This is a genomic window from Microbacterium barkeri (assembly GCF_027921765.1).
In the GTDB taxonomy this organism is placed as follows: domain Bacteria; phylum Actinomycetota; class Actinomycetes; order Actinomycetales; family Microbacteriaceae; genus Microbacterium; species Microbacterium barkeri.
Genome location: NZ_BSEJ01000009.1, coordinates 54091 through 158514, shown reverse-complemented (window position 1 = coordinate 158514; position 104424 = coordinate 54091). Strand labels below are relative to the sequence as shown.

The following is a 104424-nucleotide window of genomic DNA, read 5'->3' as shown; positions in this document are numbered from 1 at the left end:
CCGCGCGCCGCGCCGCCGTTGCGACCGCCGCCGCCGTTGCGACCAGCCGATGCACCGCCGCGGCCGCCCGCGCGCTCGGCCGGCTGCTGGCCGCCCTGACCCTCCCGGGCCGCGCGCTTGCGACGGGCGTTCGCCCCCTGCGACGTGCCGGGAGCCGACGGCGCGGGAGCGTTGCCCGAGCCCGGGCCGCCCGGGACCGGTGCGACGCGCGGCGCGACCTCGCCGACGAGGGCCGTGACGGCAGCGCTCTCGGGCGTGACGCGCTGCGGCTGCGCGGCGATGCCCGCCTTGCGCAGCAGCTGCTTGGTGTCCTGGCGCTGCGAGGGCAGCATGACCGTGACGACGTCGCCGGCCGAGCCCGCGCGCGCGGTGCGGCCCGAGCGGTGGACGTACGCCTTGTGCTCGGCGGGCGGGTCGACGTGGACCACGAGGTCGACGCCGTCGACGTGCACGCCGCGCGCGGCGACATCCGTCGCGACGAGCACGCGGACGCGGCCCGACGAGAAGTCCGCGAGGTTGCGGTCGCGGGCGTTCTGCGACAGGTTGCCGTGCAGGTCGACCGCGGGGATGCCGCGCGCCGTGAGCTGCTTGGCGAGCTTCTTCGCCTGGTGCTTGGTGCGGGTGAAGAGGATGCGGCGGGCGACGCCCGACGCGAGGGTGCGGACGAGCTCGGTCTTGTCCTCGTCGTCGACCTCGAAGACGTGGTGCGTCATCGCGGGGACCGGCGACTCGGCCGGGTCGATCGAGTGGCGCACCGGGTCCTTGAGGAAGCGCGTGACGAGCTTGTCCACACCGTTGTCGAGCGTCGCGGAGAAGAACATGCGCTGACCGCCGGCAGGCGTCTTCGCGAGGATGCGCGTGACGCCGGGCAGGAAGCCCAGGTCGGCCATGTGGTCGGCCTCGTCGAGCACGGTCACCGCGACGCGGTCAAGGTTGACGATGCCCTGGCTCATGAGGTCCTCAAGGCGGCCGGGGCAGGCGACGACGATGTCGACGCCGGCGCGGAACGCGGCCTCCTGCGGCTTCTGCGAGACCCCGCCGAACACGACGGCGACGGTGAGGCCGGAGGCCTTCGCGAGCGGCGTGACGACGCGTGCGATCTGGGTTGCGAGCTCGCGGGTCGGGGCGAGCACGAGGCCCGACGGGCGCCCGGCGACGCGCTTCGGCTTCGCGGCCGACAGGCGCGCGACGAGCGGGATGGCGAACGCGAGCGTCTTGCCCGAGCCGGTCTTGCCGCGGCCGAGCACGTCGCGGCCGGCGAGGGTGGAGGGCAGCGTCTCGCGCTGGATGGGGAAGGGGGTCGGGCGGTCCTCGGCGACGAGCACCTCGATGAGGTGCGCGGGGACGCCGAGGTCGGCGAAGGTGGTCTCGGGCTGCGTGGTCGCAGTGGTCACAGATGACTGCTTTCGAGAAGGGGCCGTCATGCAGGGGAACACGCTGATCGCGGGGCACGACGGCAGATGGCGAACTCGGCGGATGCCGGATCCGTTCGCCGCGGCAGGATGTTCGCGAGGCGCGGCGGGGGAGTCCCTCCGCGCGATCAAGACACGACGACGCGCGACACTCGGGTCGCGCAGATCCCGACTCTAGCATCCGGCGCTGAGCGCGGCCTGGGGCACCTCTCCCTGATGTGCGGGCGGCCGCCGCTCGATACTGTGCTTGCAGACAAGTCCGCGGATGAAGGGGGACGCGATGTACAACGACGACTACGGATGGATGGCCGGGCTCGGCGTGGGGATGATGATCCTGGGGCTCGTCATCTACCTCGGGATCCTGGCGCTCATGCTGTGGGTGGGGTACCTGATCATGCGGACGGCCGTGAAGAACGGCATCCTGCGCGCGGACGAGGAGCGCGCGGCGCGCGGGCTCGCGCCGCGACCCGGTGCGCCGTATCCGCCGCAGCAGGGATACGCGGGGCCGCAGCACCCCGGCTCGCCGGGATCGGGACCGTCCTACCCGGGCGGCACGGCGAACCCGCCGTCCACGCCGCCGCGGGACTGAGACGCGATCGGCCCGGCGCCTTCGAGGCGCCGGGCCGATCCGCATTCCTGCGCGTATCCCCCGGAGCGGAGGCGGTGCTCCCCAGAGGCCCCGCCCCCGCAGGGACCCGACCTGCGTCGGAGCCCCCGTCGAATGAGACCGCCGAGCGGCCCATCCATGACGCGGGCTCAGGAACCCCTCAGGTTCAGCGGTAGTTGATGAACTGGAGGTCGATGTCGAGGTCGGCGGCCTTCAGGAGACGGATGACCTCCTGTAGGTCGTCGCGGCTCTTCGACGACACGCGCAGCTCGTCGCCCTGGATCTGCGACTTCACGCCCTTGGGGCCCTCGTCGCGGATGATCTTGCCGATCTTCTTCGCGTTCTCCTGCGAGATCCCCTCCTTGAGCGTGGAGGTGATGCGGTACTCCTTGCCGCTCGCGACGGGGTCGCCCGACTCGAGGCTCTTGAGCGAGATGCCGCGCTTGATGAGCTTGGACTGGAAGACGTCGAGCACGGCCTTCGCACGGTCCTCGCTGTCCGCCTTGATGAGGATGGCCTCGCCGCTCCACTCGATGGAGGCGCCGGTGCCCTTGAAGTCGTAGCGCTGCTCGACCTCCTTGCGTGCCTGGTTGAGCGCGTTGTCCGCCTCCTGGCGGTCGATCTTGGAGACGATGTCGAATGAGCTGTCGGCCATGTCGAAAAGCCTACTCACCCGATCCCCGGCGGCGCGGGGCTTCGTAGAATGGCCCGCGAGAACACGGCGAGGAGGATGGCCATGCGCCCGCTGACAGAGAAGGATGTCCTCGAGTCGTTCGTGAACGCGGACGACCGTGAGCTCGAGCTCGTCGAGCTTCCCCACGACTTCCCGCTCACCGAGTGGGATCACCTCGACTTCCTCGCCTGGCGCGATCCGCACACGCACAGCCGCGGATACATCGTGGCCGAGATCGACGGCGAGCCGACCGGCGTCGTGCTGCGGGCGGCCTCGACGACCTCGGGCGCGCGGCACGGCATCTGCAACATCTGCCGCACGATGCAGCCCGGCAACCAGGTGACCATGTTCACGGCGCGCAAGGCGGGCCGTGCGGGGCAGAAGGGCGACAGCGTCGGCACGTACATCTGCGCCGACCTCTCGTGCCACGAGAACGTGCGTCTCGCCCTGCCGCTCGCCCCGAACGAGTACCGCGCGAGCGTCGACATGAAGATCGACGGCACGGCGCGGCGCTCGCGCGCGTTCGTCGAGCGGGTTCTGGAGGAAGCGGCCTGACGTCCGCTGGCGCGCCTAGACTCGCCGCATGAGCACGCCCATCCGCACGATCGGCCGCCTCTTCCTCGGCTCGGCGCTCGCATTCGCGGGCGTCGCGCACCTCACCGTCGCGCGGGAGGAGTTCCGCGCGCAGGTGCCCGACTTCGTGCCGCTCGACCCCGACACGACCGTCGTGGCCTCGGGCGTCGTCGAGGTCGGTCTCGGAGCCGCGCTGCTCTTCGCCCGCCGTCGACGCCGCCGGGTCGGCACGCTCGCGGCACTCTTCTTCGTCGCCGTCTTCCCGGGCAACATCGCGCAGTGGCGGCATCGCCGGAGCGCGTTCGGACTCGACACCGACGGCAAGCGCTTCGCGCGCCTCTTCTTCCAGCCGCTTCTCGTCGCCCTCGCGCTGTGGTCGACGCGGACGCCGCGCGTGCGCTGAGCAGGAGACGCGCGAGCGAGGCCGACGATGAGCGAGCGGATGGCCAGGGCGCCTGAGGCGCGCAGGGTCGTCGCCGGAGTGGCGATCGCCGTCACGGCCGTCGCGCTCGCCGCATGCGGGCCCTCGTCGCCTCCGACCGGGGACGGACCGACGGCGCCGGCGAGCTCCGCACCGACCGCGCCATCGCCATCCGCGCCCTTGGACTCCGGATCGCCGTCGCCATCCGCGCCCTTGGACTCCGAATCGCCGTCACGCGCGCCATCCGCGGAGCCCTCGCCGCAGCCATCCGCCCTCGTGCTCGATGAGCGCCGCGTGGTCGCCGAGGGACTCGACGCGCCCTGGTCGGTCGCGTTCCTGGGCGCGACGGCGCTCGTGAGCGAGCGCGACAGCGGGCGCATCCTCGAGCTCGACGGCGAGGGCGGCGTGCGCGAGGTCGGCGTCATCCCCGGGGTCCGCGCGGGAGGCGAGGGCGGTCTCCTCGGCATCGCGGTGCACGACGGGCTGCTGTACGCCTACTTCACCGCGGCGGGGGAGAACCGCATCGAGCGCTTTCCGCTCGACGGCGACCCGCTCGCCCTAGGGTCGGGCGAGACGGTGCTCGCGGGGATCCCCGCCGCAGGCAACCACAACGGCGGCCGCATCGCCTTCGGGCCCGACGGCATGCTCTATGCGACGGCGGGCGACGCGGGCGATCGGTCGAGCGCGCGCGACCCGGCAGCGCTGTCCGGCAAGATCCTCAGGATGACGCCCGATGGCGGCGTGCCGGCCGACAACCCGTACCCGGGATCGCTCGTCTACAGCCTCGGGCATCGGAACCCGCAGGGCATCGCGTGGGCGCAGGACGGCACGATGTACGCGAGCGAGTTCGGCCAGGACACGTGGGACGAGCTCAACGTCATCGAGCCGGGCGGAGACTACGGATGGCCCGACGTCGAGGGCGCGGCCGGGCGCGCGGGCCTGATCGACCCCGTGCAGCAGTGGGCGCCGGCCGACGCGAGCCCGAGCGGCATCGCGATCGCGGGCGACACCCTCTATATCGCCAACCTGCGGGGCGAGCGCCTGCGCGAGATTCCGCTGGCCGAGCCTGCCTCCTCGATCGAGCACCTCGTCGCGGAGGAGGGGCGCCTGCGCGACGTCGTGGTGACGCCCGACGGGGAGCTGTGGGTGCTGACGAACAACACCGACGGTCGCGGCGAGCCGCGCCCGGAGGACGACCGGATCCTCGGGTTCGCCCTGCGCTGATTCAGTCCGCGAGAGCTCCGCGGATCGCCACCGCGATCGCCGGCCGCGGGTCGCTCGTGTCGCCGCGGGCGATGCGGTGCAGAATCAGTCCCTCGCACACGCTCATCACGGCGGCCGCCGCCGCGTCGGGATCGCGTGCGCCCAGCCGGGCGACCGCGTCGGACACGACCGCGACATAGCGCTCGCGCGACGACGACAGCTTCGCGCTGAGCTCGGGGTCGTGCGACGCCTCGAGGAAGAGCGCGTGGCGGGCGATGGTGTGGGTTCGTCGGGGGCCCGTGATGAACTCGACCATTCCGGCGAGGGCATCGACGAAGGCGTCGGGGTCGGCGGGCAGGGGCTCGGCGGCGTCGAGCTCCGACGCGACGATGCCGTCGACGACTCCCGCGAGAAGCGCCTCCCGCGTGCGGAAGTAGTTCGACGTGCTGCCCTCGGGCAGGCCCGCCCGCCGATCCACCCTCCGATGCGTGAAGGAGCGCATCCCCTCCTCGCCGAGGAGGGCGATCGCTGCCTCGACAACGAGCTCCCGCGTGCGTGCCATCGCGCTCCAGGGTAGTCATGGTGGTATTACTACGATCGTAGTAACATGCGGCCATGAGCGCTCTCGAACTGCGCATGCCGGACCTGGCCGACGTGACGCATCGCATGGTCCAGGTGCACGAGCACGGCGACGCGCTCGCGCTTCACGTCGCGGAGGCGGGTGCCGGCGTGCCGGTGCTCCTCCTGCACGGCTCGCCCCAGCACTGGTGGGAGTACCGCCGTGTGATCCCCGAGCTGGCCGCCGATCATCGCGTGATCGCGGCCGATCTGAGGGGAGCGGGATGGTCGGACGCTCCCGATCACGGGTACGACGAGGCCCAGCAGACGGCGGACGTCCTCGCTCTGCTCGACGCGCTCGGCATCGAGCGTGTGCACCTCGTCGTCCACGACTACTCCGCGTTCCTCGGCTGGCGTCTCGCGTTCGACCATCCGGATCGGCTCGCGAGCCTCACGGCGCTCGGGAGCCCGCATCCGTGGAGCGGGATCACGCCGAGGATGGCGCTGCAGCTGTGGCGGGCCTGGTTCCAGCAGGTGATCATCTCGCCGTTCGGGCCCCGGCTGATCGCGGGCGGGCGGCAGCGGCTCGTGCGCCACATGATCGAGGGGTATGCGCCCGGCCTCGGCGGGTGCGACGTCGACGACCTCGAGTGCTTCCTCGCGCCGCTGCGCGACCCCGTCCGTGCACGGGCACTCGCGCGCACGTATCGCAGCCTCGTGCTCCCGGGGATGATGACGATGGCAGCGCTGGGAAGAAGGCGCCGTCTGACGGTGCCGACGCGCATCCTCCTCGGCGCTCGCGACCCGATCATGCGCGCCGCCCGCACTGATGATGTCGGAGATCGCGCCGACGACCTCGTGGCCATCTGGGTCAAGGACGCCGCGCACTATATCGCGAGCGAGCGCCCCGATGCCGTGGTCGCGGCAGTGCGCGAGCTCACGCGCTGACGACCATCCCATCCGCAGAAGGCGCCCGTCCCGGTGTCGCGGCCGCGACCATCCGGAACGGGCGCCTTCCGCCCTGACCTACAGCGTCGAGCTGTCGATGACGAAGCGGTACCGCACCTCACTCGAGAGCACGCGCTCGTACGCCTCGTTGATCTGCTCGGCCGGGATCAGCTCGATCTCGGGCGCGATGCCGTGCTCGGCGCAGAAGTCGAGCATCTCCTGGGTCTCCGCGATCGAGCCGATGCTCGATCCCGCGAACGAGCGGCGGTTGCCGAACAGCGTGAAGACGTGCAGAGCGAGGGGCTCGGGCGGTGCGCCGACGTTGACCATCGTGCCGTCGAGACGGAGCAGCGAGAGGTAGCGGTCGAGGTCGAGCGGCGCGCTGACGGTGTTGACGATGAGATCGAACCGGTTGCGCAGCTCGGCGAAGGTCGCGGGGTCGGCGGTCGCGAAGTGATCCGTCGCCCCGTAGCGCAGGGCGTCATCCTTCTTGTCGAGGGTGCGCGAGAGCACGGTCACCTCGGCGCCCATCGCGGCGGCGATCTTGACGGCCATGTGGCCGAGACCGCCCATGCCGACGACCGCGACGCGCTTGCCGGGGCCCGCATTCCAGTGGGCGAGCGGCGAGTAGGTCGTGATGCCCGCGCACAGCAGCGGCGCTGCCGCCTCGTACGGGATGGCCTCGGGCACCTTCAGGACGAAGTCCTCGTCGACGACGACGTGCGTCGAGTACCCGCCCTGCGTGATCGTGCCGTCGCGGTCGACCGACGCGTACGTCTGGGTGTTGCCGGCGAGGCAGTAGTTCTCCATGCCCGCCTGGCAGTTCTCGCACTCGCGGCACGAGTCGACCATGCAGCCGACCCCGACGCGGTCGCCGACGGCGTGCTTGACGACGTCGGGGCCGACCTCCACGACCTCGCCGACGATCTCGTGGCCGACGACCTGCGGGTAGGTGATCGGCCCCCAGTCGCCGCGGACCGTGTGGATGTCGGAATGGCAGATGCCGGCGTAGCGGATGGCGATGAGGACGTCCTTCGGGCCGACATCCCGTCGTTCGATGGTGGTCGGGACGAGCGGCTCGGTCGCGGATGGCGCCGCGTAGGCGTTGACAGTGAGCATGCGATCTCCTGTGATGCGGTCTGTCGACGCCCGACGGGCGTCGATGGATTCCATCCTCGCGCGGGATCGGGCGCAGAGGGCGCGATGCGGGGGTCCCGGTCCGCACCTTCCTCGCGGAAGCGCGCATGTCGCATCGAGCGCGCTCCCGGCCGAGGCGGAGGTGCCGTGCGTAGCCTGAGGGCGACACGCGGTCGGCGCGTGGGGGAGGAGGACGACATGCCCTCGGTCGTCGACGTGCTGATCGTCGTGCTGCTCCTCGGCGCGCTCCTGTCGGGACTGCGCGCGGGCTTCTTCGCCGCGCTCGGCGCCCTGTGCGGACTCGTCGCGGCGGGCGTCGCGGCTCCGTGGGTCCTGCCCCTCGTCGCCGCCGCCGTGCCGGATGAGGGATGGCGCGGGCTGGCCGTGATCGGAAGCGCGATCCTCCTGCTCGCGCTCGGCGCGAGCCTCGGGGCCGCGATCGGCGGGGTCATCCGGCGCGGTGCTGACAGGCTGCGCCTTCGCGCGCTCGAGCGGCTGCTCGGCGGCGCGCTCGGGCTCGTCGCCGGCACGCTCGCGGTGTCGCTCACCGGAGCGGGGATCGCGTCCGCCGGCATCCCCGTCGTGTCGTCGTCGGTCGCGTCCTCGTCGCTGCTGCGGCCCATCGACGCGCTCACTCCGGCTCCGCTGTCCGAGGCCATGGCGCGCCTCCACTCGGCCGTGCTCGGCGAGACGGTGCTCCCGACGATCGACGGGCTGCTCGGCGGTCTGCCCGACGCCGCCGACCCCGGCACGGCCGACCTCGACGACCCCGCGCTCGCCGCGGCCGCTGGGTCGGTGGCGAGGGTGTCGGGGGTGGCCGCGGCGTGCAGCACGAGGCCCAGCGGCACCGGATTCGTCGTCGCGGAGGACCGCATCGTCACGAACGCGCACGTCGTCGCAGGCGTCGAGACGCCCATGGTCGAGCTGCCCGGCGAGCCGGCCCGTGACGGTCGGATCGTGTACTTCGATCCGATCGACGACCTCGCGGTGATCGCCGTCGACATCGAGGCCGCGCCGCTCGCGCTCGACGACAGCGTGCAGGCGGGTGACGCCGGGGCGGTGCAGGGATACCCGTACGGTGGGCCGTTCCGCACCGTCTCGGCCGGCATCGCGGCGAGCGGTCCCGCGCTCATCGAGGACATCTACGGCGAGAGCGCGACCGAGCGGTCGATCTACGCGCTCGAGGCGGAGGTCGCCCCCGGCAACTCCGGCGGCCCGCTGCTCAGCGAGGACGGCACGGTCGCCGGGGTCGTCTTCGCCCGCGACGAGGCGCGTCCGGAGATCGGCTACGCGATGTCGAACGCCGAGCTGCAGCCCGTGCTCGACGCGCTCCCCGGAGCGACCGACACGGTGTCCACCGGGCGCTGCCTGGGCTGACTGGGGGAACGGAGAAGGCCCCCGCTCGCGCGGGGGCCTTCTCTGTGTGTGGCAAGTGAGGGATTCGAACCCCCGAAGCATGACGCGGCTGATTTACAGTCAGCTCCCTTTGGCCGCTCGGGCAACTTGCCAGTGCGCGCCCGCCCGACTTTCACCAGACGACCGGATGCGCGAGTAACGATATTACCCCGTGAGACGGGCAAGGTGAAATCGCCGGATGGCAAGCGCCTCTCGGGCGCGTTGCTCACGGTTCGGCGACGGTCGGGGAGGGCGCCCGCCCGCCGTGGAATGATGACGACATCGGAGCGCCGGCTCCGCCGAAGGGGGACCAGATGTCTGCACCGTACCCGCCTCACGATCAGCCGCAGCAGGCTGTCGCGTCGGGCGATCGCCCGATGTCGAAGCTCATCAAGGGCGCCATCTGGATCGCGATCGGCGCGCTCATCGCGGCTGCCCTCATCTGCGTGGTGTGGGTGCTCGTGGGCGACCAGAATGGCATCATCGGCAAGGCGTTCCTCACGGTGCTCCTCCTGGCGGGCTTCGCCGGGGTCGTGCTGCTCGACGCGAACCTCGCACCTCGGCGTCCGGATTGGTTCGCGCTCGCAAGCATGATCTCGTGGGTCGTCGTCCTGCTCGTGGGCGCCGTGAAGATCTGGCTCGACGTGGTGCCCCGCGGGTGGGAGTCTGACGACTACTTCGAGTACGGATACGGTGCGGAGGGGATCGAGCGGTTCTTCCACCTCGTCCTCGTGATCGGCGTGCTCCAGCTCGCGCTGCTGCACCAGCGCCTCTTCTGGCGAGCCCACGAGCGCCACGTGACGACGTTCACGCGGATCATCGCGATCGCGACGACGGTCTTCCTCGTCGTGCTCGTCGGAATGCTCGTCTTCTTCTTCACGTTCCCCGACAGCTTCGACTTCGGCGAACTGTACTGGCGGATCGTCGTGTCCCTCGCCATCCTCGCGGCCGTCGGCACGACGCTCCTGCCGCTGCTCAACGCCCTCTTCGCGCCGCGGAAGCCGCGCCCGATGGGTCCGGCCTCCGCGCAGGGGTACGCGCAGGTCCAGCCGCAGCCGTACGCGCAGCCGCAGGGCCATCCGCAGGCACAGGGCTACGCGCCTCCCGCGTGGCCGACGTACTACGACGGCGTGACGCCGCTTCCTGTGCTGCCCGACGGATCCCCCGACTGGAACGCGTACTATACCGGGTACCCGACCTATCCGCAGACTCCCGCCGCATCCGGCGAAGCCGAGGTGCCGCCGCGTCCGCCGCTCCCGCCCGTCCCGCCCGTGTCCTGACAGCCCCCGCTGAAGGCGGGAGCCGCCCGTTCACGGCACCGTCGCCATCCGGCCAGCGCGCGCGGATACCGTGGAGGGATGACTCTCGAACTCGACCTGCGCGACCTCGCCACCGACATCGCCCGCGAGGCGGGTGAGCTCGCGAAGCGCCGCCGCGACGAGGGCGTGGCCATCGCCGCGAGCAAGTCGACCCTCGCCGACATCGTCACCGAGGCCGACCGCGAGGTCGAGGCGCTCATCCGCTCCCGCCTCGCCGAGGCGCGTCCGGACGACGGGTTCCTGGGGGAGGAGTCGGGCGGTGGCACCGGCGCGTCCGAGGTGACGTGGGTCGTCGACCCGATCGACGGGACCGTCAACTACGCGTTCGGGCAGCCGGCCTACGGCGTGAGCATCGCCGCGGTGACCGGGCCCGCCGACCCGCTCGGCTGGCAGGTCATCGCGGGCGCGGTCGCGGCGCCCGCTCTGGGCGAGATGTTCTCCGCCGCGCGGGGGCACGGCGCGTTCGTGGGAGACCGGCGGCTCTCCGTGACGGCGGAGGCGCCCGCGGGAGCGCTCGTCGCGACGGGCTTCGGATACGACCCCGAGACGCATGCGAGCGCTCTCGACGAGCTGCGGCGCGTCATGCCCATCGCGCGCGACATCCGCCGTGCGGGGGCGGCCTCTCTGGACCTCGCGTACGTGGCGGCCGGGCGTCTGGACGCCTACTACGAGCGCGGCCTGAAGCCGTGGGACATGGCGGCGGGATCGCTCCTCGTGACCGAGGCCGGCGGGCGTCTCGGGTGGTTCGAGACGGACGCCTGGGGTCGCCGGATGATGGTCGCCGCAAGTGCGGCCGTGTACGACCGGCTCGTCGAGGTGCTCGCCACCTGAGGGCGGGACGGGCGTTCTCGTCGATTCGTGCACAGGGTGCCCGGTCGGTTAGATTCGTCCCCAACCTCCCGCCGTGGATGGCGCTCCCAGAGAAAATCCGCTACGTTGGTTACCGGATCGTTACTTTCGCAGCCCGATCTTGCGGAGTGACCGATCGCCCCGATCACGTTTCTCGCTGTTCCCCCGCAGCGACCTACGGAAAGCACTCCTCCTTGCCGCTCGACACACCCATGGCTGAAGCTGCGCCCCAGCGCCGCTCGCGTCGCGACCTCCGCGCGACGTCCATGCCAGACCCGCAGGGTGCGACGACGCGTGCTGACGATGTGGAGACGACTCTTCCCGAGCCGCCGCTGACGCGTCGCCGGTTGCGTGAACTCGCCTCGGCCACCCCCGCCCCCGAGATCATCCACGACGGCGACGCCGACTTCGGCGAGGCCCTCAAGGTCGCCGAGCAGGTGGCGAGCTCCGCTCCCGCCACCGGCGCCATCCCCACGGCTGAGGACGACGAGTTCCTCGCCGCCGCGCGTGCCCTCCACTTCACGGGCGAGGCGCCCGTCTCCGTCGCTCCCGCCGCGGAGGCTCCCGAGCCCGCGCCGGAGGCTCCCGCGCAGGAGGCGCACGTCGCTCCGCGTCGTGGGCTCGCCTTCCGTCGCGTTGCGACGGCTGCGGCGTCGATCGGCGCGATGGGCGTCATCGGCCTCCTCGCCGTCGGCATGACCACGCCGCTCGGCGCCCTCGCGCAGGGCGGCGCCGCGAACGCGGCGGCCACCGTCTCGATCGCCGCAGGCAGCGACGCGCAGGACCTCGAGGATGAGGAGATCCAGGCCTTCGTCGCCTCCTCCGAGGTGCAGAACGCCGATGTCACGCGTGCCCAGGGGTACTCGGCGGAGACCCTCCCGACCCTCGCGTCGGCGGATGGCATCAGCACGGCCGGCGCGTTCTTCACGAACGACGCCTCGGCCGACATCCAGTGGCCGTTCGCGGTCGGCACGAGCATGAGCTCGGGCTACGGGCCGCGCTGGGGCCGGATGCACGAGGGTGTCGACTTCACGCCGGGTGACGGCGCTCCCGTCCAGGCGATCGCCGACGGCGTCGTGCGCATCGCGACCGAGTCGGGCGGCGCGTACGGCGTGACCGTCTACATCGATCACGTCATCGACGGTCAGGTCGTCACGAGCCACTATGCGCACATGCAGTACGGCTCGCTGAAGGTGACGCAGGGCCAGCGCGTGGAGACCGGCGAGGTCGTCGGCCTCACGGGCAACACGGGCCGCTCCTACGGCGCGCACATGCACTTCGAGATCATCATCAACGGGAAGACCACCGACCCGCTGCCGTGGCTCCAGGAGCATGCGAACACGCGCTACTCGAAGGAAGAGGAGGCCGCTGCGGAGGCCGCTCTCACGGATCTCCTCGGCTCGGAGATCACGGCGGAGTGACCGACGCGCGCGGCGGTCGTCGGTTCGAAGTCGCCGCGCGGAGATGGTATTCTCTTCTGGTTGCCTGCTGAAGGCAGCACGCCCCGATAGCTCAGTGGCAGAGCACTTCCATGGTAAGGAAGGGGTCGTCAGTTCAATCCTGACTCGGGGCTCGCAGCATCCACGGATGCATCGCGGCAGGGTAGCTCAGTTGGTGAGAGCGCACGACTCATAATCGTGAGGTCGCGGGTTCAAGCCCCGCTCCTGCTACAGATCAAGCCCCCGCTTCGGCGGGGGCTTCGTCGTGTCCGGGAGCACGTCGCGTCGCGAGCGTCGTCCTCTCCGGAGCCTTCGTCATGCCAGCCCGTCGTCGCTGGAGCCTCGTCATGCCGGGGCCTCCTCGCCGGAGCCTCGTGCTGCGCGGCCTGGCTTGACCTGCCTCGTTCCGGCGACCGACCGGGATCCATGTCTCGTTTCGAGCGGGAACGGCGGGCGGATGGCTGCGGCGAGTGAGACATGCGATGCAACGGCAGCGCCCCGGGACGCAGGGCGTTCCCGGGGCGCTGCCTGCGCCTCGCACGGATGGCGTCACGCGTGGTCGAGCGAGAGGCGTCACGCGCACGCGGATGGCGTCAGCCGCGGCTCCAGCGCTGGGTCGCGCTCGTCGCGTCGCAGGTCTCGAGCGCGAGCGACCACTCCGTCTCCGAGGTCGCGACGCACAGTGCCGGATCGGCGAGGCTCGCGATGGTGCCGTCGGCTCGGAACTCCCAGAACTGGGTCGACTCGCCGGAGCAGTCCTCGATCGACAGGCCGCTTCCGGCGGCGAGCGCCCCGGCCACGTCGACGCACATGTCGCTGTAGACCGTGATCTCACCCTCGGGCGTCGCGTGGAACGACTGGTTCGCACCGCCGTTGCAGTTCCACAGGCCCAGCATCGTCCCGGGTGTGGACGAGGCGCCGGGCACGTCGATGCAGACGCCGTGCTGCTCGCTCACGATCGGCTCGCCGGGAGGGGCGGGCGGGAGGTCGTTGAGCTGCTCGTCCTTCAGCAGGCCCCAGCCCCACTGCAGCTGGGCCAGCCCGGACTCGTTCGTCACCTCGAGGTCGCCGTCGCCGACGAGCTCGGTGAGCGTGTACGAGTCGTTCGTGCGCAGGCCCGGCCAGTAGACGACGCCCATTCCCTGGTCGCGCGTCACCTCCGTGAGCGCGCCGAGGTACGACGTGGACACGTCGCCCGTGTGATTGCCGTAGTTCAGCCCCGTCGTCATCGGCGCGCCGGCCTCGCTCACGAGCGTGCGCCATCCGTACTCGCCGATCCGCGGCAGCAGGTTCTGCTTCCACTCCTCCTCGGTCGTGTGATCCGCCCAGAAGCCGTAGAAGTGCAGCGACAGGAGCGTGCCCTCGAGCTCCTCGGCCGCGCCGACGCCGGTGACGTCGTCGTTGTAGCCCGTTCCCGAGACGATCACGCGCGAGCGCGGAACATCGTCGTGCGCCTCCAGCCAGTCGACGTTCAGATCGACCCACTCGTCGAGCGAGTAGCCGAACGGCTCGTTCATCACCTCGAAGTACACGTGCGGGTTGCGCTCGTACGCGTCGACGACCGTGTCCCACATCTCGTCGAACGCAGCCGGGTCGTCGGCTCGGCCGTCCTTGGCGTTGTCGGCCTCCCAGTAGCTGAGGATGACGTCGAAGCCGTGGCGGGTGGCCGCGTCGATCGCGCCGCGATACGAGTCCCACCACTCCGTTCCGACGCTGGACGGGTTGATCGGCAGGCGCACGGTGTTCGCGCGCAGCTCGTGTCGGAACTCCGAGACGATGTCTGACGCCTTCTCATACGTCGTCCGGTAGTCGTCCGCTGTGCTGAGCCCGGATGGCACGACCTCGTCGTCCGCGTAGTTGTCGCGGGGGTCGGCCCAGTTGACGCCGCGGAACTCGCTCGTCCCCTTGGGCCCGCTCGTCGGGGCGGCGGTCGCGCTGGCGGCGACGCCTCCGGTCAGCAGCAGGCCGGCCGCTACCGCGATCCCGAGTGCTCTCTTCATCGATCAGTACTCCATTCCGGCGCAGCGTCGCGCCATGGGTGACAGCGGATGGCGCGCAATGGTTGCGCAAACATCCGCCGCGGACAGCGTAGCCGACGATCGCGGATCTGTCGCGGCCGCGGCGGGTTCCCGGGCGAGTGTGCCGGTTGGCGCCGATGGGGCAGGCAGGGGCGCGGCTTTCGGCGCAGGATCGACACCCGGCGCGGGCGGCAGCGCCTCGGCGCCGGGCGCGACGCTCGGTGAGGCGGGCGCTGGGGCAGAGGGGCACTCGGCGCAGAAGTGCGCCGTGGGCAGAAGGGCGCCGTGGGCAGAAGGTCACCCACGTCGTCGAGACCCAGATCCACCACGCGGCGCCGAGCAGGATGCTGCCCTCGAGCGCCTCGTCTCAGTCGCCGCGCGAGCCCAGGTGCTCGATGAGCCGCAGGACGAGCGTGATGAGCCCGGCGAGCCCGACGAGCGCGAGCACGGCGCCGAGCAGGCGCGGCGGGCCGCCCGCCGCGACGACGAGCGCGATGCCGACCGCGAGCAGGACGAGCGAGAGCGCGGCCAGGCGCGTGGTCGACATCCGCCTCAGCATCCCGCCACCCTAGCGTCAGCGCGCCGCCAGCAGCGCGACCCAGATCTCGGCGCGCGCCGCGAACGACTGGAGGTCGCGCTCGAGCAGCCGCTCGGCGAGGCGGATGCGGGTGCGCACGGTGTGACGGTGCACGCCGAGCGCCCGGGCGGCGTCGTCGTAGCGCGCATCGTGCAGGAGCCAGATCCGCAGCGTGTCGAGGATGGCGGTGCCGTGCACATCGTCATGTCGCACGATGGGGGACAAAACTGTGCGCGCCACGTTCGCGGCCTCGGGGGAGAGGGTGCTCAGCACCCCGGCGGATGCGACATCGGCGAAGCGCGTGACGCCCTCGCCTCGATCGCGCGCGATGCGCGCCTCGTCGAGCGACGCCGCGAAGGACGCGAGGGGGCCGGGCTCCGAAACCCCGACCGCGACGTCGAAGCGCTCGGCGAGCTCGTCGAGCGCGAGCGGGGCATCCGCCGTGTGGACGAGAGCGATCCCGCCCTCGGGGTCGCTCCCGAAGAAGAAGCTCCCCTGCTCGCGGCCCGCGCGCAGCTCGAGGAACGCGGCGAGGGCATCCGGCGCTTCATCGGTGACCGCGACGACGACCGGGTCGGCCGGCAGGCCGCCCCACGCGGCATCGCCGATCTCCCCCGCGAGCGCGGTGTCGCCGGTGAGGAGCGCCCGCACGACGCCCGCGCGGAGCGTGCCGCGGGCACGCGCGAGGGCCTCGTTCTGCTCGAGCGCGAACCCCGTCATCGCGACGACCGCCGTGACGACGCTGCGAGCCTCCTCGTCGAGCGCCTCGGCCCCGATGACGAGCGCGCCTCGCAGCGTGCCGCCCGGTCCGAGCGTCTGGAGCGTGAACGAGCGGCCGCCGACGCGGATCACCGCGGCAGCGCTCGCCCCGCGCGCGAGCATCGTCTCGCACTCCTGCTGCACACGCTCGGCCAGCGCGGTCTCGAGCGGCGCCGAGGCGCGCACGGGGGCCGCCGCGGAGTCGAACAGTCCCACCCATGCGCCCAGCTGCCGCGAGAGCTCGGAGATCGCCGAGCCGAGGCCATCCCGCCGCAGGGCGGCGAGGGCGACCGCCCGCTGCGCCGACAGCGCCCAGGTGCGCCGAGCGTACGCTCCCGCGGCGATCGCCTCGGCGACCGCGCGCGCGACCGCGATGAACGGCGTGCGGTAGGGCACCTCGAACAGCGGCACGCCGTGCGCCTCGCACGCGGCCGAGAGCGCTTCGGGGATGCCGGTGCGGGCGACCTCGGTGCCGAAGCCGAGCGCGACCACGCCGCGATGCGCGAGCCGGCGGACGTACTCCTCGTACTGCGCGGCGTCGTCTCCGGAGAACTGCGTCCCGGTCGTGAGGAGCACCATCTCCTCCGCGAGGAAGGGCGTCGGGTCCGCCAGATCCGAGCTGTGCACCCAGCGGATGGGCTGCTCGAGCGCGCCGTGCGACGCGGACGCGAGGCGCAGGGCGAGGTCGCCGCGCGAGAGCAGGGCGCGGAGCGTGGGGGCGGATGGTGCGGGCTGAGACATCGTGTACAGAGCGTATAGCGAATGCATCGATTCTGTACCGCACGGCGAATGCAGCGACTTCGGGCCCGGTCGTACGCTCGCGGCATGACCACCTCTACCCTCGCCACCGCTGTGGGCGGCCCGGCCCTGCCTCAGGAGCGCCGCCTCGTCACCTCGATCCCCGGCCCGCGCTCGCAGGCGCTGCTCGCGCGCAAGGCCGATGCGGTCGCCGCGGGCGTCGGCCACACCGCGCCCATCTCGGCCGTCGCGGCCGGCGGCGGCGTCGTCGTCGACGCCGACGGCAACTCGCTCATCGACCTCGGCTCCGGCATCGCCGTGACGACGGTGGGCAACGCGCACCCCAAGGTCGTCGAGGCCGTGCAGGCGCAGGTCGCCGCCTTCACGCACACCTGCTTCATGGTCTCGCCGTACGAGTCGTACGTCGCCGTCGCCGAGGCGCTCAACCGCCTCATCCCGGGCGACCACGCGAAGAAGTCCGCCCTGTTCAACTCCGGCGCCGAGGCCGTCGAGAACGCGGTCAAGATCGCGCGCAAGCACACGGGGCGCCAGGCCGTCGTCGCGTTCGACCACGGCTACCACGGCCGCACGAACCTCACGATGGCGCTCACCGCGAAGTCGATGCCCTACAAGAGCGGCTTCGGCCCGTTCGCGCCCGAGGTGTACCGCGCCCCGCTGTCGTACCCCTACCGCGACGGCCTGTCCGGCGCCGAGGCGGCGAAGCGCGCGATCTCGCAGATCGAGAAGCAGATCGGCGCCGACAACCTCGCCGCCGTCATCATCGAGCCCATCCAGGGCGAGGGCGGCTTCATCGTCCCGGCCGACGGGTTCCTCCCCGCGATCGTCGACTGGTGCCGCTCGAACGGCGTCGTCTTCATCGCCGACGAGGTGCAGACCGGCTTCGGCCGCACGGGCGCGATGTTCGCGAGCGAGCACTTCGGCATCGTCCCTGACCTCATCACGACCGCCAAGGGCATCGCGGCCGGCCTGCCGCTGGCCGCCGTCACGGGACGCGCCGAGATCATGGACGCCTCGCACGCGGGCGGGCTCGGGGGCACCTACGGCGGCAACCCCATCGCGTGCGCGGCCGCGCTCGCGGCGATCGACGTGTTCGAGAACGACGACCTCATCTCCCGCGCACGGGAGATCGGCGACCTCATCAAGGGCCGCTTCACCGAGCTGCAGGCGGGCGACGCGCGCATCGGCGACGTCCGCGGCCTGGGCGCGATGATCGCGGTCGAGTTCGTGAACGCCGAGACGGGCGAGCCCGACGCGGCGCTCACCGCCGCGGTGGCGAAGGCGGCCATCGCGCAGGGCGTCATCGTCCTGACCTGCGGAACCTACGGCAACGTCATCCGGTTCCTGCCCCCGCTCTCGATCGACGACGCGCTGCTCGCCGAGGGTCTCGGCGTCGTCGCCGACGCGCTGGCCGCGGCCTGACGGACGACCGGAAGAAGGAGAACGACATGACGGAGATCACACGCGACGTCGTCATCGTGGGCGCGGGAGCGGCTGGAACGACGGCGGCGAACGAGCTGAAGAAGGCCGGTCTGTCGGTCGCCGTGCTCGAGGCGCGCGACCGCGTCGGCGGCCGGCTGTGGACCGACGTCGTCGACGGGGCGATGCTCGAGATCGGCGGCCAGTGGGTGTCGCCCGACCAGGACGCGCTCAAGGAGACGATCGCCGAGCTCGGTCTCGAGACCTACAGCCGCTATCGCGAGGGCGAGAGCGTCTACGTCGACGCCGACGGCAAGCTCACCCGCTTCACGGGCGAGATCTTCCCCGTGGCGCCCGAGACCGAGAAGGTCATGGTCGAGCTCATCGAGAAGCTCGACCGCCTGACGGCCGAGATCGACCCCGCGCGCCCGTGGGAGCACCCCGACGCCGAGGCGCTCGACACGATCTCGTTCGAGGGCTGGCTCGCGCGCGAGACCGACGACCAGGAGGCGCGCGACAACATCGCGCTCTTCATCGCGGGCGCGATGCTCACCAAGCCCGCCCACGCGTTCTCGGCTCTGCAGGCCCTGCACATGGCGGCGAGCGCCGGGAGCTTCTCGAACCTCGTCGACGCCGACTTCATCCTCGACAAGCGCGTGGTGGGCGGCCTGCAGCAGGTGCCGCAGCTGCTCGCCGAGCGCCTCGGCGACGACGTGCACCTGAACGCGCCCGTCCGCACGCTCCGGTGGGGCGCCGACGGCGTGATCGCGGAGGCCGACGGCATCACCGTCCGCGCCAAGTACGCGATCCTCGCGCACGCGCCGGTCCTCTACGACCGCATCTCGTTCGTGCCCGCGCTCCCGCGCCGCCAGCACCAGCTGCACCAGCACCTGTCGATGGGCTTCGTCATCAAGGTGCACGCCGTCTACGACCGGCCGTTCTGGCGCGAGCAGGGGCTCTCGGCGACCGCCTTCAGCCCGTACGAGCTGTGCCACGAGGCGTACGACAACACCAACCACGGCGACGAGCGCGGCACCCTCGTCGGCTTCGTGTCCGACAAGAACGCCGACGGCGTGTTCGAGCTCTCGGCCGAGGAGCGCAAGGAGCGCATCCTCGAGTCGATCTCGCACTACTACGGCCCCGAGGCGAAGAACCCCGTCGTCTACTACGAGAGCGACTGGGGCTCGGAGGAGTGGACGCGCGGCGCCTACGCCGCGAGCTTCGACCTGGGCGGCCTGCACCGCTACGGCAAGGATCAGTCGGCGCCGGTCGGCCCGATCCACTTCGCGTGCAGCGACCTCGCCGGCCTCGGCTACCAGCACGTGGACGGCGCGATCCGCATGGGCCGCCTCGCCGCCGCCGACATCATCGAGCGGTCCCGCTCATGACCGCGGCGCTGGTCGTCGGCTACACCGCCACCCCCGCGGGCGCGGATGCCGTCGCGCTCGCGGGCCGTCTCGCCGCCGCGACCGGCGCGAGCGTCGAGATCGTCATGGTGCTGCCGTCCGAGGGCCGCAACGCCCTGACGCCGCCCGACGCGTCCTACGACGAATACGTCCGCGCGCAGGCGCGCGAGTGGCTGCGCGACGCAGCCGCCTCGCTCCCCGAAGGCCTCGATCACCGTGCGCACGTGCGCACGGCCGAGTCCTTCGGGGAGGGCCTCCTCGCCGCCGCGCGTGAGTTCCGCGCGTCGCACATCGTCGTCGGCGCCGCCGACGGCGGCCTCCGCGGCCGCCACCGCCTCGGGTCCGTGGCGAACGAGCTGCTGCACTCGTCCGACATCCCCGTCGTCCTCGCGCCAGCGGGCTCCGTCGACGTGACGGCGCCCCTCGACCGCGTGACAGTCGCGATCGGCACCCGCCCGGGCGCCGACGTCCTCCTCGAGGATGCCGCAGCGCTCGCCGCGGCCGCTCGCGTGCCGCTGCGTCTCGTCTCGCTCGTCACGGTGGACCTCCCCGCGGGCGTGCAGACGTCCGCCATCCGCGTCGTCGGCGCCTCCCACGCCGATGCCGTCCTCGAGGCCGCGCGCGCCGAGCTCCCGGCCGATGTGCCCGTCGACGTCGTCGTCGCCGAGGGCGACTCGATCGAGGACGCCGTCACCCGCCTCGCCTGGCAGCCGGGCGAGGTCGTGTTCGTCGGCTCGAGCCGTCTCGCACGCCCCCGCTTCCTGTTCCTCGGCTCGACCGCGGCGAAGATGCTGCACGAGCTGCCCGTCCCGATGATCGTCGTCTCGCGCACCCGCGCGCCTGAAGAATCCTGAGCGCATGAGCCAGAACCCGCACACCGTCGTGTCTGATCCCGTCACCACCGGCATCTCGAGCAAGGGCCTGAGCGCCGGGACGCTCGGGCTGATCGGCGCTGTCGTCCTCGGTGTCTCCACCGTGGCGCCCGCCTACACGTTCACGGCCGCGATCGGCCCGACCGCGTCCGAGGTCGGCACGCAGGTGCCCGCGACCATCATCGTGGGCTTCATCCCGATGCTCCTCGTCGCCTTCGGCTACCGCGAGCTCAACCGCGTCATGCCCGACTCGGGCACCTCGTTCACGTGGGCGACGCGCGCCTTCGGGCCCTGGATCGGCTGGATGGCCGGGTGGGGCCTGATCGCCGCGACCATCCTCGTCCTGTCGAACCTCGCGGGCATCGCGGTCGACTTCCTCTTCCTTCTGATCAGCCAGATCACGGGCAACGCCGAGATCGCGGAGCTGACCCGGAACCCGTTCATCAACGTGGGCGTCTGCCTGCTGTTCGTGCTCGCGGCGACGTGGGTCTCGTACCGCGACCTGCAGACGTCGCAGCGCCTCCAGTACGTGCTCGTGGGCTTCCAGGTCGTCGTGCTCGTGGTGTTCGCGATCACGGCGATCACGCGCGCCGCGTCGGGTGACGCGTTCGACCCGACGCCGTTCGACCCGAACTGGTTCAACCCGTTCGCCGTCCCCTCGTTCAGCGCGGCCGTCGCCGGCCTGTCGCTGTCGATCTTCATCTTCTGGGGATGGGACCTCGTGCTCACGATGAACGAGGAGACGAAGAACCCCGAGAAGACCCCGGGCCGCGCCGCCACCGTCGTCGTGCTCGTGGTCGTGTTCCTGTACCTCATCCTCGGCATCGGCATGGTGATGTTCGCGGGCGTCGGCGACGGCGAGCTCGGCCTCGGCAACCCCGACATCCAGGAGAACGTGTTCTTCGCGCTGTCGAACCCGATCATGGGCTCGCTGGGCTTCCTCGTCTCGCTCGCGGTGCTCACGAGCTCGGCGTCGTCGCTGCAGGCCACGTTCGCGTCGCCCACCCGCACGATGCTCGCCATGGGCCACTACGGAGCGCTCCCGAAGAAGTTCGGCTCCGTGCACCCGCGGTTCTTCAGTCCCGGATACTCGACGATCGTCGCGGCGATCGTGACGAGCGTGTTCTACGCCGTCATGCGCTTCGTGAGCGAGAACACCCTGTGGGACACGATCCTCGCGCTCGGCATGCTCATCTGCTTCTACTACGGGCTGACCGCCTTCGCGTGCGTCTGGTACTTCCGCCGGCAGTGGTTCGACTCCGTGCGCAACGTCTTCTTCATGCTGCTGTTCCCGCTCGTCGGCGGGATCATCCTGGCCATCCTCTTCGTGACGACCCTCATCGACACGATGGACCCGGCCTACGGAAGCGGCTCGCAGATCGGCGGCATCGGCCTCGTCTTCATCCTCGGCATCGCCGTCATCGTCATCGGCATCGCGCTGATGCTGTGGCAGGCGGCGCGCGAGCCCGCGTTCTTCCGCGGCAGCGTGCTGACCATGGACGCGCCGCCCAGCCTCCGCGGCACCCGCCGCTGAACCGACCTCACCGACCATCCACCCGGAAGGAACCGACATGACGAACGACCGCGAGAGCGCCCTGCTGGCCTCGGTGCCGACCCGTCTGTTCATCGGCGGCGAGTGGGTCGACGCCCCCGAGGGCGCGACCTTCGACGTCCACGACCCCTCGACGAACGAGGTGATCGCCCGCGTCGCGGACGCGACCGCCGAGGACGGCACCCGCGCCCTCGACGCCGCGGTCGCCGCGCAGGACGCCTGGGCGGCCACCGCGCCCCGCACGCGCAGCGACATCCTGCGCCGCGCCTGGGAGCTCGTGCAGGAGCGCAAGGAGGACATCGCCCTCCTCATGACGCTCGAGATGGGCAAGCCGCTCGCGGAGGCGCGCGGCGAGGTCGTCTACGGCGGCGAGTTCCTGCGCTGGTTCAGCGAGGAGGCGGTGCGCATCACGGGCCGCTACGGCCTGAACCCGGAGGGCACCGGCCGGATGGTCGTGTCGCAGCGCCCCGTGGGCCCCTCGTTCTTCATCACCCCGTGGAACTTCCCGTTCGCGATGGCCACGCGCAAGATCGCGCCCGCGCTCGCCGCCGGCTGCACGGTCGTCATCAAGCCCCCGCAGCTCACGCCCCTCACGACGCTGTTCTTCACGCAGCTCCTCGTCGAGGCCGGCGTGCCCGCGGGCGTCGTGAACGTCGTCACGTCGGCGTCGTCGCGCCGCGTCTCGGCGCCGATCATCTCCGACCCGCGACTGCGCAAGCTGTCGTTCACGGGCTCGACCGAGGTCGGCCGCCAGCTCATCGCGCAGGCCGCCGAGGGCGTGCTGCGCGTCTCGATGGAGCTCGGCGGCAACGCGCCGTTCGTCGTCTTCGAGGACGCCGATCTCGACAAGGCCGTGGAGGGCGCCCTCGCGGCGAAGTTCCGCAACATCGGGCAGGCGTGCACCGCGGCCAACCGCTTCATCGTGCACGAGTCCATCGCCGACGCCTTCGCGGCCAAGGTCACCGAGCGCGTCCAGGCGATGCGGATCGGCCGCGGCACCGAGGACGGAGTGGCCATCGGCCCGCTCATCGACGCCGACGCGGTCGCGAAGGCCGACGAGCTCGTGACGGACGCGACCGACCGCGGCGCCACGGTGCTCACGGGCGGCGAGAAGCTCGACGGCCCCGGGACGTTCTACGCGCCCACGGTGCTCACCGGAGTCACCGCAGGCAGCGCCATCCTGCGCGAGGAGATCTTCGGACCCGTCCTCGCGATCGCGACCTTCGCCGACGAGGACGAGGCGGTCCGCCTCGCGAACGACACCGAGTACGGCCTCGTGTCGTACGTCTACACGCAGGACCTGGCTCGCGGCCACCGGATGATCGACCGCCTCGAGACCGGCATGATGGGGCTCAACGCCGGCGTCGTCTCGAACGCGGCCGCTCCGTTCGGCGGCGTCAAGCAGTCCGGCGTCGGACGCGAGGGCGGGCTCGAGGGCATCCACGAGTACCTGTCGACGAAGTACACCCTCATCCCCAACGACTGAACGCCACGAGAGGAACATCATGAGCGACTACGCCGTCGTCGATCCCGCAACGGGCGAGACCGTCGCCGAGTACGACACCTTCACGGACGCGCAGATCCAGGACGCGATCGCCCGCGCGAGCGAGGGCGCCCGCGCCTGGGCGGCGCTCTCGGTCGCCGACCGGGCCGCGGCCGTCCGCCGTGCCGCCGCCCTGCACCGCGAGCGCCGCGACGCCCTCGCCGCGACGATCGTGCGCGAGATGGGCAAGCCGCTCGAGGCCGCGCTCGGCGAGGTCGACTTCTCGGCCGACATCATCGAGTACTACGCCGACAACGCCGAGGCGATCACGCGCGACCAGCCGATCGAGATCCTCGGCGAGGGGAGCGCGGTCATCCGCCGCGCCCCGCTCGGCGTGCTGTTCGGGATCATGCCGTGGAACTTCCCGACCTACCAGGTCGCGCGGTTCGCGGGCCCGAACCTCGTGATCGGGAACGCGATCATCCTCAAGCACGCCCCGCAGTGTCCCGAGTCGGCGGCCGCGCTCGAGGAGATCTTCCGCGACGCGGGCCTGCCCGAGGGCGCCTACGTCAACGTGTACGCGACGAACGAGCAGGCGGCGACGATCATCGCCGACCCGCGCGTCCAGGGCGTCTCGGTGACCGGCTCGGAGCGTGCGGGCTCCGCCGTCGCCGCGCTCGCGGGCCAGCACCTCAAGAAGGTGGCTCTCGAGCTCGGCGGGTCGGACCCGTTCATCGTGCTCTCGGCCGACGACCTCGACGCGGTCGTGCAGGCCGCGGTCGACGCGCGCCTCGACAACAACGGCCAGGCCTGCAACGGCGCCAAGCGGTTCATCGTCGTCGACGGCCTGTACGACGAGTTCCTGTCGAAGTTCTCCTCCGCCATGGAGGCCGCGAAGGTCGGCCACCCGCTCGAGGAGGACACGGTCCTCGGGCCGCTCTCGTCGCTCGCCGCCGCGGAGCGCCTCCAGGAGCAGATCGACCGCGCCGTCGAGCAGGGCGCGCGCCTCGTCGTGGGCGGCAAGCGCGACGGCGCGTACTTCCCCGGCACCGTGCTCACCGACGTGACGCCCGAGATGGACGTCTACCGCGAGGAGCTCTTCGGCCCCGCGGGCGTCGTGTACCGGGTCGCCGATGAGGACGAGGCCGTGCGTCTCGCGAACGACACCCCGTTCGGCCTCGGGTCGTACGTGTTCACGACCGACGCCGAGCAGGCGCAGCGCGTGGCCGACCGCATCGAGGCCGGCATGGTGTACGTCAACATCGTGCTCGCCGACAGCCCCGAGCTGCCCTTCGGCGGCGTCAAGCGCAGCGGCACCTCGCGTGAGCTCGGCCTCCTCGCGGCCGACGAGTTCGTGAACAAGAAGCTCATCCGCGTGGGCTGAGCCGGGTCGGGCGGGCGGATCCGCCCCGCGGCTGCCGCCAGCCCGCCGCCAGCGCGAGAGCCCCGGATGGCCACCACGGCCATCCGGGGCTCTCGCGCGTCGGCGCCGCGTCAGAGCGCGGGCGTCCGCGGCGGCATCGTGCGGCGCGCGCCCGTCGCCTCGAACGCGGCGCCGAGCGCGAGGAGCGCCGCGTCGTCGTACGCGCGGCCGGCGAAGGTGAGGCCCACGGGCATCCCGATGTCCGACATCGTGCCCATCGGAACGGTCACGGTCGGCACGCCGAAGTGGCGGATGGCGAGGTTGCCGTTCGCGACCCACACGCCGTTGCGCCAGCCGAGGTCGGCGGACTCCGGGTTCACGTCCATGTCCGCGCGGCCGACGTCGGCCATCGCGGGGAAGACGACGGCGTCGAGCCCGTTGTCGTCCATCCACTGCTCGAGATCGACGCGGCGGGTCTCCTCGAGGCCGCGCACGCCGCTCTCGAGCTCGGGGATGTCCGTCATCGAAGCCACGGGATGCTCGCGGACGTGCGCGGGGTACGACGCGATGTCGTCGTCGAAGCCCGTGTAGCGGTCGGGCAGCGCGCCCGCGGGACGCGGGAAGATCTGCGCGCCGTCGACCACGTCGAGCGACGGGATGGCCGGATCTCCGTTCGCGCGCAGGAAGTCGTCCCACGCCCACGCGGACAGGTCGACGATCTCGCGGTGGAGGTAGGCGGGCGTGACGAGCCTGCGCGTCGTGATCTTCGGCGCACCGGGCCGGTCGCCCTCGTAGTTCGACACGAGCGGGAAGTCCACCTCCACGACGGTCGCTCCGGCCGCCTCGAGGTCGGCGCGCGCGGCCCGCCACAGCTCCATGACGGACTCGCGCGTGCTGATGCGGCGCCCGGTGGGGCCGCCGATGCCGGGGTCGTCTGAGGTGCCGGCGTCGGGATCGGCGTTGATGTACATGCGCGGCACCCCGAGGCGCTTGCCCCGCAGCGAGGCGCCGTCGGCGAGGGCCGGGTAGGAGGCGGGGCGGATGGCGGACGCCGCGGGGATCCGCACCCACGGCTGCACGCGCCAGAAGTCGCCGCGCGTCTCGGGGTCGTCGGCGACGACGACGTCGAGCACCGCGAGCAGGTCGGCCATCGTGCGCGTGTGCGGCACGACGACGTCCATGGTGGGCACGAGCGGCCAGTTGCCGCGCACCGAGATGACGCCGCGCGAGGGCGTGTACGCGCACAGCGCGTTGCACGATGCGGGCGCGCGCCCGCTCGACCACGTCTCCTCGCCGAGGCCGAACGCCGCGAAGCTCGCGGCGGTCGCCGTGCCCGACCCGTTCGACGAGCCCGACCCGAACGCCGACGTGAGGTACTCGGCGCTGTACGGGCTCTCAGCGCGGCCGTAGAGGCCGCGCTGCATGCCGCCGTTGGCCATCGGGGGCATGTTCGTGAGACCGAGGCAGATCGCGCCGGATGCGCGCAGCCGCTCGATCGTGAACGCGTCGCGCTGGGCGACGAGATCGGCGAAGGCCGGGCTGCCCGACGCGGCCGTGAGGCCCTTCACGAGGTAGCTGTCCTTGGCCGTGTACGGGATGCCGTCCAGCGGACCGAGGAGGCGGCCGGCCGCGCGACGGGCGTCGGACGCGCGTGCCTCGTCGCGGGCATCGGGGTTCCGCACGACGACCGCGTTGAGCGCGGTCGCGGTGCCGGGGGCGTCGAAGGCGTCGATGCGGGCGAGGTAGGCCTCGACGAGCTCGACCGCGGTCGTGCGGCCATGCGCGAGCGCCTGCTGGAGGTCGGCGATGGATGCCTCGAGCACGTCGATCATCAGAGCGCCCCCACCGACGGCTGCTGCTGCGTGATGCAGTGGATGCCGCCGCCGCGCGCGAAGATCTCGCGGGCGTCGACCGTCTTCACGGTGCGGCCCGGGTAGACCTCCGCGAGGATGTCGCGCGCGCGGCCATCCGCCTCGTCCTCGCCGAATCCGCACGCGATGACCCCGTCGTTCACGACGAGGTGGTTGACGTAGCTCCAGTCGACGAAGCCCTCGTCGTCGCGCAGCGTCGCGGGCGCGGGCAGGTCGACGATCTCGAAGGCGCGGCCCGCCGCATCGGTCTGCTGGGCGAGATGCGCGCGCAGCTCGCGCGTCACGGCGTGGTCGGGATGGTCGGGGTCGCGCTGATCGTGGAGCAGGAGGACGCCGGGGGAGGTCAGCGTCGCGACGATGTCGACGTGGCCGTTCGTGCCGAACTCGTCGTAGTCGCGCGTGAGCCCGCGCGGCAGCCAGACGACCTTCGCCGCACCGATCGTGCGGGCGAACTCGGCCTCGACGCGCTCCTTGTCGGCGTACGGGTTGCGACGCGGGTCGAGCTGCACGGTCTCCGTCGCGAGCACGGTGCCCTCGCCGTCGACGTGGATGCCGCCGCCCTCGTTCACGAGCGCCGAGCTGACGATCTCCGCGCCCGCGGCGCGGCCCACGATGCGTCCGAGCTGCGCCGACAGGCGCCATTCCGCCCACGCGGGCGCGCCCCACCCGTTGAAGGTCCAGTCGACGGCGCCGAGGGCGCCCGGGCGCGTGTCGTCGACGACGAAGGTCGGGCCGACGTCGCGCATCCAGAACTCGTCGAGGGGCGCCTCGAGGAGCTCGATGTGCGACGAGAGCATGCGGCGGGCGCGCGCGACCTCGCTCGGGTCGACGACCATCGTGACGGGCTCGAACTCGGCGACGGCGTGCGCGACCGCGCTCCACGCCGTGTAGCCGGCCTCGCGCTCGGCGTCGGTGTCGCCGAGGGTGAATCCCTCTCGGGGGAACGCCATCCAGGTGCGCTCGTGCCGATCCGTCTCTGCGGGCATCCGCCAGGTCATCATCGATCCTCTCGTATATTGATCGTGTGATCAATAACTTGATTCTGACGCTAGGGTGAGGGACATGTCAAGCGAAGCGGCGCCCCCTCGCCGACGTGCTCCGCGCCGCGCTCCCGCGGAGCGCCGCGCCGAGATCGCCGCGGCGGCGCGCGCGATCGCCCTGGCTGATGGGCTGCATGCCGTGACGCTCCGCGCGATCGCCGCCCGGGCATCCGTGACTCCTGCGCTCGTCGCGCACTACGCGCCGGCCATGGAGGAGCTCGTCGCGACGACCTTCGCCGGCATCGTGGGCGACGAGCTCGCCGAGCTCGCTCAGCTCGTCGCGGGGGAGGCCCCGCGGGATGCGCTGCGCGCCCTCATCGAGACCCTCCTCAGCGGGACGCGCGACGACGTCACGGCGGTGTGGGTCGAGGCGTGGGCGCTCGGACGCCGCAGCGATCCGCTCGCCGCCGCGGTGCGCGAGCAGATGGACGCGTGGGCCCGCCTGCTGCGCGAGGTGATCGAGGAGGGAGCGGCCGACGGGTCGTTCCGCGTCGAAGACCCGTCGGCCGCGGCCTGGCAGCTGCTGGGGATGATCGACGGCCTCAACGCGCAGGCCCTCGTGCGGTGGGGCGGCGCGGCAGAGCGCGCCGAGCTGCTGCTGCGCGCCGCCGAGGCCATGCTCGGCGTCCGCTGACCGACCCCGCGCGTCCCGCTCGCAACACCGCCTGTCTCACGCGCACGCATGTCTGCCGCACCCGTAGGCCTGCATGTCTCACTCGTCGCGGGAATGCCGAGGCGTATCCCGCGGCGAGTGAGACATGCAGAGGGGGTGGTGGGTCAGGCCTCGTATGCGATGCGGCCCGCGACGACGGTCGTGACGACGCGCGCGGAGAGGAGTGCCTCCGGCTCGGCGGCGAAGGGGTCCGTGTCGAGCACCGCGAAGTCGGCCGCGGCTCCCGGCACGAGGCGCCCGCGCCATCCGCCGTCGCCGATCGACGCCGCCGTGTCGCGCGTCGCGTGGACGATCGAGCGGTCGAGCGGCAGTGCGAACTGCGGGTGCACGGCCGGCACCGACGTGTCGAGCGCCGACGCGCGCGTCGTGGCGACGTACATGTTCGCGAGCGACGCGTGCGGCGCCGTCGGCGCGTCGGTCGAGAAGGCGAGAAGGGCACCCGCGTCCTCGTACTCGGGCCAGGCGAAGGCGCGCTCGACCCGCTCGTCGTCGAGCTGAGCCGCCCAGTTGGCGAAGATGGCGGGATCCGCGTGAACCGGCTGCATCGACGCCGTGACGCCGAGGCGCGCCATCCGCTCGGCCGTGCCGGGCGCCGCGTACTCGAGATGCTCGATGCGGTGGCGTCGCGGACGCTCCCCGTTCGCGGCGATCGCGTGCTCGATCGCGTCCAGTGCCATCGTGCTCGCGCGGTCGCCGATCGCGTGCATGGCGATCTGCAGTCCCGCGGCATCCGCCGCATCGACCACGGGCCCGAGCCGCTCGGCCGGCCAGATCGGCTCGGCGTTCGTGCCGTCGGCGTACGGATGGCCCATGGCCGCCGTGCACGCGTCGATCGTGCCGTCGAGGATGAGCTTGATGCCGATGACCCGAAGCCACGGCGACGCGGTCGCGGCAGCGAGCTCGGCGGCGCGGGCGACCTGCGCGACGTTCTCCGCATCGTCGCCCGTGTTCGTCACGAACCAGTGCGCGGCCACGCGGATCGGCAGCGTGCCGCCGCGCCGCTCAGCCGCGCGTCGGAACGCCTCGAGCCCGAAGTCGTCGAACGCCATGTCGACGACCCCGGTGACGCCGGTCGCGAGGTACGCGGCGATCACGCGCTCGACCGCCGCGTCGCGCTGCGCGTCGGTCGCCGTCGCGTCGCGATGCGCCCACGCGTACTGCACGGCCGCGGTCTCGTAAAGCAGTCCGGTCGGCTCGCCGTCGGCGTCGCGCTCGATGCGGCCGCCGATGGGGTCGGGCGTGTCCCGCGTGATGCCGAGCTCGGCGAGCGCCGCGGTGTTGACCCAGCACGAGTGGTAGTCGTTCGCGTCGAGGTACACCGGGATGTCGGCGACGGCCTCGTCGATCATCGCGGCGGTCGGCGCTCCGCCGGGGATCGCGTCGAAGAGCCACCCGCGCCCGCGCAGCACGCCGTCGGCACCCGGGCGCGCGTCGCGGAGCCGGCTCTGGATCTCACCGAGCGTGCGGGCGTCGGTCAGACCGACCTGCCCGAGCGCCTCGCCCGTCATGAGCAGGTGGGTGTGCGCGTCGGTGAATCCGGGCAGGACGAGGCGGCCGCCGAGGTCGACTGTCGCATCGGCGGCGGGCGCTCCGCTGGCGTCGCCGACGTACGCGAGCGTGTCGCCGTCGACGACGAGCGCCTCGGCCCAGGCGGGCTCGTCGGCGGTGAAGATGCGGGCGCTGCGGTAGAGGGTGCGGGTCATCAGACGGTCTCCGGGATGGCGGTGCGTGCGGCTCGCTCGAGCCGCGTGGACAGGAGCGCGATCGCGCCCGCGGGGACGGCGAGCACGACGCTCGCGATGGAGAGGGCGGTCGTGAAGCCCTGGTATCCGAGCGCGCCGACGAGGGCCGCGCCGATCACGGGCGTGAGTGCCGAGCCGACGAGGTAGACCGCGAGGAGCGGGCCCGACCAGCGGCCGTCCGCGTCGAGGGCCGCCGAGGTCGAGACGAAGTACATGAAGGCGATCGCGTAGATCGTGTTCCACGCGATGAAGACGACGATGAACGCGGTCTGGTCGGCCATGAAGCCCTCGGCGAACTTGAGGGCGGCGCCCGCGAGCAGCAGGGTCGCGAGCGGCACGGCGCGGCCGAGGCGGTCGCCGACGATCATGAGGAGGATCGAGCCGAGGAGCCCGCCTGCCGTCGCTCCGCTGAGCGCGATGCCGAGGCCCTCGGGCGTGAGACCCGCCTGCTCGGCGCCCATGACTCCCGCCATCGCCCACAGCGAGTCCTCGCTCGCGGCCCAGAGCGCGAACGTGACGAGCAGGGCGAAGCCGGCGATCGTGACGGTGCGCGAGCGCGGCACCGAGGTGCGCACCATGCCGGTGGGCGGGATCTCGATCGGCATGGCCTCGGCGACGGCGGCGCCGGCGTGCGGCTCGAGCACGGGCGCGGCCGGCAGCCAGAGCGACACCGCGAGCCCGATGAGGCAGAAGAGCGCGAGCGCGCCGAACACGTCGATCGGCGCGAGCCCGATGAGAGGGAGCACGGCGAGCACGACGGTGATGACGGCGCGGTTGGCGAGCCCGTTGAAGCCCGCGACGCGATCGGGGTTGCGGAACGCCGCGAGAGCGGCCCCCGAGGCGGCGACCGCGCCGCCCGCGCCGACGCCGCCGGCGAGGAGCCCCGGCAGGATGAGGGGCGGCACGACGGCGGCCGCGCCGAAGCCGAGGAGCCCGAGGGCGAGGCCGCCGCGGGCGACGGTGCGACGGTGCGCTCCCGCGCAGAGCGGGGCGATGGCGAGGCCGGTCACGGCGGTCAGCAGGAGCGTCGCGGTGACGAGCCAGCTCGCCGCGAGGACGTCCATGCCGAGGCCCGACTGGGCCGCCGTGATCATGTACGGCGAGAGGTTGACGCCGAGGTAGCCGGCGATGCCGATCGCGAATGTCGCGGTCGCGGTGGGGAGCCGCAGGGGCACGCGGCTCGTCAGGTCGATGGTTGACATGGGGACTCCAGAGGGGGCACGGCGCTGTGCGCGGAAGCGGATGTGCGGGCCGGCATCGGGTGGTGCGGCTCGGCCGTTTAACGAATGGTGTTCGTCAACGAACGACGTTCGTTATTATGCAGGGAAGAGACGCCGCGCGAAACCCCCGGGCGGCGATCGTGCTCCGATCGGCGGAGAGGGGAGCGCATGGCCAGGCCGTCCACACCGCTGCTGTCGCCCGAGATCATCGGCGACGCGGGGCTCGCGCTGGCCCGGGCGGGGGAGCCGTTCGGCGTCAACGCGATCGCGCGCAGCCTCGGCGTGCGGCCGTCGTCGCTCTACAACCACGCCGACGGCGCCGACGCGATCCTCGAGCTCATGCGGGGGCGCCTCATCGCGTCGTACCGCGTGCAGCCGCAGGGCGTGCCGTGGGACGACTACGTGCTCGAGGTGCTGCGCGCCCAGCGCCGCATGTACGCCGACTACCCGGCTCTCGTCCCGCTGCTCGTCGACCGGACGATCACGAACCCCGACCTCATCGCGTCGTACGACGATCTCGCGACCGTGCTCGTGGACGCGGGCTTCCCCGAGGACGAGGTCCTCACGATCATCGCCGTGATTGACGCCTTCGCGATCGGCTTCGGCCTCGACCTCGCGTCGCCCGACGAGGTCTGGCGCCCCGAGGGCGAGACCCGCACCCTCGGGCGCCTTCTCGAGGGCGGCGCGCGCGGGGAGGCGCGCGCCGCGCGGTCCTTCGAGCTCGGCGCCGCCATCCTCATCGACTCCCTGCGCGCGCGCCTGCCGCGCTGACCTGCGCGCGCGCCTGCCGCGCTGACCGGCGCGACGCGCCCGACCGTCGATGTGCCGCCCCGCGCCGGTCGGCGGTCGTTCACCGATCGGTAACCTGACCCCACGACGATGGCGGCGCACCCGGCGACGCCACGGATGGAGACAGGTTGACCGACACCGCGGCGGCGCAGAGCGCCGTGCTCGATCGCGGCGAGAGCGCCGCACCCCCGCGCACCCTCGTCGACATCCTCGAGGAGACCGCGCGGGCGCATCCGGACGCGTCCGCCATCGAGGATGCCGACGGAGCGCTCAGCTATCGCGAGCTGCTCGCGCAGGTACGGGCCGTCGCCCAGCGCCTGCGGACGCACGGGGTCCGCCGCGGAGACCGCGTCGGCGTGCGGATGGCCTCGGGAACGGCGGAGCTGTACGTCTCGATCCTCGCGGTGCTCGCCGCGGGAGCCGCGTACGTGCCCGTCGACGCGGACGACCCCCAGGAGCGCGCCGACCTCGTGTTCGGCGAGGCGAAGGTGCGCGGCGTCCTCACGGGCGGCGGGCGCTTCGAGCCCACCGACCCGTCCGCCCCGGTCGCCGAGCCCACCGACCCGCCCGCCCCGGCCGCCGAGCCCGCCGAGGACCAGCGTCCCGGCCTCGACGACGACGCCTGGGTCATCTTCACCTCGGGCTCGACGGGCACCCCGAAGGGCGTCGCGGTCTCGCACCGCTCGGCCGCGGCGTTCGTCGACGCCGAGGCGCGCCTCTTCCTCGCCGACGAGCCGCTCGGGCCCGGCGACCGCGTGCTCGCCGGCCTCTCCGTCGCCTTCGACGCGTCGTGCGAGGAGATGTGGCTCGCGTGGCGCTCGGGGGCGTGTCTCGTTCCCGCCCCGCGCTCGCTCGTGCGCTCGGGATCCGACCTCGGCCCGTGGCTGCTCGGCCACGGCATCACGGCCGTCTCGACCGTCCCGACGCTCGCCGCGCTGTGGCCCGCCGACACGATCGAGAACGTGCGCCTCCTCATCTTCGGCGGCGAGGCCTGCCCGCCCGAGCTCGTCGCCCGTCTCGTCGGCGAGGGCCGCGAGGTCTGGAACACCTACGGGCCCACCGAGGCGACCGTCGTGGCGTGCGCGGCGCTCATGCGCGCCGACGAGCCCGTGCGGATCGGCCTTCCGCTCGACGGATGGCAGCTGGCCGTCGTCGACGCCGACGGCCGCCCGGTCGCGGCGGGCGAGCCCGGCGAGCTCATCATCGGCGGGGTCGGCCTCGCGCGCTACCTCGACCCCGCCAAGGACGCCGAGAAGTACGCGCCCATGCCGACTCTCGGGTGGGAGCGGGCGTACCGCTCGGGCGACATGGTGCGTTTCGAGCCCGAAGGCCTCCTCTTCCAGGGCCGCGTCGACGACCAGGTGAAGGTGGGAGGGCGCCGCATCGAGCTGGGCGAGGTCGAGGCCGCGCTCCAGGACCTCCCGGGCGTCGGCGGCGCCGCGGTCGCGGTCCGCAAGACCGCGGCCGGCGTCGACATCCTCGTCGGCTACCTCGTCGCCGATGCCGGCTTCGACCGCGCCGACGCCCGCTCGCGCCTCGCCGAGCGCCTGCCCGCGCCGCTCATCCCCACCCTCGCCGTCATCGACGAGCTGCCGACGCGCACGTCGGGCAAGGTCGACAAGGCCGCGCTGCCGTGGCCGCTCGCGGATGCGGGCGACGCCGACGCCTCCGACCTCGACGACGACGTCGCGTGGCTCGCCGCGCACTGGCAGGCCGTGCTCGGCATCCCCGTCGCCGATCCGGATGCCGACTTCTTCGACCTCGGCGGCGGATCGCTCGCGGCCGCGCAGCTCGTCACGCTCATCCGCGAGACCGCGCCCGAGTTCACGGTCGCCGACGTGTACAGCCACCCGCGTCTCGCCGCGATGGCCGAAGCCGCACTCGACACCGTCGACCCCGAGGCCGCCGGCGGGTTCAGCACGCCCGCGCCGACGCCCCGGCTCACGCAGTGGACCCAGTCGCTCGTCGGGATCCCGCTCTTCATCCTCACCGGCGCCCGCTGGCTCGTGTACGCGCTCACGGCCTCGACTCTCCTGTCGCTCGTCCCCGGGTTCGAGGCCCTCCCGGTCATCGACTGGTGGTGGACGCTCCTCGGGCTCATCGTCTTCGCGACGCCGTTCGGGCGGATGGCGCTGGGCGCGCTGTTCGCGCGGGTGCTGCTCGCGGGACTCCGGCCGGGCGACTACCGCCGCGGGGGCGCGACGCACATGCGCCTCTGGCTCGCCGAGAAGGTCACCGACCAGATCGACCCGGTCGGCCTCGCGGGTGCGCCGTGGGTCACCTACTACGCGCGCGCCCTCGGCGCGAAGATCGGCCGCGACGTCGACCTCCACACCATGCCGCCCGTGACGGGCATGCTCGAGGTCGGCTCGGGCGCCGCGATCGAGCCCGAGGTCGACCTGTCGGGGTACTGGATCGACGGCGAGACCGTGCGCATCGGCGGCATCCGCATCGGCGCCGGCGCGACGATCGGCGCGCGCAGCACCCTCGCTCCGGGAACGAAGATCGGCCAGGGCGCGGAGGTCGGCCCGGGATCCGCCGTGTTCGGCCGCGTGCGCGCGGGGCAGCACTGGTCGGGCTCGCCTGCCGTCCGGGCGGGCGCCGCTACGAGGGGATGGCCGCAGGAGCGCCCGCCCGCACCGCGTCGTCACCTGGCGCTCTATGCGCTGTCGTCGATGGGCCTCGCGCTCCTGCCGATCGTCGCGTTCGCCGCGGGCGGCCTCGTGCTCGCGCTCGGCATGCGCGGGGCAGACGACCTCGCGGAGGCCGCGCTCGCCGCGTTCGCGCTCCTCGTGCCGGCCGTCGTCGTGACGGGCCTCGTCTTCGCCGGCGCGGTCGTCGTGCTCGTGCGGCTGCTCTCGATCGGCCTGCGCGAGGGCACGTATCCCATCCGCAGCGTGCCGGCGTGGCAGGCCTGGAGCATCGAGCGCCTCCTCGACGCCGCGCGCACCGTGCTCTTCCCGATCTACTCGAGCCTCTTCACACCGGTGTGGCTGCGGCTTCTCGGCGCGAAGGTCGGGCGCAACGTCGAGGCGTCGACGGTTCTGCTCCTGCCGTCGATGACGACGATCGACGACGGCGCGTTCCTCGCCGACGACACGATGGTCGCCTCATACGAGCTGCGCGGCGGATGGCTCAGGGTCGCGCCCGCGCGGATCGGCAAGCGGGCCTTCCTTGGCAACTCGGGGATGGCCGCGGCCGGCCACCGCGTTCCCAAGGACGGCCTCGTCGCCGTGCTGTCGGTCGCGCCCATGAAGGCCAAGGCCGGCTCCAGCTGGCTCGGGTCGCCGCCCGTCCGCCTCCGGCGCGTCGTCGCCGAGGTCGACGAGAGCCGCACCTTCCGGCCATCCGTCCGTTTGCGCGTCGCCCGCACGCTGTGGGAGCTGTGCCGCTTCGTGCCCGTCGTGATCACGTGCGGTCTCGGGCTCGGCGTGCTGTTCGCCCTCTATGCGCTCGCCCAGCTGCTCGGCGTGGTCGTCACCCTGCTGCTCTCGGGCGTCGTCATGCTCGCGGCCGGGGCGGTCGCCGCGCTCGTCTCGACCGCCGCCAAGTGGCTCATCGTCGGGCCGATCCGCGCGGGGGAGCAGCCGCTCTGGTCGAGCTTCGTGTGGCGCACGGAGGTCTCGGACACCTTCGTCGAGATGCTCGCCGCGCCGTGGTTCGCGCGGCCCGCGTCGGGCACGCCCGCGCTCGCCGCATGGCTGCGGTCGCTCGGCGCCCGCATCGGCCGCGGCGTCTGGTGCGAGAGCTACTGGCTGCCCGAACCCGACCTCGTCACGCTCGGCGACGGCGCGACGGTCAACCGCGGGTGCGTCGTGCAGACCCACCTGTTCCATGATCGAATCATGAGCATGGACACCGTGACGCTCGAGCCGGGGGCGACCCTCGGCCCCCACAGCGTGATCCTGCCGGCGGCCTCGATCGGCGCGCACGCGACGGTCGGCCCTGCCTCGCTCGTCATGCGCGGCGAGGCCGTGCCCGTCGGCAGCCGCTGGAGCGGCAACCCGATCGGGCCGTGGCGAGCCGTGAAGGTGCGCGCCTACCAGGCGACCGCCTCGTGACGGCCGGCCTGGGCGCCGACCCGTACGTGCCGCGCAGCGGCGACACGCGGTACCGCGTCGAGCGCTACGACGTCGACCTCGACTACCGCATCGCGACGAACCGGCTCGCGGGGCGAGCCGAGATCGCCCTCGTCACGCTCGCGGACACCTCTGTGCTGTCCTTCGACCTCGTCGGGCTGCGCGCGTCGAACGTGCAGGTGCGCGGGCACAAGGTCGCCAAGATGCGCCAGTCGGAGCGCCGCGTGCGCGTCACGCTGTCGGAGGGGCTCCCGGCCGGGACAGCCCTCGACGTCCGCATCGACTACGCGGGTTCGCCGCGGCCGCGCCGGTCTCCCTGGGGTCCGATCGGCTGGGAGGAGCTCGAGGACGGCGTGCTCGTGGCCTCGCAGCCCACCGGCGCGCCGACCTGGTTCCCGTGCAACGACCGCGTCGCCGACAAGGCGCGGTACCGGATCGCGATCGCGTGCGATCAGAACCACCGCGTCGAGGCGACGGGGCGCCGGGTGTCGACGACGACACGCGCGGGGCGCACGACGCACGTCTTCGAGGAGGACACCCCGACGTCGGCCTACCTCGTCACGGTGCAGATCGGGCGCTACGTCTCCCGCCAGATCGCCGAGACGGCCGAGGGGGTCCCGGTCGCCGCGGTGCATCCGCCCGCACTCGCCGCGCGCGTCGACGCCGACCTCGCGGTCGTCCCGCGCATCCTCGAGACGTTCGAGCGGGCCTTCGGGCCCTACCCGATGTCGGTGTGCCGTCTCGTGGTCACCGAGGACGAGCTGGAGATCCCGCTCGAGGCGCAGGGGATGGCCGTGTTCGGCGCGAATCACATCGACGGGCGCGGCGGATCGGAGCGCCTCGTCGCCCACGAGATCGCGCACCAGTGGTTCGGCAACAGCGTGGGCGTCGGGCAGTGGCGCGACATCTGGCTCAACGAGGGCTTCGCGTGCTACGCCGAGTGGATCTGGTCCGAGGCGAAGGGCGGCCCCTCGGCCGACGAGCTCGCACGCACGCACCACGCGCGGCTGCGTCAGCTCCCGCAGGACCTCCTCCTGAGCGACCCGGGGCCCGACCTCATGTTCGACGACCGGGTCTACAAGCGCGGCGCGCTCGCGCTGCACGCCCTGCGTCTGACGATCGGCGATCCGGCGTTCTTCGATCTCGTGCGGGCGTGGACCGCGAACCACCGTCACGGGGTGGCCGCGTCGGCGGACTTCGAGCGGATGGCCGACCCCGTGCTCGCTCCGTGGCTGCACAAGCGCGCGCTGCCCGAGCTGCCGCCGCGCCGGTCCGGCCGCGCAGCGGGCCCAGCGCGTCAGGACGACTGAGTCACCGCGATCGCCGCGACGTGCGCGGCGTCGATCGCGAGGTCGCGCACGTCGTAGACGGCCCCCTCGAGCTCCGCGCGCCATCCGTCGCCCGCCGGGGCGAGCGCGACCGCGGCGGGATCGACGCGCAGGCCGCGGCCATCCGCCTTGAGCACGGCCTCGACCCTGGTCCAGTGCCGCAGCGGATCCTCCCCGGGCGGCACCGGGATGGGCGGCGGCACGCGCAGAGCGCTCGCCGTCTCGACGTCGACCCCCACGCGGCGGCGGGAGACCGCCGCGAGCGATCCGCCATCCGCGTGCGACGTGCTCGCGAAGAGGCGCGCGCCATCCGCCCGCACCTCGGGAGCACCGTGCCGCGCGCCGCAGTCGGGGCAGCGTGCCGGCTCGACGACCGCGCGCTCGTCGAGCAGCGCGCGCAGGGCCGCGCGCCCGCGGAGGAACCGTGCGCGCCGCGGAGCCGTCAGCGCCGCCGCGCGCTCGGCGTCGGCGGACGACAGGGCAGGCAGGGCGGTGTCGGACGCCGCGAGCCACGCGACGCCCGGGGCGACGAGGCGGACGGGCACCTCGCGAGGCTACCGCGCGGGATAGCCTGGCGGTCGTGAGCGAACCCGCCGCGCTGATGCGTCCGTACCGCCCCTCCGATCGCGCCGCCCTCGGCGAGGTGTGCGTGCGCACCGCCGACGCGGGCGGCGACGCGACCGGCCTCCTCGGCGACGACGAGCTGTGGCCCGAGCTCTTCCTGTACCCGTACGTCGACCGTCACCCCGATCTCGCCCTCGTCGTCGAGTCGGGAGGGCGCGCGGCGGGCTACATCGTGTGCGCGCCCGACACGACCGCCTTCGAGACCTGGTTCCGCGACACGTGGTGGCCGCCGCGCGCCGCGCGGTTCCCCGACCCCGGCGATCGTCCCGGGCGCGAAGCCGACCTCCTCCGGTACGCGCATCGCCGGGGCCCCGAGGACCAGCCGCATCTCGCCGCCCATCCCGCGCACCTCCACATCGACCTTCTGCCCGAGCTGCAGGGACAGGGGTGGGGGCGGCGCCTCGTCGAGACCCTGCTCGACGCGCTGCGCGAGCGCGGCGTGCCGGGCGTGCACCTCGCCGCGGATCCCGCGAACACGGGCGCGCTCGCGTTCTACCCTCGCCTGGGGTTCACCCGCGTCGAGAGCGCCCGCGACTCCGCGGTGTTCGTCCGCGCGCTGCGCTGACGCCGCGCGCCCCGCGCGTCATCGCCGGAAACATGCCGTTGGTAGCGTGGACGGATGGCTCACGGACGGATGACGAGGGATGGCGCGGTGTCGGCGATCGGGTCGGCGCAGTGACCGAGGTGCGCCGCCGCGGCGCGGGGGCGATCGCGGCGTTCGTCGGGATCGGCGCGCTCGCGGGCTTCCTGTCCGGGCTCTTCGGCGTGGGCGGCGGCACGGTCATCGTCCCCCTGCTCGTGCTCCTCGTCGGCTTCACGCAGCGCCTGGGCGCGGGCACGTCGTCGGCGGCGATCATCCCGACGGCGATCGTCGGCGTCATCTCCTACGCCGTGAACGGCGACGTCGACTGGGTCGCGGCGCTGCTCATCGCCGCGGGCGCCGTCTTCGGCGCGCAGATCGGCGTGCGGATGCTCCACGCGCTGTCGGAGCCCGTGCTCCGGTGGATCTTCGTCGGCTTCCTCGTCGTCGTCATGATCAGCCTCTTCCTCATCGTGCCCTCGCGCGACGCCGTGCTCGAGATCGACGTCTGGAGCGGCGCGGGCCTCGTCGTGCTCGGCCTCGTGACCGGCATCGTGTCGGGGCTCATCGGCGTCGGCGGCGGCATCGTCGTCGTGCCCGTCCTCATGCTGCTCTTCGGGATGAGCGACCTCGTCGCGAAGGGCACGTCGCTGCTCATGATGATCCCGACGTCGCTCTCGGGCACCGTGGCGAACATCCGCAAGCACAACGTCGACGTCGCCGCCGCCGTCGGCGTGGGCCTCGCGGCCTGCGCGACCGCGCCGCTCGGCACGTGGGTCGCGAACCTCGTCGACCCGCAGGTCGGCAACATCCTCTTCGCGGTCTTCCTCGTCGTGATCGCGGCGCAGATGGCCCAGAAGGCCATCCGCGCCGCGCGCGCGAAGGGGTGACCGGGGCGGCGTCAGCCGTCGACGCCGAGCGCGCGGATGAACGCCCGCACGTGCTCGCCGAGACGGCGGATGCGCTCGTCGCGCGCCGCCTCGCGGTCGAAGCCCTGGTAGGCGAGGGGCGGGAGCTTCCGCACGGCGGCGGGGCACCCGAAGTTCGCGCACACCAGGGTGCCGATCGTGTCGCCCTTGCGGCCGGCGGGGCCCGTCTTGCGCGCGGCGAAGAACTGCACGTCGTTCGGCAGGGTCACGTCCTCGCACCATGAGCACAGGGCGCGGGCGCCCGTGCGCTGCTCGGCCTGGCGCAGGAGCACGCCCACGGGGCGCCCGTCGAGCTCCGCGACGACGTACGCGCGTCGGGGGAGCTTCGGGTCGGCCCAGCCGAGGTAGTCGAGCCGATCGAAGTCGCGCTCGGCGAAGTCGACCGGGAGGGTCAGGTCGGAGACCTCCTTGCGGGAGGCGTTGACGAAGGAGGCGCGGATGTCGCGCTCGGTCAGGGTGTTCATGTCAGGTCCTCGAAGGCGGCCGCGTGCGTGCGCGGCGTCGTGTGTCAGCGGGACTCCGGCCGACGGCGAGACCGCCTGCCGTGCAGGAGGTCTCGCGAGCGGGTCGCGGTCTCGCGGGGGTGGTGAGGTCTCGCGCGGATGGCGAGAGCACGGCACGCCGCAGAAGGGCGCGCCGGAGCGACGGGCCGCGCAGGGGCGCGGCGACCGCTCAGGCTCTGTCGTCGGCGCGAGCGGCGCCGACGACCTCCTCACGCCCGCGACGCGGGCTCACACGATGGGACACGTGCGGCAGTCTACCGACCGCGCCTGGAGGCGGCCTCGTTAGGATGGCCGGGTGCCTGTGAACCCCGAACTGGTCGGACGAGAGTTCCCGCCGACGCCCCCGTATCTGGTGGGTCGCGAGAAGGTGCGCGAGTTCGCGCGCGCCGTCTTCGCCGACGCGCCGCAGCACAGCGACCCGGAGGCCGCGCGCGCGCTCGGCTACGCCGACGTCGTCGCGCCGCCGACCTTCGCGATGGTCGTCCAGGACCACACGCTGCAGCAGCTGCTGGGCGAGCCCGACAGCGGCATCGCGCTCGAGCGGACGATCCACGCCGAGCAGCGCTTCCGCTACACGCGCCCGATCGTCGCGGGCGACGAGCTCACGGCGCAGCTGACCGTCACGGGCATCCGCTCGGTCGGCTCGAACGCCATGATCACGAGCGACGCCGAGATCGTCGACGCCGAGGGGCGCCACGTCGTCACCGCGACGTCGGTCCTGCTCGTCGGGGGAGAGGAGAGCGCGGATGTCTGAGCTCACCGTCGGCGAGGTCGTCGCCGAGCGCACCGTGCACCTCACGCGCGAGTCCCTCGTGCGCTATGCCGGGGCATCCGGCGACTTCAATCCGATCCACTACCGCGACGACGTCGCCCAGTCGGTGGGCCTGCCCGGCGTGCTCGCACACGGCATGCTGACGATGGGCCTCGCGGTCGGCACGATCGCGGAGTGGCTCGGCGACACCGGCCGGATCGCCGAGTACGGCGTGCGCTTCACGCGCCCCGTCGTCGTGGACGCCGAGACCGGCGCCGACGTCTCGGTCGTCGCGAAGGTCGGGCAGGTCGCCGACGACACCGTGCGCATCGACCTCACCGTGACGCACGCCGACACGACCGTGCTCGGCAAGGCGCAGGTGCGCGTGCGCCGCGCATGAGCGAGATCGCGCCCATCCCCCTCTCGCAGCTCACGACCCTGCGGGTCGGCGCCGCGCCCGAGCGCATGATCGACGCGCACACGCGAGACGAGCTCGTCGCGGCCCTGCGCGACGTGTGGAGCGACGACGGCGAGTGGATGGTCCTCGGCGGCGGGTCGAACCTGCTCATGGGGGACGAGCCGTTCCCCGGCACGGTCGTCCGCATCCTCACCCGCGGCTTCGAGGTCGTCGGCGGCGCACGCGAGGGCCGCGTCCGGCTGCGCGTCGAGGCCGGCCAGAACTGGGACGAGCTCGTCGCCTGGACGGTCGCGAACGGGCTCGCGGGCATCGAGGCGATGTCGGGCATCCCCGGCACGTCGGGGGCCGCGCCGATCCAGAACGTGGGCGCCTACGGGCAGGAGATCGTCCAGACGCTCGTCGAGGTCGACCTCATCGACGCGTCCACGGGCGAGGTGTCGACGGTGCCGGCCGCGGACCTCGCGCTCGGCCCGCGCACGTCGGTGCTCAAGCGCCACTACGGGTCCGTGCCCGAGCGGGAGGCGGTCATCCTCTCGCTCACGCTCGAGCTCGAGCAGGTCGGCACGGGCGAGCGGCCCATCCGCGACGCGCGGCTGCGCAGCGCCCTCGGCGTCGCGGAGGACGCGGCGGTCTCGCTGGCGTGGATCCGCGATCACGTCCTCGCGATCCGGGCGTCCAAGGGCATGGTCCTCGACGACCCCGACGCCGACACGCACAGCGCGGGCTCGTTCTTCCAGAACCCGATCCTGCCCGAGTCGGTCGCGCGCACACTGCCTGACGAGTGCCCGCGGTGGCCCGTCGAGCCGGATCTCGACCCGGTCGTCGTCATCCCGCTCGAGTCCTACGACGGGGCCCTGCCGCGCGTGGTGAGCACGCGCGCCGACGTGAAGGTGCCCGCGGCGTGGCTCATCGAGCACTCGGGCATCGAGAAGGGCTTCCGCCTGCCGCGCTCGCGCGCGGGCGTGTCGACCAAGCACGCGCTCGCGCTCACGAACCGCGGCGGTGCCACAGGCGGAGAGGTCGCCGAGCTCGCGCGCTTCATCCGCAGCCGCGTGGCGGCGGAGTTCGGCATCGTGCTGCAGCCCGAGCCCGTCCTCGTGGGTGTCGAGCTGTAGCGCCGTCCGCCCCCTACATCATCGAGACTAGCCCCCGTGGTCGAAACCGGTGCTCGGAGCACCGGTCTCGACGACGGGGGCTAGTCTCGTGGGCCGCGGTGGGCCGACCGACGGGGTGTTACGCGAAGAGCTCCTGGAGGCGCTGGACGCCCTCGAGCAGCTGGTCATCGCCGAGCGCGTACGACAGGCGCAGGTAGCCGCTCGGGCCGAACGCCTCGCCCGGCACGACGGCGACCTCGGCCTCGTCGAGGATGAAGTCGGCGAGCTCGAGCGATGTCTCGATGCGGCGCCCCTTCCACTCGCGGCCGAGCAGGCCCTGCACGTCGGGGTACGCGTAGAACGCCCCGAGCGGGTTCGGCACGGTGACGCCCTCGATCTTCGCGAGCTCCGAGACGATGAGGCGGCGACGGCGGTCGAACGCCGTGCGGAACTCCTCGACCTCGTCCTGCGGTCCGCTGAGTGCGGTGGTCGCCGCGATCTGCGCGATGTTGTTGACGTTGCTCGTGAGGTGCGACTGGAGGTTCGCGGCGAGCTTGATCGCGTCGGAGGGCCCGACCATCCAGCCCACGCGCCATCCGGTCATGGCGTACGTCTTCGCGACGCCGTTCAGCAGCAGGGTCTGCCCGGCGAGCTCGGGGACGGCCTCGACGATCGACACGGCGCGCGTGCCCTCGTAGACGAGGTTCTGGTAGATCTCGTCGGTGATCACCCAGATGCCGTGCTCGAGCGCCCACTGGCCGATCGCGGCGGTCTCCTCGGCGGTGTAGACCGAGCCGGTGGGGTTGGAGGGCGACACGAACACGAGGACGGTCGTGCGCTCCGTGCGCGCGGCCTCGAGCTGCTCGACGGTGACCTTGTACTCCTGGTCGGCTCCCGCGAAGACCTCGACCGGGACGCCGTCGGCGAGGCGGATGGCCTCGGGGTACGTCGTCCAGTACGGCGCGGGCAGGAGCACCTCGTCGCCGGGGTTCACGACGGCCTGGAACGCCTGGTAGACGGCCTGCTTGCCGCCGTTCGTCACGACGATCTGGCTCGGCGACACCTCGAGGCCCGAGTCGCGGAGGGTCTTCGCGGCGATCGCCTCGCGCAGCGGGAGGAGACCCGCGGCGGGGGTGTAGCGGAAGTTCGCCGGGTTGCGGAGCGCCTCGGCCGCCGCGTCCACGACGAACTGCGGCGTCGAGAAGTCGGGCTCGCCGGCGGCATACGAGATGACGGGCTTGCCCTCGGCCTTCAGGGCTTTCGCCTTGGCGTCGACCTTGAGGGTCGCGGATTCGGCGATGGCGGAGAGCTTGCGAGAGAGCGGTGCGCGGTCGGTCACGCCCCCAGCGTAGTCGGCGCGACGCGGGCGCGCCGCTCGCCGAGGGGGCGAAAACTCGGCCGTTCCTTCGCCCTGGTCAAGCCCGTGCGAGCCGGAGGTCCGAGGCTCCGACTCGCACGGGCGCAGGACGTCAGTCCCGCTCGACGAGATGGTCGGCGTAGGCCTTCGTCGTGAGGAAGGCGCGGAACGTCGGGCTCAGGGCCACGTCGCGGAACACCTCGGCCGCCTCGTCGAAGCGGTCTCCCTCCGAGCGCTCGACCTCGCCGAGCACCCGGTCGACGAGCTCCGACACGTACTCGCGGGTGATCGGCGTGCCCTGCTCGGTGACCTGCTCCTGCCGGATCCACTGCCAGATCTGCGAGCGCGAGATCTCGGCCGTCGCCGCGTCCTCCATGAGGCCGTCGATCGCCACGGCCCCGAGCCCGCGCAGCCAGGCCTCGATGTAGCGGATGGCCACGGACACGTTCCCGTGGACGCCCTCGTCGGTGATCGCGCGCCCGATCCACAGGTTGAGCAGGTGGCGCTCGCGCACCCTGACGTCGTCGCGGGTGCGCTCGAGCTGGTTCGGCCGGTTTCCGAGCACGGCGTCGAACTCCGCCTGGGCGACGGGGATGAGATCGGGGTGCGCGACCCAGGTGCCGTCGAAGCCGTCCGCTGCCTCGCGCTTCTTGTCGGCCGCGACCTTCTCCATCGCCCGCGCATTCGCCTCGGGGTCCCTGCGGTTGGGGATGAACGCGCTCATGCCGCCGATCGCGTACGCGCCGCGCCGGTGGCACGTCTGCACGAGGAGCTCGGTGTAGGCGCGCATGAAGTCGACCGTCATCGTGACCTCGTTCCGGTCGGGCAGCACGAAGCGCGATCCGCGGCCGCGGTAGGTCTTGATGATCGAGAAGATGTAGTCCCAGCGGCCCGCGTTGAGCCCCGCGCAGTGGTCGCGCAGCTCGTAGAGGATCTCCTCCATCTCGAACGCGGCCGGCAGCGTCTCGATCAGCACGGTCGCGCGGATCGTGCCGTGCGGGATGCCGAGGTACTGCTCCGAGAACGAGAAGACATGGTCCCACAGGCGCGCCTCCTCCGCCGACTCGATCTTCGGCAGGTAGAAGTACGGGCCTGCGCCGTTGGCGATGAGCTGCTCGGCGTTGTGGAAGACGTAGAGGCCGAAGTCGACGAGCGAGCCCGAAGCGGGCATCGTGCGCCCGTGGCGGTCGGTGAAGAGCAGGTGGTGCTCCTCGAGGTGCCAGCCGCGGGGGCGCATCACGATCGTGGGCGTGCGCTCGGCGGTGACCTCGTAGCGGCGGCCGTCCGGGCTCGTGTACGAGAGGTCGCCGCGGATCGCGTCGCGCAGCGACAGCTGCCCGCCGATGACATTGCGCCACGTCGGGCTCGTCGCGTCTTCCTGGTCGGCGAGCCACACGCGGGCCCCCGAGTTCAGCGCGTTGATCGTCATGCGCGGATCGGTCGGGCCGGTGATCTCGACGCGTCGGTCCTCGAGACCCGGCCCGGGGCCCGCGACGCGCCAGGAGGCTTCTTCGCGGATGCGCGCGGTGTCCTCGCGGAAGCGCGGGTCCCGGCCGTTGCCGATCTCGTAGCCGCGCCGCATTCGATCGGCGAGACGGTCGTAGCGCGCGCCTGCGAAGAGCTCGTGCAGCTGGGCAAGGAACGCGAGCGCCTCGGGGGTGAGGATCTCCTCGAAGCGCTCGTGGAGGCGGCCGGCGACCTCGATCGACGGGGCGGTGCGTGCGCGGTAGCGCTCGTCGGCGGCGGGCGGGGCGATGTCGGTGATGGTCATGATGACTCCTGAAGGGAAGAGAAGCGGATGGCCTGAGCCGGGTGCGGCATCAGTGGAACTGCTCGGCCTCGGTGGAGCCGACGAGAGCGAGGGTGGCGCTCGAGGGGTTGAGGGCGGTCGACACGTGGTCGAAGTAGCCGGTGCCGACCTCGCGCTGGTGCTTGGTGGCGGTGTAGCCGTCGGCCTCGGCGGCGAACTCGGCGTCCTGCAGCTCGACGTAGGCCGTCATCGCGCGCTCGGCGTAGCCGCGCGCGAGCTGGTACATCGAGTGGTTGAGGGCGTGGAAGCCGGCGAGGGTGATGAACTGGAACCGGTAGCCGAGCTCGGCGAGCTCCTCCTGGAACGACGCGATCTGGCTGTCGGACAGCGCGCGGTGCCAGTTGAAGCTGGGCGAGCAGTTGTAGGCGAGCATCTTGCCGGGGTGCTCGGCGTGGATCGCCGCCGCGAACTCGCGGGCGAGCTCGATGTCGGGGGTCCCCGTCTCGACCCAGAGCAGGTCGGCGTACGGAGCGTAGGCGAGCCCGCGGGAGATCACCGGCTCGATGCCGTTGCGCACGCGGTAGAAGCCCTCGTCCGTGCGCTCGCCGGTCGTGAACGCGCGGTCGCGCTCGTCGACGTCGCTCGTCAGGAGGTCGGCTGCGAGGGCATCGGTGCGCGCGATCTGGATGGTCGGCACGCCCGCGACGTCGGCCGCGAGCCGCGCGGCGTTGAGCGTGCGGATGTGCTGCTGCGTCGGCACGAGGACCTTGCCCCCGAGGTGCCCGCACTTCTTCTCGCTCGCGAGCTGGTCCTCCCAGTGGATGCCGGCGGCGCCCGCCTGGATCATCGCGTGCGCCAGCTCGTAGGCGTTGAGCGGGCCGCCGAAGCCGGCCTCCGCGTCGGCGACGATCGGGGCGAGCCAGTCGCGGGTCACCTCGCCCTCGGCGTGCTCGAGCTGGTCCTGGCGGAGGAGGGCGTTGTTGATGCGGCGCACGACGGCCGGAACGGAGTTCGCGGGGTAGAGCGACTGGTCGGGATACGTCTGCCCGGAGAGGTTCGCGTCTGCCGCGACCTGCCATCCGGAGAGGTAGATCGCCTTGAGCCCTGCACGGACCTGCTGGACCGCCTGGTTGCCGGTGAGCGCTCCGAGCGCGCGGATGTACTCGTCCGAGTTCAGGCGCTCCCACAGGACCTCCGCGCCGCGGCGGGCGAGGGTCGCCTCCTCGCGGACGGTGCCGCGCAGGCGGATGACGTCCTCGGCCGTGTAGTCGCGCGTGATGCCGTTCCAGCGGGGATCGGCGCTCCACTCGAGGCGGAGCTCCTCGGCCGTCTGGGTCTGGTCGCCCGGGCGGCGACCGGCGGTCGTGTTCTCTTCGGGGGTGCTCATCATCGTGCTCCTCGTGGTGAGCGGCGGGTGCCGCGTGCTGTCGTGAACACAACGATCCGAGAAAGTCGAGCGATTCGGGGAAAGTTCGAGAGGAGAATTTTACGAGATCTTCTGCAGATCGGATGTCCTGTGGCATCATCGGCGCATGGTCGCCGCAGAAGAAGTCGAAGAGGACGGGCCCGACGCGCTCGCCGTGGGGCGCCGCATCCGCCAGCTCCGCGCCGAGCGGGGCATGACGCTCGATGCGCTCGCGGCGGCGGTCGGGCGCGCACCGAGCCAGCTCTCGATGATCGAGAACGGGCGGCGCGAGCCGCGCCTGTCGATGCTGCGCACGATCGCGAAGGCGCTCGGCGTGGGCATCGACGCGCTGCTCGAGGCCGACGCGCTCGACGAGCGGGCGGGCATGGAGATCGCGCTCGAGCGGGCGCTGCGCTCGCCGCGCATGCAGACCCTCGGGATCGAGCCCTTCCGCATTCCCAAGGCCGTCCCCGACGACGTGCTCCGAGCCATCCTCCGCCTGACCGGCGAGATCGACCGCCTGCATGACGAGCGCTCGGCGACGCCCGAGGAGGCGCGCCGCGCGAACGTCGAGCTGCGCCGTCTCATGCGACGGCAGGACAACTACTTCCCGGAGCTCGAGCAGAAGGCGCGCGAGCTCCTCGCGGCGATCGACCACCCGGGAGGGCCGCTCACGCAGCGCGCCGCGAGCGACATCGCGGCGCATCTCGGCTTCACGCTCCACTACGTGCCCGACCTCCCGCAGACCACGCGCAGCGTCGCCGACCTCCGCCACGGGCGGCTCTACCTCTCCGACCGGGTGAGTGGCGACCCGCGCACGGCGGTGCTGCAGGCTCTCGCCAGCCGGGTGCTCGGGCACTCGGCGCCTTCGGACTACCGGGAGTTCCTGCGGCAGCGCGTCGAGCAGAACTACCTGACCGGCGCCCTGCTCATCCCGGAGGATCACGCGGTGCCCGTGCTGCGCGACGCGAAGGCGCGACGCGCGATCTCCATCGAGGACCTCCGCGACGCCTACGCGGTGTCGTATGAGAGCGCAGCCCATCGGTTCACGAACCTCGCGACCCGGCACCTCGACATCCCCGTCCACTTCCTCAAGGTGCATGAGTCGGGCACGATCACGAAAGCCTACGAGAACGACGACGTCAACTTCCCGACCGACCGCCTCGGGTCGATCGAGGGGCAGCTGTGCTGCCGGCTCTGGACGAGCCGCGTCGTCTTCGACGTCGACGACCGGTTCAACCCGTACTACCAGTACACCGACACGGGCAACGGGACCTACTGGTGCACGGCGCGCGTCGAGCATTCGAGCCAGGGCGCGCACTCGGTGAGCGTCGGCGTGCGCTTCGACGACACGAAGTGGTTCGTGGGGCGCGACACGCCCCAGCGCGGCGTGTCGCGGCACGCGGTCGAGACCTGCTGTCGGCGGCCGCCCGCCGAGCTCGAGTCCGCGTGGCGGGATGGCGCGTGGCCGAACGTGCGGACGCCGCGCACCCTGCTCGCGACGCTCCCGACCGGCTCCTTCCCGGGCGTCGACACGACCGACGTGTACGCGTTCCTGGAAGCCCACGCGCCGCGCGCGCACGCGGACGCGCGCTGAGCGGACGGCGCGCCTCGGTTCGCGGTGCCCATCGGCATGCCGTATGCTGGATGAAGCAGTGCTCCTCTGCATTCTTCCGCTGTGCCTCGTGCACGACGGCAGTCGGGGAGGGGCATTCCTGAGATCGAACGATCTCTAGGGCGGTAGCTCAATTGGCAGAGCAGCGGTCTCCAAAACCGCAGGTTGCAGGTTCGATTCCTGTCCGCCCTGCGCGTCAGCGACAGCTGACTCACGAAAGGTAACCCATGGCCCACGACGCTTCGGGCGGCGAGATCGTCGCGGCGGCTGGCACGACCGGCGGCAAGAAGGCAGGCTTCTTCGCGCGCATCGTGATCTTCATCCGCCAGGTGATCGCCGAGCTCCGCAAGGTCGTCACTCCCACGCGCAAGGAGCTCCTGAAGTTCACCGCCGTGGTGCTGGGGTTCGTGGTGATCATGATGGCCCTCGTGTACGGCCTGGACTACCTGTTCTCGTGGGTCACGACGGTGGTCTTCGGCGTCCCGAGCTGATCCAGCCGGTCGGATGACGCGCATGCCCTCTCCGCGCCACAATGGAGAGAGCAAGTCTGCGTGACGCCTCTCGGCGTCCGGAACGGAAGAGAAACCACGTGTCTGAGAAGTATGCCGACGACGTCGACCTGGCGACGGCTGCTGAGCAGTCGAGCGAAGAGGACGAGGCCCAGGAGGGCAACGTCCTCGCCGAGGAGGAGCGCTCGAGCTCGTCCGCCGAGCACAACGCCATGCACGTCGAGGGCGACTTCGACGAGGACTCTGACGAGGACATCGACATCGACGACCCGGAGGCCGACGCGATCGTGAACGACGCACTGAACATCGACGAGGCCGCTGAGGTCGAGGCCGCTGCCGAGGTCCTCACGGACTCCGCGGCCGAGGAGGCCGACGAGGCCGCGGCGGCTGCCGCCGAGGAGGTCGCACCGTACGACGGCCCCGAGGTCGGCGACGACGCCGACGACGAGGAGTCGGACGCCGAGGACGACCCCTATGAGGCGTTCCGCCGCGAGCTGCGCTCGCTCGAGGGCAAGTGGTACGTCATCCACTCGTACGCGGGCTTCGAGCGCAAGGTGAAGGCCAACATCGAGCAGCGCAAGTCGACGCTCGAGGTCGAGGACGACATCTACCAGGTCGAGGTCCCGATGGAGGACGTCGTCGAGATCAAGAACGGCCAGCGCAAGATGGTCACGCGCGTGCGCATCCCGGGCTACGTGCTCGTGCGCATGGAGCTCAACGAGGACACCTGGTCGGTCGTGCGCCACACGCCGGGCGTCACGGGCTTCGTGGGCAACGCCCACAACCCGACGCCCCTCCGCTTCGAAGAGGCCTTCAACATGCTGAAGCCGCTCGCGGAGCTCAAGGAGGCGCAGGCGCAGGCCGCCAAGGGCGCGTCGAAGAAGGGCCAGGCGGCCCCCGCTCGCGTCATCCCGGCCGAGGTCGACTTCGAGATCGGCGAGACGATCACGATCAAGGAGGGCTCGTTCGCCGGCCTTCCCGGTTCCATCAGCGAGATCAAGCCCGAGAGCGGCAAGCTCACGGTGCTCGTGTCGCTCTTCGAGCGAGAGACGCCCGTCGAGCTCTCGTTCGACCAGGTCACCAAGATCTGACCCGCTTCGCGCGTCGCGAACGCCCCGTCGGCTCCCGCCGGCGGGGCGTTCGCCGTTCAGCGGGCGTGCTGCGCGGCGTCGCCGAATCGGGTAGACTTGTGTGGTTTGCGTGCGCTTTCGCGCGCGCCGACACACCGCCATCCGGATCCGCCGGATGCGCGGGAGAGCGGATGCATCCGGCATTCACTCGATGAGAGGAAGAGGAAATGGCACCGAAGAAGAAGGTGACCGGCCTGATCAAGCTTCAGATCAACGCCGGTGCAGCCAACCCGGCGCCGCCGATCGGACCCGCCCTGGGTCAGCACGGCGTCAACATCATGGAGTTCTGCAAGGCGTACAACGCGGCGACCGAGTCGCAGCGCGGCAACGTCATCCCCGTGGAGATCACCGTCTACGAGGACCGCAGCTTCACGTTCGTCCTGAAGACTCCGCCGGCAGCCGAGCTCATCAAGAAGGCGGCAGGCGTCGCCAAGGGCTCGTCCACGCCGCACACGGTCAAGGTCGCGAAGCTCACCAAGGAGCAGGTCGCCGAGATCGCCAAGACGAAGCAGCCCGACCTCAACGCGAACGACCTCGAGGCCGCCTCGAAGATCATCGCCGGCACCGCCCGCTCCATGGGCATCACGGTCGAGGACTGAGGGGGATAACGAACATGGCTACCAAGTCCAAGGCTTACCAGTCCGCCGCCGAGAAGATCGAGGCCGGCAAGTTCTACACGCCCGCTGAGGCCGTCGCGCTCGCGAAGGAGACGGGCTCGAAGAAGTTCGACTCGACCGTCGAGGTCGCGCTCAAGCTCTCGGTCGACCCGCGCAAGGCGGACCAGATGGTCCGCGGCACGGTCATCCTGCCGCACGGAACGGGCAAGACCGCCCGCGTCATCGTCTTCGCCAACGGCCCGGCCGCCGAGGCCGCCATCGCCGCCGGTGCGGACGAGGTCGGCGGCGCCGAGCTCATCGAGAAGGTCGCCGCCGGCTGGACCGACTTCGACGCGGCTGTCGCCGTGCCGGAGCTCATGGGCCAGGTCGGTCGACTCGGCAAGGTGCTCGGCCCCCGTGGCCTCATGCCCAACCCGAAGACCGGCACCGTCACCCCCAACACGGCCAAGGCCGTCGAGGAGATCAAGGGCGGCAAGATCGAGTTCCGCGTCGACAAGCACGCCAACGTGCACTTCGTCGTCGGCAAGGCCTCGTTCTCGGCCGAGCAGCTGAACGAGAACATCGGCGCAGCGCTCGAGGAGATCGTCCGCCTCAAGCCGTCGAGCTCGAAGGGCCGCTACATCCAGAAGGGCGCGGTGTCGACCACGTTCGGCCCCGGCATCCCGCTGGACGTCAACGCGATCGCGTAACACGCCCATCCTGCGAAGGCCCCGTCTCCGGACGGGGCCTTCGTCGTCTCCCGCCCCGGACGCACGTGGGTGTCCGGCCCCCAGCCTGAGGGCTATGCGCGCGGTGTTTCATGTGCGACGCTGGAACGGCGTGAATACCGATATCCGCACACGCAGCACCACGAGGGGGCACACATGAGCACGACCGACACCCGGCGCCGCAAGGTCTTCGCCGTCCTCGCCGGAGGACTCGTCCTCGGCGTCGGCGCCGTCGTCACGCTGGCCGCCTGGAACGACTCGGAGTTCGCGACGGGGACCTTCGGGGCCGGCGCGTTCAACCTGGAGGGCTCGACGACGAGCGCGACGGACGGTTACGCGGACCACGAGACGGCACCCGGAGCGGCCCTCGCCTTCACGCTGCCGCTCGCCGAGAACCTGTCGCCGACCGACGTCGTCTACGCGCCGTTCTGGGTGCGACTCGATGACACGACGACCTCCGACGCGACCCTCGTCGCCGACACCGTCGCGGCCACGGGCGCGAATGCGGCGAACCTGTCGTACGAGGTGTACGCGATCGCCGCCGACGCGACCTGCAGCGCGGCGACCGCGACGGGCACGCTCGTCGCATCGGGCGCGACGCTCGACGCGCTGACCGCAGGTGCCGACGTGACGCTCACCGCGGGAGACGCCGCGCCCGGTGCACCCGTGCAGCTGTGCTTCGAGGTGACGGCCGGGGCGGGGCTCGAGGAGGGCGGCGACGCGACGGCGACCTGGTCGTTCACGGCGACGTCGGAGTAGTCCCGTGGCGCGCAAGGCCACGCGCGACGCGCGGCGGCGGGCGCTGCGGTGGCGCCGCCTGCGGGCGGTGCTGGCAGGCGGCGTCGTGCTCGGCATCGGCGCCGCCGCGACGCTGGCGGCATGGAACGACACCGAGCACACGACGGCGACGCTCACGGCGGGCACGTTCGGGATCGTGGGTGCGACGAACGGCACGACCTTCACCGAGCACGCGAGTGCGGGCGCGGCCGCCGTCCTGAACTTCCAGGTCGCCCCCACGGCGATGGCTCCGGGCACGACGACCTACGCGCTGTTCAGCGTGCGCACGGTGAATCCCTCGATCGCCGGGAGCGTCCTCCTCACCGCGACCGACGCCAACGCCACGACAGGGCTCGGCCAGTACCTCACCTACGGCGTCCGCACGGTTCCCGCGGCGCAGTGCGACGCGACGACGTTCGGAGCATCGACCGCGACCGTGATCCCGCCGGGCTCGCCCCTCGGTGCCGACGCCGCGTCGTCGCAGAGCCTGTCTGCCAACGGCGCGAGCACCGTCAACTACTGCTTCGCCGTCACGCTCCCGTCGACCGCGCCCAACGCGGCGCAGGGAGCCTCCGTGACGCCCACGTGGCAGTTCACGGCGACGTCCTCGTGAGCGTCCTCGCATGAGCGCTCCTCCGCAGACGCGTCGCGACGCCCGCGCCCGCCGGGCCCAGGGCATCCGTCGGCGGACGCCCGCGCGCTTCCTCGGCGACGTGCTCCTGACCCTCGCGGCGCTCGCGGGCACGGTCTGCATCGTGCTCGTGGTGCTCGCATACCTCTTCGACATCACGCTCATCATGTTCCGCACGGGATCGATGGCTCCGGCCATCCCCTCCGGCTCCGTCGCCATGGTGCAGCGTGTGCCGGCCGCGTCGCTCGACGTGGGCGACGTCGTGACCGTGGACCGCGAGGGCCAGCTGCCCGTGACGCACCGCATCACCTCGATCAACCCGGGGGCGAGCGCCGACGAGCGCGTGATCACGATGCGCGGCGACGCGAACGAGCAGGACGACGTCGCGCCGTACGCGATCACCACGGCACGGATCGTGCTCTTCTCCGTGCCCGGGATCGCGCCGGTCATCGCGTCCTTCGGCGATCCGCGTGTGCTCGGCGGGCTCTCGATCGGGGCGGCCCTGCTCGTCGGCTGGGCCTTCTGGCCGCGTCGGGCGGATGGCGCCGAGCGCGCGAGGGAAGAGCTAGCGCCTGAGGGCCGGGGGACCGGATGACCCCGCGTCGAGCTCTCTGCCTCGCGGCGGTCGTCGCGGCCGTCGCGCTGCCGACGGCGGCCGTCGCCGCTCCGACGACGCGGGTGATCGAGGGCGAGCACATCCGGATCGAGTCGACGGCGGACTGGGAGCGGATGGCGCGGCTCGAGCCGGGCGAGAGCGTCGCGTGGACGCTCGCGATCTCCGTGGACGCGCCCGACCCCGGGACGCTCGACATCGGCGTCCGCGGCACAGGCGGGCTCGACCTCGTCGCTGATATCGCCACGTGCGGCGTCGCCTGGCAGGGGGCGGAGTGCCCTGAGGGGGCGGAGGTCCTGCGCGCCGACTGGGCGCTGCCGCTCGACGGGGACACCGACTGGCTGCGGAGCTCGGGCACCGAGGAACCCGTTTTCGTACGGCTGGACGTGGGCCTGGCGCCCTCGGCCGTCGAATCGGCCGAAGCGGAGGTCTCGGTCCACGTGCGCGCGGCGGGCGACGAGGTCTTCGTCGATCAGGACGACGAGCGCGACCTGTCGCCGACGGGCGGATCTGCCGCACCGCTGTTGCTGGCTGCGGGAGTCGTGCTCGTGGGCGGAGGCGTCGCCGCGCTCGCCCGCGGCCGCCGCGCACGGAGGTCGCCGCGATGACCCGGCTCCGCAGGCGGATCGCCGCACTCGCCCTCGCCGCCGCGCTCGGGGTCGCCGTGCTCACGCCTGCTGCGACGACGACCGACGCGGCCTTCACAGATGCGGAGCATGCGAACGCGACGCTGACCGCGGGCACGCTGTCCACGCCGTCGTCGCTCTCGGTCACCACCTGCGTGCGCCCGCTTCTCGGCGGCGTGTTCATGTCGGTCCAGTACACGCTTCCCGCTCAGCCGACAGGTGCGCGCGTCGAGTGGAGGGTGACGACGCCGATAAGCACCTTCTCTGTCCAGCCTGAGGTAAGCACTGTCTCCCCCGGCGTGTACCGAGCGAGCTTCCGCACCGGTCTGATCGGGAGCATCGAGTCCCTGCTCGGAGTCAACGTCGATTTCGAGCCGCACACGATCCTGCCTGGCACCAGCTGGACTTCGCCTTTCGGCCAGCGCGTCCGCTACCACGCGGGGCTGATCTCGGGTGTCTCGTGCACGCTGCTGTGAGCCTCAGCGGGGGTCGGGCGTCGTCCCGTTGGTGAGTGCGTGGAGGAGGCCCGCGAGGTCGCGGACGCGCTCGACATCCCAGGCGAGGAGGGTGTCGTAGAGCAGGCTCTCGTGATGGGAGCGGGCCTCCTCGAGGCGCGCGATGCCGAGCGGGGTCGCCTCGAGCAGATGCGCCCGTCGATCGCTCGGATCCGGTGTGCGGGCGATGAGGCCGAGATCCTGCAGGTCCTTCACGGTGCGGCTCAGTTGGCCCTTGTCGAGCATCATCCGCTCGACGAGCGTCGACGCCTTGAGCGGGCCGTGCCGGACGATCGCGGTGAACACCTTGTAGGCGCCGGGGTTGAGCCCGGGGGACACGCGGTCTGCGTTCTCGTGGATGATGCGCCGCACGTGCGTCATCAGCTCGCTGAACTCGGCCTCGACCGACTTGATGGCCTCCGCCTGCTCGGGGGAGACGCCCTCGGCGGGCGTCGTCCCCGCAAGCGGGAGCCCGGGTCCGCGCGGGGGCGCGGCGTCCTGGGCGGTGTCGGCGGTCACGGGATCATTCTCTCGGATCGCCTCAGCGGCTGCGCGCAGATGACGCGTCGCCGTCATCTGCGACGTGCACGGGGATGGAACCCGTCTCGGCGGTCGCTACCGCGAGATCGCCCTCGAGACGCTGCGCGCGCATCCGCTCGATGTTGTTCTGCCGGGTGAGGGGCTTGTTCGGGAGGAAGGCGATCGCCACGAGGCTCAGGACCGCCAGAGGCACGCCGATGAGGAACGCGTGCGAGATCGCCTGAGCCGAGGCGTCCTCGATGATCACGGCGATGGCCTCGGGCATGTCCCGCGTGACCGGGAGAGCGCCCGACTGGAGCTGGGCGAGGATGGCCTGGCCCTGCTCGCCCAGGCTCATCACGGCGGCGCCGATCTCCTGTGCGCGATCCGTCAGCTGCTGGGTCATGCTCGCCGCCAGCACCGACCCCATGACGGCGACGCCGGCGGTGCCGCCGACCGTGCGGAAGAAGTTGACGCCCGAGCTGGCGACGCCGATCTCCTGCGGCTTCGACGTGTTCTGCACGACGAGGACCAGGTTCTGCATGGTCATGCCGGTGCCCGCTCCGAGCAGGAACATGTACGTGCCGACGAGCCACAGCGACGTGTCGTACGCGAGCGTCGACAGCAGGCCCGTTCCGGCGATCATGAGCACGGCGCCCACGACGAGGTAGCTCTTCCAGCGGCCGAAGCGCGTGACGAGCTGTCCCACGACGGCCGACGCCACGAGCATGCCCGCCGCCATCGGGATCGTCAGCAGACCCGCCTCGGTCGGGCCGTACCCGCGGGAGATCTGCATGTACTGGCCGAGGTAGACGGAGGTGCCGAACATCGCCACGCCGATCGAGATCGACGCGAGCACCGCGAGCGTGAACGTGCGGTTGCGGAAGAGCGTGAGGGGGATGAGCGGCTCGGCGACGCGGAGCTCGACGAGCACGAACGCGACGGCCGCGATCAGCGCGATGCCGACCATCCATGCGGTCTCCCAGCTGATCCATCCGTAGTCCGACACGTTCGTGATCCAGACGAGGAGCACGCCGGCCGAGACGCTGAGGAGCACGATGCCGAGGTAGTCGATGCGCACCTTCGCCGCGCGGATCTGCTCGATCCGCAGCGTCCGCAGGAGCACGGCGAACGCGATGATGCCCAGCGGGACGCCGACGTAGAAGTTCCAGCGCCATCCGATCGTGTCGGTCATGACGCCGCCGAGCAGCGGGCCGCCGACCGTCGCGACCGCCATCACGCCCGCGAACAGGCCCATGTACTTGCCGCGCTCGCGCGGGCTGATGATGTCGGCCATGAGTACCTGGCTGAGCGCGGCCAGACCGCCGCCGCCGAGGCCCTGGAGGGCGCGGAAGGCGATGAGCATCTCGGCGCTCGTGGACATGCCGGCACCCGCGCTCGCGAGCACGAAGACCGCGAGGGCGATGAGCATGAGGGTCTTGCGGTTGACGAGGTCGGCGAGCTTGCCCCAGATCGGGGTCGAGATCGCCGTGGTGAGGAGGGTGATCGTCACGACCCAGGTGTAGGACTCCTGGGTACCGCCGAGCGCCGGGACGATGATGGGCAGCGACGTGCCGACCACGGTCGTGGAGACCATGGAGCAGAACATGGCGAGGAGGAGGCCCGAGAGGGCCTCGAGCACCTGGCGGCGGGACATCCGCGCCGCGGGCGCCTGTGCGGGTGTGGGTTGCGCGCTCATACGCACCTTTCGCGATCGTGTCCGGATTGGCATGACAGCGTCGGCATGCAGAAGTTGAGGAAAGTCAACGATATCCAGAACGTTGACGAACCGCAACTAACTCCCGGATGTCGGTGCGTGTGGTGTTCGCGTGGGCGTGCGGTGCGTGTCTCGTTTGGTGCCGGTATGGGGTGCCGATAACGGCGGCGGGTGAGACATGCCTGGCCCCTGGGCGGTGCGTGTCTCGCTGGGTGTGGGTATGGGGTGCCGATAGCGGCTGCGGATGAGACATGCTGCGTCGGCGTGAGGTGCGTGTCTCGCTTGCTGACGGTATGAGGCGTCTATAACGGCGCCGGGTGAGACATGGCGCGGCGGGGCGGATGAGACATGCCCGCCACCCGGGGCGTGCGACGCGGCGCGTCAGTCGGCGAGGGCCAGTGCCCGATACGCGGAGCGCTGGAGTGCGCGCTCGCGCGGAGTGAGCGGCGCGGTCACGGCGGCCTCGGGCCGGCGCGGCGGCTCGTTGCCCGTCGTGCGTCGGTACAGCTCGTCGATGAGGGCGGTCGCGAGCTTCACGAGCCGCGAGATCTCCGCGTCGTCGCGGTCGATCCACACGCACTTCGGCTCGTCGTGCAGCGGCTGGAAGTCGCGGTGCTCCTCCCAGGCGAAGAGCGTCCGCTCGGCGCCGAGCACGTGCTGCTGCCACCACACCTGGCGGAGGTACGAGCGCGGGATGGTGCGCCACGTCTTGTTCGTCGTCTTGATCTCGGCGAGCAGGATGCGGCCGCTCTGGTCGACGGCGATCCCGTCGGGGGTTGCGAGATGGCGCTTCTCGATCGTCGCGTGGAAGAGGGCGCTGGACGGCTGGATGCCGTGGGTCGCGGCGACCCACGAGGCGATCTCGGGCTCGCGGCGCCGGCCGTGGTCGGTGTACGCGTTGCCGCCGAACGACGAGCCGCGCAGCTTCTGCTCGGCGGCGCGGGGGATGACCCGCTCGCTCGTGATCGTCGCGATGTCGGTCGCGGTGATGCCCTGCGACCGCGCCCGGAGCCAGGCCACCCTGTCGCGGGAGTCCGCGACGATCCGGGCGGCGAGTTCGGGGGTCACCTCTTGACCCTAACCCCGCCCCCTGACGGCGTCCCGACCGGACATGCGGGTTCGGCGGACTCGGTGCGGAAGGTCCGCTCCATCGATTTGGCCCAGGCTCTCGAGTCGGGTACGCTGGTCCGAGCCGAAGACCGCCGGTCATCGCCGTGTGCGCAAGCACGTGACGATCGAAGCTCTGCACTGCAGGGGCCCGCGCAGGTGTCACGAACGAATCCCGTGAGAACGGGAACCGAGCTCCGTGCGCTTGCGCCGGAGCTCTTTCTCATGTTCGGGGCGGGTGGCGCGGCCGGTGCCCCACCTCCGTGGAGCACCTCAGGACAATCAAGGAGTGGCCATGGCGCAGAAGGAAGCATCGGTCGCCGAGCTCACGAAGCAGTTCGAGAGCTCGACCGCCGTTCTGCTCACCGAGTACCGCGGTCTGACGGTTGCCGAGCTCAAGGAGCTCCGCAACGCGATCCGTCAGGACGCGGAGTACGCCGTGGTGAAGAACACGCTGACCAAGATCGCCGCGAACAACGCGGGGATCACGGCGCTGGACGACGACCTCAAGGGTCCGTCGGCCGTCGCCTTCGTGCACGGCGACCCCGTCGCCGTCGCCAAGGGTCTGCGCGCCTTCGCCAAGGCACACCCTCTTCTCGTGGTGAAGGGCGGCTACTTCGATGGCACCGCCCTCAGCCCTGAGGAGGTCAGCAAGCTCGCTGACCTCGAGAGCCGCGAAGTCCTGCTCGCCAAGGTCGCGGGCATGATGAAGGCCTCGATGTCGAAGGCTGCCGCCCTCTTCCAGGCGCCGCTGTCGAAGACCGTTCGCACGGTCGAGGCGCTGCGCGAGAAGCAGGAGACCGCAGCCTGATCAGGCTGCGCGGAAGCAACCCCGAAACCCCGAAAAAGTAGGAGAAACATCATGGCGAAGCTCAGCACCGAAGAGCTGCTCGACGCGTTCAAGGAGCTCACGCTCATCGAGCTCAGCGAGTTCGTGAAGGCCTTCGAGGAGACCTTCGACGTCACCGCTGCTGCCCCGGTCGCCGTTGCGGCCGCTGGCGCCCCGGCTGCGGGCGGCGACGCTCCGGCCGAGGAGGAGAAGGACTCGTTCGACGTCATCCTCGAGGCTGCCGGCGACAAGAAGATCCAGGTCATCAAGGTCGTCCGCGAGCTCACCTCGCTCGGCCTCGGCGAGGCGAAGGCTGTCGTCGACGGCGCTCCCAAGGCTGTCCTCGAGGGCGCCAACAAGGAGACGGCCGACAAGGCCAAGGAGGCCCTCGAGGGCGCCGGCGCGACCGTCACCCTCAAGTAAGTCTTCTTCTCGAAGCTTCTTCGCGAAGGCCCCGGGTTCGTCCCGGGGCCTTCGTGCGTCTGCGGACGTTACGGGTCCGTGACTGTCAAGTGATTGTGGAAGCGCTCCTATGGCTCCTAGCTTGGAGAGCACAGCCTTTCCACAGAGAAGATGCTCGAGATAGGAGCAGACGATGAAGACTGCAGGACGCAAGCGGATCCTCCTCGCGGCGAGCGGGCTGGGGATCGCCGGTCTCGCTCTCGCGGGATGCACGAGCGGCCCCGGAGCATCGGATGGCGGCGGAGACGGGGGCGGTGGCGACGGCGGAGACGCCCAGGTCACGGTCTACGGCACGATCGTCGACGCGGAGGCGGAGCTCCTCGAGCAGTCCTGGGCGGACTGGGAGGAGGAGAGCGGCATCGACATCGTGTACGAGGGCTCGCAGGAGTTCGAGGCGCAGATCGCCGTTCGCGCGCAGGGCGGCAACCCGCCCGACCTCGCGATCTTCCCGCAGCCCGGCCTGCTGTCCGACATGGCGAGCCGCGGCTACCTCATGGAGGCCCCCGAGGGCGTCGTCTCGAACCTCCGCGAGTACTGGGCCGAGGACTGGGAGACCTACGCCTCGCATGACGGCACGATCTACGGCGCGCCCCTCATGGCGAACGCGAAGGGCTGGATCTGGTACCAGCCCAGCGTGTTCGAGGAGCACGGCTGGGAGGTCCCGACCGACTGGCAGGGCCTGCTCGACCTCACGCAGCAGATCCGCGACGAGACGGGCGAGCCGCCGTGGTGCGCGGGCTTCGGGTCCGACGCCGCGACCGGATGGCCGGGCACCGACTGGATCGAGGACCTCGTCCTGCGCCAGGCCGGCCCCGACGTCTACGACCAGTGGGTCGCGAACGAGATCCCCTTCACCGACCCGCAGATCAAGGAGGCCTTCGACGCGACGGCCGAGATCCTCCTCAACCCCGACTACGTCAACGCGGGCTTCGGCGACGTGGCCTCGATCGGCTCGACGCCCTTCGGCGACGTGGCGAACGCGCTCGTCTCGGGCGACTGCCTCCTGACGCACCAGGCGTCGTTCCTCGACGGCTTCATCGTCGAAGCCGGCGGCGAGGTCGGCGAGGATGGCGATGTCTGGGCGTTCATGCTGCCCCCGGTCGACGCGGGCGCCGGCCAGATGATCACGGGCGGCGGCGAGATCGTCGGCGCGTTCAGCGACGACGAGAACGTCGTCAAGGTGCAGGAGTACCTGTCGAGCCCCGAGTGGGCGAACTCCCGCGTCTCGCTCGGCGGCGTGATCAGCGCGAACAACGGGCTCGACCCCGAGAACGCGCAGAGCCCGATCCTCAAGGCGGCCATCGAGATCCTCCAGGACGAGGAGACGACGTTCCGCTTCGACGGATCCGACCTCATGCCCTCCGCAGTCGGCGCCGGCACGTTCTGGACGGGCATGCGCGACTGGGTGAACGGCGCCTCGACCGACGACGTCCTGGAGCAGATCGAATCGGGCTGGCCGGAAGAGTAACGGCCGGACATGAAAGCGTTTCTCGACTGGCTGAGCACGCTCTCGCCGTGGCTGGAGATCCCGATCATCATCGGGGTGTTCCTGCTCGCGGTCGGCATCCTGCTCTTCTTCATCGAGATCGCGCCGCGCGCGGGCCGGGTGTACACGTACATCCGGCTCGCCGCGTGCGTGCTCTTGCCCCTGGCCGTGATGTGGATGCTCCAGTCCTACTGGTGGGCGATCATCGCGGCCGGCGTCCTCGGCCTGCTGTTCTTCTGGCTCGACTACCGGTCGAAGCAGGGAGCCGGCTACCTGTTCCAGCTCGTCGGATTCCTCGCGCCCGCCCTGATCCTGCTGCTCGTCGGCCTCGTCTTCCCCGTCATCCAGACGTTCGGGCAGTCGATGTTCAATGCGAGCGGCTCGCGCTTCATCGGACTCGACAACTTCATCTGGATCTTCACGCAGCCGCAGGGCATCCGCACGATCGTGAACACGATCGTCTGGGTGCTCATCGCCCCGATCGTGTCGACGGTCGTGGGCCTCGTCTATGCGTACTTCATCGACAAGACGCGCGGGGAGAAGGTCTACAAGATCCTCGTGTTCCTGCCGATGGCGATCTCGTTCGTCGGTGCGTCGATCATCTGGCGCTTCATGTACACGGCTCGGCCCGCGGACGCGGAGCAGATCGGCTTCGTCAACCAGATCATCGTCTGGTTCGGCGGCAGCCCTGTCCCGTTCCTCCAGGTGGAGCCCTGGAACACGCTGTTCCTCATCGTCGTGTTCGTGTGGATCTACACCGGATTCGCGATGGTCGTGCTGTCCGCCGCGATCAAGGGCGTGCCGACCGAGCAGCTCGAGGCGGCTGAGCTCGACGGAGCCAACGCGTACGAGCGCTTCATGAACGTCGTGGTGCCCGGCATCCGGCCCTCCCTGATCGTGGTCCTGACGACGATCGCGATCGCGTCCATGAAGATCTTCGACATCGTCCGCACGATGACCGCGGGCGCGAACAACACCTCGGTGCTCGCGAACGAGATGTACTCGCAGTTCCGCAGCTTCGAGGCCGGACGGTCCGCGGCGTACGCCGTGATCCTGTTCGTGCTCGTGCTCCCGCTGGTCATCTACAACGCGCGACAGCTCAAGGCACAGAGGGAGGTGCGCTGATGACCGCGACCGAGCTCGTGACGACGGCGGGCAAGCCGTCGAGGAAGCGCGCGCTGAGCGACACCAAGCGCCGCCTGACGAACCCGTGGGCCACGGTTGCCGCGCTCGTCATCGCGGTGCTGTGGACCATCCCGACGTTCGGCGTGTTCGTGTCGTCGTTCCGTCCGCGTGTGGAGATCCAGACGACCGGATGGTGGACGGTCTTCCAGAACTGGGGCTGGACGTTCGACAACTACGTCGAGGCGCTGAACACCTCGACGGGCGGCCTCACGATGCTGGGCTCGTTCGTGAACTCCTTCGCGATCACGCTCCCGGCGTCGATCATCCCGCTCATCATCGCGACGCTCGCGGCGTACGGGTTCGCCTGGATGGACTTCCGCGGCAAGAACCTGCTGTTCGTGCTCGTGTTCGCGCTGCAGATCGTCCCGATCCAGATGGCCTTCATCCCGCTCCTGCAGCTGTTCTCACGCGGAGAGCTGTTCGGGGTCCCGGTCATCCAGGCGGTGGGGTCGTCGGGCTACGCGCAGGTGTGGATCGCGCACACGATCTTCGGCCTGCCGCTCGCGATCTTCCTGCTGCACAACTTCATCGCGCAGATCCCGGCGGATGTCATCGAGGCGGCCCGCGTGGACGGTGCGGGGCACGGGCAGATCTTCTTCCGCATCGTGCTCCCGCTGAGCATGCCGGCGATCGCGTCGTTCGCGATCTTCCAGTTCCTGTGGGTCTGGAACGACCTGCTCGTGGCCTTGATCTTCGCGGACGGCAACGTGGCGCCGATCACGAAGCTGCTCGCGCAGATGACCGGGTCGCGCGGTCAGGACTGGCACCTGCTCACCGCCGGCGCGTTCATCGCGATCATCGTGCCGCTGCTGGTGTTCCTGTTCCTGCAGCGCTACTTCGTCCGGGGCCTGCTGGCGGGCTCGGCGAAGGGGTGACCCGCATGACGAAGGGCCCGCCGTCCGGCGGGCCCTTCGTCATGCGGTGCGACGCTCAGCCGGTGCAGCCGAGGCGCGTCTGGATCGACTGCATGGCCGCGATCTCTGCCGTCTGGCCCTGGCCCATGCTGCGCGCGGTCTGGATCACGCGCTCGTCGCTGCCGAGCTCCACGACGGCGTCCGTCATCTCGATCGCGCCTGCGTGGTGACGGATCATGAGCTCGAGGAAGAGGCAGTCCCGAGCCGAGCCCTCGAGCGAGGCGAGCCGGTCGATCTCCTCGGCCGTGGCCATCCCCATCGCCGCTTCGAGCTCCTCGGCGGATGCCGTCGCGCTCGCGCCGTGGTCGTGTCCGGTTCCCGACATCCACGACATGAGCGGGTCGCCCGCCTGGGGCAGGCCCCACGCCACGAGCCATCCGTACATCTCGCCGCGCTGCGCCGCCTGAGCCGTCGCGATGTCGTACGCGAGGGCGCGGAGCTCGTCGTCGTCGGTCGCGCGGTACTCGATCATCGCCATCTCGACGGCCTGGGCATGATGCACCTGCATGTCGCGCGCGAAGCCGGCGTCCGCGGCGTTCGGCCCGCCGCCCGAGCCGGTCGCGTCGGAGAGGTCGTCGAACGTCGTGAAGCGGCCGATCGCGAACGCGAGGCCCGCCACGAGCACGACCGCGATCACCGCGAGCGGCCAGGGGATGCCCGTGCGCGCCGTCGGGCGGTCGGACTCCGTCATGCTCAGCTGAGCTTGCCGGGGCCGTCGATGGCGCCGGTGCACGCGGCGCCCGGCTCCGGCACGTTCTGGTTGCGCCAGTACTCCTCGAAGAACTCCGCGATGCGCTCGTCGTCGACCGAGTCGACCTTGAGCTGCGCGTTCCAGGCGCTCACGGCGACCGGCGTCCCGAGGTCGGGGTACGGCGAGAGGATCGCGTAGCTCGACGGCAGGTAGCCCTTGAGGGTCTCGAGCTCCTCTCCGCTCACGAGCTCGGGGTCGTACGTGACCCAGACCGCGCCGTGCTCGAGGGAGTGCACCGCGTTCTCGTTCTGCTGCGGTTCGCTGTAGACGCCGCAGTTCAGCCAGTACACGTTGTGCGGGCCGCCCGCGGGAGGGGTCTGCTCGTACTCGACGGTGCCCTCGACGTGCGTGTTCGTGTTGGAGAAGGTCTCGACCCCCTCGATCTCCGCCCCGTCGCCGCCGATGCCGTACTCGGCGACATTCGGACGCGGCGTGAAGACGAACGACGCGACGATCGCCCCGATCACGGCCACCGCCGCGACCGTCCCGACCGTCCACCAGACGAGCTTCCCGCGCTGGCGCTTCTTGAGCTGCCGCTGGTACTCGGCGAGCTTCTCCTGACGCCGGGCCTCGCGCTGCTGCTTGACCGTCTGCTCGATCTCGGCCTGGCGGGCGGGGTTGCCGCTGGACTTCTGGGGGCGCTTCTGCGTCGACACGCTCCGATCCTATGCGGCTGAATGCGCGCGCCGCTGGGAGAATCGGGCCGGGAACCTGGGCTTCCGCCTTGCGCTGCCGGTCCCCCTCGACCCTAGGATTGAGGGCGTCCCCTTCGCGCGGATCCTCCGGGCGTCGTCTGGGACTTCTTTCTTTCTCCGCACACCTCGTCCGCGAAAGCAGCGACGCTCACGATGACTCACGAAGACCGTTCCCCGCGCGACGAGCACGGGCACCACCCGCACACGGGCAGCATCCCCACCGCCACGGGCCTCATCCCGGTGCCCACGGGGACGATTCCGCTGCCCGACGCCGCGCGCGCGGCAGCGGGGGAGATGCCGCGCACGCATCGCGGTGACGCGCTCTCGAGCGGCCGGCGCCTCGCGTACGTCCTCCTGCTCGGCGCGCTGACGGCGCTCGGCCCGTTCACGATCGACCTCTACCTGCCCGCGTTCCCCCTGCTCGAGCGCGATTTCGAGACGACGAGCGCGGCCATCCAGCTCACGCTCACGGGCACCATGATCGGCTTCGCGCTCGGCCAGCTCGTCGTGGGCCCGCTGAGCGACAAGTTCGGCCGGCGGGTGCCGCTCCTCATCGTGACCGCGCTGCACGTGCTCTCGAGCCTCGCGGCGGCCTTCGCGCCCACGCTCGAGCTGCTCGGCGCCGCGCGCGTGCTGATGGGGATGGGCGCGGCGGCGGGCGGCGTGGTCGCGATGGCTATGGTGCGCGACCTGTTCGGCGGGCGCCGCCTCGTCATCATGCTGTCGCGGCTCGCGCTCGTGACGGGGGTCGCGCCCGTCGTGGCGCCGCTCATCGGCTCAGCGCTGCTCACGGTCATGCCCTGGCACGGGATCTTCCTCGTGCTCGCCGCGTACGGCACGGTGATGCTCCTGTGCGCGAACTTCGCGCTGCCCGAGACCCGCCCCGCCTCCGACCGCATCTCGCACGAGACGGTGTCCGTGTGGCACCGCTATCGCGTCGTGCTCACCGATCGTGTGTACCTGGGCGTGCTCGTGATCGGAGCGATGACGTTCTCGGGCCTCTTCTCGTACCTGTCGGCGTCGTCCTTCCTGTTCCAGCAGTCGTACGGCTTCACCGAGGTGCAGTACGGTCTGCTCTTCGCGTCGAACTCGGTCGGCCTCGTGATCGGCAACCAGGTCGCGGCCCGTCTCGCGGCGCGGTTCGGGCCGCAGTGGGTGCTCGCGTACGCGACCGCCGTGCTCGTGCTCGCCTCCGCCGGCATCATCGTCGGCGACCAGCTCGGGCTCGGCGTGTGGGGCGTCGTGATCCCGCTGTTCGTCTTCATGACGACGTGCGGCTTCACCTTCCCCTGCGCGCAGGTGCTCGCGCTCGACCGGCACCCCGAGGCGGCCGGCACGGCGGCGTCGGTGCTCGGCGCGACGAACAACGGGATCGCGGGCGTCATCTCGCCGCTCGTCGGCGTGATCTCGGCGGCCTCGGGCATCACGGGCACCACGATGGCGTCGGTGATGCTCGGCTGCTCGGCCATCGCCGTCCTCTCGCTCTGGCTCGTCGTCCGCCCGCGCTCGCTCGGCCTGCTCGCCGACTGACCGCACGCCTGCGCCCGAACGGCGCGGGCGTGGGCAGAATGGGGCGATGGGGATGTCGCGTCGGGCCATGCTGTGGTGGGGGATCGGGCTCATCGCGGCGGCCGCGCTGCTCGGCTGGGCCACGGTGCTGCACCGCGATCCCTTCCCGATCGACACGTGGTGGGCAGGCGTGCTGCCTGAGGCCGATGCGGGCGTCCGCCTGTGGTTCTCGCTCCTCCTCGACCGGATCGGCGGAGGGTGGTGGGCCATCCTCGTCTTCCCGCTCGGGATCGGGGCCTTCCTCCTCGCGACGCGCCACCGCTGGGGCGCCCTGTACTTCCTCGTCGCGACGGCTGCCAGCGCGGGGTTCGTGCAGCTGCTCAAGCAGCTCTACTCGCGGCAGCGCCCCGAGGACATCCTCGTCGTCGTCGACCACGGCTCATTCCCGTCGGGGCATGTGGCCAATGCCGCCACGGTCGTGTTCGCCCTGTGGGTGCTCTTCCCGCGATGGTGGATGGCCACGGTCGCGGTGATCTGGACGCTCTCGATGGCGTTCGCGCGCACGTATCTCTCGGCGCACTGGGCGAGCGACACCGCGGGCGGCGCGCTCGTCGGGGCCGGGGCCGCGCTGATCGTCGCCGCGCTGCTGAACGCGCGTCTCCTGCGAGATCGCGACCGCATCGCCGAGCGGCGGGAGCAGTCGGAGAGGCTCGCCCGGTCGTAGGGCGGGACACAGCGCAGGAGTCCGGTCGGAGGCGGAGCCTGCTGCCCGCGCGACCCTGGGGGTGAGCGCGCGCCGGGCCCGGGGAGTTCCTGCGTCGTGTCCCGCGTCGGGCGACCCGCGCTGGCTAGGCTGTGGCCATGAGCCCCGAGAACGCTCCTGACGCCGCTGCCGCCGAACTCGAGAGACTGCGCGCGGAGGCCGCGGCCGCCGAAGCCGCTCTCAAGGCCGCGGAGGCCCGCGCGAAGCTCGCCGCCGCAGAGGCCGCCGCGGCACGTGCCGGAGGGGCGGATGGCGCCGAGCCGGCCGCCGAGGACGATGCCGACCCGCCCGCCGCGGACGAGCCATCTGCGGAGCCCGAGCCCGAGCCATCCGCGGAGCCCGAGCCATCCGCGGAACCCGAGCCCGAGCCATCCGCCGAGCCCGAGCCGTCCGCGGAGCCCGAGCCATCCGCGGAATCCGCGAAGCCCGCGGCGTCTGACGGGCCGCTCGACGCGGGCGACGTGCAGCGCATCGTCGACGGCTACGCCTTCGAGGGGGAGACGCTCGACATCGGCGCGCTCGTGAACGGGGAGCCGCTCGCCGACGCGCAGATCCGGATCCCGCTCGCGATGCTCAACCGGCACGGCCTCGTCGCCGGAGCGACCGGAACGGGCAAGACCCGCACTCTGCAGGGGCTCGCGGAGCAGCTCGCCGCGAAGGGCGTGCCCGTGTTCGCGGCCGACATCAAGGGCGACCTCACGGGCATGGCGACGCCGGGGGAGCCGAGTGACAAGCTTCTCGCCCGCACGAAGGGCATCGGCCAGGACTGGAAGCCCGAGGCGGCGGCGGTCGAGTACTTCGCACTCGGCGGGATCGGCACGGGCGTGCCCGTGCGCGCGACGGTGACCGGCTTCGGGCCGCTCCTGCTGTCGAAGGTGCTCGGTCTCAACGACACGCAGGAGTCGAGCCTCGGGCTCGTCTTCCACTACGCCGACGAGAAGGGCCTGCCGCTCGTCGATCTCGCCGACCTCCGCGCGGTGCTGCAGTACCTCACGAGCGACGAGGGCAAGGCCGAGCTCAAGGGGCTGGGCGGCTTGTCGTCGGCGACCGCCGGCGTCATCCTGCGCGAGCTCATCACGTTCGCCGAGGGCGGCGCCGACGTCTTCTTCGGAGAGCCCGAGTTCGATGTGCAGGACTTCCTGCGGACGGCCGAGGATGGCCGCGGCATCGTCTCCCTGCTCGAGGTGCCGGGGGTCGCCGATCGACCGGAGCTGTTCTCGACGTTCCTCATGTACCTCCTCGCCGAGCTCTTCGAGCTGCTGCCCGAGGTCGGCGACGTCGACAAGCCCAAGCTCGTGTTCTTCTTCGACGAGGCGCACCTGCTCTTCAAGAACGCGTCGAAGGACTTCCTCGCGGCGATCACGCAGACGGTGCGGCTCATCCGCTCGAAGGGCGTCGGCGTCTTCTTCGTCACGCAGACCCCGAAGGATGTCGATGGCGACGTGCTCGCGCAGCTCGGCTCCCGCGTGCAGCACCAGCTGCGCGCCTTCACGCCGGATGACGCGAAGGCGCTCCGCTCGACGGTCGGGACGTATCCGAAGTCGGGCTACGACCTCGAGCGGGTGCTGCAGGAGCTCGGCACCGGAGAGGCGATCGTCACCGTCATGAGCGAGAAGGGTGCGCCCACGCCCGTCGCGTGGACGCGCGTGCGCGCACCGCAGGGGCTCATGGACGCGTCGCCCGCCGCTGTCGTGGAGCAGGCTGTCGCGTCGTCGACGCTCCTGCCCAAGTACGGGGAGCCCGTCGATCGCGAATCCGCGTACGAGATGCTCACGGCGAAGATGAACGCCGCCGCCGAGGCCGCGGAGGCCGAGGAGAAGGCACTCGAGAAGGCGAAGGCCGACGCCGAGTACGAGAAGCAGAAGGCCGCGATCGAGAAGAAGGCGCAGCAGGAGTACGACCGCCTGCTGAAGTCGACCAAGAGCCGCACGACGACGCGGCGCACCACGCGGTCGAGCAGCGACCGCGTGGTCGAGCGCGTCATCGGATCGGCGGCGACGACGCTCGTGAACAGCGTGATCCGGGGTCTGTTCGGCAACAGCCGCCGGCGCTGAGGATGAAAGCCCTGCCCGCCCCCGTGTCGGGCGGGCGAGGGCAGCGGAAGCGTCAGGTCAGATCCGCGACCACGTGTACGGGGCCGTTCCCGCGTCGACACGCCAGTCGACGCGGCCGCCTTCCCCGACGCTCGCGCTGTCGGTGAGCCAGAAGGTGACGTCGGGCGTCCACCCGGCGATCACGCTCGCCCACTCTGCGTCGACGGCGATGGGACGCGTCGCCGACGTCAGGTAGCACTCGACCGTCAGATGCACGGCGTCCCAATCGGACGCGACACGGGACCAATCGGGGATGAGCCAGCGGCCATCGCGACCGGTGGCGCGGAACCAGTCGTGTCGACGCGACGCGGTGACGTCGAGCGGGTATCGGCGGCAGAGCTCGGTCCAGTCTTCCTCCCGCGCGATCTCGTACGTCCGACCATCGCCGATTGCGGGGATCGCCGTCGCGCTTTCGAACCCGAGGAAGTCCTCGACGAGGCGCAGGCCCGCGGGCACGCCGTCGTCCATCTCGCCCGTGGTCGCAAGAACATCACGAGGAATGGAATCCCACTCGCCGCTCAGGGGCGCGGCCAGCTCCGTCGGGCGCTCTCGACGCGCACGCCCCTCATCGGCGAGCACATGCGCACGCCAGCGACGCAGTGCATCGGCGGCCGGGCGTGCGGGAGGCGCAGGGCCGCCCGCATCCTGCCAGTCGATCGTCCACTGGATGTGCCGTCGGGGCGATGACCACCACGACGGTGCCGCGCGTTCCACCTCGTCGGCGGTTGCACGCAGCGAGGCGCGGACGCCTTCGAGCCCGGCGACGTCGTCCTCCGTCCGCGGAGGCTGCCAGTACACTGCCGAGTCGACGCTCGTGACCAGCGCACTCGCGAGCTCCTCCGTTGTCCAGCCGGAACGCTGCGTTCGCTCGATGGCTTCAGCGAGATCGCTCGTGGGCCGCAGGGCGACCTCGCCGTTGTCGCGCGAACGTGCAGCCTCGAACAGGGCCGACCACACCGCGTCGTCGCGTGCGGCGAGCTCCAGGCACAGGCGTCTGCCACGAGGACCGGCGAGGACGGAGCTTCGCCAGCGCCCGCCCGCCTCCGGGGGCCGCGCCCCGCTCGTCTCGGGAGGAACCACCATCAGCTCAGGACGGGATGAGCCCGAGCTTGCGCACGGCCGTGCGCTCGTCGGCGAGCTCGGCGACCGACGTGTCGATGCGGGCGCGCGAGAAGCCGTCGATCTCGAGGTCGGGCACGATCCGCCATCCGCCGTTCTCCGTCTGCACGGGGAAGGACGACACGAGTCCCTCGGGAACGCCGTACGACCCGTCGGAGACGACCGCCATCGAGGTCCAGTCGCCTTCAGCCGTGCCGTTCAGCCAGTCGCGCGCGGCATCCACCGTCGCGCTCGCCGCGGACGCTGCGGACGACGATCCGCGCGCCTCGATGATCGCCGTGCCCCGGTTCGCGACAGTCGGCAGGAACTCGCTCTCGATCCATGGGCGGTCGACGAGCTCGAGCGCGGGCCGGCCTGACACCACGGCGTGCGACAGGTCGGCGTACTGCGTCGCGGAGTGGTTGCCCCAGATCGTCATGCGCGAGATCTCCGACACCGGCGTGCCCGTCTTGAGCGCCAGCTGCGCGAGAGCGCGGTTGTGGTCGAGGCGGGTCAGGGCAGAGAAGCGCTCGGCCGGGATGTCGGGCGCGTTCTGCTGCGCGATCAGCGCGTTCGTGTTCGCGGGGTTGCCCGTGACGAGCACGCGGATGTCGTCGCCTGCGACGTCGTTCAGCGCCTGACCCTGGGCCGTGAAGATCGCTCCGTTGGCGGACAGGAGGTCGCCGCGGGTCATCTCGGCGGTGCGCGGGCGGGCGCCGACGAGGAGCGCGAGGTCGGCTCCGTCGAACGCGCGCCGCGCATCGTCGGTGATGTCGATCCCGGAGAGAAGGGGGAACGCGCAGTCGACGAGCTCCATCGCGACGCCCTCCGCCTTCGGCAGCGCGGGCGTGACCTCGAGCAGTCGGAGTTCGACCGGGCGGTCGCCGAGACCGCCGCTCGCGAGACGGAAGAGGAGGCTGTAACCGATCTGACCGGCCGCGCCCGTGACGGCGATGCGAAGAGGTGTGACCATGACTCGACGCTACCGGTCGGCCGGTGCCTCCGGCAGGGCCGAGCGCAGCGGGCGGCGCAGGAACCGGTCGGCGATCTGCATCCCGATCCCGCCGTCGAGCAGCACGCCGTGCTTGGCGCCCTTGATCACGGTCAGTCGGGCGCCCGGGATGCGCGTGTCGAGGACCCGGGCGTTCTCGACCGGCGTCAGGGCGTCGAGCTCGCCGTGCAGCACGAGCGTCGGGGCGGTGATGCGCGGCAGGTCGTCGAGCGTGTCGTGCGCGCGGCTGGCTCGATGATGCCGGGCGAGGGCGGTGCGGTCGCGGCCGACGGCGAGGAGCCGCACCAGGTCGTCCTGCGCCTCGTCCCAGAAGACCGACGCGACCTCCTTCCGGTCGCGCGAGCGGATGGCGCGGTCGGCTTCGTCGGAACGCCGCGGCCCGTGCGCGTCGCCGGCCGACGTCGAGACGAGCACGAGCTTGCGCACGCGCTCGGGATGGACGATCGCGAGCCACTGCGCGACGCGGCCGCCCATCGAATGCCCGACGACGTCCGCTCGCTCGATGCCCGCATCGTCGAGGATGTGCACGACGTCGTCGGCGAAGAGCCGCGTCGTGAAGCGCTCGGCCTCGCCCAGTTCGCTGTCGCCGATGCCGCGGTGGTCGAAGATCACGATCTGCCGATCGCGGAGCAGTCCCGGCCCCACGATCTGCCACGACCGGTGATCGACCGCCTGACCCGCGATGAGCACGAGCGGTGCGCCTTGCCCCGCGGTCCAGTACGCGAGCCGGATGCCGTCGGCCGCGGTCGCATCGTGCCGCACCCACTCGGGCCCGTAGGGATTGTCCGTCACTCCGACGAGGGTAGCCGGGTCAGAGGAGTGGGATGGTCAGAGTCGAGATGAACGAAGACAAGCGCACAGGCTGAGACGCGTCACCATGTGCTGTGTCCTCGTACTCGGACTCGATGGTGTCCTGCTGCGCAACCACATCGAGAAGAAGTTCGCCCGCCGGTTTCGTGAAGCTCGCCGTTGCCATTCCGTATCCGTCGAGCACCCCGCGCCACACAGCGTCGCCGGAGTAGATCAATCGAGTTGCGGAGTACGGCCTGCCCGTGATCTCAACCGTCGTGGTCACGGGCAGGAGTGCGTCGGCGTCGAAGGGGTCGGTGGGCAGTCCGCTCGTGGCGGACTCGATTGTGAGCGGGGTCGGTGGAGCGACAAGTTCCTCAACGCCGAGCGATGCAAGCGTTTCCGATGCGCCATTGCCCCACACTTCCTGGCGGGCGTAGCTAAGCGTCACCCGAGCCATCGGATCGCTCAGCGCGAGGCCGTCTTCGGAGAGCTGCGGCTCGAAAGCGAACACGGCGTTCCCACCAGGATTCGCAAGGGGGACGACCGTCTGAGTTCCATAAACGTCGACGACGACACTCTCGCCCGGCTCGCCGACGAGTGGGAGCACGACCGTGAACCTCTCACGCTCGGGATCGACATTCGGCGTGCCAACCTGCAGCGACGTGTCCAGCAGCCCGCTGAGGTTCAGCTCGCGAACGGTGTTCTCGACCGGAGGCGCGACGGCGTGCGCTGCCGCGTAGCGGGCGACGACGGCGACGTCGGACCTCACGTCCTCCTGCGTGAGCGGAAGAACGATGGTCGACGTCCCGCCCGCCAATTGGGTTGTGCCGAGCCGTCGTTCCGCTAGGAACACCTCGACCCGCGCGTCGGGTTCCCCGCTCACGACCAGCGTCGCTGTGCTGTCGACATCGTCGCCTAGAGCGCTCAGCTGCAGCGGATCGTTGATCGCGACATCCTCGATATCGATCAGCTCGCCCAGCGTCGTGTGGTCCTCGAGGCCCGCGAGGGCGCCATCCCGATAGCGCACCTCGATCGGCAGATCGTCTCGGACCTCGCCCGAGCCGAGCACGATGGTGAGCGTGGCCTTCCCCTCAGCATCGAGCGTTCGTGAGTCGTCGGACGAGGTCGAGCCGCCGACGTAGACGGAGGCCTGCTCGCCGGGCTCGCCGGTCACGGCGAACTCGATGGTTCCGGCGTTCTTGTCGACATCGACCGCCGCGCCGATGCCGATCCGCTTCGGGGGCACCGGCGTCTCGGTCGGCGTCGGTTCTGGCGTGGGCGTCGGGCTCGCGGTCGGCGTCACGGTCGGAGTCGGAGTCGGAGCCGGAGTCGGCTCGGGCTCGACGGCCTCGAGAAGCGGATCGCGCACGCCGAGCGTCGACAGCGACGCGACGAACGACTCGCCCTCGACGTCGCGATAGGCGATCTCGAGCGTGACGTCGTCCGTCACCTGGACGGCGGTGAGCGCGAACTGGAGCTCCGCGACGCCGTCTGCCGAGAACTCGCCCTCGGCGAGGGCATCCGCGTCGGCCGCCGTGAAGAGGAGCATCGCGGAGGCCGCAGCGGGTGCGGAGCTCGACTCGGTCACGGCCACGGGCTCACCGGGCTCGCCGGTCACGTCGACCTGGACGATGCGCTCGCGTGCATCGACGACGGACGCACGCTCGAAGCCGATGGGCGCGGGGCTCTCGACCTCGGGCGCAGGCTCCGACGGCTGCGGCGTCGGCTCGGGCGACGGCTCCTCCGACGGGCTCGGCTCGGGCTCCTCCGACGGGCTCGGCTCGGGCTCCTCCGACGGACTCGGCTCGGGCGACGGCGCCTCTGACGGCTCCGGCTCGGCGGTCGGCTGCGGCTCGAGCGTGGGCTCGGCGGTCGGCTGAGGCTCGGCCGACGGCTGAGGCTCGGCCGACGGCTGGGGCTCGGCGCTCGGCTCGGGAGCCGGCGCCGGAGTGAGCGTCGGCGTCGGGGTCGGCGAAGCGGATGGCGCGGGCTCATCGACCGGGGGAGCGATCGGCTCCTCGGGGGCCGGGGTCTGCGCGAGCAGCTCGTCGGAGGCCTCGATCGACGCGTCGGGCTGCGCGGCGTCCTCGAATGCCGACGCGGCCTCGTTCGCGGATCCCGCGAAGCCGCCCGTCAGCGTCGCCGCGAGTACCGTACCCGCGACCGCGGCCGCCGCGATCCCGGCGCCGACGAGTCCGCCGATCGTCCACGCGGAGCTCGACGCCGACCCGCCGGCCGATCCTCCGGATCCACCTGATCCGCCGCCCGCCGCAGCGAACCCGACCGACTTGGCGGCGCCATCCGCTGCCGCGCCGGTCGCCGCTCCGGCGCCGACGGCTCCGCCCGCGACCGCCACAGCGCCCTCGTATACCGAAGATGGCATGGCCGCGAGCGCGACGAGCGCCGACTCGTCGCGCTGGAGCGATGCGAGGTAGCCGGCGGTGCCGGTGACGCCGATCGTGAGCGGCAGGAGCACGAGCGCGAGTCGGCTGCCGACCTCCTTCGCCTCCGAGGCTACGATCGCGCAGCGCGCGCACTCGCCGAGGTGTGCGTCGACCTTGGCCTGGTCGCGCGATCCGAGGTTGCCGCGCGTGTACGCGCCGAGGCGCTCGATCGTCCAGGCGTGCGCGGACCCGTCCTCGACGGAGGCGATGTGCGCCTGGATCCACGCCTCGCGCAGCCCCTCGCGAGCGCGGAACGCGAGCTGCGAGACGGCGGCCGCCTTCATGCCGAGCAGCGGCGCGATCTCCGCGGGCTTCATCTGCTCGATCTCGGTGTACCAGAGCACCTCCTGCCAGCGCGTGGGCAGGCTGCGGAAGGCGGTGTGGGTGAGGCTGCGGTCGAGCGCCTCGTCCGTGGCGACCTCGGTCGACTCCGGGTCCTCGACCTCCTCGAGCCCGTCGCTCGTCGCCTCCGTGCGCGCGCGGCCCCAAGATGCCGCCACATTGCGGATGGTCGTGAAAAGGTAGGCGCGGAACGAGCCGGTCGGCCCGTTGCCGCGCTGGATCGACTGGAAGATCTTCGCGTACGACTCCTGCACGAGGTCGTCGGCGTCGAGGCTCGAGGTGATCGATCGCGCGGCGACGATGCCCGATCGGTAGTGGCGCCGCCACAGCTCGCCGAACGCGTCGTGGTCTCCCGAGCGGGTGCGGAGGACGAGATCCGCGTCGGGGGTCGCCGATGCCAGCGCCTCGCCGTCGCTGAGGTTCTCGTCGTCTGTGGTCATAGGTGCGGGTCCGTGTCGGTGGGCACACCCCTCGTCGCATCGGTGGCGGCGGGTGCGCGTGCGGCCGACGTCGGGTCGTCAGGCCGGTGAACATCCTCCCGCGGATCGGGCGGCTCCGCCACCCCGATGTAGGGATTCACGGGGGATTTTCCGCCCGATGGCACGGTCACATCCGGAGTTCGACAAATTTCTCGGAAGTCGCGTAATGAAACCGCCCCGCCGCCGTCTCATGCGGTGAGGGACGTTCCGCCCAGCTGCTGGGGAGCTTCGGGTCGGAGGTCTCGCGAGGCGGCATCGCCGCTCGCGACGAGGGGCTCGGACACTCGGGGGAGGGGTCCGGGCCCCTGATCTCTCTCCGGACGCCTCAGCGCACGGCGCCCGCCGTCCAGACGCGCGCGACCTCGAGCTCGCGGCTCCACAGAACCGCATCGGCGATCGCCCCGGTGCGGAGCGTGCCGAGGTCGTCGCGGCGCAGCACCTTGGCGGGTGTCGCCGTGAGCGCCCCGACCGCGTCGGGCAGCGGGACGCCGAGCCCGACGACCCGGCGGAGCGCCACGTCCTGCGTGAGCGTGGAGCCCGCGATGGTGTCGGTGCCGCGCACCGTCGCGACGCCCTGCTCGACGACCACGTCGAGGGCGCCGATCGCGTAGTCGCCGTCGGCCATGCCGGTCGCCGCCATCGCGTCGGTCACGAGCGCGACCCGGCCCGGCGCTGCCCGGAGCAGCATGAGCATCACGGCGTCGGCGACGTGCACGCCGTCGGCGATGAGCTCGAGCACGACCCGGTCGTCGCGCGCGGCGGTGGGGATGGGCCCCGGCCGGCGGTGGTGGATGCCCGGCATCGCGTTGAAGGCGTGCGTCACGAGCGTCGCACCGGCGTCGACGCCCGCCGCGGTCGCGTCGGCGTCGGCGTCGGTGTGCCCGATCGCCGCGATGACCCCCGCCGCTGAGATGGCGCGGATCGCGTCGATCGCGCCGGGCAGCTCGGGGGCGATCGTGATCTGCCGGATGGTCTGGGTTCCGCCGATCTCGCCTGCCGCGAGCAGGCGCGCGACCGTGTCGGCGTCGGGGTGGCGCAGGAGCTCGGGGTCATGCGCGCCGTGATGGCCGGGGTCCAGGAACGGCCCCTCGAGATGGCTGCCGAGGATGTCGTCCTCGTGCTGGGCGAGGCGCCCGATGGCGGCGACGCGCGCCTCGAGGTCGTCGACGGAGGCGGTCACGAGCGAGATGACCGCTCGCGTCGTGCCGTGCGCCCGGTGCAGAGCGCGTGCCGTCCGGATGGCGTCCGCCCCGTCCTCGTGGGCGGCGCCCGCACCGCCGTGCCCGTGCAGGTCGATCAGCCCCGGCGTGAGCACGGCGCCGTCGCCCGCGATCTCGGCCGCGTCGATGACGACATCGCCCGTCTGCGTTGCGGCGCGCCATCCGTCTCCGTCGCCGCGCGACGAAACGCGTCCGTCCTCGAAGCGGATCCAGCCGTCGCGCTCCGCGCGGCGGTCGGAGACGAGCAGCGTCGAGTGGATCACGGTCCCCATGCTCCTGACCCTCCCACATCCACCCGACCGCGGCCATCCGACTCGGGTCGGCTATGCTGTTCGCGTCGCGACTGGCGTTGAGGTGGTGCACCACCGGGAAGCGACCGAGACGGCATTCGACCGCACGCCTGGGCCGATGCGATGACCCCTTTTCGTCTGTCGTCTGGAGATCGCCATGACCGATCCGCTGTTCAACGCCCCCCTCGCCGAGGTCGACCCGGAGATCGCGGAGGTGCTGCAGCGCGAGCTCGATCGCCAGCGCGGCTTCCTCGAGATGATCGCGTCGGAGAACTTCGTGCCCGTCTCGGTGCTGCAGTCGCAGGGCTCCGTGCTCACGAACAAGTACGCCGAGGGCTACCCGGGCCGCCGCTACTACGGCGGCTGCGAGGAGGTCGACGTCGCCGAGGAGCTCGCGATCGCCCGCGCCAAGGAGCTGTTCGGCGCCGAGTTCGCGAACGTCCAGCCGCACTCGGGCGCCACCGCCAACGCGGCCGTGCTGCACGCGATCGCCCGCCCCGGCGACACCATCCTCGGCCTCTCGCTCGACCACGGCGGCCACCTCACGCACGGCATGAAGATCAACTTCTCCGGCCGTCTCTACGACATCGTCGCCTACGGCGTGAACCCCGAGACCTCGCTCGTCGACATGGACGAGGTGCGCCGCCTCGCCCTCGAGCACAAGCCGAAGGTCATCATCGCCGGCTGGTCGGCGTACCCCCGCCAGCTCGACTTCGCCGCGTTCCGCGAGATCGCCGACGAGGTGGGCGCGTACCTCTGGGTCGACATGGCGCACTTCGCGGGCCTCGTCGCCGCGGGTGTCCACCCGAGCCCCGTCCCGCACGCGCACGTCGTCTCGTCGACCGTGCACAAGACGATCGGCGGCCCCCGCTCGGGCTTCATCCTCACGAACGACGCCGACATCGCGAAGAAGATCAACTCGGCCGTTTTCCCGGGTCAGCAGGGCGGCCCGCTCATGCACGTGATCGCCGCCAAGGCGACCGCGTTCAAGCTCGCCGCGACGCCCGAGTTCAAGGACCGTCAGGAGCGCACCGTCCGCGGCGCGGCCATCCTAGCCGATCGCCTCTCGCAGCAGGACGTGAAGGACGCGGGCATCGCGGTCCGCTCGGGCGGCACCAACGTGCATCTCGTGCTCGTCGACCTGCGCGACGCCGCGATCAACGGCAAGGAGGCCGAGGACCTCCTGCACGACATCCGCATCACGGTCAACCGCAACGCCGTCCCGAACGACCCGCGCCCGCCGATGGTCACCTCGGGCCTGCGCATCGGCACGCCCGCGCTCGCGACGCGCGGCTTCGGCGACGCCGAGTTCACCGAGGTCGCCGACATCATCGCCCTCGCGCTGCTTCCCGGCGCCGACGTCGACGCCCTGCGCGAGCGCGTCGCGAAGCTCGCCGACGCGTTCCCGCTCTACCCCGGCCTCGAGCAGGTCGGCCAGGGCTACGCGGGCGTCTGAGGCACCCCGATCCGTCGAGACTAGCCCCGGTCGTCGAAGCCAGCGCTCCCCGCGCTGGCTTCGACGACGCGCACTAGTCTCGACCGGTTCTGACCCACGAACGAGGGAAGACGAAGACGGATGACCGCACAGATTCTCGACGGCAAGGCGGCCGCGGCCGCGATCAAGGCGGAGCTCGCGGAGCGGGTCGCCGCCCTCGCGGCGAAGGGCGTCACGCCCGGCATCGCGACCGTGCTGGTCGGCGCCGACCCCGCGTCGCAGCTGTACGTCGGCATGAAGCACAAGCAGTCGGTGGCGATCGGGATGAACTCGATCCAGCGCGAGCTGCCGGCTGACGCGACCCAGGCCGACGTCGAGGCGCTGATCGACGAGCTCAACGCCGATCCGACGTGCCACGGCTACATCGTGCAGCTGCCGCTGCCCAAGCACATCGACACGGACGCCGTGCTCGAGCGCATCGACCCCGCGAAGGACGCCGACGGCCTGCACCCGACGAACCTCGGCCGTCTCGTGCTCAACGTGAACGCGCCGATCACCACCCCGCTGCCGTGCACGCCCCGCGGCGTCATCGAGCTGCTCGTGCGCAACGGGTACGACCTGAACGGCAAGCACGTCGTGGTCGTCGGCCGCGGCGTGACGATCGGCCGCCCCATGGGGCTCCTCCTCACGCGGCGCGACGTCAACGCGACGGTCACCCAGGTGCACACGGGCACGCCCGACATGGCGCCGTACCTGCGCGAGGCCGACGTCATCGTCGCGGGCGCCGGCGTCAAGCACCTCATCCGCGCGGAGGACGTCAAGCCCGGCGCGGCCGTGCTCGACGTGGGCGTCACGCGCGAGACCGAACCCGAGACCGGGAAGCAGCGGGTCTTCGGAGACGTGCACCCCGACGTGGCCGAGGTCGCGGGCTTCCTGTCGCCGAACCCCGGCGGCGTGGGCCCGATGACCGTGGCGCTGCTCATGACGAACGTCGTCGAGGCGGCCGAGCGCTCCCTCGCCTGAGCCGCGTCCCCCGACACGAACCCCGGTCCGCCCTCGTCGGGCCGGGGTTCTTCGTGAGAGACTCCCCGCATCCGGTCGACGGCGACCGGAGGGGCCGTCGGAGGGGCGGCCCTGAAGGGGACGAGAGGCCATCATGCACGCTCCGGAGCCCGAGCTCACCATTCCCGACGCACCCGTCTACGACCTCCTCTTCGCGGATCTCCGCGACGAGGAGCGCGACCTCGTCGCCTTCATCGACGGCCGGACCGGCGACACCCTGACCTACGGAGCGCTCGTCGACGCGATCGACGCCTTCGCGGGCGCGTTCGCCGCGCGCGGCATCGGCCCCGGAGACGTGGTCTCGCTGCACGCGGTCAACACCCCGGCCTTCGCGATCGCCTTCCACGGGATCCTCCGCGCCGGCGCGACGGCGACCACGGTCAACGCGCTCTTCACGCCGGGCGAGATCGAGAAGCAGCTGCGGATGGCCAGGGCCGTCGCGCACGTGACGGTCTCGCCGCTCGCGCCCGGCTCGGTGCCCGCGGCGCAGGCGACGGGCATCCCGGCCGAGCGCATCGTCGTCCTCGACGGGTGGGACGCCTTCCCGACCCTCCGCGACCTGCTGGCCGAGGGCCATCCCGCCCCCGACGTCACGCCGGAGGCGCGGAGCCAGGTCGCCGTGATCCCGTTCTCGTCGGGCACGACGGGCCTGCCCAAGGGGGTCATGCTCTCGCACCGCAACCTCGTCGCGAACGTGCAGCAGTGCGTCGCGCGACTGCACGTGTCGCCGCAGGAGCGCCTGCTCGCGGTGCTCCCGTTCTTCCACATCTACGGGATGACCGTGCTCCTGAACCTCGCGCTGCGCGCGCGTGCGACGCTCGTCACGATGCCGAGGTTCGATCTCGAGGAGTTCCTGCGCGTCCTGCAGGACCACCGCGTCTCCTACGCGTTCATCGCCCCGCCGATCGCGGTCGCCCTCGCGAAGCACCCGCTCGTCGACCAGTACGACCTGAGCGCCCTGCGCACGGTCTTCTCGGGAGCCGCGCCCCTCGACGAGCGACTCGGCCGCGCGGTCGCCGACCGTCTCGGCGTCGAGGTGCTGCAGGGCTACGGCATGACCGAGCTCAGCCCCGTCTCGCACGCCATGGTCCGCGGCGCGAGCGACGGCGTCCCGCTGTCGTCGATCGGGCCCGCCGTGCCGGGCACCGAGGCGCAGATCGTCGACATCGAGACGCACGCGGTGATCGAGGTGCCGGAGGAGGGGCGCTCGCGCTCGGGCGAGCTGTGGGTGCGCGGGCCGCAGGTGATGCTCGGGTACCTCGACAACCCGGAGGCGACGGCCGCGTGCCTGACGGAGGACGGATGGCTGCGCACGGGCGACATCGCCGCATACGACGCGAGCGGGGCCGTGTTCATCGTCGATCGGCTCAAGGAGCTCATCAAGCACAAGGGCTACCAGGTGGCGCCCGCGGAGCTCGAGGCGCTCCTGCTCGCGAGCGACCGCGTCGCGGATGCGGCGGTCGTGGGCGAGCCGCTCGAGGACGGCGACGAGGCGCCCGTGGCCTTCGTCGTCCCGCAGGGCGAGCCCGACGCCGACGCCGTGCTCGCCGAGCTCAACGGCCAGGTCGCGCCCTACAAGAAGCTGCGCCGGGTCGAGTTCGTCGACGCGATCCCGAAGTCCGCATCGGGCAAGATCCTCCGCAAGGATCTCAAGGCCCGCCTGACGGGGGAGTGAGGATCATCCGCGGCGCTTGATGCGCGCCCGGGCGTCGTCGAGCATCCGCGTCGCCCGGCGCTCGAAGCGGTCGTCGATGAGGTCGTAGACGACCCACGCGACGAGCAGGTAGAGCGGCGGGAGGACGTAGCCCCAGAACCAGCCGCGCACGTCGACGTCCGACAGGGCGACCACGAGCATCCAGATGACGAGCTGCACGAGGAACGTCGCGAGGTACTGGACGAGCTTCTCGCCGATGCGCGCCCTCCGCGCGAGCGAGGACGCGGCGCTGCGGAAGATCCGTGCGAGGAGCGGCTTGAGCCAGATCGTCGCGAGCGCGAGCACGAGCGCGGCCCACCACGCGGCCCAGCCGACGGAGACGAACGGGACGAGCCATCCGACGACCGCGAGCACGAGCACGTCGAAGAGGTAGAGGCAGAGGAGCCGGATGAACCACGCTTTCATGGCCTCAGCCTGCCACGCAGGCCGCTCGCCGGCTACGAGGCGGATGGCTCGCCCGCGAGGCGCAGCGTGCTCACCGACACGGTCGGCTCCGTGCCGAGGAAGACGAGCGAGCCCGCGGCGATGCGCAGGGCGCTGTACGCGGGGTCGACGAGCCCCGTGCGGCGGGGTGCGCTCGGGGGCTGCGAGGGCGAGGGGATGGCGGTGGCCGGCATGACGGCTCCTCGGGTCGGCGGCTGGTACTGCTCCAGCTTCCGCCCGGCGGGGCGTCGCGCACATCCCGCTGGGGGATGAACCCGGGTCATCCCAGGGTCCTCCTCCGGGATGACCCCGTCCAGGTTCTGCATGTCTCACCCGGCGTGTGTAAGGGGCCGCCGAAACCACGGCGAGTGAGACACGCAGAAGGGGGGCGGGGGAGGTCAGTGCTCGCTGTGGCGGTCGAGGAACTCGTAGACCTCGAGGTCGTCGACGCCCGGGAAGGCGCCGCGGGGCAGCGGCGAGAAGATGTGCGTGTGGACGCGCGCGCTCGGCCACGCCTTGCCGCGCCACGGCGACTCCGCGACGCTCGGCGGGCGCCGGCAGCACGACTCGTCGGGGCAGCTCGACGACGCCCGCACCTGCGTCTCGCGACCGCGCCACCACTTCGCGTCGTCGAACGGGACGCCGACCGTGATCGAGAACTCGCCCGAGCTGCGCGAGCCCGTCTGCGTCGCGCACCAGAACGTGCCGGCCGGGGTGTCGGTGTACTGGTAGTGCTCGGTCGTGCGGTTCTGCTGCTCGAAGGCGTTGCGCGCCGCGAACTTGCGGCACACGATCTGGCCCTCGATCGCGCCGGTCACATCCTCGGGCAGCGGCAGGCCGTCGTTCTCGTACACGCGCTCCACCTGGCCCTGGCTCCCCACCCTGAGGAAGTGCAGCCGCATGCCGAAGTGGGTCGTGAGCAGGTTCGTCATCCGCATGCCCGCCGCCTCGTGCGTCACGCCGAACGCGTCGCGGAAGTCCTCGACGGCGAGATTGCGGTCCTTGCGCGCCTGCTCGAGGAACGCCACCGCGGCGGTCTGCGGGATGAGGCAGCACGCGGCGTAGTAGTTGATCTCGAGCCGCTGCTGGAGGAAGTCGGCGTAGTCGGTGGGCCGCTCGTGCCCGAGCAGCCGGTGAGCCATGGCCTGCAGAGCCATCGAGCGGAGACCGTGGCCGCCGGGGATCGACGCCGGGGGCAGGTAGATGCGGCCGTTCTCGAGGTCGGTGATCGAGCGCGTCGACGAGGGCAGGTCGTTCACGTAGATGAGCTCGAAGCCGAGCTGCTCGGCCATGATGCTCACCGTGCGGTGCTTGAGGGCGCCCGACGTGTGGCCGGCCGCGCGGAGCTGGCGCTCGGCGAGCTCCTCGATCTCGGGCAGGTAGTTGTTGGCCGCGCGCTGTCGCAGGCGCAGCTCGGTGTTGGCGCGCCGCGCCTCCTCCGGGGTGGCGATCGCCTCGTTCTCACGGCGCTGCAGCTCGCGGTGCAGGCCGATGATCGACTCGATGGTCTCGTCGCTGAGACCCTTGGTCACCTTGATCGGCGGGATGCCGAGCTGGCGGAACACCTGGCTCGACTGCGCCCGCTCGAGCTCGATCTCGAGGGCGGCCCTGCGGTTCGGCGGCTCTCCTGAGATGAGGTCGGTGACGTTCGTGTCCACGGCGTCGGCGATGGCCTGCAGCAGCGAGAGCTTCGGCTCGCGCTTGCCGTTCTCGATGAGGCTCAGCTGGCTTCCGGCGACCCCGACGAGCGCGCCGAGCTCGTCGAGCGTCAGCCCCCGCTGCACGCGGTGATGGCGGATGCGGTGGCCGAGGGTCTTGAGCTCGAGGCCGGTCTTCTGGTCGCTCATCGGAGGCATTCCTTGATGATAGCTAAAGATCCATCATTCTTTCGACTTCGGATGGCCGAAAAAGGCGGCAGAACCGAGAGAACCTGGCATGGCGACCACGTCTCACCCACAAGGAGCTCTGATGGCAATCGCCGAACCCCTCGCCCCTCACACGACGGACGCCCTCGCCGGCTTCGGCGCACGGCCCGCCTACGACGGCGCCGGCATGCGCGAGCTCGCCGCGTGGGTCGACGAGATCGCCCGTCTCACCCAGCCCGATCGCATCCACTGGGTCTCGGGCTCCGCGGAGGAGAACGCCGCGCTCATCGCCGACATGGTGGCCTCGGGCACGCTCATCCCGCTCGACGCCGAGAAGCGCCCGAACTCGTTCCTCGCGCGATCGCACCCCGGCGACGTCGCGCGCCTCGAGTCGCGCACGTACATCTGCTCGGAGCGCGAGGAGGACGCAGGCCCCACGAACAACTGGGCCGACCCCGCGCAGATGCGCGAGACGCTGAACCCGCTGTTCCGCGGCTCCATGCGCGGCCGCACGATGTTCGTCGTGCCGTTCTCGATGGGCAAGGTCGGCGGTCCGATCTCGCAGATCGGCGTGCAGGTCACCGACAGCCCGTACGCGGTCGCGTCGATCGAGATCATGACCCGCGTTGGCGACGAGGTCACGCGCCTCATCGCCGAGGGCGCCGACTGGGTGCGCACGGTGCACACCGTCGGAGCCCCGCTCGAGCCGGGCCAGGCCGACGTCGCGTGGCCGTGCAACGACGAGAAGTACATCGTGCACTTCCCCGACACGCTCGAGGTCTGGTCGTTCGGCTCGGGCTACGGCGGCAACGCCATCCTCGCGAAGAAGTGCTTCGCGCTCCGGATCGCCTCGGTGCTCGGGCGCGACCAGGGCTGGATGGCCGAGCACATGCTGCTCATCCGCGTCATCGACCCGGCCGGCCGCGCGTACCACGTGGCCGCGGCCTTCCCGTCGGCCTGCGGCAAGACGAACCTCGCGATGCTGCGCCCCACCATCCCCGGATGGAAGGTCGAGACCCTCGGCGACGACATCACGTGGATCCGCCCCGGCGCCGACGGCCGGTTCCACGCGATCAACCCCGAGGCCGGGTTCTTCGGGGTCGCACCCGGCACGGGCGCGTCGACGAACGTCACCGCGGTCGAGACGCTGTGGGGCAACGTGCTCTTCACGAACGTCGCGCTGACCGACGACGGCGACGTCTGGTGGGAGGGCCTCACGGACGAGACGCCCGCGCACCTCATCGACTGGCAGGGCCAGGACTGGACGCCGGACGCGGGCCGCCCGGCCGCCCACCCGAACTCGCGCTTCACCGTGGCCGCCGATCAGGCGCCGTCGATCGCGGACGACTGGGAGGAGGCGGTGCCGCTCGATGCCATCCTCTTCGGGGGCCGTCGCGCGACGAACGTCCCGCTCGTCGTCGAGGCGTTCGACTGGGAGCACGGCGTCTTCCTCGGGTCGACGATCTCGTCGGAGCGCACCGCAGCGGCCGAGGGCACCGTGGGCGAGCTGCGCCGCGACCCGTTCGCGATGATGCCGTTCTGCGGGTACAACATGGCCGACTACTTCGGGCACTGGCTCGACATGGGCGGCAAGGCCGAGCAGCTCCCGCGGATCTTCCAGGTCAACTGGTTCCGCAAGGGCGCCGACGGCCGCTTCCTCTGGCCCGGGTTCGGCGAGAACTCGCGCGTGATCGACTGGATCATCCGTCGCCTGCAGGGCGAGGTCGAGGCCGTGCCGTCCGCCATCGGCCTGCTGCCGGTCGTCGCCGACCTCGACCTCGACGGCATCGATGTGCCCGCGGCCGACCTCGAGGAGCTCTTCGAGGTCGCCCCGACGTCGTGGCTCGCCGAGGCGGCGCTCACCGAGGAGTTCTACGACACGTTCGGCGACCGGGTCCCGACCGCGCTGCGGGCGCAGCTCGCGGCTCTTCGCGAGCGTCTCGAGTCCGCGAAGGCCTGATCCGCACAGACGGCCTTCCGCCGCGTCCACCCGGACCGCACGCCGGGTGACGCACCCCAGCGGCCCGCCCCCTTCCGATCCGGGGCGGGCCGCTTCATGCTCGGCTCACGCGCGCAGGATGGCCATGGCCCGGTCGACCGCGGCGCGCGCGTCGGATGCGTCGATCGGAGCGTCGGCGAAGAGCTCGATCTGCGCGTCGCCCGTCGCCCGCTGCGCCATCGCGGGCGGCTTCCACACGCCGACGATCTCGCCGTCGTGCACGATGAGGGGCCGCACCATGCCGTTGGCGCCGGGACCTGCGGCCGCGAGCGCCTCGGGGGATGCGGTCACGGTGCGGTCGGCGTAGGCGATGTAGAACTCCTCGAACGTCGGCAGGGCGAACGTCCGCGCGGCGTCGGGAGCGGTGCGCGGTGGCGCGCGAGACGCGTAGAGCGGCTCGTCGGCGTCGCGGACGACCCTCACCCGATCCGCCGCGGCGGCAGCGGCCGCGCGTGCCGTGGTGAGCGGGAGCCCGGCCCACCAGGCGAAGTCGCGCGCCGTGGCCGGTCCGTGCCCCGCGATGTAGCGCGCGAAGAACTCGGCGAGCGGGTCGGCGGGCGATGCGGACTCGCGGATCCACTCCTCGGCGAGGACGAGGTGCTGCTCGCGCGGCTCGACGCCGTCGCGATGGACGACCGGGCCCCAGACGAGGACGCCGTGGAGCGCGAGCGTGACGATGAGGTGGTAGCCGCGCTGACCGGCCGTCGAGATGCCGCCCGACTCCCAGACCGCGGCGATCTCCGCGCGGGTCAGGCGGCCGCCGCCGCGCAGGGCGCCCACGGCGAGCTTCTCGGCGCGCGCGATGTCGTCGTCGGCGATGCCCAGGTCGCGCAGCCGCTTCGCGTCGGCCTGCAGCATCCGCGCGGCGGTGACCGACAGCATCCAGCCGAGGTCCTCGGCCGCGACGGTGTGCAGCGTGCCGCGCTGCGTCCACGCGCGCACGAGTGCGCCGCGGTCGTAGGCGCGGTCGACGGCCGACACCCCTGCGCCGCGTGTCCGCGCGGCGAGAGCCAGCCGGCCGCCCCAGAAGTCCTGGGACTGGGTGGCGGTCAGATGGCGGGCGGCGTCGACGGGTGTGCGCGCGGGAGCGACGAGCCGGTGGTGGCGCAGGCGCGCTCGCCGCAGGGCGGGGAGATCCATGCCGCCCATCCTGCACGTGGCCGCCGACATCGGGGAAGGCGACTCACACGAGCAGCTGGTGCTTCGCGAGATCGCGGTAGAGCGGCACGCTCGCGACGAGCTCCGAGTGCGTGCCCTGGCCGATCACCCGGCCGCGATCGAGCACGATGATGCGGTCGCTGTCGACGACGGTCGAGAGGCGGTGCGCGATCACGATGAGCGTGCGCCCCTCGGCGACCGCGTCGATCGCCTCGCGCATCCTCTGCTCGTTGACGCCGTCGAGGGACGACGTCGACTCGTCGAGGAGCAGGATGGGCGGAGCCGCGAGCAGCGCGCGGGCGATCGCGAGCCGCTGGCGCTCGCCTCCGGACAGCATGACACCGTCCTCGCCCACCGGGGTGTCGATCCCGAGCGGGCTGCGGTCGACGATCTCGCCGAGGTTCACGGCGCGCAGCACGCGGTCGCAGTCGGCGTCGCTCGCGTCGGGCGAGGCGAGGCGGAGGTTGTCGGCGAGAGTGCCGGCGAGCGTCGGCGCGTCCTGCTCGACGTATCCGAAGTGCGCCCGCAGCTCGGCGCGGGGCAGGTCGCGGATGTCGACGCCGTCGAGGAGGACCGCGCCGCCCGTCGGGTCGTAGAAGCGCTCGATGAGCGAGAGGATGGTCGACTTGCCCGCGCCGGATGGGCCGACGAGCGCCACGCGCGCGCCGTGCGGCACCTCGAAGGAGACGCCGCGGAGCACCTCGCGGTCGGCCTCGCTCGGCGCCTGCGCCGCCTCCTCGTCGAGCGCCCCCGTCTCGAGGTGCGCGCGCTCGATCGCCCGCTGCGCCTCGCGCGCCGCCTCCTCGCGTGCCGCGACCGCCGCCGCGGGGTAGGCGAAGCGCACGTCGCGGAAGGCGATCGCCGGCGCCGCGCCATCCGCGGTCGCCGGTGTCGCGCCATCCGCTGCCGTCGCGCCCTCGCCATCCGCTGCCGTCGCGCCCGTGCCATCCGCTGCAGGAGAATCCGCCCGCTGCAGGAGGATTCCCGCGGAGGGGTCCTGCTCTCGCGCGTCCGTCCTGCCGCCGCGCGGGGTCGCCGGCGCGGCGTCGGCGCGGACGCGGTCGTCGGCGTCCTCGGTGGGGAGGTCGAGGACCTCCTGGATGCGCCCGAGCGCGCCGAGCGCCTGGCCGACGCTCGCGATGGCACCGAACGCCGAGGCGAGGGGCATGATGAGGAGGAAGAGGAACATCACGAACGTGACGAGGCTCGCGATCGTGAGCGCTCCCGATGCGACGCGCATGCCGCCGACGCCGAGCACGACGAGCAGCGAGACCTGCATCGCGATGCCCGCGACGGGGACGACGAGCGCAGAGGCCTTCGCGACGCGGATGCCGGCGTGGTACGCGGCGGTCGCCATCGCGCCCACCGACTCCTGCTCGCGATCGGTCGCTCCCGCCGCGCGGATGGTGCGGATGGATCCGATCACGCGCTCGACACCGCTCGAGAGCTCGCCCACGCGCTCCTGCTGCGCGGCCGATGCGGCGCGGATGCGACCGGACAGGAGCCCGACGGCCGCACCGGAGACGCCGATGACGCCGACGATCGTCAGCAGCAGCACGGGGTCGATGAAGAGCATCGCCACGAGCGCGCCGACGAACAGGAGGGCGTTGCCCACGCTGTCGGCGAGGCCCTGGGTGAGGACGGCGTAGAGCAGCGTCGTGTCGGTGCCGACGCGCGAGACGAGGTCGCCGGTGCGCCGCGCGTCGAACTCGCTCACCGGGAGGTGGAGGATGCGCGCGATGAGGCGGCGCCGGCTCGAGTGGACGACCGCGGTGCCCGTGCGCTGCAGGAGGTAGTGCTGGTACGCGCCCACGGCGCTCGAGGCGAGGACGAGGAGGACGAGAGCCCACAGCAGCCACCCGAGAGGTGAGCTGGCCTGGACGCGGTCGATCACCTGCCCGATGAGGAGCGGCTGGACGAGCGTCGCGACCGCCTCGACGATGCTCAGCACCGCGACGACGACGAGCACGCCGCGGTGCTCCAGGAGGAAGGGCAGCAGCTGCCGGAACGACGCGCGCGGTCCTTCCTCTGCACGCGGTCGCGCGAAGAGCGAGCGGCGTGCGCGCGGGGCGGTCTGGCTCACGGGGTCTCCTTCCGAGGTGCGCGGGGGATCGCCGAGCGCACCTCAGCCAGCCTAGGCAACCGCCCCGCGCATCGGCTCAGCGTCGGGAGGCCGCTGCGACCGCCGCGTCGTCGTCGAGGTCGACGTCCTTCGTCTCCTTGCCGATGAGGAGCGCGACGAGCGTGAGCACGCCGGCCGCGGCGAGGTACACGCCGACGAGCCAGGGGTTGCCGCCGCCGAGGGCCCACAGACCCAGCGCGATCGAGGGCGCCACGGCGGCGCCGAGGATCGATGCGACGTTGTACGACACGGCCGAGCCGGTGTACCGCACGTTGGTCGGGAACAGCTCGGGAAGCAGCGCGCCCATGGGCCCGAACGTCATGCCCATGAGGAGGAATCCGAAGATGAGGAACGCCTGCACGAGCGCACCCGTGAACTTCTCCTGGCCCTGCGGCAGGAGGAAGACGACGAAGAGCAGACCGAACACGATGATCGCGGTCGTGACCCAGATGAGGAGGCGGCGGCGTCCGACCGAGTCGGCGAGCGGTCCCGAGAGCAGCGTGCAGAGGCCGAAGAACACGACGCCGATGATCTGCATGAGCACGAAGTCGACGTACGTGAACCCGAGCCCGGGCACGAAGGTCGCGGGGTCGACGCCCTCGGGGGCGGTCGCCGGGCGGGTGCCGTACGCGAGCGTGAAGCTCGTCATGAGGTAGAAGAGCACGTAGGTCGCGAGCATGTAGAAGGTGCCCAGGATGAGCGGGCGCCAGTGCGTGCGGACGGTCGCGCCGAGCGGGAACTTCTGGATCGCGCCGGTCTTCTCCGCCTTCGTGAACGAGTCCGACTCGACGAGCTTGAGGCGGACCCAGAGGCCGATGATCACCATGACGGCGGAGAAGAGGAACGGGATGCGCCAGCCCCACGCGAGGAACGCCTCCGATGCGAGGCCACCCTCGCCGGGCAGGGCGAAGTTGATCACGAGGAAGAGGGTGTTCGCGATGATGAAGCCGATCGGCGCGCCGAGCTGGGGGAACGTCCCGTAGAGGGCGCGCTTGCCGGCGGGCGCGTTCTCGGTCGCCACGAGCGCGGCGCCCGACCACTCGCCGCCCAGCGCGAAGCCCTGCGCGAGCCGCAGGATGAGCAGGAGGAGCGCTGCCCACGCGCCGATGAGCTGGTACGTCGGCAGCAGGCCGATGAGGAAGGTCGAGATGCCCATCGTGAGCAGCGATGCGACGAGGGTCGCCTTGCGTCCGAACCGGTCGCCGAAGTGGCCGAAGACGATCGCCCCGACCGGGCGCGCGAGCATCGCGGCGCCGAAGGTCGCGAACGACGCGAGCAGCGCCGTGGTCTCATTGCCCGTGGGGAAGAAGAGAGCAGGGAAGACGAGCACGGCCGCCGTCGCGTAGGCGTAGAAGTCGTAGAACTCGATCGTCGTGCCGACGAGGCTCGCGGTGATGACGCGGCCGCGCGTGTTCGCGGGCGTGGCGGCGGCGGGGGCGTCGGGACTCTGTGCTGCGGTGGATGTCATGGAGATGCCTGTCCGGAGGGAAGACGGCGGCGCGGAGGGCGCTCGCCGGGGAGACGGCGTCGGCGTCGTCGCCGGCTGGATGGCCGTCTCGACGCGCGGACGCGATCGTCAAGTCTACGCGCCCTCAGCAATACGGAGACCGCGACGGCCCCTCGCGCGAAAGGTGCGCAGAGGGGCCGTCGTGCGTGCCGGAGCCGGTGGGCGGAATGCTCAGCGGCCCGAGGGCTCGGATGCGGTCACCAGATGACCGCGATCGTCGCGTTCGCGAGCGTGAGGATGCCGACAAGCCAGAACAGCGCGGGCGGCGTCTGCGCGCCGCGCTTCTGCCGTGCGGACAGGATGCCGAGGAGCGCGCCGATCACGAGGAGCACGACGAGCTTGACGCCGATCTTGGCGTAGTTCAGGTCGCCGTCCACGCCCCACGGCGCGGCGAGAGCGAGACCCGCGAGACCGGCGATCGCGAGCCCCCAGTGCATGAGCCGCGTGACGTGCGTCCGCCGGTTCGCGACCTCGACGAGCCACGAGCCGAAGAGCGTCGCGAAGCCGACGAGGTGGATGACGATGACGATGCTGCGCAGGATCTCCATGAGCACACCCTACGGGTTTTCTACGATATGTAGAAGGAAGGTCGCCCTCAGCCGCGGAGCGCGCGCAGCGTGAGCGCCGTGCGCAGCGCCGCGTCGGCCGCCTCTGCGCCCTTGTCCTCCTTCGAGCCAGGCAGGCCCGCGCGGTCGAGGCCCTGCTGCTCATCGTCCAGCGTGAGCACGCCGAAGCCGACCGGCTTGCCGGTGTCGAGCGCGACGCGCGTGAGGCCATCCGTCGCGGCGTTCGAGACGAAGTCGAAGTGGGGCGTTCCCCCGCGGATGATGACGCCGAGGGCGACGACCGCGTCCGCGCCCGCCTCGAGCGCCGCCTTCGCGACGACCGGGAGCTCGAACGAGCCCGCCACGCGCACGAGCGTCGACTCGGCGCCCGCCGCGTCGAGGGTGCGCTGCGCCCCTGCGATGAGCCCGTCGGTGATCTCGTCGTGCCACGTGCCCGCGACGATCGTCACGCGCAGGCCCTCCGCCGCGATGCCGCCCTTCTCGGGCGCTCCCTTGCCGCTCACTTCTCTGCTCCTTCGTGCATCTGGGCGACCGCCGCGGCGAGCGCCTCCTCGCCGATCACGTGACCCATCCGGTCGCGCTTCGTCTCGAGGTACTGGTGGTTGTTGGGTCCGACGCCGACGATCAGCGGCACCTGCTCGACGACCTCGAGCCCGAGGGCGCGCAGCTGGCTGACCTTGTCGGTGTTGTTCGTGAGGAGGCGGATGCGCTCGACGCCGAGATCGGCGAGGATGCCCGCGGCCGCCGCGTAGTCGCGCGCGTCGGCGGGGAGTCCGAGCGCCGTGTTGGCGTCGACGGTGTCGAGGCCGCGCTCCTGCAGCGCGTAGGCGCGCAGCTTGTTGATGAGGCCGATGCCGCGCCCTTCGTGCCCGCGCATGTAGATGACCACGCCGCCGTCCTGCTCGATCGCGTCGAGCGCGGCGTCGAGCTGGGGGCCGCACTCGCACTTGAGCGAGCCGAACGCCTCGCCCGTGAGGCACTCCGAGTGCACGCGCACGAGCGGCGCGTCGTCGGTGAGGTCGCCCTTGACGACCGCGAGGTGGTCGGTGCCGGTGATCCGGTCCTTGTATGCGAGGAAGCGGAAGACGCCGTGCGAGGTCGGGACGGTGGAGTCCGCGCGCAGGCTCACCTGGCGGCGGAACGGCGTGACGGGCTCCGCCGACGGGTCGTTCTCCTCGAGGTAGGCGATGAGCTGCTCGATCGTGACGACAGGGAGCCCCTCGCGCTGTCCGAGCTCGATGAGACCGGGGAGGCGCATCATGTCGCCGTCCTCCGCCACGACCTCGCCGATCACGCCGACGGGTGCGAGGCCCGCGAGGCGCATGAGGTCGACCGCGGCCTCGGTGTGGCCCGAGCGCTCGCGGACGCCGCCGGGCACGGCGCGCAGGGGCAGGATGTGGCCGGGGCGGATGATGCTCGTCGGCGTCGACTCCGGGTCGGCGAGAACGTTGACCGTGCGGGCGCGATCGTGCGCGCTGATGCCCGTGGTGACGCCCTCGGCCGCGTCGACGCTCACCGTGTACGCGGTCGACCGCGCGTCCTCGTTCACGGCCACCATGGGCGCGAGGTCGAGGCGGTCGGCCCAGTCCTGGGGCATGGGGGCGCACAGGAAGCCCGAGGAGTACCGCACGGTCCAGGCGATCCACTCGGGTGTCGCGAGCTGCGCCGAGAGGATGACGTCGCCCTCGTTCTCGCGGTTCTCGTCGTCGGCCACGAGGACGGGGCGGCCCGCCCGGAGCGCCTCGAGCGCCTCGGGGATGGTCGACAGCTGGCTGGCAAGGCTCATCGCGAGCCTCCTTCGGGGGTGGAGCGGAGGATGACGAAGTCGGCGGGCGGAACGTCGTACGTCGCGAAGGACGACTCGTGACCCGTCCCGGCCTCGCGCTGGGCGGTCGCGACGGCCGCGCGGACGGGCGCGGGGGTCGCCTGCTGCGCGCCGAAGGACAGCAGCCGCTGCACGTGGCGCGCGAGGATGTCGGTCTCGAGGTTGACGGCGTCGCCGACGCGGCGCTCGCCGAGGGTCGTCGCCTCGAGCGTCTCGGGGATGAGCGACACCTCGAACCACGGCGTCGGCTCGTGGGCGGGGCTGACGGCGCTCACGGTGAGCGAGACGCCGTCGACCGCGATCGAGCCCTTGTCGACGACGAGGGGCGCGAGCTCGGCGGGGAGCGCGATGCGCACGACGCGCCACTGCTCGCCGGGCCGGACGTCGACGACCGTTCCCGTGCCGTCGATGTGCCCCTGCACGATGTGGCCGCCGAGCCGGCCGCCCGAGGCCGTCGCCCGCTCGAGGTTGACGGGGGTGCCCGTCCGCGCCGCGTCGAGCGTCGACATGTCGAGCGTCTGCTTCATGACGTCTGCCGTGAAGCCCTCGTCCGTCCAGTCCACGACCGTGAGGCACACGCCGCTCACCGCGATCGAGTCGCCGTGGTGCACGTCCTCGATCACGCGCGGGGCGTGGAGCGTGAGGCGCACGCCGTCGCCGGAGGGCTCGATCGCCGTGATGCGGCCGATCTCCTCGATGATGCCGGTGAACATGTCAGCTGCCTCCTTCGGGGGCTTCGGGGGCCGGGCGGGCCACGACGAGGAGGTCGGAGCCGAGGCGGTCGACCTGCTCGACGGCGAGGCGCCGCTGCCGGGAGATGGTGGGGACGCCGATCTCGCCGAGCGCGAGCCGCGGACCGCCGAGGAGGGTCGGCGCGAGATAGACGAGGACGCGGTCGGCGAGTCCCGCAGCGAGGAACGCGCTCGCGAGCGTCGGCCCGCCCTCGACGAACACGCGGTGGAGCCCGCGCTCGTGGAGGTCGTCGAGAACGGCGCGCAGATCGCGCGTGCGGTAGTGGATCGCCTCATGCGGATGGCGGCGGATGGCCGCTCCGTCGGGGATGTCGGCGGTGCCGATCACGACGGGGACGGGCTGCGCGGGGTGCAGGGCGTCGCCGTCGCGGGCCGTGAGAGCAGGGTCGTCGGCGAGCAGGGTGCCCGACCCGACGACGATCGCATCGGCCTGCGCCCGCCGGACATGGACATCCGCTCGCGCCTCGGCTCCCGTGATCCACTGGCTCGTGCCGTCGGCCGCGGCCGCGCGGCCGTCGAGGCTCTGGGCCCACTTGATCGTGACGTGGGGGCGGCCGAGCCGTCGCGCCGTCAGCCACGAGTCGAGAAGCGCATGGGCCTCGGGCGCCATGAGGCCGCTCTCGACGCTCACGCCCGCGGCGCGGAGGCGATCGCCGCCTCCGCTCTCGACATCGCCCGGGTCGTCCAGTGCGTACACGACGCGCGCGACGCCCGCGGCGATGAGGGCCTCGGAGCAGGGGCCCGTGCGGCCGGTGTGGTTGCACGGCTCGAGCGTCACGACCGCCGTCGCGCCGCGGGCCGCGCCCGGGGCGAGGTGCGAGAGCGCGTCGACCTCGGCATGCGCGGTCCCGGCCCCATGGTGCCAGCCCTCGGCGATCACATCGCCGTCGGGGGAGAGGATGACCGCGCCGACCTGCGGGTTCCGGCTGCGCGGCCCGCGGCGCGCGAGCTCGAGCGCGCGGGCCATCGCCCGCTGCTCCGCGTCGCTGAACGCCATCCGAACCTCCTGCAGGCACCCCGGGGTTCGCGAACGGCGCCCTCGACGGGCGACGTCACGTGCTGCCTCTCATCCGGACTCGCAGGCTGCGCCTGCATCACCGTCGGTTCCGGAATCCCACCGGATCGGCCCCCGCCATCAGGACGGGGGTTCGCGGACTGTCACCGCCGGTTCGGATTCTCACCGACCCCGGAGCACGTTCTGTGCACTCAGCATAATCAACCGCGAGCGTGCGCCGTTATTCCCGGCGGCGTATGCGTCGCCCTATTTCAGCAGGCGCGACAGCCGGCGGTCGGCGAGGACCTTGCCGCCCGTCTGGCACGTCGGGCAGTACTGGAAGTCGGTGTCAGCGAAGAAGACGCTGCGGATGGTGTCTCCGCAGACGGGGCAGGCCTCGCCCGATCGCGCGTGCACGGCCATCCCGCGCCGCTTCGCGTCCTTGAGATCGGCCGGCGGCTTGCCCGAGGCCGTCGCGACGGCGTCGGCGAGGGTCGCGCGGAGCGCGTCGTAGAGGCGGTCGACTTCGGCGTCGTCGAGGTTCGCCGCGAGCGCGTAGGGCGACATCCGTGCGGCATGCAGGATCTCATCGGAGTAGGCGTTCCCGATGCCCGCGATCACGGACTGGTCGCGCAGGAGCCCCTTGATCTGCGTGCGGCGCCCGCGCAGCAGCTCTGCGAGAGCGTCGCGGTCGAAGCCGTCGCCCAGCGGATCGGGGCCGAGGCGCGCGATGCCGGGCACGTCGCCGATCGCCCGGACGACGTACACCGCGAGCGACTTCTTCGTGCCGGCCTCGGTGAGGTCGAAGCCCGAGCCGTCGTCGAACCCGATCCGCAGGGCGATCGGCGAGCGGCCCGGCTTGATCACGGTCGCCGGCAGCGTCTCGTGCCAGCGCAGCCATCCGGCCTTCGCGAGGTGGAAGACGAGGTGGAGACCGCCCTCGAGCTCGAGGTCGACGAACTTGCCGTGGCGCTGCGCGTCGCGCACGCGGGCGCCGACGATCGCGTCGATCGGAGGATCGTAGGTCTTGAGCGCCGCGATCGCGGCCACCTGGGCCTTGACGACAGCGCGCCCTGACGTGCGCTCGCGCAGATAGCGCACGAGCCCCTCCACCTCCGGCATCTCGGGCATGCCGCCATCCTCGCACCGCGCACGGACATCCGTCACGGGCTGGACAGGGCGACGCCGATGCGACACTGGATCCGTGATCGCCGACCTCGCGCTGCTGCCCGTCGTCCTCGAGTCCCGCCTGGGGGAGGTGACGCTGCGCGCGGCCCGCGAGGAGGATCTCGACGCGCTCATGGCGCTGCTCGCGGACGACGAGGTGAGCGCCGCGCGCGGCGACGTCGCCGCGGAGGAGGACCGCCCCGCCTACGCGGCCGCGCTCACGGCCATCCAGGCCGACCCCGCGAACGCGCTGCTCGTCGCGGAGTCCGCCGATGGCGCCCTCATCGGGACGCTCCAGCTCACCCGCATCCCGGGAATGGCCCGTCGCGGCGCGACCCGGCTGCTCGTCGAGGCCGTTCGCGTGCGCTCCGACCTGCGCTCATCGGGCGTCGGCTCGGCGATGATGCGGTGGGTCGTCGACGACGCGGCGCCGGCGCTCGGCTGCGCACTCGTGCAGCTGACCTCGGACTCCGCGCGCGTCGCGGCGCACCGCTTCTACGAGCGCCTCGGATTCGTCGCCTCGCACGTCGGCTTCAAATACCGCGTCGTGTAGGGGCCCGGGCGCGTTCGCCGCCCGGGACAGAGCGCAGGAGTTTCTGCGGGGCGGCGAGCAGCGGCCCCCGAGAATCCGCGCCCCGTCGGCGGCTGCGCGCGCGAAGTTCCTGCGTTGTGTCCCGCTCCCCGCGCCGACGCGTCGTGCACAGACGGCGTGTTGGGGTGAAGATCTCCACAGGTCCGACTCTCGCGTCTCCCCGCCGCTGTCGCCACGGGCACGATGCCGTCATGGCAGGAGGCAGCACCGCCGAAGCGCGGAGGAAGGCGCGGAGGCCGCCGAGGTCGTTCTCCTTCGCCGCGCTGCGCGCGCGGGGGATGAGCCGACGGACGATCCGGCGCAGGGTCGCGGAGGGCGAGTACGTGCGCGTGCGGCGAGACGTGTACGTCGAACGCGGGGAGTCGGAGGACATCCTTCGGGCAGCGCGGGTCGGAGGCCGACTGGACTGCGTCTCGGCGATGCGGGAGCGGGGCGTCTTCGTGCGCGAGCGCGGAGGACTGCACATCCAGGTGGATCCGCGCAGCGGCCGACTCGCATCGCCCGAGGATCGCAAGCAGTGCCTCGCGGCAGTGCACGGCGTCGTCGTGCACTGGCGAGACGACCCGGCGCCCGACCACGACCTCCTTGCCGACCCCGTCGCCTCTGCCGCGCGTGCCGTGCGCTGCCAGCATCCGCGCGACGCCGTGGCCACGATCGACAGTGCGCTCCACCTCGGGGTGATCCGCGCTGATCAGATCGACGCGCTGTTCGCGCTCCTCCCTGCGCGCTGCGCCGCGCTGCGTCCGCTCATCGACGGCCGGGCGGAATCCGGCGCCGAGTCGCTCGCGCGCCTGGCGCTCCGCGTGCTCGGCCGGTCGATCGACCTCCAGGTGCGCATCGACGGGGTCGGCCGAGTCGACCTGCTCGTCGACGGATGGATCGTCGTCGAATGCGACGGCAAGGCGTTCCACGAGAGCTGGGCGGCCCAGCTGGAGGACCGCCGCCGCGACCTCGCGCTCGCCGCGCGCGGCTATGCGTGCGTCCGGGTCACGGCGATGACGGTCTTCGAGGAGCGGCACGTGCTCGTCGCCGCGGTCCGCGGGCTCCTGCGCGCTCGCCGCTGAGCGGACCGGCGGGACAGAACGCAGGAGATCCGTCCGAGCAGAGGCTGCCGGCACGCGGGATCACGCGGCCGTCGGCAGCGAAGGGCGAGAGAACTCCTGCGCTGTGTCCCGGCAGCCCTCAGCGCAGAGCGGACGACGCCGCCGTGCGCGGACCGGAGACGCGGATGGGCCGCCGACGGCGCCGGCGGATCGACAGCGACGCGGTCCTCGGCTCGAGCACCGGCCATTCGACGGGGGAGCGGTCGTCGCTCGCCACGAGGCCCGCGATCCACGCGTCCTCGCGCTCGGCGGAGGCGCGGATGCCGCGGCGCCGCGTGCCCTCGAACCGGAACCCGAGCGAGCGTGCGAGGCGGGCGGACGGCTCGTTCCCGGCGACCGCGTGCCACTCGATCCGCTCGAGGCGCATGGGGCCGAGGGCGAAGTCGACGACCGCGCAGCCGGCCTCGGCGCCGTAGCCGCGCCCGCGCGCGTCGGCGGAGATCCAGTAGCCGAGCTCGGCCGAGCCGTCCCCGATCCGGTGCAGGCCGATCATCCCGACGAGACCCTCGGCGTCGTGGATCGCCCAGGTGATCTCCTCGCCGGCGCTGCGCCGCTCGGCGCAGAGCACGACGAACTGCTCGGCGTCCTCCCGCGTGTAGGGGGACGGCACGTTCGTCCACCGCTGCACCTCGGTGTCCTGGCAGGCGAGGTGGATGGCCTCGACGTCGTCCTCGGTCGGCGGCGTGAGAGTCAGGCGGGCGGTCCGCAGCATCAGCGCATCACGCACGGCGCAGCAGTCCGACGCGGTCGTACACGGTGCTCAGGGTCTCGTCGGCGACGGCCGCGGCCTTCTCGGCGTTGACGGCGAGCACGCGGTCGAGCTCGGCGGGGTCATCGAGCAGCTCGAGGGCCCGCGCGCGGACCGGCTCGAACTCGGCCACGACGACGTCGCGCAGGCCCTTCTTGAAGTCGCCGTACCCGCGGCCGGCGTACTCGTCCTCGATCGAGGGGATCTGACGGCCGGTGAGGGCCGCGTAGATCGTGAGGAGGTTCGAGACGCCGGGCTTGCCCTCGCGGTCGTAGGCGACGACGCCGTCGTTGTCGGTCACGGCGCGCATGATCTTCTTCGCCGTGACGTCGACGTCGTCGAGCAGCCACAGCACGCCCGCGTGCGACTCCGCCGACTTCGACATCTTCGCCGAGGGGTTCTGCAGGTCGTAGATGCGCGCCGTCTCGGCCTGGATCACCGGCTCCGGCACGCGGAACGTCTCGCCGTAGCGCGCGTTGAAGCGCTCGGCGAGGTCGCGCGTGAGCTCGACGTGCTGCTTCTGGTCGTCGCCGACCGGGACGACGTGCGTCTGGTAGAGCAGGATGTCGGCGGCCATGAGCACGGGATACGTGAAGAGGCCCACGCTCGTCGCGTCGGCGCCGTAGCGCTGCGACTTGTCCTTGAACTGCGTCATGCGGCCGGCCTCGCCGAAGCCGGTGATCGTGGAGAGGATCCAGGCGAGCTCGGCGTGCGCGCGCACGTGCGACTGCACGTACAGCGTCGACCGCGACGGCTCGATGCCGGCCGCGATGTACTGCGCGGCTGTGCGGCGGGTCTTCTCGCGGAGCTCGGCCGGATCGTTCGGCTGGGTGAGCGCGTGCAGGTCGACGACCGAGAAGAACGCGTCGTACGTGTCCTGCATGTCGCGCCACTGCAGGAGAGCCCCGATGTAGTTGCCGATCTGGAGCGAATCGGCCGACGGCTGCATTCCCGAGTAGAGGCGCGCTTTCTGAGTCACCGGACGATTCTAGACGCCGTCAGACCCCGGGAGCGTGCGTCTCGATCGCGACGATGCCCGCCCCGGGGTTCGTCGCCGAGAGGTGCACGACCGCGAAGGCGCCGGGGTCGAGACCCGCCGCGCTCTCGAGACGGGGCCCGTGGACGGTTCCGGTCGCGAGCGCCAGCTCCCGCATGAGGGCGGGGATCACGGGCCGATGGCTGCAGATGACGGCGGGCTTGCCCGACCGCACCCGACGGCCGACGACCTCGCGGGCATCCGCCGTGCCGGCATCCCATGCGTCCTCGCTGATGAGGGGCGTCTCGACGATCCGGCGGCCGATCGCCTTCGACAGCGGCGTCACCGTCTTCACGCACCGCTCGGCGTCGCTCGAGACGATCTTGCGGACGCCGAACGCGCGCAGCGCCCCGACGATCGCCTTCGCCTGCTCCTTGCCGCGGGTCTGCAGCGGACGGGCGGCGTCCTCGCCGCCCCATTCGTCGCGCGCGACGGCCTTCCCGTGCCGCAGCACGACGACCGGGAACGTGCGGAGGCTCGCGGCGCGGCGCAGCCGCTCGAAGCGATCGAGGATGTCCTGGTCGACCGGGTAGCTGAGGCGCTTGCGCGCCGCGCCGACGGTGACCCACTCGAGCCCGGCGATCTCCTTGTTGGGCACGAACGTGCTGGCGCGGATCGCCTCCTGCGTCGCCTCGGCGGCCCAGTAGTGCACGATCTTCTCGCGCCCGGACGGCTGGATGTAGACCGACTGGCCCACCGACGGGCCGAGCGACACCCGCAGGCCCGTCTCCTCGTGGATCTCGCGCACGGCGGTCTCCGCGAGCATCTCTCCCGGATCGAGCTTGCCCTTCGGGAGGGAGATGTCGCGGTACTTGCCGCGGTGCACGAGCAGGACGAGGAGCTCGCCGTCGAGCTCGCGCCACACCACGCACCCCGCGGCGTACACGGGTCGATGCGCTGACGTCATCGAGTCGCGCGCGGACGCCGTCGTCGCTGGATCGCTGCCATGGTCTTATCCTGCACGTCGGCGAGGGGCTTGCCGTTCTCATCGAGGTGGTGGCGCGTCCACACGCCCTCGGCGCCGAGGTGCCAGGTCGCGCTCGCGTCATCCATCCCGAGGTCGAAGAACGCCTGCAGCTCCTTGACGTGCTGCGGCTTCGCGACCCGGACGAGCGCCTCGACGCGGCGGTCGAGGTTGCGGTGCATCATGTCGGCGCTGCCGATGTAGACCTCGGGGTCGCCGTCGTTCGCGAACGCGAAGATGCGCGCGTGCTCGAGGTAGCGGCCGAGCACGCTGCGGACGCGGATGTTGTCGCTCACGCCGGGCAGGTCGACACGGAGGCTGCAGATGCCGCGGACCCAGACGTCGACCTGCACGCCCGCGAGCGACGCGCGGTAGAGCGCGTCGATGATCTGCTCGTCGACCATCGAGTTGACCTTGATGCGCACGTGCGCGGGCTTGCCCGCCAGCGCGTTGCGGCGCTCGCGCTCGATGAGGCGCAGGAGGCCCTTGCGGAGGTGGAGCGGCGCGACGAGGAGACGCTTGAACTTCTTCTCGATCGCGTACCCGCTCAGCTCGTTGAACAGGCGGGTGACGTCGCGCCCCACATCGGGGTCGCACGTGAAGAGGCCGAGGTCCTCGTAGATGCGGCTCGTCTTGGGGTTGTAGTTGCCCGTGCCGACGTGCGTGTAGTGGCGCAGCAGGCCCTTCTCCTCACGGATGACGAGGGCGAGCTTGCAGTGGGTCTTGAGCCCGACGAGGCCGTAGACGACGTGCACGCCCGCCTTCTCGAGCTTGCGCGCCCACTCGATGTTGTTGGCCTCGTCGAAGCGCGCCTTGACCTCGACGAGTGCGAGCACCTGCTTGCCGGCCTCGGCCGCGTCGATGAGCGCCTGCACGATGGGGCTGTCGCCCGAGGTGCGGTAGAGCGTCTGCTTGATCGCGAGCACGTGCGGGTCGCGCGCGGCCTGCTCGAGGAACGCCTGCACGCTCGTCGCGAAGGACTCGTACGGGTGGTGCACGAGCACGTCGCCCTTGCGGATGGCGCCGAAGATGTCGGCGCGCGCGTGCTTCGAGTCCGCGTCGGCGGGCTGGAAGGCGAGCGGCGTCACGGGCAGGTGCGGCTTGAACTTCAGCTCGGGCCGGTCGATCTTCCCGAGGCTGAAGAGCGACCGGAGGTCGAGCGGAGACGGGAGGCGATAGACCTCCTGCTCAGAGATGTCGAGCTCGCGGATGAGCAGGTCGAGGGTGACGTCGTCCATGTCCTCGGTGATCTCGAGGCGGATGGGCGGGCCGAACCGGCGGCGCAGCAGCTCCGCCTCGAGCGCCTGGATGAGGTTCTCCGACTCGTCCTCCTCGATCGTCACGTCCTCGTTGCGCGTGAGGCGGAACGCGTGGTGGTCGAGGATCTCCATCCCGGGGAAGAGGTCGGCGAGGTTCTCGGCGATGAGGTCCTCGAGCGCGAGGTAGCGGATGCTGCCGGGCGCGTCGTCCTTCGCGGGAACCTGCACGAGGCGGGGGAGCATCTGCGGCACCTTCAGGCGCGCGAACTCCTCGCGCCCCGTGCGCGCGTTGCGGATGCGGATGGCGAGGTTGAGCGAGAGGCCCGAGATGTACGGGAACGGGTGAGCCGGGTCGACCGCGAGCGGCATGAGCACGGGGAAGACCTGCGCCTGGAAGTACTCGTAGAGGTCGGCGCGCTCGCTGTCGGTGAGCTCGTCCCAGCGGACGAAGTCGATCCCGGCCTCGGAGAGCGCGGGCTTGAGGTCGTCGTTCCAGACGGCCGCGTGGCGCGCCTGCAGCTCGTGCGCGAGCTCGGAGATGTTGGAGAGCACCTTCGCGGGCGCCGTTCCGACGTTCGTCGGGACGGCCAGGCCCGTCACGATGCGCCGCTTGAGGCCCGCGACGCGGACCATGAAGAACTCGTCGAGGTTGCTCGCGAAGATCGCGAGGAAGTTCGCACGCTCGAGGAGCGGAAGCGCCGGGTCCTCCGCGAGCTCGAGCACGCGGTTGTTGAACGCGAGCCAGCTGAGCTCCCGGTCCATGAAGCGATGCTCGGGGAGGCTCGCATCGGGGGCTTCCACGATCTCGTCGAAGTCGTCGTCCTCGGTGTCGAAGCCGGGGTCGACCAGGGGCGCATCCGTCATGTGCCTATCCTGGCACCCGCGGGTGTCGCGCGTGTGAACGGGCGGCGCGTCAGGCCTTCCGCGCTCCCTGCGCCGGCGCGTCCTCGTCGTCCTCCGAGACGTTGAACCGATAGCCGACGTTCCGCACGGTGCCGATGAGCTGCTCGAGGTCGCCGAGCTTCGCGCGCAGGCGCCGAACGTGCACGTCGACCGTGCGGGTGCCGCCGAAGTAGTCGTAGCCCCACACCTCGCTCAGCAGCTGCTCGCGCGTGAACACCCGCGAAGGGTGGGTCGCGAAGAAGTGCAGGAGCTGGAACTCCTTGTACGTGAGGTCGAGCGGCTTCCCGTGCACCTTGGCCGAGTACGAGGCCTCGTCGATCGTGATGCCCGAGGTCTGGACGCGGCTCGAGGTCTCCTCCTCGGTGCGCCGCCCCACCACGAGGCGGATGCGCGCATCGGCTTCGGCGGGGCCGGCCGTCGCGAGGATGACGTCATCGACACCCCAGTCGGGGGAGACGGCCGTCAGGCCGCCCTCCGTCACGATGAGGACGAGGGGCGCGTCGATGCCCGCCGTGTTCAGGATCTTGCAGAGCGCCTTCGCGCCGACGAGGTCGGTGCGCGCGTCGAGGAAGATCGCGTCAGCGCTCGGCGCGTTCACGAGCTGAGCGGCCTCCGCGGGGATCTGTCGCACACGGTGGCTGAGGAGCTCGAGTGCGGGCAGCGCAGAGGCTCCGCCGGGGGCGGAGCTGAGCACGAGGAGCTGAGCCAAGCGAGGTCCTTTCGCCGGCGGCGGGTGCCACGCCGTGCTTCCGATGATAGGGGCAGCCGAAAGTGCGGCGAGACGCCTGCGCGCGCGGCACGCCACCGTGGATCCTGTCGTCCGGGCCCGCGATCGGCGATGATGGAGGGCGTGACCGAACCCGTCCTCGTCCCGCGCAGATTCCCGGTCGGCCTGGCCGTGACCTGGGCGTTCGCCGGCGTGGTCGCGATCGCGATCGGCATCTTCGTGGCGCCCGCCGATCGGTTCGGATGGTTCGCCGTCGGCGCGGGCGCCGCCCTCCTCGTCGCGTTCGCCGCGGAGCTGCGCCTCGGTCGCGCCGAGGGGTTCATCTCGCGGGTCGCCGCGGCGGCGGTCGGCGGGGTCGGGATCATGGGGGTCGTCTCCGCGATCTTCGCGCTCGCCGCGATCGTGCCCGGCTGAGCCCTGCGCGGTCGCCGGGGCGCGCCGGGAGGACTAGAGTGGTGCCATGGATCTCGTCGCCCTCGAACTGTTCTTCGTCGGCCTGCTGGGCCTCGCGAGTCTCGCGATCGCCTTCTGCTCCGGCGCAGTGATCGTCAACCTCTTCCGCGGCCAGCGCTGAGCCGGGGCGGAGCCTCGTGATCGAGATTCCGACCGACCTGCCTGCCGACCTCGTCCCGCTCTCCTGGCTCATCGGAGTGTGGGAGGGGACGGGCGTCATCGACTACCGCGTCGGGGATGCCCACTACGAGGGCGAGTTCACGCACCGCGTCAGCTTCAGCCATGACGGCGGTCCGTACCTCAACTACACGGCCACCGCATGGCTCGCGCCCGAGGGCGAGCGCCCCGCGCAGCAGCTCGTCGCCGAGACCGGCTTCTGGCGCCTCTCGCGTCCGGCGACCGCTGCGACGCCGGGGCCCGGCCTTCTCCCTGCGCTCGAGACGGAGCCGACTCGGACGGCCGACGACGTCGAGCGCCTGCGCACAGCGGGCGGCGGCTTCGAGATCGAGGTCAACCTCGTGCACGCGGACGGCGTGAGCGAGCTCTACCTCGGTCAGGTCAAGGGGCCCCGCATCGACATCGCGACGGACGCGGTCGTCCGCACCGCCGGCGCGAAGCATTACGCCGCCGCGACGCGGATGTACGGCCTCGTCGACGGACACCTCCTGTGGGCGTGGGACATCGCGGCGCTGGGCCGCGAGCTCGGGTCGCACGCCTCCGCGCGCCTCGCCCGCACCGAATAGCCCTGCGAGCGAAGCGAGCCGCTCCCGGTCGTTGAGCGAGCGGAGCGAGTCGAAACGCAGAGCGAAGCGAGCCGCTCCCGGTCGTTGAGCGAGCGGAGCGAGTCGAAACGCGAGCGAAGCGAGCCGAAACGGCGCGGCGCCTCTGTTCGCGCCGTGCCCGAGAATGGGAGCATGACCGATCCCTTCGCCCAGATCCCCGGGGCCGTGCTCTCGGATGACGGCGTCGCCCATTTCGGCGACCCCACGCGGGAGCAGCGCGCCCTCGCCCAGGGGGAGGCGATCGTCCCGCGCGGCGACCGTGCCGTCGTGGCGGTCTCGGGGCCCGAGCGGCTGACGTGGCTCGACTCGATCACGTCGCAGGCCGTCGCGCGCCTCGCGCCCGGCGTGAGCACCGAGCTGCTCGTTCTCGACCCGCAGGGCCACGTCGAGCACGCGGCGGCGGTGATCGACGACGGCGCGACCGCATGGCTCATCGCCGACGCGGCGGATGCCGCCGGACTCGCGAAGTGGCTCGGCATGATGCGCTTCCGCGCGCAGGTCGAGGTGGCCCTGCGCCCCGACCTCCGCGTGGCCGGCTTCGTGCGCGGCGGGGGCGCGGAGCACGCGCTCGCCGACGCGGCCGCCCGGCCGAACGGCGTCGCGCTGGTCTGGCAGGACCCCTGGATGGGAGTGAGCGCGGGCGGATGGCAGTACGCGCGCGCCGAGGAGCATCCGGGCTCCGCGCACGCGTGGGCCGAGGCCATCCTCGAGGAGAGCGCGTGGGCGGATGCCGCAGCGCTCCCGGTCGCCGGGCTGCTCGCCGCGGAGGCGCTGCGGATCGCCGCCTGGCGCCCGCGATGGGCCGCCGAGGTCGACGAGCGGGCGCTGCCGCACGAGAGCGACTGGCTGCGGTCGGCGGTGCACCTCGCGAAGGGCTGCTATCGCGGCCAGGAGACCGTGGCGAAGGTGCACAACCTCGGCCATCCGCCGCGTCGACTGGTGATGCTGCA

Annotated in this window: 94 protein-coding genes, 4 tRNA genes and 2 riboswitches (1 of these 100 only partly in view); of the genes, 54 read left to right on the top strand and 44 right to left on the bottom strand. The window is 71.7% G+C overall.

Translation table 11 applies throughout. The features are described from left to right. Positions 1-1424 (bottom strand): DEAD/DEAH box helicase (locus PKE79_RS10680; RefSeq protein ID WP_271173683.1); only part of this gene is annotated, 1424 nt, incomplete at its 3' end. A gap of 253 nt (positions 1425-1677) precedes the next feature. On the opposite strand from PKE79_RS10680, the gene PKE79_RS10675 reads away from it, so the two are divergent. Next, positions 1678-2001 (top strand): hypothetical protein, encoded by a 324-nt coding sequence (locus tag PKE79_RS10675; RefSeq protein ID WP_271173682.1) that lies wholly within the window; start codon positions 1678-1680, stop codon positions 1999-2001. Between the two features lie 184 nt (positions 2002-2185). Here the strand turns inward: PKE79_RS10675 and PKE79_RS10670 are convergent, their stop codons facing one another. Beyond that, positions 2186-2674 (bottom strand): YajQ family cyclic di-GMP-binding protein, encoded by a 489-nt coding sequence (locus PKE79_RS10670; RefSeq protein WP_271173681.1) that lies wholly within the window; start codon positions 2672-2674, stop codon positions 2186-2188. A gap of 81 nt (positions 2675-2755) precedes the next feature. Between PKE79_RS10670 and PKE79_RS10665 the strand changes: the two genes are divergently transcribed. The 3 genes from PKE79_RS10665 to PKE79_RS10655 are packed head-to-tail and all read left to right on the top strand — an operon-like array spanning position 2756 to position 4910. Continuing rightward, on the top strand, positions 2756-3247 hold the full coding sequence (locus PKE79_RS10665; RefSeq protein WP_271173680.1) for an FBP domain-containing protein: 492 nt from the start codon (positions 2756-2758) through the stop codon (positions 3245-3247). 28 nt (positions 3248-3275) lie between these two features. After that, entirely contained in the window at positions 3276-3668 is a 393-nt protein-coding gene (locus PKE79_RS10660; RefSeq protein WP_271173679.1) for a DoxX family protein, read from the top strand. A 39-nt stretch (positions 3669-3707) separates the two neighbouring features. Then, positions 3708-4910: a PQQ-dependent sugar dehydrogenase gene (locus PKE79_RS10655; protein WP_271173678.1), complete on the top strand. Its 1203-nt coding sequence runs from the start codon at positions 3708-3710 to the stop codon at positions 4908-4910. Between the two features lies 1 nt (position 4911). Here PKE79_RS10655 and PKE79_RS10650 read toward each other — a convergent pair whose 3' ends face one another. After that, positions 4912-5451, bottom strand: coding sequence for a TetR/AcrR family transcriptional regulator (locus PKE79_RS10650; protein ID WP_271173677.1), 540 nt, complete (start codon positions 5449-5451; stop codon positions 4912-4914). A gap of 53 nt (positions 5452-5504) precedes the next feature. Here PKE79_RS10650 and PKE79_RS10645 point away from each other — a divergent pair, with 53 nt between their 5' ends. Beyond that, positions 5505-6395, top strand: coding sequence for an alpha/beta fold hydrolase (locus PKE79_RS10645; RefSeq protein ID WP_271173676.1), 891 nt, complete (start codon positions 5505-5507; stop codon positions 6393-6395). Between the two features lie 78 nt (positions 6396-6473). Here PKE79_RS10645 and PKE79_RS10640 read toward each other — a convergent pair whose 3' ends face one another. Beyond that, positions 6474-7514 carry an NAD(P)-dependent alcohol dehydrogenase gene (locus tag PKE79_RS10640; protein WP_271173675.1) on the bottom strand — a complete coding sequence of 347 codons (1041 nt, stop codon included), beginning with the start codon at positions 7512-7514 and terminating at the stop codon, positions 6474-6476. Positions 7515-7730: 216 nt separating this feature from the next. On the opposite strand from PKE79_RS10640, the gene PKE79_RS10635 reads away from it, so the two are divergent. Further along, a complete protein-coding gene (locus PKE79_RS10635) occupies positions 7731-8909 on the top strand; it encodes a MarP family serine protease (RefSeq protein WP_271173674.1) in 1179 nt (392 codons plus the stop codon). Between the two features lie 49 nt (positions 8910-8958). Here PKE79_RS10635 and PKE79_RS10630 read toward each other — a convergent pair. Beyond that, a tRNA-Tyr gene (locus PKE79_RS10630) sits at positions 8959-9040 on the bottom strand. Positions 9041-9241: 201 nt separating this feature from the next. Between PKE79_RS10630 and PKE79_RS10625 the strand changes: the two genes are divergently transcribed. The 5 genes from PKE79_RS10625 to PKE79_RS10605 all read left to right on the top strand — a co-directional run bounded on the left by PKE79_RS10625 (position 9242) and on the right by PKE79_RS10605 (position 12765). After that, entirely contained in the window at positions 9242-10207 is a 966-nt protein-coding gene (locus PKE79_RS10625; RefSeq protein ID WP_271173673.1) for a hypothetical protein, read from the top strand. 78 nt (positions 10208-10285) lie between these two features. Next, positions 10286-11077 (top strand): inositol monophosphatase family protein, encoded by a 792-nt coding sequence (locus PKE79_RS10620; protein ID WP_271173672.1) that lies wholly within the window; start codon positions 10286-10288, stop codon positions 11075-11077. A 365-nt stretch (positions 11078-11442) separates the two neighbouring features. Further along, positions 11443-12516 carry a M23 family metallopeptidase gene (locus PKE79_RS10615; protein WP_271173671.1) on the top strand — a complete coding sequence of 358 codons (1074 nt, stop codon included), beginning with the start codon at positions 11443-11445 and terminating at the stop codon, positions 12514-12516. 80 nt (positions 12517-12596) lie between these two features. Continuing rightward, a tRNA-Thr gene (locus PKE79_RS10610) sits at positions 12597-12668 on the top strand. Positions 12669-12691: 23 nt separating this feature from the next. After that, positions 12692-12765 (top strand) — tRNA-Met (locus tag PKE79_RS10605). Positions 12766-13127: 362 nt separating this feature from the next. Here the strand turns inward: PKE79_RS10605 and PKE79_RS10600 are convergent. From PKE79_RS10600 to PKE79_RS10590, 3 genes are all read right to left on the bottom strand, one after another. After that, positions 13128-14534, bottom strand: a complete 1407-nt coding sequence (locus PKE79_RS10600; RefSeq protein ID WP_271173670.1) for a ricin-type beta-trefoil lectin domain protein — start codon at positions 14532-14534, stop codon at positions 13128-13130. Positions 14535-14919: 385 nt separating this feature from the next. After that, on the bottom strand, positions 14920-15099 hold the full coding sequence (locus PKE79_RS10595; RefSeq protein WP_271173669.1) for a hypothetical protein: 180 nt from the start codon (positions 15097-15099) through the stop codon (positions 14920-14922). Between the two features lie 27 nt (positions 15100-15126). Beyond that, positions 15127-16629 carry a PucR family transcriptional regulator gene (locus PKE79_RS10590; RefSeq protein WP_271173668.1) on the bottom strand — a complete coding sequence of 501 codons (1503 nt, stop codon included), beginning with the start codon at positions 16627-16629 and terminating at the stop codon, positions 15127-15129. An 84-nt stretch (positions 16630-16713) separates the two neighbouring features. Between PKE79_RS10590 and gabT the strand changes: the two genes are divergently transcribed. The 6 genes from gabT to PKE79_RS10560 are packed head-to-tail and all read left to right on the top strand — an operon-like array spanning position 16714 to position 24760. After that, complete coding sequence (gabT, locus tag PKE79_RS10585; RefSeq protein WP_271173667.1) at positions 16714-18066, top strand: 4-aminobutyrate--2-oxoglutarate transaminase; 1353 nt, start codon at positions 16714-16716, stop codon at positions 18064-18066. A gap of 26 nt (positions 18067-18092) precedes the next feature. Then, positions 18093-19451: a flavin monoamine oxidase family protein gene (locus tag PKE79_RS10580; RefSeq protein WP_271173666.1), complete on the top strand. Its 1359-nt coding sequence runs from the start codon at positions 18093-18095 to the stop codon at positions 19449-19451. Continuing rightward, positions 19448-20323 carry a universal stress protein gene (locus tag PKE79_RS10575; protein ID WP_271173665.1) on the top strand — a complete coding sequence of 292 codons (876 nt, stop codon included), beginning with the start codon at positions 19448-19450 and terminating at the stop codon, positions 20321-20323. Before PKE79_RS10580 ends, PKE79_RS10575 begins: the two co-directional genes overlap by 4 nt. A gap of 4 nt (positions 20324-20327) precedes the next feature. After that, a complete protein-coding gene (locus tag PKE79_RS10570) occupies positions 20328-21875 on the top strand; it encodes an APC family permease (RefSeq protein WP_271173664.1) in 1548 nt (515 codons plus the stop codon). A gap of 37 nt (positions 21876-21912) precedes the next feature. Beyond that, positions 21913-23379 (top strand): NAD-dependent succinate-semialdehyde dehydrogenase, encoded by a 1467-nt coding sequence (locus PKE79_RS10565; protein WP_271173663.1) that lies wholly within the window; start codon positions 21913-21915, stop codon positions 23377-23379. A 19-nt stretch (positions 23380-23398) separates the two neighbouring features. Beyond that, positions 23399-24760: an NAD-dependent succinate-semialdehyde dehydrogenase gene (locus tag PKE79_RS10560; RefSeq protein WP_271173662.1), complete on the top strand. Its 1362-nt coding sequence runs from the start codon at positions 23399-23401 to the stop codon at positions 24758-24760. Positions 24761-24870: 110 nt separating this feature from the next. On the opposite strand, the gene PKE79_RS10555 is transcribed toward PKE79_RS10560, so the two are convergent. Beyond that, positions 24871-26571, bottom strand: a complete 1701-nt coding sequence (locus PKE79_RS10555; RefSeq protein WP_271173661.1) for an amidase — start codon at positions 26569-26571, stop codon at positions 24871-24873. Then, on the bottom strand, positions 26571-27608 hold the full coding sequence (locus PKE79_RS10550; RefSeq protein ID WP_271173660.1) for an agmatine deiminase family protein: 1038 nt from the start codon (positions 27606-27608) through the stop codon (positions 26571-26573). The genes PKE79_RS10555 and PKE79_RS10550 overlap by 1 nt, the downstream gene beginning before the upstream one ends. A 64-nt stretch (positions 27609-27672) precedes the next feature. Between PKE79_RS10550 and PKE79_RS10545 the strand changes: the two genes are divergently transcribed. Further along, on the top strand, positions 27673-28284 hold the full coding sequence (locus tag PKE79_RS10545; protein ID WP_271173659.1) for a TetR/AcrR family transcriptional regulator: 612 nt from the start codon (positions 27673-27675) through the stop codon (positions 28282-28284). Positions 28285-28427: 143 nt separating this feature from the next. Here PKE79_RS10545 and PKE79_RS10540 read toward each other — a convergent pair whose 3' ends face one another. Beyond that, positions 28428-30026 carry an amidohydrolase gene (locus PKE79_RS10540; protein WP_271173658.1) on the bottom strand — a complete coding sequence of 533 codons (1599 nt, stop codon included), beginning with the start codon at positions 30024-30026 and terminating at the stop codon, positions 28428-28430. Beyond that, on the bottom strand, positions 30026-31267 hold the full coding sequence (locus PKE79_RS10535; RefSeq protein ID WP_271173657.1) for an MFS transporter: 1242 nt from the start codon (positions 31265-31267) through the stop codon (positions 30026-30028). The genes PKE79_RS10540 and PKE79_RS10535 overlap by 1 nt, the downstream gene beginning before the upstream one ends. A 186-nt stretch (positions 31268-31453) precedes the next feature. Between PKE79_RS10535 and PKE79_RS10530 the strand changes: the two genes are divergently transcribed. The 3 genes from PKE79_RS10530 (at position 31454) to PKE79_RS10520 (ending at position 37463) form a co-directional block, all read left to right on the top strand. Continuing rightward, positions 31454-32056, top strand: a complete 603-nt coding sequence (locus tag PKE79_RS10530) for a TetR/AcrR family transcriptional regulator C-terminal domain-containing protein (RefSeq protein ID WP_271173656.1) — start codon at positions 31454-31456, stop codon at positions 32054-32056. Positions 32057-32202: 146 nt separating this feature from the next. Beyond that, a complete protein-coding gene (locus PKE79_RS10525; protein ID WP_271173655.1) occupies positions 32203-36135 on the top strand; it encodes a Pls/PosA family non-ribosomal peptide synthetase in 3933 nt (1310 codons plus the stop codon). Beyond that, positions 36132-37463, top strand: a complete 1332-nt coding sequence (locus tag PKE79_RS10520) for a M1 family metallopeptidase (protein WP_271173654.1) — start codon at positions 36132-36134, stop codon at positions 37461-37463. Before PKE79_RS10525 ends, PKE79_RS10520 begins: the two co-directional genes overlap by 4 nt. Here the strand turns inward: PKE79_RS10520 and PKE79_RS10515 are convergent. Beyond that, entirely contained in the window at positions 37451-38026 is a 576-nt protein-coding gene (locus PKE79_RS10515) for a 4'-phosphopantetheinyl transferase family protein (protein ID WP_271173653.1), read from the bottom strand. The two genes, PKE79_RS10520 and PKE79_RS10515, sit on opposite strands and share 13 nt — an antisense overlap. A 35-nt stretch (positions 38027-38061) precedes the next feature. Here PKE79_RS10515 and PKE79_RS10510 point away from each other — a divergent pair, with 35 nt between their 5' ends. Beyond that, positions 38062-38670, top strand: a complete 609-nt coding sequence (locus tag PKE79_RS10510) for a GNAT family N-acetyltransferase (RefSeq protein WP_309299971.1) — start codon at positions 38062-38064, stop codon at positions 38668-38670. A 110-nt stretch (positions 38671-38780) separates the two neighbouring features. After that, positions 38781-39575 carry a sulfite exporter TauE/SafE family protein gene (locus PKE79_RS10505; protein WP_271173652.1) on the top strand — a complete coding sequence of 265 codons (795 nt, stop codon included), beginning with the start codon at positions 38781-38783 and terminating at the stop codon, positions 39573-39575. 11 nt (positions 39576-39586) lie between these two features. Here the strand turns inward: PKE79_RS10505 and PKE79_RS10500 are convergent, their stop codons facing one another. Continuing rightward, positions 39587-40078 (bottom strand): FBP domain-containing protein, encoded by a 492-nt coding sequence (locus PKE79_RS10500; RefSeq protein WP_271173651.1) that lies wholly within the window; start codon positions 40076-40078, stop codon positions 39587-39589. Between the two features lie 334 nt (positions 40079-40412). On the opposite strand from PKE79_RS10500, the gene PKE79_RS10495 reads away from it, so the two are divergent. From PKE79_RS10495 to PKE79_RS10485, 3 genes are read left to right on the top strand one after another with little or no spacing between them, the layout of a single operon-like run. Beyond that, entirely contained in the window at positions 40413-40871 is a 459-nt protein-coding gene (locus tag PKE79_RS10495) for an FAS1-like dehydratase domain-containing protein (RefSeq protein ID WP_271173650.1), read from the top strand. Then, positions 40864-41268 (top strand): MaoC/PaaZ C-terminal domain-containing protein, encoded by a 405-nt coding sequence (locus PKE79_RS10490; protein ID WP_271173649.1) that lies wholly within the window; start codon positions 40864-40866, stop codon positions 41266-41268. The genes PKE79_RS10495 and PKE79_RS10490 overlap by 8 nt, the downstream gene beginning before the upstream one ends. Then, entirely contained in the window at positions 41265-42401 is a 1137-nt protein-coding gene (locus tag PKE79_RS10485) for a UDP-N-acetylmuramate dehydrogenase (protein WP_271173648.1), read from the top strand. The genes PKE79_RS10490 and PKE79_RS10485 overlap by 4 nt, the downstream gene beginning before the upstream one ends. Before the next feature lie 118 nt (positions 42402-42519). Here PKE79_RS10485 and PKE79_RS10480 read toward each other — a convergent pair whose 3' ends face one another. The 3 genes from PKE79_RS10480 to aceA all read right to left on the bottom strand — a co-directional run bounded on the left by PKE79_RS10480 (position 42520) and on the right by aceA (position 46874). Beyond that, positions 42520-43719, bottom strand: a complete 1200-nt coding sequence (locus tag PKE79_RS10480; RefSeq protein ID WP_271173647.1) for a pyridoxal phosphate-dependent aminotransferase — start codon at positions 43717-43719, stop codon at positions 42520-42522. Between the two features lie 130 nt (positions 43720-43849). Continuing rightward, positions 43850-45508, bottom strand: a complete 1659-nt coding sequence (aceB, locus tag PKE79_RS10475; protein ID WP_271173646.1) for a malate synthase A — start codon at positions 45506-45508, stop codon at positions 43850-43852. A 49-nt stretch (positions 45509-45557) separates the two neighbouring features. Continuing rightward, positions 45558-46874: an isocitrate lyase gene (gene aceA, locus PKE79_RS10470; protein ID WP_271173645.1), complete on the bottom strand. Its 1317-nt coding sequence runs from the start codon at positions 46872-46874 to the stop codon at positions 45558-45560. Between the two features lie 145 nt (positions 46875-47019). On the opposite strand from aceA, the gene PKE79_RS10465 reads away from it, so the two are divergent. From PKE79_RS10465 to PKE79_RS10415, 11 genes are all read left to right on the top strand, one after another. Further along, positions 47020-48489, top strand: a complete 1470-nt coding sequence (locus PKE79_RS10465; protein WP_271173644.1) for a helix-turn-helix transcriptional regulator — start codon at positions 47020-47022, stop codon at positions 48487-48489. Between the two features lie 137 nt (positions 48490-48626). Then, a tRNA-Trp gene (locus tag PKE79_RS10460) sits at positions 48627-48699 on the top strand. A gap of 35 nt (positions 48700-48734) precedes the next feature. Next, entirely contained in the window at positions 48735-48998 is a 264-nt protein-coding gene (gene secE / locus PKE79_RS10455; protein WP_271173643.1) for a preprotein translocase subunit SecE, read from the top strand. A gap of 98 nt (positions 48999-49096) precedes the next feature. Continuing rightward, positions 49097-50107, top strand: a complete 1011-nt coding sequence (gene nusG / locus PKE79_RS10450) for a transcription termination/antitermination protein NusG (RefSeq protein ID WP_271173642.1) — start codon at positions 49097-49099, stop codon at positions 50105-50107. Between the two features lie 206 nt (positions 50108-50313). After that, the gene (gene rplK, locus PKE79_RS10445; RefSeq protein ID WP_271173641.1) at positions 50314-50745 is read left to right on the top strand and encodes a 50S ribosomal protein L11; all 432 of its coding nucleotides are present in this window, start codon (positions 50314-50316) and stop codon (positions 50743-50745) included. Positions 50746-50759: 14 nt separating this feature from the next. Continuing rightward, the gene (gene rplA / locus PKE79_RS10440) at positions 50760-51452 is read left to right on the top strand and encodes a 50S ribosomal protein L1 (protein WP_271173640.1); all 693 of its coding nucleotides are present in this window, start codon (positions 50760-50762) and stop codon (positions 51450-51452) included. A 174-nt stretch (positions 51453-51626) separates the two neighbouring features. Continuing rightward, entirely contained in the window at positions 51627-52229 is a 603-nt protein-coding gene (locus PKE79_RS10435) for a SipW-dependent-type signal peptide-containing protein (protein ID WP_271173639.1), read from the top strand. A gap of 4 nt (positions 52230-52233) precedes the next feature. Beyond that, positions 52234-52860: a SipW-dependent-type signal peptide-containing protein gene (locus PKE79_RS10430; RefSeq protein ID WP_271173638.1), complete on the top strand. Its 627-nt coding sequence runs from the start codon at positions 52234-52236 to the stop codon at positions 52858-52860. A gap of 10 nt (positions 52861-52870) precedes the next feature. Beyond that, a complete protein-coding gene (locus PKE79_RS10425) occupies positions 52871-53473 on the top strand; it encodes a signal peptidase I (protein WP_271173637.1) in 603 nt (200 codons plus the stop codon). After that, positions 53470-54099, top strand: a complete 630-nt coding sequence (locus tag PKE79_RS10420) for a hypothetical protein (protein ID WP_271173636.1) — start codon at positions 53470-53472, stop codon at positions 54097-54099. The genes PKE79_RS10425 and PKE79_RS10420 overlap by 4 nt, the downstream gene beginning before the upstream one ends. Beyond that, positions 54096-54593 carry a hypothetical protein gene (locus PKE79_RS10415; protein ID WP_271173635.1) on the top strand — a complete coding sequence of 166 codons (498 nt, stop codon included), beginning with the start codon at positions 54096-54098 and terminating at the stop codon, positions 54591-54593. The genes PKE79_RS10420 and PKE79_RS10415 overlap by 4 nt, the downstream gene beginning before the upstream one ends. A gap of 3 nt (positions 54594-54596) precedes the next feature. Here PKE79_RS10415 and PKE79_RS10410 read toward each other — a convergent pair whose 3' ends face one another. The 3 genes from PKE79_RS10410 to PKE79_RS10400 all read right to left on the bottom strand — a co-directional run bounded on the left by PKE79_RS10410 (position 54597) and on the right by PKE79_RS10400 (position 57915). Beyond that, complete coding sequence (locus tag PKE79_RS10410) at positions 54597-55130, bottom strand: MarR family winged helix-turn-helix transcriptional regulator (protein ID WP_271173634.1); 534 nt, start codon at positions 55128-55130, stop codon at positions 54597-54599. Positions 55131-55152: 22 nt separating this feature from the next. Next, on the bottom strand, positions 55153-56829 hold the full coding sequence (locus tag PKE79_RS10405) for an MDR family MFS transporter (RefSeq protein ID WP_271173633.1): 1677 nt from the start codon (positions 56827-56829) through the stop codon (positions 55153-55155). A gap of 399 nt (positions 56830-57228) precedes the next feature. Continuing rightward, entirely contained in the window at positions 57229-57915 is a 687-nt protein-coding gene (locus tag PKE79_RS10400) for a YqaJ viral recombinase family protein (protein WP_271173632.1), read from the bottom strand. A gap of 334 nt (positions 57916-58249) precedes the next feature. Between PKE79_RS10400 and rplJ the strand changes: the two genes are divergently transcribed. From rplJ to PKE79_RS10375, 5 genes are all read left to right on the top strand, one after another. Beyond that, positions 58250-58765 carry a 50S ribosomal protein L10 gene (gene rplJ, locus PKE79_RS10395; protein ID WP_271173631.1) on the top strand — a complete coding sequence of 172 codons (516 nt, stop codon included), beginning with the start codon at positions 58250-58252 and terminating at the stop codon, positions 58763-58765. A gap of 51 nt (positions 58766-58816) precedes the next feature. Beyond that, complete coding sequence (gene rplL / locus PKE79_RS10390) at positions 58817-59206, top strand: 50S ribosomal protein L7/L12 (RefSeq protein ID WP_271173630.1); 390 nt, start codon at positions 58817-58819, stop codon at positions 59204-59206. 172 nt (positions 59207-59378) lie between these two features. Continuing rightward, positions 59379-60713 (top strand): ABC transporter substrate-binding protein, encoded by a 1335-nt coding sequence (locus PKE79_RS10385; RefSeq protein WP_271173629.1) that lies wholly within the window; start codon positions 59379-59381, stop codon positions 60711-60713. A 9-nt stretch (positions 60714-60722) separates the two neighbouring features. After that, a complete protein-coding gene (locus tag PKE79_RS10380) occupies positions 60723-61856 on the top strand; it encodes a carbohydrate ABC transporter permease (protein ID WP_271173628.1) in 1134 nt (377 codons plus the stop codon). Then, positions 61856-62791, top strand: a complete 936-nt coding sequence (locus PKE79_RS10375; protein WP_271173627.1) for a carbohydrate ABC transporter permease — start codon at positions 61856-61858, stop codon at positions 62789-62791. Before PKE79_RS10380 ends, PKE79_RS10375 begins: the two co-directional genes overlap by 1 nt. Positions 62792-62846: 55 nt before the next feature. Here the strand turns inward: PKE79_RS10375 and PKE79_RS10370 are convergent, their stop codons facing one another. Together PKE79_RS10370 and PKE79_RS10365 are read right to left on the bottom strand one after the other, a co-directional pair. After that, positions 62847-63521, bottom strand: coding sequence for a DUF305 domain-containing protein (locus PKE79_RS10370; RefSeq protein WP_271173626.1), 675 nt, complete (start codon positions 63519-63521; stop codon positions 62847-62849). Between the two features lie 2 nt (positions 63522-63523). Then, positions 63524-64237 (bottom strand): thioredoxin-like domain-containing protein, encoded by a 714-nt coding sequence (locus tag PKE79_RS10365; protein ID WP_271173625.1) that lies wholly within the window; start codon positions 64235-64237, stop codon positions 63524-63526. Between the two features lie 333 nt (positions 64238-64570). On the opposite strand from PKE79_RS10365, the gene PKE79_RS10360 reads away from it, so the two are divergent. The 3 genes from PKE79_RS10360 to PKE79_RS10350 all read left to right on the top strand — a co-directional run bounded on the left by PKE79_RS10360 (position 64571) and on the right by PKE79_RS10350 (position 68602). Further along, the gene (locus PKE79_RS10360) at positions 64571-65806 is read left to right on the top strand and encodes a multidrug effflux MFS transporter (RefSeq protein WP_271173686.1); all 1236 of its coding nucleotides are present in this window, start codon (positions 64571-64573) and stop codon (positions 65804-65806) included. 46 nt (positions 65807-65852) lie between these two features. Next, entirely contained in the window at positions 65853-66509 is a 657-nt protein-coding gene (locus PKE79_RS10355; RefSeq protein ID WP_271173624.1) for a phosphatase PAP2 family protein, read from the top strand. A gap of 137 nt (positions 66510-66646) precedes the next feature. Then, positions 66647-68602 carry a helicase HerA-like domain-containing protein gene (locus PKE79_RS10350; protein WP_271173623.1) on the top strand — a complete coding sequence of 652 codons (1956 nt, stop codon included), beginning with the start codon at positions 66647-66649 and terminating at the stop codon, positions 68600-68602. A 57-nt stretch (positions 68603-68659) separates the two neighbouring features. Here the strand turns inward: PKE79_RS10350 and PKE79_RS10345 are convergent, their stop codons facing one another. The 5 genes from PKE79_RS10345 to PKE79_RS10325 all read right to left on the bottom strand — a co-directional run bounded on the left by PKE79_RS10345 (position 68660) and on the right by PKE79_RS10325 (position 76300). Continuing rightward, entirely contained in the window at positions 68660-69724 is a 1065-nt protein-coding gene (locus tag PKE79_RS10345; protein ID WP_271173622.1) for a hypothetical protein, read from the bottom strand. A gap of 4 nt (positions 69725-69728) precedes the next feature. Continuing rightward, complete coding sequence (locus PKE79_RS10340) at positions 69729-70712, bottom strand: malate dehydrogenase (protein WP_271173621.1); 984 nt, start codon at positions 70710-70712, stop codon at positions 69729-69731. A gap of 9 nt (positions 70713-70721) precedes the next feature. Next, complete coding sequence (locus PKE79_RS10335; RefSeq protein ID WP_271173620.1) at positions 70722-71543, bottom strand: alpha/beta fold hydrolase; 822 nt, start codon at positions 71541-71543, stop codon at positions 70722-70724. Between the two features lie 19 nt (positions 71544-71562). After that, positions 71563-74769 carry a sigma-70 family RNA polymerase sigma factor gene (locus tag PKE79_RS10330; RefSeq protein ID WP_271173619.1) on the bottom strand — a complete coding sequence of 1069 codons (3207 nt, stop codon included), beginning with the start codon at positions 74767-74769 and terminating at the stop codon, positions 71563-71565. Positions 74770-75133: 364 nt separating this feature from the next. Continuing rightward, complete coding sequence (locus tag PKE79_RS10325; protein WP_271173618.1) at positions 75134-76300, bottom strand: N-acetylglucosamine-6-phosphate deacetylase; 1167 nt, start codon at positions 76298-76300, stop codon at positions 75134-75136. A 57-nt stretch (positions 76301-76357) separates the two neighbouring features. Further along, positions 76358-76441, top strand: a riboswitch (ZMP/ZTP riboswitch). Between the two features lie 34 nt (positions 76442-76475). Here PKE79_RS10325 and glyA point away from each other — a divergent pair. The 3 genes from glyA (at position 76476) to PKE79_RS10310 (ending at position 80490) form a co-directional block, all read left to right on the top strand. Then, a complete protein-coding gene (gene glyA / locus PKE79_RS10320) occupies positions 76476-77774 on the top strand; it encodes a serine hydroxymethyltransferase (RefSeq protein ID WP_271173617.1) in 1299 nt (432 codons plus the stop codon). Between the two features lie 120 nt (positions 77775-77894). After that, positions 77895-78776, top strand: a complete 882-nt coding sequence (locus PKE79_RS10315; RefSeq protein ID WP_271173616.1) for a bifunctional methylenetetrahydrofolate dehydrogenase/methenyltetrahydrofolate cyclohydrolase — start codon at positions 77895-77897, stop codon at positions 78774-78776. Between the two features lie 133 nt (positions 78777-78909). Then, a complete protein-coding gene (locus PKE79_RS10310; protein WP_271173615.1) occupies positions 78910-80490 on the top strand; it encodes an AMP-binding protein in 1581 nt (526 codons plus the stop codon). A 3-nt stretch (positions 80491-80493) separates the two neighbouring features. On the opposite strand, the gene PKE79_RS10305 is transcribed toward PKE79_RS10310, so the two are convergent. From PKE79_RS10305 to PKE79_RS10295, 3 genes are all read right to left on the bottom strand, one after another. Continuing rightward, on the bottom strand, positions 80494-80934 hold the full coding sequence (locus tag PKE79_RS10305) for a hypothetical protein (RefSeq protein ID WP_271173614.1): 441 nt from the start codon (positions 80932-80934) through the stop codon (positions 80494-80496). Positions 80935-80966: 32 nt separating this feature from the next. Next, positions 80967-81146: a hypothetical protein gene (locus PKE79_RS10300; RefSeq protein WP_271173613.1), complete on the bottom strand. Its 180-nt coding sequence runs from the start codon at positions 81144-81146 to the stop codon at positions 80967-80969. 204 nt (positions 81147-81350) lie between these two features. Further along, the gene (locus tag PKE79_RS10295) at positions 81351-82799 is read right to left on the bottom strand and encodes an XRE family transcriptional regulator (RefSeq protein WP_374727743.1); all 1449 of its coding nucleotides are present in this window, start codon (positions 82797-82799) and stop codon (positions 81351-81353) included. A 121-nt stretch (positions 82800-82920) separates the two neighbouring features. Here PKE79_RS10295 and PKE79_RS10290 point away from each other — a divergent pair, with 121 nt between their 5' ends. Beyond that, positions 82921-84777 (top strand): phosphoenolpyruvate carboxykinase (GTP), encoded by a 1857-nt coding sequence (locus PKE79_RS10290; protein ID WP_271173611.1) that lies wholly within the window; start codon positions 82921-82923, stop codon positions 84775-84777. A 105-nt stretch (positions 84778-84882) separates the two neighbouring features. Here the strand turns inward: PKE79_RS10290 and PKE79_RS10285 are convergent, their stop codons facing one another. The 9 genes from PKE79_RS10285 to PKE79_RS10245 form a co-directional block, all read right to left on the bottom strand. After that, the gene (locus PKE79_RS10285; protein ID WP_271173610.1) at positions 84883-85956 is read right to left on the bottom strand and encodes a winged helix DNA-binding domain-containing protein; all 1074 of its coding nucleotides are present in this window, start codon (positions 85954-85956) and stop codon (positions 84883-84885) included. A 43-nt stretch (positions 85957-85999) separates the two neighbouring features. Beyond that, positions 86000-88057, bottom strand: a complete 2058-nt coding sequence (locus PKE79_RS10280) for an ABC transporter ATP-binding protein (RefSeq protein ID WP_271173609.1) — start codon at positions 88055-88057, stop codon at positions 86000-86002. Positions 88058-88133: 76 nt separating this feature from the next. Further along, positions 88134-89564 carry an MFS transporter gene (locus PKE79_RS10275; RefSeq protein WP_271173608.1) on the bottom strand — a complete coding sequence of 477 codons (1431 nt, stop codon included), beginning with the start codon at positions 89562-89564 and terminating at the stop codon, positions 88134-88136. 236 nt (positions 89565-89800) lie between these two features. Continuing rightward, the gene (locus tag PKE79_RS10270; protein ID WP_271173607.1) at positions 89801-90151 is read right to left on the bottom strand and encodes a Fe-S protein; all 351 of its coding nucleotides are present in this window, start codon (positions 90149-90151) and stop codon (positions 89801-89803) included. Between the two features lie 47 nt (positions 90152-90198). Beyond that, positions 90199-90672, bottom strand: coding sequence for a 6,7-dimethyl-8-ribityllumazine synthase (gene ribH / locus PKE79_RS10265; RefSeq protein ID WP_271173606.1), 474 nt, complete (start codon positions 90670-90672; stop codon positions 90199-90201). Beyond that, positions 90669-91955, bottom strand: coding sequence for a GTP cyclohydrolase II (ribA, locus tag PKE79_RS10260; RefSeq protein WP_271173605.1), 1287 nt, complete (start codon positions 91953-91955; stop codon positions 90669-90671). Before ribA ends, ribH begins: the two co-directional genes overlap by 4 nt. Beyond that, positions 91952-92707: a riboflavin synthase gene (locus PKE79_RS10255; protein WP_271173604.1), complete on the bottom strand. Its 756-nt coding sequence runs from the start codon at positions 92705-92707 to the stop codon at positions 91952-91954. Before PKE79_RS10255 ends, ribA begins: the two co-directional genes overlap by 4 nt. 1 nt (position 92708) lies before the next feature. Beyond that, on the bottom strand, positions 92709-93743 hold the full coding sequence (gene ribD, locus PKE79_RS10250; protein WP_271173603.1) for a bifunctional diaminohydroxyphosphoribosylaminopyrimidine deaminase/5-amino-6-(5-phosphoribosylamino)uracil reductase RibD: 1035 nt from the start codon (positions 93741-93743) through the stop codon (positions 92709-92711). 55 nt (positions 93744-93798) lie between these two features. Continuing rightward, positions 93799-93945, bottom strand: a riboswitch (FMN riboswitch). A 62-nt stretch (positions 93946-94007) separates the two neighbouring features. Continuing rightward, the gene (locus tag PKE79_RS10245) at positions 94008-94871 is read right to left on the bottom strand and encodes an Fpg/Nei family DNA glycosylase (RefSeq protein ID WP_271173602.1); all 864 of its coding nucleotides are present in this window, start codon (positions 94869-94871) and stop codon (positions 94008-94010) included. A 73-nt stretch (positions 94872-94944) separates the two neighbouring features. Between PKE79_RS10245 and PKE79_RS10240 the strand changes: the two genes are divergently transcribed. Beyond that, on the top strand, positions 94945-95460 hold the full coding sequence (locus PKE79_RS10240) for a GNAT family N-acetyltransferase (RefSeq protein WP_271173601.1): 516 nt from the start codon (positions 94945-94947) through the stop codon (positions 95458-95460). A 230-nt stretch (positions 95461-95690) separates the two neighbouring features. Continuing rightward, positions 95691-96563, top strand: a complete 873-nt coding sequence (locus PKE79_RS10235; RefSeq protein WP_271173600.1) for a type IV toxin-antitoxin system AbiEi family antitoxin domain-containing protein — start codon at positions 95691-95693, stop codon at positions 96561-96563. A gap of 118 nt (positions 96564-96681) precedes the next feature. Here the strand turns inward: PKE79_RS10235 and PKE79_RS10230 are convergent, their stop codons facing one another. From PKE79_RS10230 to PKE79_RS10210, 5 genes are read right to left on the bottom strand one after another with little or no spacing between them, the layout of a single operon-like run. Then, a complete protein-coding gene (locus PKE79_RS10230; protein WP_309299970.1) occupies positions 96682-97314 on the bottom strand; it encodes a GNAT family N-acetyltransferase in 633 nt (210 codons plus the stop codon). A gap of 7 nt (positions 97315-97321) precedes the next feature. Beyond that, positions 97322-98329, bottom strand: coding sequence for a tryptophan--tRNA ligase (gene trpS / locus PKE79_RS10225; RefSeq protein WP_271173599.1), 1008 nt, complete (start codon positions 98327-98329; stop codon positions 97322-97324). A 19-nt stretch (positions 98330-98348) separates the two neighbouring features. Further along, positions 98349-99293 (bottom strand): NUDIX hydrolase, encoded by a 945-nt coding sequence (locus tag PKE79_RS10220; RefSeq protein WP_271173598.1) that lies wholly within the window; start codon positions 99291-99293, stop codon positions 98349-98351. Beyond that, positions 99290-101473 carry an RNA degradosome polyphosphate kinase gene (locus tag PKE79_RS10215; protein ID WP_271173597.1) on the bottom strand — a complete coding sequence of 728 codons (2184 nt, stop codon included), beginning with the start codon at positions 101471-101473 and terminating at the stop codon, positions 99290-99292. Before PKE79_RS10215 ends, PKE79_RS10220 begins: the two co-directional genes overlap by 4 nt. 49 nt (positions 101474-101522) lie before the next feature. After that, a complete protein-coding gene (locus tag PKE79_RS10210; RefSeq protein ID WP_271173596.1) occupies positions 101523-102221 on the bottom strand; it encodes a response regulator transcription factor in 699 nt (232 codons plus the stop codon). Between the two features lie 141 nt (positions 102222-102362). On the opposite strand from PKE79_RS10210, the gene PKE79_RS10205 reads away from it, so the two are divergent. From PKE79_RS10205 to ygfZ, 3 genes are all read left to right on the top strand, one after another. Continuing rightward, entirely contained in the window at positions 102363-102653 is a 291-nt protein-coding gene (locus PKE79_RS10205; RefSeq protein WP_271173595.1) for a hypothetical protein, read from the top strand. Between the two features lie 176 nt (positions 102654-102829). Next, positions 102830-103435, top strand: a complete 606-nt coding sequence (locus PKE79_RS10200; RefSeq protein WP_271173594.1) for a nitrobindin family protein — start codon at positions 102830-102832, stop codon at positions 103433-103435. Between the two features lie 171 nt (positions 103436-103606). Beyond that, positions 103607-104424: the 5' portion of a CAF17-like 4Fe-4S cluster assembly/insertion protein YgfZ gene (ygfZ, locus tag PKE79_RS10195; RefSeq protein ID WP_271173593.1), read on the top strand. The gene runs 280 nt beyond the window's last position; 818 of the gene's 1098 nt are visible here — the first part of the coding sequence; its start codon is at positions 103607-103609; the stop codon falls past the right edge of the window.

Coding starts and splice junctions, on each gene's coding strand:
- PKE79_RS10295 (WP_374727743.1), bottom strand. CDS start 82,799: ATGAGCGACCAGAAGACCGGCCTCGAGCTCAAGACCCTCGGCCACCGC.
- PKE79_RS10575 (WP_271173665.1), top strand. CDS start 19,448: ATGACCGCGGCGCTGGTCGTCGGCTACACCGCCACCCCCGCGGGCGCG.
- PKE79_RS10370 (WP_271173626.1), bottom strand. CDS start 63,521: ATGACGGAGTCCGACCGCCCGACGGCGCGCACGGGCATCCCCTGGCCG.
- PKE79_RS10635 (WP_271173674.1), top strand. CDS start 7,731: ATGCCCTCGGTCGTCGACGTGCTGATCGTCGTGCTGCTCCTCGGCGCG.
- aceA (WP_271173645.1), bottom strand. CDS start 46,874: ATGAGCACCCCCGAAGAGAACACGACCGCCGGTCGCCGCCCGGGCGAC.
- PKE79_RS10600 (WP_271173670.1), bottom strand. CDS start 14,534: ATGAAGAGAGCACTCGGGATCGCGGTAGCGGCCGGCCTGCTGCTGACC.
- PKE79_RS10420 (WP_271173636.1), top strand. CDS start 53,470: ATGACCCCGCGTCGAGCTCTCTGCCTCGCGGCGGTCGTCGCGGCCGTC.
- PKE79_RS10595 (WP_271173669.1), bottom strand. CDS start 15,099: ATGTCGACCACGCGCCTGGCCGCGCTCTCGCTCGTCCTGCTCGCGGTC.
- PKE79_RS10590 (WP_271173668.1), bottom strand. CDS start 16,629: ATGTCTCAGCCCGCACCATCCGCCCCCACGCTCCGCGCCCTGCTCTCG.
- PKE79_RS10530 (WP_271173656.1), top strand. CDS start 31,454: ATGGCCAGGCCGTCCACACCGCTGCTGTCGCCCGAGATCATCGGCGAC.
- PKE79_RS10245 (WP_271173602.1), bottom strand. CDS start 94,871: ATGCCCGAGATGCCGGAGGTGGAGGGGCTCGTGCGCTATCTGCGCGAG.
- PKE79_RS10490 (WP_271173649.1), top strand. CDS start 40,864: ATGTCTGAGCTCACCGTCGGCGAGGTCGTCGCCGAGCGCACCGTGCAC.
- PKE79_RS10500 (WP_271173651.1), bottom strand. CDS start 40,078: ATGAACACCCTGACCGAGCGCGACATCCGCGCCTCCTTCGTCAACGCC.
- PKE79_RS10550 (WP_271173660.1), bottom strand. CDS start 27,608: ATGACCTGGCGGATGCCCGCAGAGACGGATCGGCACGAGCGCACCTGG.
- PKE79_RS10355 (WP_271173624.1), top strand. CDS start 65,853: ATGGGGATGTCGCGTCGGGCCATGCTGTGGTGGGGGATCGGGCTCATC.
- PKE79_RS10570 (WP_271173664.1), top strand. CDS start 20,328: ATGAGCCAGAACCCGCACACCGTCGTGTCTGATCCCGTCACCACCGGC.
- PKE79_RS10305 (WP_271173614.1), bottom strand. CDS start 80,934: ATGAAAGCGTGGTTCATCCGGCTCCTCTGCCTCTACCTCTTCGACGTG.
- PKE79_RS10310 (WP_271173615.1), top strand. CDS start 78,910: ATGCACGCTCCGGAGCCCGAGCTCACCATTCCCGACGCACCCGTCTAC.
- PKE79_RS10675 (WP_271173682.1), top strand. CDS start 1,678: ATGAAGGGGGACGCGATGTACAACGACGACTACGGATGGATGGCCGGG.
- secE (WP_271173643.1), top strand. CDS start 48,735: ATGGCCCACGACGCTTCGGGCGGCGAGATCGTCGCGGCGGCTGGCACG.
- PKE79_RS10315 (WP_271173616.1), top strand. CDS start 77,895: ATGACCGCACAGATTCTCGACGGCAAGGCGGCCGCGGCCGCGATCAAG.
- rplA (WP_271173640.1), top strand. CDS start 50,760: ATGGCTACCAAGTCCAAGGCTTACCAGTCCGCCGCCGAGAAGATCGAG.
- PKE79_RS10330 (WP_271173619.1), bottom strand. CDS start 74,769: ATGACCACAGACGACGAGAACCTCAGCGACGGCGAGGCGCTGGCATCG.
- rplL (WP_271173630.1), top strand. CDS start 58,817: ATGGCGAAGCTCAGCACCGAAGAGCTGCTCGACGCGTTCAAGGAGCTC.
- PKE79_RS10235 (WP_271173600.1), top strand. CDS start 95,691: ATGGCAGGAGGCAGCACCGCCGAAGCGCGGAGGAAGGCGCGGAGGCCG.
- PKE79_RS10425 (WP_271173637.1), top strand. CDS start 52,871: ATGAGCGCTCCTCCGCAGACGCGTCGCGACGCCCGCGCCCGCCGGGCC.
- PKE79_RS10340 (WP_271173621.1), bottom strand. CDS start 70,712: ATGGTCACACCTCTTCGCATCGCCGTCACGGGCGCGGCCGGTCAGATC.
- PKE79_RS10465 (WP_271173644.1), top strand. CDS start 47,020: ATGGTCGCCGCAGAAGAAGTCGAAGAGGACGGGCCCGACGCGCTCGCC.
- PKE79_RS10625 (WP_271173673.1), top strand. CDS start 9,242: ATGTCTGCACCGTACCCGCCTCACGATCAGCCGCAGCAGGCTGTCGCG.
- PKE79_RS10580 (WP_271173666.1), top strand. CDS start 18,093: ATGACGGAGATCACACGCGACGTCGTCATCGTGGGCGCGGGAGCGGCT.
- PKE79_RS10290 (WP_271173611.1), top strand. CDS start 82,921: ATGGCAATCGCCGAACCCCTCGCCCCTCACACGACGGACGCCCTCGCC.
- rplK (WP_271173641.1), top strand. CDS start 50,314: ATGGCACCGAAGAAGAAGGTGACCGGCCTGATCAAGCTTCAGATCAAC.
- PKE79_RS10350 (WP_271173623.1), top strand. CDS start 66,647: ATGAGCCCCGAGAACGCTCCTGACGCCGCTGCCGCCGAACTCGAGAGA.
- PKE79_RS10660 (WP_271173679.1), top strand. CDS start 3,276: ATGAGCACGCCCATCCGCACGATCGGCCGCCTCTTCCTCGGCTCGGCG.
- PKE79_RS10345 (WP_271173622.1), bottom strand. CDS start 69,724: ATGGTGGTTCCTCCCGAGACGAGCGGGGCGCGGCCCCCGGAGGCGGGC.
- PKE79_RS10560 (WP_271173662.1), top strand. CDS start 23,399: ATGAGCGACTACGCCGTCGTCGATCCCGCAACGGGCGAGACCGTCGCC.
- PKE79_RS10435 (WP_271173639.1), top strand. CDS start 51,627: ATGAGCACGACCGACACCCGGCGCCGCAAGGTCTTCGCCGTCCTCGCC.
- PKE79_RS10415 (WP_271173635.1), top strand. CDS start 54,096: ATGACCCGGCTCCGCAGGCGGATCGCCGCACTCGCCCTCGCCGCCGCG.
- PKE79_RS10640 (WP_271173675.1), bottom strand. CDS start 7,514: ATGCTCACTGTCAACGCCTACGCGGCGCCATCCGCGACCGAGCCGCTC.
- PKE79_RS10285 (WP_271173610.1), bottom strand. CDS start 85,956: ATGGATCTCCCCGCCCTGCGGCGAGCGCGCCTGCGCCACCACCGGCTC.
- PKE79_RS10360 (WP_271173686.1), top strand. CDS start 64,571: ATGCCGCGCACGCATCGCGGTGACGCGCTCTCGAGCGGCCGGCGCCTC.
- PKE79_RS10555 (WP_271173661.1), bottom strand. CDS start 26,571: ATGATCGACGTGCTCGAGGCATCCATCGCCGACCTCCAGCAGGCGCTC.
- PKE79_RS10220 (WP_271173598.1), bottom strand. CDS start 99,293: ATGACGTCAGCGCATCGACCCGTGTACGCCGCGGGGTGCGTGGTGTGG.
- gabT (WP_271173667.1), top strand. CDS start 16,714: ATGACCACCTCTACCCTCGCCACCGCTGTGGGCGGCCCGGCCCTGCCT.
- rplJ (WP_271173631.1), top strand. CDS start 58,250: ATGGCGCAGAAGGAAGCATCGGTCGCCGAGCTCACGAAGCAGTTCGAG.
- PKE79_RS10485 (WP_271173648.1), top strand. CDS start 41,265: ATGAGCGAGATCGCGCCCATCCCCCTCTCGCAGCTCACGACCCTGCGG.
- PKE79_RS10255 (WP_271173604.1), bottom strand. CDS start 92,707: ATGTTCACCGGCATCATCGAGGAGATCGGCCGCATCACGGCGATCGAG.
- glyA (WP_271173617.1), top strand. CDS start 76,476: ATGACCGATCCGCTGTTCAACGCCCCCCTCGCCGAGGTCGACCCGGAG.
- PKE79_RS10545 (WP_271173659.1), top strand. CDS start 27,673: ATGTCAAGCGAAGCGGCGCCCCCTCGCCGACGTGCTCCGCGCCGCGCT.
- PKE79_RS10650 (WP_271173677.1), bottom strand. CDS start 5,451: ATGGCACGCACGCGGGAGCTCGTTGTCGAGGCAGCGATCGCCCTCCTC.
- PKE79_RS10655 (WP_271173678.1), top strand. CDS start 3,708: ATGGCCAGGGCGCCTGAGGCGCGCAGGGTCGTCGCCGGAGTGGCGATC.
- PKE79_RS10565 (WP_271173663.1), top strand. CDS start 21,913: ATGACGAACGACCGCGAGAGCGCCCTGCTGGCCTCGGTGCCGACCCGT.
- ribD (WP_271173603.1), bottom strand. CDS start 93,743: ATGGCGTTCAGCGACGCGGAGCAGCGGGCGATGGCCCGCGCGCTCGAG.
- PKE79_RS10620 (WP_271173672.1), top strand. CDS start 10,286: ATGACTCTCGAACTCGACCTGCGCGACCTCGCCACCGACATCGCCCGC.
- PKE79_RS10270 (WP_271173607.1), bottom strand. CDS start 90,151: ATGGAGATCCTGCGCAGCATCGTCATCGTCATCCACCTCGTCGGCTTC.
- PKE79_RS10385 (WP_271173629.1), top strand. CDS start 59,379: ATGAAGACTGCAGGACGCAAGCGGATCCTCCTCGCGGCGAGCGGGCTG.
- PKE79_RS10375 (WP_271173627.1), top strand. CDS start 61,856: ATGACCGCGACCGAGCTCGTGACGACGGCGGGCAAGCCGTCGAGGAAG.
- PKE79_RS10405 (WP_271173633.1), bottom strand. CDS start 56,829: ATGAGCGCGCAACCCACACCCGCACAGGCGCCCGCGGCGCGGATGTCC.
- PKE79_RS10325 (WP_271173618.1), bottom strand. CDS start 76,300: ATGGGGACCGTGATCCACTCGACGCTGCTCGTCTCCGACCGCCGCGCG.
- PKE79_RS10300 (WP_271173613.1), bottom strand. CDS start 81,146: ATGCCGGCCACCGCCATCCCCTCGCCCTCGCAGCCCCCGAGCGCACCC.
- aceB (WP_271173646.1), bottom strand. CDS start 45,508: ATGACCATCACCGACATCGCCCCGCCCGCCGCCGACGAGCGCTACCGC.
- PKE79_RS10215 (WP_271173597.1), bottom strand. CDS start 101,473: ATGACGGATGCGCCCCTGGTCGACCCCGGCTTCGACACCGAGGACGAC.
- PKE79_RS10380 (WP_271173628.1), top strand. CDS start 60,723: ATGAAAGCGTTTCTCGACTGGCTGAGCACGCTCTCGCCGTGGCTGGAG.
- PKE79_RS10645 (WP_271173676.1), top strand. CDS start 5,505: ATGAGCGCTCTCGAACTGCGCATGCCGGACCTGGCCGACGTGACGCAT.
- ribA (WP_271173605.1), bottom strand. CDS start 91,955: ATGAGCCTTGCCAGCCAGCTGTCGACCATCCCCGAGGCGCTCGAGGCG.
- PKE79_RS10230 (WP_309299970.1), bottom strand. CDS start 97,314: ATGCTGCGGACCGCCCGCCTGACTCTCACGCCGCCGACCGAGGACGAC.
- PKE79_RS10540 (WP_271173658.1), bottom strand. CDS start 30,026: ATGACCCGCACCCTCTACCGCAGCGCCCGCATCTTCACCGCCGACGAG.
- PKE79_RS10535 (WP_271173657.1), bottom strand. CDS start 31,267: ATGTCAACCATCGACCTGACGAGCCGCGTGCCCCTGCGGCTCCCCACC.
- PKE79_RS10665 (WP_271173680.1), top strand. CDS start 2,756: ATGCGCCCGCTGACAGAGAAGGATGTCCTCGAGTCGTTCGTGAACGCG.
- PKE79_RS10275 (WP_271173608.1), bottom strand. CDS start 89,564: ATGACATCCACCGCAGCACAGAGTCCCGACGCCCCCGCCGCCGCCACG.
- PKE79_RS10670 (WP_271173681.1), bottom strand. CDS start 2,674: ATGGCCGACAGCTCATTCGACATCGTCTCCAAGATCGACCGCCAGGAG.